The organism is Blautia faecicola (assembly GCF_004123145.1).
In the GTDB taxonomy this organism is placed as follows: Bacteria; Bacillota; Clostridia; order Lachnospirales; family Lachnospiraceae; genus Oliverpabstia; species Oliverpabstia faecicola.
This window is the reverse complement of record NZ_SDKC01000001.1, coordinates 27501-142843: the sequence shown is the minus strand read 5'-3', so window position 1 is coordinate 142843 and position 115343 is coordinate 27501. Positions and strand designations below refer to the sequence as shown.

Genomic DNA, 115343 nt, shown 5'->3' with positions numbered 1-115343 from the left:
TATCTTTATCTATAAACACAACTCTATGATTGTTTTTTGCCAAGTATCCTCCATTTCTTCCATATCCGCAAGCAACATCCAGAATAGGTTTATCCGATATATCTACCAATTTTAAATTATCAACCAGGAATCTTGAAGGTGTTTGATCTATTGGTTGATAAGGTCTCTTATCATACACTTAATACCCTCTCTTCATCAGCTGTTTAACATTTCTATCTTACTTTACAAAAGTATATCATCGACTCCTTCCCATTTACAAGAATATAAATCTATTTCCTGTAGCTTATTACAACTCTCCTCTTTTTAGTTTCTCTTATATAATTTTCCATGTAAAAAACAGATCGCACAGATTAAAGATCTTCTCCCTTATCTGTACGACCTGTTATGCTAATAAGTACTAACTATGTAATTTTTACACAATCGCACTTCCCACAAGATAAACCACAAACGCTGCCACCCATGCGATCACACACTGGCCGATCACCACACCGGCTGCCCATTTGCCGCCAAGCTCCCTTTTAATAGAAGCAATCGCCGCAACACACGGTGTATACAAAAGGCAGAACACCAGAAGACCGGCTGCGGATACCGGTGTGATACAGCCAAGCAGCGCCGAAGTCTGCCCGAAAAGAACGGATAACGTAGATACCACACTCTCTTTTGCCATGAATCCGGTGATCAGCGCCGTGGATATCCTCCAGTCGCCAAATCCCATCGGTGCAAATACCGGCGCGATCACACTGGCCACCGTCGCCAGAATACTCTCCTGCGAATCGCTGACGATGTTCAGGTGACTGTCAAAGGTCTGTAAGAACCAGATTACCAGTGTCGCCATAAAAATCACGGTAAATGCACGCTGCAGAAAGTCTTTTGCCTTATCCCACAGAAGGTGTCCCACATTCTTGGCTCCCGGCATCCGGTAATTGGGCAGTTCCATCACGAACGGTACAGCATTGCCTTTAAAAAGAGTCCCACGGAATACCAGTGCCATCAGGATACCCATCAGAATACCGCCAAAATACAAAGCGATCATCACCAGTGCGCTATGCTTCGGGAAAAATGCCGCCGCAAAAAAAGCATAGATGGGAAGCTTTGCCGAACAACTCATAAACGGTGTCAGAAGAATCGTCATCTTACGGTCACGTTCTGAAGGCAACGTTCTGCTCGCCATAACTCCCGGTACTGTACATCCAAAACCTACCAGCATCGGTACGATACTTCTTCCGGAAAGTCCGATCTTTCTGAGCAGCTTATCCATCACAAAAGCCACCCTTGCCATATATCCGCTGTCTTCCAGCATAGATAAAAAGAAAAACAGTGTAACGATGATCGGCAGGAAACTCAGGACACTTCCCACGCCGGTAAAGATTCCATCCATTACCAGAGACCGAAGGACACTGTTGACATTCGCTGCCCCCATCCACTGATCCACCAGACCTCCCAGCGCATCGATACTTACTTCCAGGATATTCTGTAAAAAAGCACCGATCACTCCAAAAGTCAGGAAAAATACCAGCCCCATGATCGCGATAAAACACGGAATCGCCGTGTATTTTCCGGTGAGTATCTTATCGATCTTCACACTTCGCAGATGCTCTTTACTCTCCCGTGGTTTGACCACTGTCTCATCGCAGATATTTTCAATGAAATCAAATCGCATGTGCGCAATTGCCGCCGCCCGGTCAAGACCACGCTCTGTTTCCATCTGTTTCACGATATGCTCCAGCATCTCTTTTTCATTCTGATCCAGTTTCAATGCCTCGAGAATCAGCGTATCCCCTTCTGCCAGCTTCGCCGCCGCAAAACGGACAGGTATCTGTGCTGCCTTTGCATGATCTTCGATCAGATGCATGATCGCATGCAGACATCTATGTACCGCACCACCATCTTCATTGGCATCACAGTAATCTATCTCCTTTGGCCGTTCCTGATATTTTGCCACATGCAGAGCATGGGCTACCAGTTCATCAATACCTTCATTCTTCGCCGCCGAAATAGGAACCACAGGTATCCCCAGCATCTCTTCCATCTGGTTGACCAGAATCGATCCGCCGTTTTCCCGTACCTCATCCATCATATTCAAAGCAAGCACCATCGGAATATCCAGCTCCATCAGCTGCATGGTCAGATACAGATTCCGCTCAATATTGGTAGCATCCACAATGTTGATGATTCCTTTCGGATGTTCATTCAGCACAAAATTTCTTGTAACGATCTCCTCACTGGAATATGGGGACATGGAATAGATTCCCGGAAGATCGGTCACCAGTGTGTTTTCTTTTCCCCGGATAGTTCCATCTTTTCGGTCCACCGTTACTCCCGGAAAGTTACCCACATGCTGACTGGATCCGGTCAGCTGATTAAACAGTGTGGTTTTTCCACAGTTCTGATTCCCTGCAAGTGCAAATGTCAGCACCTCTGTATCCGGCAAAGGATGTTCCGTTTCCTTCTCATGATATTTACCACCCTCTCCAAGTCCCGGATGGGGGATTACTGTTCGTTCTTTTTTTTCCGGTTTTACCTGTCCGGCATCCCGTATATTTTCAATCTCGATTTTCTCCGCATCTGCAAGACGCAGTGTCAGTTCATAACTGTGAATCCGCAGTTCCACCGGATCTCCCATGGGAGCGTACTTTACTACTGTTACCTCTCCCTGTGGGATCAGTCCCATATCCAGAAAATGCTGACGCAGCGCCCCTTCTCCGCCTACCGAGCGAATCGTTGCTGTCTTTCCTACCGGTAAATCTCTTAATGTCATGACTGCATTCCTCTTTTCTTTATTTTCTTGCTGTCATCCGTCCGAAGGTTTCCAGAATCTCAAAATCCTCCCGACAACTATGTAGATTTTATCCTTAATGATAATATTTATCAATAGAAAACCCCAAAAAATCTCCAAAAAGTATCTGAACCCTCCTTATTCTTGCTTCCTTTTTTTCTTTTCTCATGATATGATTGCATATGTTACGCTGTTTGGTATCTGTGTGTCTGTTGAACAGTTGTCTTTTACCGATATTACTATGAAGGGAAGGGATTTTATGAAAAAGACACAGCTTAAAAATTCTCTGCTTCTGCTGCTGACAGCCACCATCTGGGGTGTGGCTTTCGTAGCCCAGAGCGTTGGTATGGATCACGTGGGTCCGTTTACTTTCAACGCTATTCGAAGCATCATCGGAGGAATCGTCCTGATTCCATGCATTTTCTTTCTGGATCACAGAAAATCTGCCCAAAAAGAGGAACTGCCATCGCCTCAACAACAGGTAGAACAGACCGGTACACTGATTCTCGGCGGTGTCTGCTGCGGTATTCTTCTGGCACTTGCCAGCAGTTTTCAGCAGATGGGCATCCAGTATACAACGGTCGGACGTGCAGGATTTATCACTGCCTGCTATATTGTTATCGTTCCGATTCTTGGCCATTTCTTTCTGAGTAAAAAATGCGGCGCCACCATCTGGATCGCTGTTGCACTTGCACTGGCAGGACTGTATCTGCTTTGCATCACAGACGGTTTTTCCGTTGGAAAAGGGGATCTGCTGGTCATGGTATGTTCCCTGCTGTTTTCCTTACATATTCTGGTAATCGACTATTTTTCGCCCAAGGTTGACGGTGTGAAAATGTCCTGTATCCAGTTTTTTGTCTGCGGATTCTTATGTGCGATCCCGGCTGTCTTTACGGAACCTATCGTATTGGCAGATATCTTTGCCGCCTGGGCACCGATTCTTTATGCCGGTGTGATGTCCTGCGGTGTTGCGTACACCCTGCAGATCATCGGACAGAAAGATATGAACCCGACTGTGGCTTCTCTGATCTTAAGTCTGGAATCCTGCATCTCGGTACTGGCAGGCTGGATCCTTCTGAATCAGAAGCTTTCTGCACGGGAGTTATCAGGATGTGTGCTGATGTTTGCAGCGATCATTCTGGCACAGCTTCCCTCCGGGAAAAAAGCATAATATGTTTGTCCCACCGGATGCTTTTCTCTGTAAAATCTGAAAAGCTCCCGGTATTTTTTATGAACATGATTTTGAAGAAAACAGGTAACAATTCAGTCGGTGGCCATGTTTTTTGCCAAAATCCCGAGACATACAAGCCAAAATGCCATCACCGAAGGTGATTAGAAATGCATTTTGGTTCGTAACTGTGAGAGTACTGAAGAGTTACGAAATTTGTAAATGGCAGATTGAGTAATTAAATTTCAAAAAAGGGTTGACGAATCATCTGTAACCAAGTATGATTATAAGCAGATTCGCACTGCAACGCGTTGAAGTGCAAAATTCTTTATTTTTTATGGAGGCTTTTGAAATTATGGAAATGGATATGGAATTCTTACGGAAACTACCAACCCCGAAGGAGTTAAAAGAACAGTTTCCGGTAAGTGAAAAAATAGCAGCAATCAAAGAGGATCGCGACAGACAGATCCGGGAAATCTTCGAGGGAAAAGATGACCGACTTCTGCTGATCATCGGACCTTGCTCCGCGGACAATGAAGATGCGGTAATTGATTACATCAGTCGGCTTCGTACCGTACAGGATAAGGTCGCAGATAAGATTTTTATGATTCCGCGTATCTATACAAACAAACCGAGAACGATCGGCATGGGCTATAAGGGAATGTTGCACCAGCCGGATCCGGAGAAAAAAGAAGATATGTTAAAGGGTATCATCGCGATCCGCGATCTGCACACCAGAGCGGTCAACGAGACCGGTTTTACCTGTGCAGATGAGATGCTGTATCCGGAGAACCACAGATATTTATCCGATCTGTTATCTTACGTTGCCATCGGTGCCCGTTCCGTCGAAGACCAGCAGCACCGTCTGACCGCCAGCGGCGTCGGCATCCCGGCAGGTATGAAGAACCCAACCGGCGGAGATATCTCCGTTATGATGAACTCCATCATCGCCGCACAGCACGGTCACATGTTCCTGTACCGTGGATGGGAAGTAAAAACTCCTGGTAACCCTTATGCACATGCGATTCTTCGTGGTTATGTAGACAAATTCGGAAGAAATATGCCAAACTACCATTACGAGGACCTGCAAAATCTTCTGGAACATTATCAGGAAGTCAATGAGTCCGCGCAGACAAAACTGGTCAACCCGGCTGTCATCGTAGACACCAACCACTCCAACTCCGGCAAACGCTTCGCAGAACAGATCCGTATCAGTAAGGATGTTATGCACAGCTGCAAGGTTTCGGAGGATGTTCACAAACTGGTGAAGGGACTGATGATCGAGAGTTATATCGAAGACGGCGCTCAGAAGGTGAGTGAGCACTGCTATGGAAAATCGATTACGGATCCTTGCCTGGGTTGGGAGAAAACCGAGAAACTGATTTATGAACTGGCGGAGCTTTGGTAATTGAAAAATTGTAAAAGGGGATGCCGCGTCTCCCGGCATCCCCTTTTACAAAATCTCTACTTCACAAACGGAACCGGACTATAATAATACCCGATCATCCCTGCCCCTGAATGATAAGGAACGATAAATTCTCCCTGTGCATACGCCAGCAGCTCCTCATATTTTCTTACAGCCTCTCTGAATTTCTCCATGAATTTTTTCATAATAATCCTCTCCTCTCATTCCAGACTGCTTATAAGTTTCTCTTATCTATAAAGAAAAAAGCAGAACAATGGATTCATCCGAACCCCTTTGTTCTGCTTTTTTATATCATAGCACTTCTCTTCCCCGTGTGCAATCCCTTTTTTACGTTACCGCGGTAAATTTCTTCGAGATTCACCGCAAATGGTATATCCGTTCCGTCCACCCCGCTTGGTCTCATAAAGTGCCTGATCCGCGATTCGGTACAGTTCCATGTAGGTGTTTCCGTGTTCCGGGTACAGAGCGATTCCGATGCTGATTGTGATTCCTTTTCCATCCATCTCAGCAAATGCAAGCTTCTTCGTCTCCTCCAGCAGTTTTTCCGCTTTGCTTCGGACTGCCTCACGACTGCTTACGTTCCACATCAGGACGGTAAACTCGTCACCGCCGATCCGGCCCACAATGTCGTTTTCCCGGAACTGTCTGTTCAGCAGTTCGCCAAACGTATGCAGCACCGCATCGCCCACGGTATGTCCGTATACATCGTTGACCTCTTTAAACTTATCTACATCCATGATAAAGAATGCGCTTTGCCTCTCTCCATGATTTTCGTTCAGAATCCGCTCCGTATACGATTCCGCGTATTTTCTGTTATATACCTGCGTCAGTTCATCCGTCCGGGCGGAACGGAGGATTTCTTCTGTTTTCTGACGGTTTTTCCGTATGATGTAGAAGATCAGGATACAAACCTGAACGCCAAAGCATCCCAGAAAGATAAATTCATACTGCTCCACGAACGCATACGACTGCTGTGCAACGGTCACCGGTGCAACATAGCAGATCATCCAGTCATTGATTCCCAGCGGCGCATATGCCAGATAGCGGTCGGAACTGTCCGCATAACCTCTTAACCGGATCAGTCCTTCCTTTCCTTCGTTGAAATCCTGTGAAATCTCTTCGATGCTGTGTCCCTGTCCTATTTTCTTGAATTTGTAAAATTCAAAAATATTATCTCCATAAGAAAGCTTGTAATCTGTCGCATCGCCGTCATGGGCAATGATCTCACCATCTCTGGTAACGATCAGGCTGTATCCTTTTCCCGAAAACAGATCATCAAACAGCATACGGCTCAGTTCACCGACATTATAGGAACTGCCAAGAACACCAATGACCGTTTCCTCATGAAAAACCGGAACGCCAAGAACTACCTTCGTCTCCTGATCCACACTGCTCTCAAGCGGATCACTCAACGTACGGCTGCCGCTGATCCCTTCCTTAAAGTATCTCCGGTGTGCCACATTTTTTACCAGCCCATTATCGTAGTGTGCATCACCATTCGGCTGAATCAGCGCCGTGCGATCCAGCGCGGTACTCTCCTGAAATGTTGTCAGCATCTGCATATTTTCCTCGCTGAGAAGGTCTCCGCTCTCTCCCATCTTCTCTGCAATGCCTTCCAGATACGAATAATGAATATTTAAAATGGTTCGGAGATGTTCGCTCTGTCTCGCCACATTGTTTCTCATTCTCTCCTGCGAACTGCTCTCGATCGTTCTCTGTGCTGTCACAAAAAAGGAAACCAGACCGATGATAATCGCCAGGATAAATACCGCAATTGCTCCTACATAGCTTCCTCCGGGATTCTGCTTTTTCTTCTTAAAAATAATCTCCAACTCCTCCCCTGTTTCTTCTTTTAATATACCAGAAATATGTCCTGAATACTACTTGTTTCCCTGTTTTTCGCTCGACACTTTTATACCTTGCATTTTTATACCGAACGCTTTTCAAAACTCCAAATCTGTACTATAATCAACGAGATAAAATAACATGTATACCGTTTACAAAGGAGGCCCTTATGGAACCAAATATTATTACTCTGACAGACCAGTACGGCGAATCTGTTCGTTTTGAACTTCTCGATATTGTGGAATACGAAGATCAGGAATTTGCTGTTCTCTATCCTGCCGATGGCGGTGACGATGAACCGGTTCATATCCTGCGGATCACTTCCGAAAATCTCGATCTGGATGAAATGGAATTCGAAGGTCTGGATGACGAAGACCTGATCAATGCCGTGTTTGATCTGTTCTGCGAACGTAACGATTTTGAATAAGAATTTTTTAAATAAAACGGAGAAATCGCTTGACATTTTCTCCGTTTTATTTTATATTAGTATTAGTAACAATTACTGTTATTAATCGAGAAGGGAGGATCGTAATGGCAACTCTGAAATACAGCCGTCAACGGGAATCCATCAAAGAATTTCTGATGACACGTACCGATCATCCTACGGCTGACACCGTCTATCATCAGTTACGCAAGATTTATCCGAACATCAGTCTCGGAACCGTCTACCGTAACCTGGCACTGCTGGCAGATATCGGAGAGATTCAGAAAATCTGTACCGGCGATGGTGCTGACCGCTTCGACGGACAGGTCACCCCTCATTATCATGTAATCTGCACCCGCTGCCATCAGGTGATGGATCTGGATCTGGAATACATGAAAGAACCGGAGGATCTGGCCGCACAACATTTTGAAGGAAAGATTCTGGGACATGTGACAAACTTCTATGGAATCTGTCCCGACTGTCTGAAAAAAGATACGATGTAAACGCTTCCTGGATTGTCAGAGGAACAAAACGAAAAGAACAAAAGAGTTTTAAAATCATCTTGACAAACAGGAAGCAATATGTTAATCTAATATCAGTAATAATTACTATTATTAATTCGAACTCAAGAAAGCGATTCACCGTATAGGGAATCCGTTTTCAAGATAAACTACAAAAAAGAAAAGGAGAATATGACCATGAAAAAATTTGTTTGTACTGTATGTGGATATGTTTACGAAGGAGAAACCGCACCGGAAGTCTGTCCGGTTTGTAAAGCACCAGCTTCCAAGTTCAAAGAGCAGAGCGGAGAAAAAACATGGGCTGCTGAACATGTAGTAGGTGTTGCACAGGGCGTTCCGGAAGACATCCTGGCTGACCTGAGAGCAAACTTCGAAGGTGAATGCTCTGAAGTCGGTATGTACCTGGCTATGGCTCGTGTAGCTCACAGAGAAGGATATCCGGAAATCGGTCTGTACTGGGAAAAAGCTGCTTACGAAGAAGCTGAACATGCAGCAAAATTCGCTGAACTGTTAGGTGAAGTTGTAACCGACAGCACAAAGAAAAACCTGGAAATGCGTGTAGATGCTGAGCACGGCGCAACCGAAGGAAAATTCGATCTGGCGAAACGTGCAAAAGCTGCAAACCTGGATGCAATCCATGACACCGTTCATGAAATGGCAAAAGACGAAGCAAGACATGGAAAAGCTTTCGAAGGTCTGCTGAAAAGATATTTCGGTTAAGATTTAAAAGGAACTCAACCCCGGCTGACAGTTTGCAGCCGGGGTTATTTTTTTATGCAGACAGCAGGGAATCACCGGATTTCTAAAAATTTTCTTAAACCTTCCTCTTCTGCGCTCCTTTCACTGGCATCTTTGCCGGTTTTCCTGTATACTGAATATTAACAGCGATGAACGTGACATATTACTGTTTGGAGGTGTTTATCATGAAAGACAATTTAGGTTATGTACATGTATATTGCGGGGATGGAAAAGGAAAGACTACTACTGCGATGGGACTCTGTACCCGTGCCGCAGGTTATGGATATAAAGTACTGATCTATCAGTTTATGAAAAATAATAAGACCAGCGAGCGAAAGATTCTGCAGCAGGTTCCGAACATTACTTTTGTCAACGGACTGGAGCAGGAAAAGTTCAGTTTTCAGATGACGCTTTCCGAGAAACTGGAACGGAAAAACTACTATGAAAAACAGTTCCGGAAAATTACAGCAAAAGCTGCCGAAGAAGACTACGATCTTCTGTTTTTCGATGAACTGATCTATACGATCCGCGCCGGACTCTTCGATGAGCAGATTCTTCTGGATTATCTGAAAAAGGAAAAACCGGAACATCTCGAAGTCATCCTGACCGGTCAGCAGCCAAGTGATGAACTGGTGGAACTTGCCGATTATGTCTCCGAGATCCGTAAGATCAAACATCCTTTTGATCAGGGACTTCCTGCCCGCCCGGGAATCGAAAAATAAAAATATAAAAAATCAGAAAGTATAGAGAAAATATATGGACGCATTAAAATATGTATCACAGATTCTCGACGATGCGGACTCCTGGGAAACCATGATGTTTCTCTACGATGCCGCACTTCGCCAGATGTCCACAAAGATTGATATTCTGAATGAGGAATTCATCCATATTCATAATTACAATCCGATCGAACATGTGAAGTCCCGGATCAAGGAACCGAAAAGTATCGTCAAGAAGTTAAAGCGCCAGGGACATGAAGTCACCCTGGAAAATATGTTAAAATATATCAAAGATATCGCCGGTATCCGTATCATCTGTTCATTTACCCAGGACATTTACCGGATCGCCGATATGCTGGCAAAACAGTCCGATCTGCGTGTGGTGGAGCTGACCGACTATCTTACTCATCCAAAAGTCAGCGGATACCGCAGCTACCATATGCTGGTAGCCGTCCCGGTTCATCTTTCCGACCGTGTCGTGGATATCACCGTGGAAGTACAGATCCGCACCATCGCCCAGGACTTCTGGGCAAGCCTGGAGCATAAGATCTATTACAAATTCGAGGGCAGTGCACCGGAATATATCAGCCGGGATCTCCGCGCCTGTGCAGAGTTTGTAGCCGAACTGGATGAAAAGATGCTTTCTCTGAACGAAGCGATTCAAAAAGAAGCGATTCAAAAATCAGAGGAAGCCGAGGAAAAGAAAGAGGAGTAGCTGTTTAAAACAGTTACTCCTTATTTACATCCCATAATTTCTATTCCATGTCTGTGTCAACCTTGATGGCTTCGTGAAGACAAATATCCTCCATAAAATGAGGAGTGCCCGGATACCTCTCAGTACCCGGGCTATTATTATGAAAAAATTCTATGTGTAATGAACCCATTACAAACAATTTTGAGATGTTCCTTTCGGAACTATTATTATCATAGCAACAGTTTATGAACAAATTATGAACGTAATATGAATTTATGGTTAATTTGCACAATTCGTTTTTCTTTTTTCTTTGTTTTTATGACACTTTACACTGTTCTGTTGTTTTTGCTTTTTCACTTCATCCTGTTAATTCGTCAAATCATCCATCATTTTCTTTTTATTTTCCGGAATTTTTCAACACATTATCCAAAGATAGAACTCCAGAGGTTCTTGCACCAGCTTACGATCTTATCAAAAAATCCTTTGACCTGCTCCTGATTGATGTTCAGATCCAGGCTCTCCAGTTTATTGTACAGATCTTTTGCCTGCTCTTTTAACGCATCCACATCCAGATCCAGGCTGCTGATCTTCTGCATCAGGCTTACGATCTTCTGTTTATCCTCGTCTGACAGCTGAATGTCCATTTCTTTTGCAGCGTCATCTACAACCGCTTCGATCTCTTCCGGATCAGACAGATCGTTGGAGACAACTGCTTCTTTTACCGCTCCGACCAGTTCTTCCGCCTGTTCCTTATCTCCGATCGACTCTCCCAGATCACTGGTCGTTACCAGTTCCTCCGTGGCTGCGTCTGCATTTTCCGCTTTCAGCGTCTCACCGGTCATATTGCTGTAGGCTTCCATTGCACCTACCAGAGCTGCCGTTCCGGAGATGTTGAACGGTCCTGCCACATGAACATCTGCATCCGTCACGCCGGCGGTTGCCAGTGCATTCTGATACATACCGGTCGTACAGTAGGTGATATTGTTGGTGGTCACTTTGATCCCGTTTCCTTTGTCCTTCTTTTCGATCAGTACGGAAGAAAGTGCTCTGGTTCCGATCACGCTGGAATCCAGATAGGAATCCAGATATTTGTGTTCGTCCGCATTTGTCACGGTGATGACCTGATAATGGCTCAGGTCCGCTTCATTGATCTCCAGCAGACTTAATACCGTAGATTTTTCTGTCTCATTCAGATCCGCACCCAGTGCCAGATACGGCGCATCAATCTGATCTGCCTTTACACTCATCGGCGCCGCAAGACTTCCCAGTACGGTTATTGCCGCCAACATTCCTGCCATGATTCTCTTTATCTTCATCTTTATTACCTCTCTTTTTTCTTCTTATCCTCTCGGAATTGTTCTTTCAGTCCTCTCTCCGACTGATACTCCGTAGTATAACACACTTTTTTTCTGTGATACACATATTCATAAATCTTTTCCCATTCATTCATAAAATCTTCACAACTTCAACACGGTTTTCTCACATTTCCCGGATATACTATAACCATAAAATAATTAATACAAATTATTTTATAACTTTTCTTTTTCATATGTCGATGAAAATCGACACTCCTTCCTTTAAAAATAAAATTAAAACGTGTTGACCGGAATTTCCTCGTTCTGGTCAACACGTTTTTATTTTACTTTTTTTATTTGGCACGTCCGAGCACATTTGCAAGTTTTGCAAATTCTTCCAGGGAAAGGGCTTCCCCTCTCACCGACGGAGAAAATCCACATTCTGCGATCGCAGCCTCTATCGTCTCTTTTTCAAACGACAATCCCTCATAATTCTTCAGCCCATTCGCCAGGGTCTTTCTTCTCTGGTTAAACGAAGCACGAATGATCTGAAACAGCAGCTTCTCATTTTCCACCTGCACCGGTGTCTGTGCATGGCGGGTTAGACGAATGACCGCACTTCCCACCTTCGGTCTTGGCATAAAACAGTTCGGCGGAACATTTGCCACGATATACGGCTCTGCATAATACTGTACTGCCAGCGACAGTGCCCCGTAATCTTTCGTTCCCGGTCCTACCTGCATCCGGTCCGCTACTTCTTTCTGTACCATGACAGTGATGGATTCCACCGGTACATGACTCTCAAACAGCCCCATGATGATCGGTGTTGTGATATAATACGGCAGGTTTGCAACCACCTTGATCGGGCGGCCGCCATTTTTCTCTTCTGCCAGTTTTGTGATATCCACTTTCAGAATATCTTCATTGATCACGGTTACATTATCATAATCACTCAGCGTATCCTCCAGAATCGGAATCAGGCTTTTGTCGATTTCTACCGCACATACTTCTCTCGCCGCATATGCCAGATACTGTGTCATCGTTCCGATTCCCGGTCCGATCTCCAGGACAAAATCATCTTCGGTAATCTCCGCTGCACGGATGATCTTATCCAGCACATGGGTATCGATCAGAAAGTTCTGCCCGAACTTTTTCTGAAATGTAAAGCCGTATTTATTCAGCACGGCGATGGTTGCCTGGGGATTGCCAAGGTAAGGCTCTCTCTTACTCATAGTTTTTCCTTTCTCTTTTATTTTCTCGTTGCTCGCATATCAAAAATTGATCCAGTGGATCAATTTTTGATTATCGCGACAGTCGTCAAAATCTCGTGCAAGCACGGACTTTGACTCGTTGCTCGCGTAAAAACAGGGCATAGCTTTCTGTCGCCATGCCCCATATTGTCATGTTCTTGTAACTGTGAAGGTACTGAACAGTTACGTGTTCTTTTATAAGTCAAAATCCTTTTCGTAAAGAAGAATCCGTCCTTCTGCATCCGTGTGACGTTTGGAAAGTTTTCTTCCCAGTTTGACGCCGCTTGCTTTTCGGATCGCTCCGTCTACCATCTCTTTTACTTTTCCGACGGTGATCGGTTCGTCTTCTTTCTGGTTGTCACCGATCATGGTATAGAGGGCAAGTACACCCATCTCATCCATCCGGAAACCATTTTCTCTTGCATACGTTCTTGCAAAGGTTACCAGCTCATCGTTGGTAAATACCGGGATCGAGATCACCGTTTCGAATTTCTCTGCAAATTCCGGATAATCTGCCAGCATCTTACGCATGTTCGCTTTGTCATCCTCGATCAGAAGAATCAGACTGTCTGTACGGAAATCCATCGCCTGAGAAAGTTTCTCGATGGTCTCCGGTGTCATAAAGCTTGCACGCTCGATCAGAAGAAATCCTCCTGCCATCTTGCTGATGATGGTTGCCGGATCTTTTCTGTTGATGTCAGACGCATCCAGGTTTGCGTATTTGACTGCTTTCAGACCCAGTTCTTTACAGATCGCTTTCACAAGTCCTTCGCTCAGACGGGTTTTTCCGGTTCCGTGGCTTCCCATGATCGCGATATTTCCACGATGAGAGGTCTTCTCACTCGCGTGTTCATACGCTCCTTGGATCGCATCCAGGATCTGTTCATCCATACCAGGTACTTTTGCAAAATAGGAAAACAACTGTTTCTGTTCTGCGGTCAGACGTTCCGGTCTGGTATTGTTCAGGATCCGCTGGCGTTTTTCCTCCGGTGTCTCTCGTTCTACCGTCATATCACTGATATCCGGCTGCATCTCTGCTTCTGCCAGCATCTTTTCGATATGATCGTTCTCTGTCTCCTCCGGCTCTTCTTCGTCGGTGTCATCAGCTTCTGTATGTGATTCTTCTGCAATATTTTCTTCTGCCGACGGTTCTGTTTTCTCATCCGCAAAAGTAACTTCTTCTACAGACGGTGTCTCCGGTTCCAGTTCCAGACTTACCGGCTGCTGTTCCTCTTTCTGCTCCTGGAATACTTCCAGGCTTCCAAGAGCTGCCCGCAGTTCTTTTTCCAGATTAAATTCCTGTGTTTCTCCCGGCGTCTCCTGCTCTGCGCTCTGTGCTGTTATATCCGGAATGATTCTCGTTGCATCCAGATCTTCCGTTTCCTCTGACTCTTCCGGTTCTGTGACCGTTTCTTCTTCAGCAGCCTGTTCTTCCGTTACTTCCACAGGCGCTTCCGGTTCCGCGTCCGCTGCTTCCGGCACTTCCGTCGAATCCCCGTTTTCTTCTCCGAAGTCCAGAGAAATATTGGAAAGACTCGCTTCAAAAGCTGCCATAGCTTCATCTGCGGCGATATCTTCTGCTGATTTTTCTTCCGGTACCTCCTGAATCGTGTCTTCTTCGACGTTTTCCTCTTCTACAGTTTCTGCCGGAATCTCTTCCCTTTCTTCCACAATAGCTTCTGTCTCCGGTTCTTCTTCAGCCGTATCTGTCAGTTCTGATTCTGTCTCTTCCACTGCCGGTTCTTCAATGATTACATCCTCCGGCTCTGCAACAGTTTCTTCTTCCAGAACCGCACCGGATGCATCCACGGTTTCCTCGGCGACCACATCTTCCGGTTCCCCGATGATCTCTTCTGTCGTTACCTCTTCCACGGTCGGTTCTTCCGCAGATTCCTCTGCCGGTACTTCTCCGCCCGCTTCTTTTGCCAGGGAAGAAGAAGTCTCTGCAAACAACGCATCCAGATCTACTTCCTGTACACTGACAATTTCTTTATCCTCCGGTTTTTCCACCTTCGGTTTTTCTATCATTTCCAGTTCGTCCATCTCGGTTCTGCTCACGCCGGCAACCCCGCTGTCCGCAGAAATAATGCCTTCGTTTACAGCCTCCGGTTCGAGATCCTGTACATGATAATCTTCAATATTTTCTTCCTCCTGCGGTTCCTGTGGAATCTCTGCTCCTGCGGCTCTTCCCAGTGCCTCAAAAGCATCTACCGCCTTGGTACGGTTGAATCCGGAAAGAATCTCCTGGAAGCTCTTGGAAAGACGTTCCTGAAGCTTTTCGGTATCAATATGAGGAATCTCCGGCTCCGGTCTTACAGGCTCTGTCTCCACAACGGTTACCGTTTCCGTGGTTCCCTGTGCATCCTCCACAGTTGCCGCTGCTTCTTCCTGCGCCTGTTCCCGTACTTCTTCCGCTTTCTGAAGATTTGCCATCGCTGCCGCAGATACCCCCGGCAGAATCGTATTTTTCACTTCTTCCGTCTGCTGCGGTTTCGCACTGGTCTCTCCAGCCGCTTTCGCCTTCTCATATTTCTCTTTCTGGGACGGTGACAGCGGTGTATAAGTCATCTTCAGTTCCATCGCCTTGGTTACATATTTACCCTCGCCAAACCACAGAACCAGATCGTCACAGGTTTCGATACATTTCTTTTCCTGTCCTGCTTTCTTATACAGCTTTGCCAGTTCGTATACCCAGCGTTCCGTATATTCCCGTTCTTTATACTCCTCCAGGATCTCAATCTGATCTTCCAGAGGTGCTTTCTTTGCTTTGTAAATCTTGTATTTCAGAATGTATTTGGAGGTATCGTTGGATGCCGTTTCCAGATACTGATTATAATATTTTACGGCATCATCATTTAACCCCATCTTCAAAGCCAGTTCCACCTGACGGTACAGAATCATCTTTCCGATGGATGAACGTTTGTATGCCAGCTGTAGCATCTTCATGCTTTGTTCCAGCTCACCATTCACTTCGTAGATATCTGCTACCATACACAATGTCCGCACACTCTTTACTCTGCGCCAGTCGATGGAATCGGCAATCGTAAGAGCCCCTTCATAATCCTGTGCGTCCACAAGTCTGTTGATTTCCTCCAATTTCAAATGGTATTCTGTCTTATCCACTGTACTCACCTCTGCTTTTTCTATCAAATCTGTAACTGTCTGAGACTTTCACAGTTACTTATTTTTATAGTTATCCATAATCTTTTTAAGTGTATCATACTGCCTGTTTCTTGTCAAAATATAACTGCCCTGTACCGGCACAGTTATTGATAAAATGTATGAATAGAAGAACGAAATTAATTTTCTGGAAAGTAAACAAGGGATGCCGCCTTCTGACAACACCCCTCTTATGTATACGGGAGTCAGGCCCCCCTTTTCGGTTCTTCTGTCACCCGATTCTCAGTTTAAACTTCTGAATTTCTTTTTCACTGGTCACACGTTCGATCTCTGCGCCCAGGCTTCTCAGTTTTCCTTCAAAATCCTCATATCCACGCTGGATATATACGATATCATCTACGATCGTAATTCCTTCTGCTGCCAGTCCGGCGATTACCAGTGCCGCACCTGCACGAAGATCCGGTGCGCTGACTCTTGCTCCTGTCAGTTTTTCCACGCCGTCAATGATCGCTGTATTGCCTTCTACTTTCACAGAAGCGCCCATACGGGTAAGCTCGTCCGCATATTTGAAGCGGTTTTCAAAGATACTCTCTGTGACGATACTGGTTCCGGTTGCCAGCGCCAGTGTCACGGCGATCTGCGGCTGCATATCGGTAGGATATCCCGGATACGGCAGTGTCTTTACATGAGTTCTGCGCAGTTTCTTTGCCGAGATCACACGGACTGCATCGTCAAATTCTTCTACCTCGCATCCGATCTCTTCTAATTTTGCGGTGATCGCTTCCAGATGCTTCGGAATCACATTCTTGATCAGAATATCACCCCGTGTTGCCGCTGCAGCGAACATATAGGTTCCCGCCTCGATCATATCCGGTACGATAGAATATGTGGTACTGTGCAGTGTTTCCACACCACGGATACGGATCACATCCGTACCGGCACCCTTGATATTGGCACCCATGCTGTTCAGGAAGTTCGCGGTATCTACCACATGCGGTTCTTTTGCTGCATTTTCAATGATGGTGTTTCCCTTTGCCATGGAAGCTGCCATCATAATATTGATCGTTGCACCTACTGACACGGTGTCCATGAAAATATGGGTTCCGTGAAGTCCATTCGGTGCGGATGCCACGATGGCACCGTATTTGATATCAACAGTCGCACCCAGGGCACGGAATCCCTTCAGATGCAGGTCGATCGGACGGCTTCCGATGTTACAGCCACCTGGCAGAGGTACTTCTGCTTTTTTGTATTTTCCAAGAAGTGCGCCCAACAGATAGTAGGATGCACGGATTTTCTTAATATATTCGTAATCTACACTGATATCACCGATCGTGGAACCGTTGATCACTGCAGTGTGGCGGTCTACACGCTCCACCTTTGCTCCGATTCCTCCGATGGCCTCTAAAAGTACATTTATATCATTGACATCCGGAAGATTTTCCAGCCGGACGGTATCATCTGTCATAATAGCGGCTGCCAGAATCGCAAGTGCTGCATTCTTTGCTCCGCCAATCTCTACTTCTCCAACTAACGGGTTTCCACCCTTAATAATATACTGATCCATAGTTCACCTCTATGTTTTATTCAGCCCAATACAAGTCCCGATAAGCCCTCTCATTCATTTTTATGTTATAACAAATCAAAGTCTTTGTAAATAAATTTTAAAGATTTCTTATCTTTTTGTTCATATTGTCCACTGAACTTTTCCAAATACTTTTACAGCGTATCGATAATACTCTGTAAAGTCTCCTCTAAATTTTTATTTTCCTCATCAATTGTGATATCTGCATATTTTTCATACAGTACCACACGCTCTTCATACAGGTCCTTCAATGTCTGTCCGTCCCGTAAAACCACGCCGCGGTTCTTCAGGTTGCCCAGACGTTTTCTCAGGGCTTTGTAAGAAAGTTTCAGATAAATGACCGTGGCAATCTCTCCAAGATGCTCCATAGCCTCTTTTCCGTATACCACGCTGCCTCCTGTGGCAATTACTGTGCGGTCCGCTTCGATCGAAGCATTCACCTGATTTTCAATTGCAATAAAGCCTTCGATGCCCTCTTCACTGATAATTTCTTTTAATAATCTCTTCTCCTGCTCCTGAATCAGCAGGTCTGCGTCTACAAACTGATATCCTAATTCTTTTGCAAGAATTACTCCAATGGTACTTTTTCCGACTCCGGGCATTCCGATTAATACTATGTTCTTCATATCTCTCATCCTTATCGCAGCTTATCATTTTATCATATTATCTTGGTTAATACAAGTTTTTATTCCTGTTTGTTATTGGATAACAAAGAATGTGTCCTGACACATTTTTTTAATCATACCACAATTCTGCCTGTAAGGGAACTTAAAACTCACGAATAAAGGATTCTACTACATCCGAATGTTCTTCGTTTCTCCACACCAGCAGAACATCCGTCGTCAGTTCCTTCTCTCTGATCGGAACCGGACAGATTTTTTCCGACTGATCTTTCATAGACGCCGGAAGAATCGCTGTCCCCAGTCCGCTGGCTGCCAGGCTCATGGCTGTTCTTGCATCCTCACATTCATAATAAACATCGCTGGACAGACCGTGTTTTTCAAAAATGGACAGCACATACTTTCTGTGACGCTTGGAAAGGATCAGATGATGTCCCGCCAGTTCTTCCAGTGTCAGTTCCCGGCATCCTGCTTCTGCCTGCCCCTGTGGAACCATTGCCAGCAATTGTTCCTGTTTCAGCAGTTTGGAACAGAATCCATTTAAAGCAATAGGAGTACGAAGTGTCGTTACATCAAGGATTCCGTTTTCCAGTTCGTCTTTTAATGTAAAGGTAGATCCATCATGGATCACAAAACGAATGTCCGGATGATGATTGGTGTATTTTACCAGATATTTTGCCATCATATTCACCGTGGATGGCGTCACGCCGAGATGGATCGTCGTTGCCTGGCTAACTTTGATCACTTCTCTTTTCGTAATATCGGTCATGGTAAGAAGACTTTCCGCCCGCACATACAGTGCTTTTCCCGCCTCTGTCAGCCGGATATGTTTGCTCCCCCGTACAAACAGGCGTACCTGCAGTTCTTCTTCCAGCATTTTCATCTGATAACTAAGCGGCGGCTGTGTCATATGCAGGGCTCTGGCCGCACCGCTGATGGTTCCCTCATCTACAATTGCCCGAAAATATTCCAGCTGTTTGATCTCCATAGTTTCCTCCGTTTTCCTTTCTCATATCTATATAGAAATTATTTTTTATTTATATAAAAACAATATTTTTCATATATTATAATCTGTGCTACACTAAAAGCGCAACAGCAATTTACCTAAATTTTACACAGATGCATGACGGTAGCACAACGCATATACCTGCATCATCTACCTCATACGCAAAGGAGTTTTATCATGAAACAGATTGACTTTGAACATGGGAAAATCACCGATAATATCTTGCGGGCTTCCATTCCGATGCTTGTGGCGGAGGTTTTAAGCCTGCTCTACAATATTGTGGACCGAATCTATATTGCAAGGATCCCGGATGTGGGAACCACAGCGCTTGGAGCTGTCGGGCTGTGTTTTCCGATCATTACGATTATTCTTGCTTTCAGTAACCTCTTCGGTTCCGGCGGTGCGCCGCTTTTTTCGATCGAGCGTGGAAGAAAAGATACGAAAGAGGCTTCGATGATCATGAATACCTCATTCTTTCTGATCTGTGTCTGTGCCCTGCTTCTGATGGCTGTCGGTATGATCTTTGCGAAACCGATTCTGCTTCTGTTCGGAAGTTCGGAAAACGGACTGATCTACGCGTATCCTTATCTGATGATTTATCTGATCGGAACTTTTCCTTCTATGGTTTCTACCGGTATGAATCCATTTATCAATGCGCAGGGATACGCCACCACAGGGATGTTTTCTGTAGCGATCGGTGCAATTGCCAACCTGATCCTGGATCCGGTTTTTATCTTTGTGTTCGGACTCGGTATCCGCGGTGCGGCGATCGCTACGGTGTTATCACAGATTCTTTCCGCAGCGTTTGTCCTGTATTTTCTGCGGAAAAAGACCGAATTGAAAGTCCGTCTTCTGTCCGAAGAAGAGATCCGTGACTGCGGAAGGCGGGCAAAAAATATTATCAGCCTCGGAACCGCAGGTTTTATCATGCAGCTTACCAACAGTCTGGTGACGATCTGCTGCAACAATGTACTTTCGGTCACCGGAGGCGATCTGTATATCTCCGTGATGACGATCGTATCGAGTATCCGACAGATCATCGATACACCGATCCATGCCATTACCGAAGGTTCCTCCCCGGTCATCAGTTATAACTATGGCGCACGCCGGCCTAAGAGAGTGTTCCAGTCCTGGCTCACCATGAGCGTGATGGCGATCCTGTATACACTGCTCGCCTGGGGCGTGATCCTGTTTGCACCGCGTTTCCTGATCGGTATCTTCAGTTCCGACCAGGCGCTGCTCACCGATGCGATCCCGGCACTGAAACTGTACTTCGGAGCCTTTGTTTTTCAGGCACTCCAGTATGTGGGACAGACGATGTTCAAGTCACTGGGCAAGAAAAAATTCGCGATTTTCTTCTCTCTGCTTCGCAAGGTCATCATCGTGGTTCCGCTTACCTACATCCTTCCGTATCTGTTCCATATGGGAAGTGACGGTGTCTTCCTCGCAGAACCGGTATCCAATGTGCTTGGCGGAAGCGCCTGCTTCATCGTGATGCTGTGTACGGTAATGCCGGAGCTGAAACGAATGGCAAAGGAAAATTCTGATTGCTAGAGCGTGTTTGAAAAACATTTTAAGTTGTTCATTTTAACCAAATTAATATTGAAACGATACATAAGAAGCCTAAGTAGGTGAATGCTAATTTATCATAACGTGTTGCTATTCGGCGAAATGCTTTCAATTTCAAAAAATAATTTTCGACCAGATGTCTTTCCTTGTAAAGCCACCAATCGCAACAACGGTCAAATTTAGCTCCTCGACGGGATGGAATGGTCGGCTCTCCTCCGTGGTCGTAAATGTAATCCATCAGTTGATTACTATCGTATCCACGGTCCGCCAGAACCTTGCTGCCATCTATTCGGATATGATCCAACAAAGGGATTGCGTAATTGATATCATTACGCTGCCCTTCACTGATCATAAAATACACCGGATACCCATAGGCATCTACTACTGCATGGATTTTGGTACTGGCTCCTCCACGGCTATGTCCGACTTCATTTGGGAGCCCCCCTTTTTAGCACCTGCACTATGCTGGTGAGCCTGAACAATAGAAGCATCTATAGATAGTTCTTCCAATTCAGCTTCCAGACTTAGAACGCGAAAAATATTATCCAGAATCCCATCATCAATCCATTTGCGAAAACGACTATATACGGTTTGCCAGGATCCATAACGTTCTGGGAGATCTCGCCAGGGTGCACCACTGCGTGCCAACCAGACCATCCCATTAAGAATGATGCGGTTATCTTTTCGTGGACGTCCCTGTTTCCCTGTATTTTCAGGCGGGAGTAACGGTGCAATGCGGTTCCATTCTTCATCTGTTAACTCATATCGTCTCAACATAGTGAACACCCCTTTTTCTTTATTTTATCATGAAAAAGGGAAATGAAACATGCGTTTTGTGCAATTTTTATTTTTCAAACACGCTCTAGAGCGTGTTTGAAAAAGGCTTTCTGCAAGATGTGCGTCACAGTTTGTGGGAGATTTTTCCTGAATGAGGGCGGCGTAGCGGGCTACGTCAACCGAATGAAGGTAAAATATGCCGCAAAGTGGGGCGTGCGGATTGCAGGAATGATTTTTCAAACACGCTCTAGTTTACATAATTTTAATTTCAGATATCATTGCAGATCCACAGCAAGATTCATACGCCACCGCAAACATCTGCAATATAATCTTGGTTTCTTTACTCCATAAAAAAACTCCAGCAGACACAATAGCTTTCTTCTGTCTGCTGAAGTTTTTTATTTTTTATTCAAATCTTCTTATTTCTGTTTCTGAACATCCGCTGCTCTCTCTTCTTCTCGGAGCCGTTCCAGTTTCTCCTTCACCGTAGGATACCGCTCCAGATCGGTATGGGGAAGTGCCTGTGCTGCCACCATTGTATTCAGAAAATCTTCTACCGCTGCGAACTGGATATATACCATTTTCTCCAGGATCTCCTCCACTTCTTTTGCCACACCGCGATCCAGCAGTGCACATACCGCACCTTCCAGGGAAGAATTGCCCGCATGGATGATCCGATCCCGTTCCATGTCCGGGTACATGCCGATAGCGATCGCGGATTCTTTGGACACATGTTTTCCAAAAGCGCCCGCCACATAGAATCCTTCCAGTTCCGAAAGTTCGATCCCGGACTCCCGCAGCATGATCGCCACCATCGTGTATGCCGCCGCTTTTGTCCGGATAAATTCTTCGATGTCACCCTGGTAAAAATACAGCTCCGGTGCATAGTTCACCGCCAGCATCCCGTCTTTCTCCACGATCCACCGGCTTTTCTCCGGCTGTAAGATCCCCCGGATATCGATCCATCCATGCAAAAACAATTCCGCCAGAAGATCCACAATCCCGGATCCGCAGATTCCTTTCGCCGTTGCCTCCCCGATCACGTGGCAGTGCAGTTCTCCATCTTCCATTTTTACCCGATCCACCGCGCCTTCCATCGCGCGCATGCCCGTCTTTACCACACCGCCTTCCAGTGCAGGTCCCGCAGCTCCCGCACCGCATAACAGAAAATCCCGGTTCCCCAGTACGAGTTCCCCGTTCGTTCCGATATCGAAAAAAGCGTTGATCTTCTCTTTTTTATAGATTCCCGTAGCCACCATGCCGCTGATGATATCGCCGCCCAGGTAATTGGACTTTGCCGGATAAATGTAAACATATCCCTTCACCGGCAGTTCCAGATCTCTTGCCGGGAGAAATCCGGGCTGGTCTGCGTGCACCGCATACGGAGTGTGGAAGACACAGAACGCATCCATCCCAAGCAGAAAATGAATCATCGTTGTATTGCCCCCGATTGCCATCGCGATACAGCTGTTTTCCGGTAACTGCTGCTGTGCTTCCAGTTCTCTCACACAGGTGGTAATGCTGGTTGCCGCTGCTTTTCGAAGGATCTCCAGCGTTCCACGGTCTTCCTGACAGTGAAAGATTCTGGTCAGAATGTCCGTTCCATAGGGGATCTGCCCGTTGAACGTGCTGGTTTCGCCCAGGATCTTTCCTGTCGCGCAGTCCACCAGACGGGCAACCACGGTGGTGCTTCCCAGATCCACCGCCACACCGTAATGTAACCCGGTGGTATCTCCCGCTTCCAGATCCACGCCATGCCACGTCTGACCGTCCCACGCCAGCGACACGGTCACTTTCCACTCTGCCTCTTCGCACAGCGGATATAGTTTTCGCAGTACCCGCAGGCTTACTTTTGCCTCAATCCCCTGTTCCTTTAATCCGTCCTGGATCCTTCTCTGATCGGACCGGTTATCGTCCTCGGTCGGAGCCTGAAGTTCCAGATATATTTTTTTACTGATTCCGTCCATGATTATTCCTCTTTTTCTATTGCGTTGCTTCTATTATACCTCTTTCTTCCCAAATAACCAAGTTATGGATTGCGTCGGAGATCCAATTAACGTATACTTAATTTTATATAAGAACATACTTTCTGGTAACAGATGCGGATATCCGCAGAAAGGAGGACATTCATGGATCGCATCATTTTTCATATCGATGTCAATTCCGCATATCTGAGCTGGAGCGCAATTGATCTCTTACAGGCAAATCCGGACAGCGTGGATATCCGGACGATTCCCGCGATCATCGGCGGCAACCGCAAGACCCGCCATGGGATCGTTCTGGCAAAGTCTCTGCCGGCAAAAAACATGTATCATATTCACACCGCAGAACCGGTGGCAAATGCTCTGAAAAAATGTCCGACACTCACTATCGTTCCTCCTGACCACGACTCTTACAGCCGCCACAGCAAACAGTTTGTCGGTTTTCTCCGCACACTGACACCGGAGATTGAACAGGTCAGTGTGGACGAGTGTTTTCTCGACTACACTTCGATCGCTTCCCGTTTTTCCTCACCGGAAGAAGGGGCTGCCTACATCCGCAACTATATTTACAGCCATTTCGGTTTTACGGTCAACGTCGGGATTTCTTCGAATAAAGTTCTGGCAAAGATGGCTTCTGATTTTGAAAAGCCGAATAAGACGCACACGCTTTTTCCTGAGGAGATCCAGCAGAAAATGTGGCCGCTGCCGATCAGCAGTCTGTTCATGGCAGGACATGCCTCCGTTGCGGTTCTTCAGAAACTCGAAATCCGTACCATTGGCGATCTGGCAAAGATGGATCCGGCAATCCTGACCATGCATCTGAAAAGCCACGGCAAAATGCTGTGGAAATATGCAAATGGAATCGATAATTCTACTCTGGAGAGCGAACCGTCTCAGGCGAAAGGAATCGGCAATTCCACCACGCTCGCCAGTGATCTTACGACCGCGCAGGAAGCATACCCCATTCTCCTGCAGCTCTCCACCAAAGTAGGACACCGTCTCGAAAAGGCCGGACAATCTGCCAATAACCTGTGCGTGGAGATCAAATACGCGACCTTTGAAAAATACACCCGTCAGATGCCGTTATCCTCACCGACGCAGGATGGGAAAAAACTGTATCGCGCAGCCTGTCATCTTTTTGATACGCTCTGGAACGGAAACCCGATCCGTTTACTGGGAGTTCGCGCCGGAAAGCTGACGGATGCTGATGAACCGGTACAGCTCGATCTGTTCAGTTATGATCCGAAAGCCATTGAAAAAGAGCAGAAGATGGAACGGGCAATGGACAAGATCCGGGAAAAATTCGGGAAAGATCTGATACAGAAAGGGATTCACTGACTTTAACTCTTTATTCGCATAAACGAGAAATCCCCACAGTGGACGTTGAATATCCACTGCGGGGATTTCTGTTTATTGTTTGAACATTACTTATTACTTACGTTTGAAAATTAGCAGATACCCTGAGCTAACATAGCATCAGCAACTTTTTCGAATCCGGCGATGTTGGCACCTACTACATAGTTGCCTTCGAATCCGTAACGTTTTGCTGCATCATCCATATTGTGAGTGATGTTGATCATGATGTTTTTCAGTTTTGCATCTACTTCTTCGAATGTCCAGCTCAGTCTCTCGCTGTTCTGAGACATTTCCAGTGCGGATGTTGCTACACCACCGGCGTTTGCTGCTTTACCAGGAGCAAAGATTACGTTGTTTGCCTGCAGATACTGTGTAGCTTCCAGAGTGGTAGGCATGTTAGCACCTTCGCATACTGCGATGGTTCCGTTTGCTACCAGCTGTTTTGCATCTTCCAGATGCAGTTCGTTCTGTGTTGCACATGGCAGTGCCAGATCAGCTTTGATCTGCCATACACCTCTTCCTTCATGGTATTCAGCGTTTGTGCGAACTTTTACATACTCTGTCAGTCTTGCTCTCTTCACTTCTTTGATCTCTTTCAGAAGTGCTACATCGATTCCGTCCGGATCGTAAACCCAACCGGTAGAATCAGAACAGGTCAGAACTTTTACCCCCAGCTGCTGTGCTTTCTGGATTGCGTAGATTGCTACGTTACCTGCACCGGATACAACTGCAGTCTTTCCTGCGATGTCGATACCATTTAATTTTAACAGTTCCTGTGTCAGGTACAGCAGACCATAACCGGTAGCTTCTGTTCTTGCCAGAGATCCACCATAGGTCAGTCCTTTACCTGTCAGAACTCCTTCGTATACGTTTCTCAGTCTCTTGTACTGACCAAACATGTAACCGATCTCTCTTGCGCCGGTTCCGATATCACCAGCCGGTACGTCGGTATCTGCGCCGATGTGTTTGCTCAGTTCTGTCATAAAGCTCTGGCAGAATTTCATGATTTCACGATCAGATTTTCCTTTCGGATCGAAATCAGAACCACCTTTACCACCACCGATTGGCAGTCCGGTCAGGGAGTTTTTGAAGATCTGCTCAAATCCCAGGAATTTGATGATACCCAGGTTTACTGATGGATGCAGACGAAGACCTCCTTTGTAAGGTCCGATTGCACTGTTGAACTGTACACGATATCCTTTGTTTACATGTGCCTGGCCCTGATCATCTACCCACGGTACACGGAACATAATAACTCTTTCAGGCTCAACGATACGCTCCAGCAAAGCTTCTTTTCTGTACTTTTCTTCATTTGCATCAATTACCGGACGCAGAGAATCCAGTACTTCTTTGACAGCCTGGTGGAATTCTGGTTCGTTAGGATTTTTAGCCACAACGTTTTCATATACTTCATCTACATAAGACATGTTACACGTTCCTCCTTAGAATTTGCTCATTGCTTTTTGAATACGCAGACATTATAGCATGGTAAAGTGTTAAACACAAGAAAAAATTTTCGTTTTTTCGACCTATTTCCTACTTTTTCGCTTGGATTTACGTTTTCTCACACTGTACCCGAAAGTACCGAGCTGCTTTCCTACACCATAGTACGTTCCATGGGAATACACCATCGGGTGTGCGCTGTTCAGATCAAACCGGCCATTTTCATCCATATAATCTTCGTCTGCATGAACAGCAACTACCTGTGCAAGAAACATGTGGTGGGAACCAAGCTTCTCTGTTTTTACGACCTTACACTCGATATTCACCGGTGACTCCCCGATCATTCCACAGTTCACCTGGGAGGCTTCCACACAGGTCAGTTTCATCTCTTTGAATTTATCCACGTCTTTTCCGGAACGGACACCGCAGTAATCGGTCGCATACGTAAGTGTTTCCGTAGTCAGATTGATCACAAAAACACCGCTCTCTTCGATCATATGATACGAATAGCGCTCCGGCCGCACCGAAATAGATACCATCGGCGGGTTGGTACACACCGTACCTGCCCACGCTACGGTAATGATATTGTCTTTTCCTTCGTTATCCCGCACCGATACCATAACCGCCGGAAGCGGATACAGCATGTTGCCGGGTTTCCACTGTTGTTTCGCCATATATTTTTCCTTTACTGCTGTAATGCATTCATAAACTTCGGAATCAGCTGTTTTTTTCTCGATACCACACCTTCCAGACGACAGGAACTGTCTTCCACTTTCTCTCCGAATGCCTCATATACCAGTCCATCCGATCCCTCTCCGTAACACAGAAGTTCCGTGGACTCCTTGATGATGTTGGTCAGCATGAAGAACACCATCTTGATTCCATGTTTGCCACATTCTTTTTCCATATACGGCATCAGGCGGTCTTTGACCGTCTGCAGTTCTTCCTCGGACATGAAGCTGATCTGTCCCACACCGAATGCCAGGTCATCCACGATAAATTTCTTATAATCCTGATAAAAGATTTCTTCCGGTGTCTTGCTGCTCAGATTGCTTCCGGCACGGAACATTTTATTGGCAAAGCTTTCGATCTCGATCTTGGCGATCTTTGCCAGTTCCTGCGCTGCCTCTTTATCACGTTCCGTACAGGTCGGTGAGCGGAACATCAACGTATCTGACAGGATCGCTGCACACAGAAGTCCGGCGATATTTTCCGGGATCTCCAGGTATTTTTCCGCGTAGATCTCATACATGATAGTTGCGGTACAGCCTACCGGCTGGTTGCGGAACATGATCGGCTGGAAAGTCTCCAGTGAACCGATTCTGTGATGATCCAGGATCTCCAGGATCTCTGCCTCTTCGATATTGTCAACCGCCTGGGATCTCTCGTTATGATCAACCAGGATCAGCTGCTTTTTCTTGATACTCATGAAGTTTCGACGGGAAACGGTACCGATGTATTTTCCACGGGTGTTGACCACCGGGAATGCACGGTAACGGGTCTTCGTCATGATATCTTTGATCTTATCGGTAAAATCATCACTCCGGAAGATCACCAGATTGTCTTTTTTCATAAAATACTTGATCGGAATACTCTGGTGGATCAGGCGGGCAACGGTGAACGAATCGTACGGTGTGGAAATGATCACCTGATTTCTCTCCTCTGCCAGTTTCTGGATCGTTTTTCCGACTTTCGCTCCCAGACACACGATCAGGCAGCTTGCGTTTGCTTCGATCGCACACAGCTGATCTTCCGCACGGTTCCCGAGAATAACCAGATCGTCTTCATCGATAAAACTCTCCATCGTATCCGGCTGGGAGAGTCCCATGACTACTTTTCCCTTGATAAAGTATCCGTGTTCATTTCCCACGATGATCTGTCCGTCCACGGTATCCGCGATGCTCCGGTACTGGGTACGCGCCTGGGCAAGCAATGTGTTATCGTAAGCATCCATATAGGATTTCGCGATATCTCCGGTGGTGATCAGGCCTTCCACTTTTCCTTCTTTGTCCGTGATCGGCAGCGTTACCGCGTTATGCTCCTGCATCAGTTTCCATGCCCGTTTGACCGACATGCTGTTTGCCGCTCCCGGTGTCTCGTGAAGATCCATGTCTTTCACCTGAGTTCCTACATCCGGCAGATAACCGGGTGCCGGCACATGAAAATATTTCAGTACAAATTCTGTTTCTTCGTTGATCTGTCCGGCTCTCTTCGCCACATACGTTCCCTTCGTTGTTCGATTCTTGATGTCGGCATATGCGATCGCAGAACAGATCGAATCCGTGTCTGGATTCTTGTGTCCGATGACATAAATTTTATTATCTTTTCTCACAAATAATCCCCTAACTGTTGTTCCCGGCATCTATCAGATACTTCTTCTGTTTTCTGCCGGGATCTGCTTGGTCTATAATTTTCTGCTTTTCATATTAGCATACTTAAAAAAAATCAGCAAACAGATTTGATCGGTTTTTATGTACTATTCCCCGTACACCGATCCGGTATGTGCCTGATTTATGCCTGAATCCTTCTATTTTCTGTTGCCAGATTTCGTGAAACAACGCTATAATAGAGACAGCAAATTCGGTACAAAGAAAGGATGAACACAAATGGCAGAAGAAGACAAAGTAACACCGGTTACCGAAGAGGCAACTTTGATGGCAGATTATGAGAAGGAGCTGGAGGCTTCTTTTAAAAAGATCGAAGAGGGCGATATGATCACCGGTACAGTGATCGCTGTGGACGAAGAAGAAATTACACTGGATCTTCGCTATTATACAGAAGGAATCATCAAAGTTTCCGATTACAGCAGAGAACCTGGATTTATGGTAAAAGAAGAAGTTCATGTGGGCGATGAAGTCACAGCCACCGTGATCGGCAGAGACAATCGCCGCGGCTGTATCCTGTTATCCAGCGTGGAAGCCAACGATGTGCTGGCATGGGACAAACTGCGTCAGTTAAAAGAAGACAAAACCGTGCTGAACGTTACCGTAAAAGGCATCGTCAATGCAGGTGTCATCGCATACGTGGAAGGAATCCGTGGATTTATCCCGGCTTCCAAACTTTCCCTGAACTATGTGGAAGATCTGAACGAATACCTGAACAAAGAGATCCCGGTACAGGTTTTTGATGTCGTAGAAGAGGACAACCGTCTGATCCTCTCCGCAAGAGAACTGCTGAGAGAAAAAGCGGATGAAGAAAGACGCGCAAAAGTATCCAACGTGGAAGTTGGTCTTGTGACAGAGGGAACCGTAGAAAGCCTGCAGCCATACGGCGCTTTCGTCAATCTCGGAAACGGTCTCACCGGTCTGGTTCACATCTCCCAGATCAGCGAAAAACGGATCAAACATCCGTCCGCAGTTCTGGCAGTCGGCGATAAAGTAAAAGTGAAAGTTATCGCTGTCAAAGACGGAAAACTGAGTCTCAGCATGAAAGCACTGCAGGATGTGGCTGCACAGGAGATCGAGGAAGAGGTTTATGAACTTCCGGAGACAGAAGAAGCTACTACTACACTTGGCTCTCTGTTTGCAAATATCAAATTATCATAAGTTCTGTCAAACCACGGTATTTCTGTAAATCTTCATGACAGATATCTGATCGTATCATCCCGTGAATTCCCGGGGAAATTATTTTCCGGTGGAATTTACGGGATTTTTTTCTCATTTTCCAAAAAAGTAGTTGTATTTTCCTGATAAAGTGTATATTATAATATCATAATGTAGTTTCAAAAACTACATAACAGAGTTTTTAATTTCATTTGAGATAGGAGTTGATCATATGACATTCAAATTAAAAGATCCCGGAAGTGCAATTACTCATTTTATTGGTATGATGATGGCTTTGCTTGCAACCATCCCTCTGTTGGTCAAAGCAGCCCGAGAACCGGACTGGCTGCACCTGATCGCATTATCTGTATTTGCTCTCAGTATGTTTCTTTTATATACTGCAAGTACCACCTACCATTCACTGGATATCAGTGCAAAGGTAAACCGACGGCTGCAGAAAGTGGATCATATGATGATCTTCGTTCTGATCGCAGGAAGTTACACACCGATCTGCCTGATCGCTCTGAAAGGTCACACCGGAAAGCTGTTATGTATCCTGGTATGGAGCGTGGCACTGGTTGGAATCATCGTGAAAGCCTGCTGGATCACCTGCCCGAAGTGGTTTTCTTCCGTGATCTACATCGGCATGGGATGGCTGTGTGTGCTGGCATTCTCCCAGATCTTTCACGCACTGTCCAAACCGGCTTTCGGATGGCTTCTCGCAGGAGGCATTATCTATACGATCGGCGGTATTATTTATGCACTGAAAGTGCCGATTTTCAATGCAAAGCATAAAAATTTCGGCTCCCATGAGATTTTCCATCTGTTCGTGATGGGCGGAAGTGCATGCCACTTTGTGACGATGTTTATGCTGGCGTAATATGAGCGGGCATGCGTGGGTGTCATGCACTATAAAACTGTAAAATCTTCAAAAACCAAAAATCAATATGTTGCAAGAAAACACTCCGGACATGGCTAAGAAAAGTCATATCCGGAGTACTTTTATTTCCATTTCCCCGATACATTTTTCCAAACGAGTCAAATTTTCCCCATAAAGAAAGACTGTACCCGAACTGTGAAACTTTCAGGTACAGCCTTATTATACAACTTGTCTTTTTGATATGAAAATTGTTTTTTGTTGTTTTTGTATTTCCTGATCTCAGGTGAATTTTGCCGGGTTAAATCCGGGAACCGCCTGTTCCCAGCTGGTTTTTTGGATCAGTGGAAAGGCAAATCTGGTGTAGGTCATATAATATCGGGTGTCCATGTATTTGAATACATCATACGCCTGTTTTTTGGTGTACGCTGTTTCGAGTGCACCCGGTTTGCAGGTCCACAGTCCCAGATAAAATCCCTGTGCCGTCTCCACGCTGTGATCCACCTGACGGTGTACCACAAAGGAATCCACCATATCATTTGCCTCCGCAAGATAATAGCCGTAGGCAATCGCTGCCGCCTGCACATCCTGTTTTTCATTTCCGTTGGAAACCGAGGTGAATCCGCACTCTGATAAAATGATCCTTCTTCCCTCTCCGTAATTTTTCTTTACATAATCGGTAAAATACGACAGATTTGCCATCGTAATGATCGGCGAATTCTCGCTGTCGATCACATTCAGCGTTTTATTCCAGAAATCAGACTGTAATTCCGGTGACGGGTACGGGTGAAACGCAATCATCCAGTCCGGGATCCCTTTGGTCTTCATCAGCTGTGCAAAACAATCCAGAACTGCCTTGCTTGTATAGCAGTTGGCTCTGCGGTTATACGTCCAGGTGTGATCGATCGACATATAGATCCGTCCGTTGGTATACGCATGTTTGACACTGTTATACAGCACCTGATAAGCCTGCGCATAATATTCCATGTACTGGTCAAAACTGATATTTCCGCAGTAGTGATAATCCTTCCATGCATTGACTTCATTTCCGCAGACCCAGTTCACCACACCCATATCCGGCGCCGTATACCGTCTTGCCAGGAAAGAGCAGATTGCCTCAAGATGTTTTCTTCCCTCCGTCTCCACGGTATTCCAGCCATACAGATTGTATCCGTAGGTTCTTGCTCCCGGCAGGATCAGATCCTGTTTCTGATAATCCCACTGCAACACGATAACCGCCGTAATGACCATGCCATTGTTATGAAGTTCTTTGATCTGCCGGTCCAGTTCATGAATATATGTCGTATTCATATAATATGTTTTTCCTTCATACACATATTCGATTCCGCTGCCGGCTGCCGCCGAATTCAGCACGATGTTGATCACCGCATGTTTCACACCAAGGCTTGCAGCATCATCCACCATTCCGTCCTTCACCTGCAATCCCTTCTTCGTCGCCGTTGTCGGGAACCGATAGTTGTACAGGGTATCCGGCATCACAACCGTACTGTCCACCCAGGCACCGTTGGAGTTTACATAATAATTATCAATCCAGGTATTTGCCGCCATGCTGCAATTCGGATAAAAATAATACCAGGTTCCTCCGATCACCTGCCAGCCGGTCAGTGCTGCACCGTTTGGATTCAGGTAATACCAGCTTCCGCTCTGCGCCAGCCAGCCGGTCTGCATCGCTCCGCTTCCATTGGAATAATACCAGGTTCCATGGATCTGATACCAGCCGGTCTGCATCGCTCCGCTCGTCGGATCCAGGCAGTACCAGGTTCTGTTCAGGCAGATCCATCCGGTATACATCGCTCCACTGTCCGTCAGATAATACCAGACATTTCCCAGTCGCAGCCAGCCTCCGGACTGCATCCTGCCGCTGCCATCGAAATAATACCAGTTCCCGCCGATCTTTGACCATCCGATCTGCATGGCTCCGTTCTGCGGGTTCAGATAGTACCACGTTCCTCCCTGGTTCAGCCATCCGGTATGCATTGATCCACTGTTGGTCAGATAATACCAGCTGCCACCATGCCGGAGCCAGCCGTTCGCCATCATCGCTCCGCTTCCGTCCGAATAATACCAGACGCCGTTTACCTGATACCAGCCGGTATGCATCGCTCCTGATTCAGCGTCCAGGTAATACCAGGTTCCCCGGTTCTGCTTCCAGCCTCTTGCGATTGCTCCGCTCGGCTGAACCCAGTACCAGTTTCCCCTGATCTGTTTCCACCCGTTCCCCGAGAGCATCCGTCCTGCGGCATCCGTATAGTATAACGTTCCACTGCTATCCTGAAAAAATCCGGTTTTCATGCTTCCATCTGCCGGATCCAGATAGTACCAGCTTCTCTGGATCTGTTTCCAGCCGGTCACCGGACTGCCATTCTCGATGTAGTACCACGTTTCGTTTTCCTTCTGCCAGCCATCCCGGATCTGATAGCGGTTTCCATTTCCATCGTAGGTGTACCGGATCCCGTCGACCTCGAATGTTCCTGCCTGACTTTTTCCCTGTGCGTCCAGATAGAAATAGCCTTCTTCATTCTGCATCGGTCCTGCATGATTCTGCGGATTTTCCAGCAGACCATCTGCATTTGCAAAATACCAGACAGTCGGATCTTCTCCGGGGTGCACCCAGGTGTCCGTGAGATACCTTCCCTGTTCCGGGTGTGCATTTTCTTTGGTATCATCCAACTCATAGAAATAATAATATGTTCCTGCTGCCAGCTTTCCTTCCGTGTTCTGTTCGGAAATGACAGGCGTCTCTTCGGTGATCTCCGCACTTCCCTTTGCCAGAACCGGCTGCCATACCTCTTCTCCATCCGGATCTTCTTCCTGCACCCGGTATATTTTTATGTAATAAATTCCATCTTCCAGTGCATAGACACCCGGGCTGCACAGACTTTCCTCGTTGTTTTCATCCACAGACCATAACTGCCATCCAATATCGGGGGCGTATTTCCAGGTGTATGATGTCTGTTCCCGGTCTTCGTTTTCCGAATTATTTTCTGTGTATTCTGTATTCTCCTGTGCCTGTCCCTCTGGCAGATTTTCCTGCTCCTCAGACGGTGGTTCCGTTTCCTGTACCTGCTGTGTCTCCTGCCCTTCTTCTGCAACGGTTTCTGTCTGTACTTCATTTTCCGCCGCCACGGTTACGGGCGTCTGAAAAGCCAGCAGTGCCGCAAGTCCAAGCGCCAGCAGGCGATGTCCTCTCTTTCTCATTCCTTCCTCTCCCTCTTATAAGATCAGCTTTTCTTTCTCTTTTCTCGACAGCTGTTTGATCTCCCACTCGCGCCGCATGGCTTCCTCTTTCGTCTCAAAAGCCTCGTAGTACGCAAGCGTTACCGGCAGACGAGCCCTTGTGTATTTTGCACCTTTTCCCTCGTTATGGGTTTTCAGGCGCTTCGCCATATCGTTCGTCCATCCGGTGTAGTATGTGCCGTCGCTGCACTTTAAGATATATGTATAATTCATTCTGTTCACTTCCCGTTCTCTATTATACACATCCTTCCTCTAAAAAGGAACCACAAAGAACACGATCTGATATAATCCCGGTAATCCGAGATATCATAGCCGTTGTCATCGTTCGGTGATTTAAAACACGGGCACAGTACAACAGCAAAATCCGCCTGTCCGAAGCAGGACTTCAGACAGACGGATCTTTCTATTCTGTCACCGTCTCGATATAGATCATCGGGTCGATGGGGTTGCCGTCTTTGGTCATGGCGAAATACAGGTTGGCGCCCTCTTTGACGTAATATTTTGTCGGGTCACTGACGTAGCCAAGGATAGTTCCGCTCTCCACGGTCTGTCCCGGTTCTACGGTGATGTCTTTCAGCTGACCGTAGGTTGCCTGATAGCCGTTTCCGAGATCCATGACCATAGTAGTTCCGGTCTCGACATCTTCGCTGATGGAAACCACCTGACCGTTTGCTGCTGCCTGCACCGGCTCACCGCTTTCGCAGCCAAGCATCAGGGCATCGTTATATTTGTACTGATCCAGTGTCGGAAAATATGTGGTGGCATCCATGCTGTAATCGATCACCACCTGACCGTTGACCGGCCAGAGCATCTGGCTGTCCTCTGTAAAGTTCAGTTCCGGCTGTACGGCTGCGGATGTATCGGCAGATTCCTGGGTTTCTGTGGTTTCCTGGGTATTTTCTCCTTCCTGTGTTGGAGGGATCGCATTGTCCGGGTTATCCTGATTCATGGTCGGCGACGGAGTCGCTTCCTGATTTTCTGTGGTATTCTTTGCCAATTCTCCGGTATCTTGTGCCTCAGCATCTTTGCTCGTCACATCTTTGCTGTCTTCCTCCTGCATCGCCTGTTCCTGCTGTGCTTTGCTTTCCTTTTTCGGTGTCGTATCCGTCCGGTACATGGAGATCCCCGCTGCAACCACGGTCAGAAGCAGCGCACCGGTAACTGCCATACGCAATGTCTTTTCTTTTTTCATCATCTTCACCTCTGCTATTCTATACTAAAGAACAAAACCAGTAACCGTCCCCGTCAGTCCCAGTTACTCATCCAGATTCTTTATCTATAGAATTCCCTTCTTTGAGGGAAGTATACACAAAATTTTCTCAGGATTTTTTCGTTTTCACCTCACACTCCGGAAAATAATACCGTAGGATCTCCTGATACGATTTCCCTTCTTTTGCCAGCACATTTCCCCCATACTGCGAAAGTCCCAGCCCGTGCCCCTGTCCCTTGCATAAAAAGCGGATTTTCCTATCTGCTGCCTGCATCGTAAAATTACTCGACGGCAGTTCCAGAAGCTGGCGAAATTCTTCCCCCGAGATCGTCTTATTTCCCACTGTCAAGGATAAAATGTATCCCACTTTGTCCCGTTTATGCATATTTATCTGTTTTTCCAGTGGTTCCTCCGTAAATACCAGCCCGGGATACGCTTTTTCCAGCTGTTCCCGCAACGCTTCTTCCGAAAAATAATGGCCGCTCAGATAACCGTCCCCATACATATCCCAGTTGCTGTCCACACTGAGAAGATACCCTTTCTCCATCTTTCCAAACACTTCCAGTCCGTCACGGGTCGCGCCGCTGCTGATCCGGTGGAACACACCCTCGCAGACCTTCGACTGATAAAAAAGCATCTCCCCCTCGGTCTCTTTGACTGCTGCCTCCATACTCCGATATGCCTGCTGATACCCCTTCTGACGCTGCGCTGCTTTCGCTTCCTTCCACAGTTTTTCCCACGCTTCCCCGTCCATTCCCTCCTCTTCTATACGCAAATACAGGCTGCTCCTTGTAAGAACAGCCTGTACTTTTTTCATCTCCTCCTCATACTCCCAGGGAATTTCCCTGCACATCAGCATGGGGAGAACCGATTCCATATTCCATTGTTTTTTTATGCGCAACGCCTCTCTGCCCGACAGGAAAACCGTCAGAAGCAGGGGAAGCAACAGAAAAATCCCCGCCACTGCCAGGATCATACGAAGTTTTTCTTTCATATTTTCACCGACTGCCCGATGTCTTTTTCCTAGTTTATGAAGTTTGATACGCTTTCATGTATTTCCACCAGAATCTTTTCTGTTTCGGCATCTGTATCCAGAACTGCTGCTCCAGACTCTCATAAAACTGATAACACTGCGCCCGCTCCTGCTTCGTCAGCCGATCCGGCCCAAACGTCGCCCGCTCTGCCAGTTCCACGATCGCTGTATATGCCCCCTCTTCCATCCACGGCAGATTCTTTTCTGTCTGTCGGGCAAATTTCCGGTCATCTTTCTGATCCGGGATTTCCTGCAGTACACCTGCTTCTTTTGCATCCTGAAGGATCTGATAGATCGCATAGGAAATCTCACAGATTCCCCTGTTGATATTTTTCTGGAAAAAGCGGCGGTTTCGCTCCTGCAATACCCGTTTTCTGTGAAGAACCACCATGCCAACACTGCCGCCGGCCAGTCCGGCAAGCATCAGCAGCACCACAAAAATCTTCAGAAGAACGCGCCCGATTCCCGCGAGTTTCTGTCCGCCGGATCCATTTTCGATGTTTGTCTCCTGTTCTGATGTTCCCTGACCATTTTCGCCTTCCGGCGTTACCGTTGTCCCGCCCTGCTCCGGCTGTGGTGTTTCCGTAAGTTCCGGTGTTGCCTCTTCCGTCTGTTCCTCAGTCGGCTCCGGTGTCGGCGTACTCTCTTCGCCATTCTCCCCCGGATCTGTATTTGCATCGCTGCTATCCTGATAGCCCGGTGTCACTTCTACCGGGATCCAGCCTTTTCCGGCACGGTAGACTTCCACCCACGCATGTGCCTGCGTATCCGGTATCTGTGCCGTATAGCCATCTCCGTCTTCCGTAAAATCCTCCGGTGTCACCACATAGCCGGTCACATATCTCGCCGGTACGCCAAGCAGACGGAACATCAGCGTTGCCGTCGTCGCATAATGGATACAGTATCCTTTTTTCTGATCAAAGAAAAAATACTCCGCAAAATCTTGCCCCGCCGGAACCTGTTCCAGATCCATACTGTAGGTACGTCCTTCCTGCACATCCCGTACCACAAAATCGATAACTTCCTGCACGGACTGCAGATCCTGCTGCCCGCAGTAAGCCCGCAGCCGATCCAGTCCTTCCACCGGAACTTTCAGATATTCCTTCGCCACATACTCCCGGTAAGCGCTCTCGATCTCCGATTCCGCCTCTTTCGAAGGCTGTGGATCCATCCACTCTATCCAGTTTACATAACCCTGATACGAGATCTCTTTTCCGGCACTGGCATAACAGCCGTCCGCCTGCACATTTCCATCGTCCGGCACTGCACAGCCGTAAGGAATATATCCATAATCGCCACCCGGATGTTTTCTGGTGACCGTTACGGTTCCTTCTTCTTCCGAAGACCGGGAACCGATGTAGCGGTACAGGATATTCTGTACCTGCCATCCGCTGTCCGCCTCGGAAAATGCATCTGCAAAATCGTTCCGGTTCACCGCACTCCAGGAATTTCCCTGATACACACCGCCGGTAAATCCCCGCAGATACATATTGTGTGCCGGTTTCCCGGAAGTATGTACCGTGAGATCAATCTCATCTTTCTGTTCTACCGGATAATTGTTCAGACTGCCGTCTGCCGTCGGATTATGGTTGCCAAACAATCCATTCTGGCTTTCTAACGCACGGGAAATCTGGCTGGTCTTTTTCTGTACATTCTGATACAGCCATTCGTTCCATCCTTTTGTCTGATCGTTCAGCAGGGAGCCGGTATATCCTGCCAGAAGGGACAGGCAAAGAAGCAGTCCGCCCGCCCACAGACCGGAGCGGTACAGAATCCGCTGGTTACTTACGCCACGGATCTGCCCCATGGAAAGCAATGCCAGCAGAGATCCTCCGATCAGAAAGATTCCCGGATGCAGGAACCGGCAGCCACACAGCAGTTCCAGCAGCACGATCAGAATCTCCGAAGCCAGAAAAAGTCCTGTTCGTCCCTTTCGGGTCACTGCTGTCTCCATACTCCAGAAAAACAATGTAAATATCAGCAGCAACAGCAGTTCTCCTCGTTCCCCGGTAAGTAACGGTGTCTTCTCCGCCAGCGTTACTCCGTAATACACTGACAGCTGACGGCGGATCCCGTTTTCCACTGCCTGCCAGCCAGCCGCCAGATGTTTCCATCCGAAACCGCAGATGAGAAAGAGCACAAGATACGCCCCCTGGTATACCCGTCTTCCCCACGGTCGCCAGATGTTTTTCAGTATTGCAAGCAGCGCAAACACCAGCAAACCACCGGCTACCGGAAGCACCCGGAATTTCAGTCCCAGATCCAGTCTCAGTGTGAGGATCGTTCCCACCAGACACAGATACAGGTAAAAACAGCGCAACAGTACCCCATATTTTTGCTGCCGCCTTCCAGATTCAATCTTTAATTTTTTCTCCCCTGTCACCTGGATCCCCGCAGGATGCCAGTCTTCTACCTGTCGTTTCATACGCTGATCCCCTCTGTCTCAAGTCCGGCGCGTGTCAGTTTTCCTTTCAGGATTCCGTCTGCCCACCACTGACCGTCTGTGGTAATCCGCAGACAGACACGATATCCGTCCTGCGGATAAGAATGTTGATAAACTTCTTCCAGAAGAATCTCTTCCCCGTAAGGTCCTGCCTGAAACAGCCGTGACGTCAGCAGATACAGATCTTCCGACTCCCGGATCTCCATCTGTTCCATACTCTGTGTCCGGCAGTTATACCACGCCGCCCGCGGCGGATACTCCTGATCCAAAAAACCCTGCAAAATAGCAAGTCCGTATTCCACTGCCTGATCCAGAAAAACCATTCCCGCATCTTCCGCCACCCAAAGATCAAAAAGTACCAGTGCTCCCGATCCGATCGGCATGCTGTAATCTTTTACCATCAGCTGACTGGTACGGGCACTGGCTTTCCAGTGGATGCGCTGCATCCGATCCCCTTCCCGGTATTCCCGGATCTGAAAGATCTGGGACGGATCATCACCCGGTCGCTTTTCATCGTATTCTTCACTGTCGATCAGCTGCTCCCGGATCTGTGATGTGATTTCTACCACAGCGGCATAATACTCCGGAAGTACGGAAAGTTCCTCTTTTCCATCTACCCTGATCTTCTTTCCAAACAGATGAAACAGATCCCATATTTTCGCCTGTTCCACCCATAACGCAACCGGCCCGCACTGACTACTGGTAATGGCTGTCGTCAGGCGGGTCGTTCCTCTCCCATCAGCCATTCCCTGAAAAGTTACTTCTTTTTCCGGCTGATAAAATCTGTTCTGTATCTTTATTTTCGCTTCCAGCCGGGACACTGGGATGCGGCTCTTATTTTCAATCCGCACCCCCACGTTGACCGGCTGCTCTTTTTCGGCAACCCCGATGGGAAGATAGATCTGTGCCTTCATATGTGCCGCAGTCCATAATAGCAGGATAACCGATACGACCGGCAGCACCACTTCCATCAGACACAGGCCGAGAAGCATGGGACTGTCATACAGGATCGCCAGATACAGTGTGACCACCAGCAGTCCGAAATATAATAGTTTGTTTTTCATTTTTTCACCACAGAAGGTTTCGTTGTTCCCTCCAGAATATCTTTCAGTACCTGTTCAGCAGTTACCCGATTGACTCTTGCCTTTCCGTTTAACTGGATCCGGTGCGCTTCCACATCGATAAATACGTCCTCGATATCCACCGGAAGTACATAATTTCTTCCCCGCAGATATGCAAGCGCCTGTACCATTCTCGCCAGTGCGATCGTCCCTCTCGGACTGATTCCCAGTTCGATCAGTGCATGCGTTCTTGTGGCATTGACCAGTTTCCCGATATACTGATAGACTGCATCGTGAATATAAATTTTATGGATCTCATCCTGCAGCCGCAGAAGTTCTGCTCCGTTCATCACCGGTTCTACCAGATCCAGCGGATCGGTTGTGATCTTGCCTTTTACGATCTCCAGCTCATATTTCATATCCGGGTACCCGATGTGCATACAGATCATAAAACGGTCGAGCTGCGACTGCGGCAGCATGGAGGTTCCGGCACTTCCCACCGGATTCTGTGTCGCGATGACCACGAACGGCTTCGGCAGTTCATGCGTGACCTGATCCACCGTTACCTTCCCCTCTTCCATGACTTCCAGAAGCGCTGCCTGCGTCTTTGGTGAGGTACGGTTGATCTCATCCGCCAGAAGCAGATTGCACATAACAGCTCCCGGCTGATACACAAATGTACCGGTTGCTTTCTGATATAAGGAAAATCCTGTCACATCTCCCGGCAGCACATCCGGTGTAAACTGGATACGGTTCTGTTCGAGATGCAGGGCTTTGGAAAAAGCCAGTGCCAGCGTGGTTTTTCCCACTCCCGGCACATCTTCGATCAGAATATGTCCCCCTGCAAGAATCGCAGTCATTGCTTTTATGATGCAGTCATCCTTTCCGATGACTGCTTTTTTGATTTCCTGTATCGCCCGGATCGCCGGACTCTCTGTCTGCTTCATCTTTTTCTCCCCTTTTCTTTCTGTAACCGTTTCGTACCTTCAAAGTTACTGTTTTCCGTCTACTGTTCCCCGGTCACCCGCATCTGTAACCGGCTTGCCGGAAGTTCCTCTCTGGCTTCTGTCTGTTCGAGAAGCTGCGCTTCACTGTCCGCCGTCACACAGTACAGACCGATACCGGATCCTGCTTCCGCCTCACTGCTGATCCGCAGCTCATACGTTTTCCCTTTTTCCACCGGAACTTTCTCTCCGATAAAGGAATACAGTGCCGAATTGGTTGTAAAACTGTCTGTCTCTTTTTCTCCCTGATATACCACAGTACCGGTTTCTTTGTCAATCAGTTCCACCGTAAGTGTATCAGAAACGCTCTTTTCTCCGGTATAGACACGGATCTTCAGATTGGACAGTACGCTTCCCTCCATCGTCAGCTCCTGGCTCACGGAAGAACTCTCATCCACCTGTATGATATTGTCCGGTTCCAGATCCTGACGGCTGTTATCCAGGAGAACAATTTTTCCCTGGAACATGCCAAGCGCGCAGATCGAAGCCGGGATCACAAAGGCAAATACGCTGACCAGAAATGCCGTACGGATCTGCCATACCAGTCCTTTTGCGATCTCTGTTCCTTTTCGGATATGGTATTTCGGATGTCCAAAGACCACATAGACCAGAAGCACCACCCACATCGCGGAGCAGAGCATTTTTTCATCATGGAACATGTACAGATCCCACATTCTCACAGCAAACTGCTGTCCCGGCAGGATGTATTTCAGAATTCCATAGTTCATTACCTGCTCATCCACCAGGTTCTGGCTGCAAAAGATATACAACGCCACGATCAGCACATTTGTCACCATCACCAGCAGATTACCATTTTCATTCATGAAAATATTTAACACCAGAAACGGTACTAGCATCAGAAGCCACTGCGGGTTCCAGGAAGAGAATCCGAAGATTGCAAAACTCATTCCCACACACAGGAAAATCCCCCAGGAAAACAGCTCCCGGTTATCTTTTGCTTTTTTCTGGTATGCCCAGACCAGCATAAAAGCCGCTACCACAGCCACCAGATTGATTCCGTCAAAGAATCCAATGGTAAATGGTTTCTGCACGAATTTCAGCACGCCAAATCCTAAAACATTTCGTTTAAAGTAAATATTTCCGATATTCGGCAGCACTTCGATCATCAGCGGAAGCGCCATTGCCACGGCGTATTTGATCAGATTGCGGATCTTTTTTTCCCGCAGGACCAGCAGTACCAGGAAAAACAGCAGTGCGTGATATTTGAACGTTGCCGCAACGCCGAAAGACAGCGCAAACTTCCATAAGCCGCCTCTCACATAAAAATAAAGCCCCAGTACCATGAAAAATACGGTAAAGATATCATACTGGCTGAAAATAAACTGGCTGAACACTCCGATCGGAAATACCAGAAATGCAAACTTGCAAAGCTTTGCCTTCTTCTCTCCGAATCCCACTTCCACACCGATCTGATAGATCAGATGAGAAGTCGCATAATACAGAAGAACCGGAAGCAGTTTGTACCACATATTGTTGATAAAACTGTTTGTCAGCATCGCCTGCGGTGCATGGCCGGTCAGATATAACGGAAGATTCCAGATTGCATACGCCAGAAACGTACTCGGCAGATAGTTCGCATAATAGCCATGGGACTGCTCATAACTTGCCTTGTAAAAATCCGTAAAATGCTCATACATCAGAAACGACCGGTTTCCCGTCAGCATCAAATCCCCATACGCACAGGTAAAAAACAGAAACATCAGGATCACCGCTGAGATCACCCAGTCCAGCTTATTCAGTTCTTCCGCATCCCAGAGTTTCATGCTCTTCCAGCTTTCTTTTGTCCGTTCCCAAAATCCGGGCTTACGCTTTGCCAGTCTTGCTTTCATTTTTCACTGTCCTCTTTCTCTTCAAAATTCAGTCTCTCTTCTTCCACGACCAGCGGACGGTCCAGCACACGGGTATTGATGCTCAGCACATACTCACCCAGCAGACCGATGAAAAACAGCTGCATTGCTCCCAGGAAGAACATGCCGATGAGTAACGGCGCCATGCCTGCCGTAAACCGATCCCAGTACAGCAGTTTCAGGATAAAATAAACAATCCCCGCCACCACGCTGATACCGCCTACGATAAATCCAAGAAACGTAGCCATCCGGAGAACCACTTTCGAATACGAAGTGATTCCGATCATCGCATAATCATATAAACTGTAGAAATTATTTTTACTCTTTCCCGCTTTTCTCTTCTGCTGCTCATAGGGAATCGCCGTATAGTCAAAACCGAGTTCTGCAATGATTCCCCGCAGATACGGCATCGGATCATGAAGATCCCGCACCACATCCACAAATGCTTTATCGTACAGACCGAAACCGGTAAACTGTTCGATATGGTCGATATCCGTGATCTTCCGGATCAACTTATAATAACATCCCCGGATCCAGTACATCATCCGGTTTTCTTTGCTTGCTTTCTTGATGCCGATGACAATTTTGGAACCTTTTTCCCACTCTCTTACAAACTTTACGATCATGTCCACCGGATCCTGGAAGTCCGCACACATACGGACCACACAGTCACCCGTCGCCTGTTTCAGTCCGTAGACCGGTGAGCGCAGCTGCCCAAAGTTTCTGGCATTGAAGATCGCCTTGATATTTTTATTCTTCGCACACAGTTCCCGCAGATACATCCGCGTTCTGTCCTTGGAATGGTTGTCGATAAACAGGATCTCATACCGGTATTGCGGCAGTTCTGTCTCCATCACCGTGACAATGGCTTCTGCCAGAGGTTTTACATTTCCCTCTTCATTGTATGTGGGTATTACCACAGAGATTTTCTTTTTCATTTGTCTCTCTCCTTCATCCAGCGGATCATCTCCCGGATCCCGCTGGAAAATTCATACGCCGGCTCAAAACCGGTATCGTTTTTCAGACTCGATATGTCCGCACACAGATGCATGACCGGCTGTGTACCGTATGCTTTTTTACCGATCCCCGGTGTAGCGTCCGGAGCCGCCGTATCCCGGATCTGGTAAATGTATTCGCGAAGCGGTTTTGCTTTTCCGCTTCCCACACAGTAGATCGAACCATCTTTTCCTTTTTCCCCGATCAGATAAAATGCATTTCCTGCGTCCCTGCTGTACAGATAGTCCCACTCCTGTTCTCCCGGGGTAAATGCGGTCTCTTCTCCTGCAAGGAACTGCCGCAGCGCAGTCATCACCATTGTGCTCTCTTTATCATAGATTCCATATACGCTGAAGATCCGCGGCCAGATCCATTCCATTCCAAGCTCCTTACACAGGAGTTTTGAGAGTTTTCCCGCTGCCAGTTTGCTTGTTCCGTAAGCGGTTGTCGGATGTTCCGGCGCATCCGGACCGATTTTTTCCAGATCCAGCGGTCCGTATTCCGCCTGAGAACCCGCTCCGATAAACCGTCTGCATCCAAGCTTTGCAGCTGCCTCCACCGCCTCCAGCGTATAGTCGATATTTTTGCTCTGCAGCCGGACACTTTTATTTCTCGCCGCACCGGTATAACCCCAGGCGATATGGTAGAACGTATCAAAGGTTCCGTTTACTTTTTCCGGCAGCGTTTCCAGTTCTTCCAGACTACATTCCACCAGTTCCAGATGCGGATCTTCCGGCAGACGGTCTTTCCTTGCCGTATCCTTCCGGATCACCGCGCACACAGAGATTCCGTGTTTCAGGCACTCCTCAATGAGCGCTTCCCCGATCATACTGGTCGCTCCTGTCACGATCACTCTTTCCATAATACGCCTTCCTCCTCCATCTCTTCTCTCGAAAGAAACGGATACATATCTTCCAGGGATGCCGACACCATGGTTCCGTCCGGAAGCTGTCTGGACGCCAGTTTCGGTTCCGTCTTCTGAAGTTTCGACACAAAGACCTGACAGATCACCGGTGCCGGAGCTTCCATGACCATCCGCAGATCTTCTTCGAGTGTCGCACTGTTTCTACATTCTTTATAAGTAAATCCATACGCCGGTGCCAGCCTGGAAAGATCCGGGAAACTGAGATCCCCGCTCTCCTCGCCCACACCTACCAGATGACCGCCGAAATAAGCCGTCTGCGTCTGGCGGATGGAATGATATCCCTCGTTATTGATCACAAAGATCCGGATCGGCAGATTATGATGCCGGATGGTCTGCAGCTCCTGCAGATTCATCTGCATGCATCCTTCCCCGTTCACACAGATCACTTCTTTTTTTCCGGAACCGATACACACGCCGATCGCCGCCGGAAGCCCGTAACCCATCGATGCGGTCACGGCATTGGTATAAAATCTCTGATCTTTTTTCAGATAGATTGCCTGACTTCCCGCCACACGGGAGGTTCCCACACTGACCAGGATCTGTTCCCCTTCCGGGAGCACTTTTGACAGGCTGTCATAAAATGCATAGATATTCGTCCGTCCCGGTTCCAGCTCTTTATATTTTTCTTTTGTTACCACCGGATATTTTTCTTTCCAGTGACGGCATTTCTCTCTCCAGGATGTTTTTCCATCTGCAAACCACGGGTGTGCACGATCACAGCCCGCCGCTTCCAGTACCCGGATGCAGCTCGTGATCAGTTCTTTTGCATCCGCTGCCACCGGAAGATCCACATGAAGTGTCTCTTTTTTCAGTTCCTCCCCGTCGATATCATTGAGGATCGTATAGGCATGTGCCGCCCATTTTTCATAGGCAAATCCGGTCTGCAAAAAGCTCTGTCTGCTTCCGATGGAAAATAACACATCACAGGTCTGCACGGCAAAGTTTCCCGGACGGTTTCCCGTTCCTCCGTTTCTTCCCACATACAGCGGATGTGCGGACTCCATCAGATCGATACTGCTCATCCCCGTCACCACCGGGATTCCGAGAAGTTCCACCAGATGCTGAAATTCATCATAGGCTCCTGCCAGCCGGATCCCGTGACCGGCAAAAATCAGAGGCTGGGATGCCAGTTTCAGTTTTTCCAGAATTTGTTTCACCGTCTCCTCGCTTACCGGAGCCGGAAGTTCTTTTGCATCCTCGCTCGGATCATACGCTTTCAGATCATCGGTTTCCACGACCGCACTCTGTACATTCAACGGAAGATCCAGCCAGCACGGTCCCGGACGACCCGTTTTGGCCAGATAGATCGCCCGCTCCAGATGATACCGGATCGTAAGCGGATCCGTCACCATGACGGCATATTTTGTCATGGGTTCTACGGACGGCGTGATGTCATATTCCTGCACACCCATCGTGCGGATCTTTAAGCCGCTGTGACGCACCGTGGTATCGTATCGCACCTGTCCGGACAGGACAAGCATCGGGATGGAATCCATCCACGCACACAAGACCCCCGTAATGGCATTCGTCGCACCCGGACCGGAAGTCACGCAGACCGCCGCCATCCGGTTATCTACTCTCGCATAGGCTTCTGCCGCCATCGCTGCTGCCTGTTCATGATGATGATAGAGACAGGACAGTCCCGGATGATGTCCAAGCGAATCGTTCAGATGCATCGCGCCGCCGCCCGTCACGGTAAATACCTGGCTGATCCTTTCCTGTGCCAGACGATCCGCAATATAATCAGACACTTTCTGCTTCATATCCTCTACTTCCTTCCATCCCATTTATTCTCGCAGACCATGAATTTTCCGGAAGCCTGGATCGGAATCTCATCCACATAAGTGATCCGGATGTCCGCTTCCTCACCCAGATAATGCCGGTAGGCAGCGATCAGATCCTCTTCCACCAGTTTTTTCCGGTCTGCGTTGACCAGCAGTTCATATTCTTTCTGTCCCCACTGGATGCATTTTGCCTGATAGACCACACCCTCAAACTTTAACAGCGTGTTCATAAATACATGGATCGACAGCGGCTCGCCCATACAATTATACATCAGAGAACCGCGGCGGCCGTAGATCTCCACGTATTTTCCATGCATCCGTCCTTTTTCATCCTGATACATCCGCATGATACCCGTATCTCCGGTATCGTAACGCACCATCGGGAACGTTTTGTTATAATAATCCGTAACAACCAGCCGTCCCAGTTCTCCCGGAGCTGCCGGTTCGTCACTGTTCATCTTCAGCACTTCCGGGTAGAAGTTATACAGGTCGATCGTGTATTCCTTATCCTCTCCCAGCTGGATCGCGATAAATCCGTTTTCGTTATTTCCGTAAGAGCGCACCGGAGAGAATCCGAAGATCTCTTTTGTCAGTTCATATGTCGCATCCGGCAGCGCCTCTCCCATGGAAAATACCATCTCTACCTTCCATTTGCTGATATCTCTTCCCGTCCGCTTGATATAGCCGGTCAGTGCGGTCAGTGCACTCGAATACGTCACCAGCACCTGGATCTTCTTTTTCTCGATATCTTTACAGATCTTTTCCAGAGAATCATCTCCCATGTTGGAGATATCCACCATGACCAGATTATTTTTGAAAGATTTCCACATACTTATGGTATTTTTCCCCTTTATCCACGCGCGGAATTCCCCACGCTTCATTCCCAGACGGAAACCGTTCAGTTCCATACAGGAAATAAAGTTCATATTGACCCGGTTCATCTTGTCACCGTCACACAGAACGGTAAATGGCGTTCCGGTAGAACCACTGGTACTCAGCCGGTACAGATTACCCTGTTCTTTGCTGTTCTCCACCAGCACTTCCTCATAATGCTCAAGAAAATCTCCCTTGGTCATCACCGGGAAATCTTCCAGTTTTGTCCATTCCGGATGTTTTTTATAATACGGAGAATGGTTTTTTACATAGTCCAGAAGCAGATCGATCCTCCGCTCCATATATTCCGGTGTCACACCTTCCGCGATCTCTCTTTTATTGACTTCTTTTAATTTTTTCAGCTTACCGCCTTTTGCAGCATCCAGAAGATTGAACACCACTCTTCTAAGAACTTCACCTGTCTGCATCTTTTCATTCTCCTTCTTTCTTCTCCGGTTTTGCCTTCCAGATCCCCAGTGCGATCACTGCCACAACCCGAAGCGTATTTGCTCCCAGGCATGCCCAGGCAAATCCGATCATCCCATAATTTTTTGCTGCCAGCACCGATGTGGTCAGCAGAATCACAAAATGTGCAAGCTGTATCCACAGCTGCCATTTTTCATCCGTAAATGTTAAAACAAGTATAAATAAAAATGCGGAAAACAATCCCAGCACCTGTGCCAGATTGACCACCGTGACCAGTCCTTTGATGGACGGAAACAGGTCATGGTAAAACAGCCAGACAAACAGCGGTGTTCCCACCTGACAGCCCAGGAAAAAGACACCTGCCACACCGCCTCCTACAAGCACTGCCTTTCCAAACTGATTCCGGTTTAACAGTTCCTTGCGTTTGGTCAGATAGGAGATCACGATCGTGTTGATCGGTGCGATCAGAAGCACCAGAGTCTTTCCGATCAGGGAAACCACATAGTAGATCGTCACCTGTTCGTTTCCGAGGATCTGCTTGATCACCAGACGGTCCATGTTCATCGTGGTATTCGTGATCAGATACGACAGCGTCAGGAAAAATCCGCGCTCCAGCGCCACGGAAAAATGGTCACTCCGCTGAAAAAACTTATGAAATACGGATCCGGTAACTGCCACATAACCGAGTGCAGCCGCCTCACCGACCAGATAGATCCACAGCCACTGATCCGTGATACGGTAAATCACAAATCCCGCAAGATATCCGACACCGATCAGCAGATAATAAATAAAATACCTCTGATAATTCAGATTCAGCCGGTATTCCACATCCCCGTAGTACCGGAAAACCGTCAGCAGAAACAGGGCAAATACCCCGATTCCCACAGGGATCCCGCTGATACTATCCCTTGACATAAAAAGTGCCACACCGCTTCCCAGTACACCGAACAGCAACAGGATCCAGTCGTAGTCTCCATTGGTTACCTCATATGATCTTCGCACCACCAGACGGCTCGTATTCAACGCCTGCCCGATGGACGGACAGATGATCGCCACCAGTCCTGTAATATACAAAAGTTCTCCCAGCTGCTTTGCTCCCATATAGCGGTTGAGCAGCGGCGTGACGATCAGCTGCAAAACGCCGTTCATAAAGATCAGCCCGCCCATCGTATACAGGGTGTTAGCAGCGATCCGTTTTTTCTGTTCTTTCTGTTCTTTCTTTTCCACCTGTTTCTCCTGTCACTTCATTCTTATCCGCAGAAACCGGTCTGATTTTTGTATTTCTCGCACCGGTTTTCTATGTATTTGCGCTTTCCGGAAGCAAGCACCGGGATCTCGTCCACCAGTTCTACTTTGATTCTGGCTTCTTCCCCCAGATACGGGCGGATCCGTCCGAGGATCTCCTCCTGATTCATCTTCTGCGGATCTCCGTTTAACCAGATCGTATAATCCTTCACATCTTCCTGGATAAAACGGTACTGTTTTACCCCTTCGATATCCCACAGATTGTTGGTGATGATATACGGCGTTACCGCTTTTCCCTCGCAGTCGTAGATCAGATCGCTGCGCCGTCCGTAAAGTTCATCCAGATACAGCTTGTATCTGCCGTTTTTCTCTTTTCTGGTTGCCACCGCCGTATCCCCGTTATCGTAGCGGAGAATCGGAAACGCATAATTAAACAGATCTGTGATCACGATTCTTCCAAGTTCTCCCGGCTCTGCCGGTTCATCGGAATCCATCTTCAGAATTTCATAATAATACGTTTCTGTGTCGATCCGGTACCCCTCATTATCTTCATTCTGCAATCCCATAATTCCGTTTTCTTCATTGGAATACCAGGCACGTACCGGGCAGTCAAACTGTTTTTCCAGTGTCCGGCGCACCGGTTCCGGCATCGTCTCAGAAATCGGAATGATCGCTCTCACCTTGCAGCGGCTACAATCTTTTCCTGTTTTCTGAATATAATTGCTCAGTTCCCCCAGTGCCGATGAATAGCCGACCAGACATTTTACTTTTTTCTTCTCGATCACCTGGAACATCTCCTCGAGTGCCTGCGCATCCATCCGGGAGCTGTCCATCATGATCAGATTTTCCTGTAACAGCTGAAATTTGCTTTTCTTTACGTTATTGACCCACACACGGATAAAAGCCTCTTTCATACCGATATAATATCCGGCTGCCGCTCCCAGGAAAATCCCGCCCGCCGTATTGTGGCGGATCTTATCCCGGTTCTGGATCATCCGAAGCGGCGTTCCGGTGGAACCGCTCGTACACATCACCCGGTTATCCGGTACATCTTTGTATGTTTTTGAAAGAAACCGGTCATAGTTTTGCCGGAACGTATCTTTATTGACGACCGGCAAATCTGTCAGCGCGCTGTCTGCCGGATAGTTCTTATAGAATTCGGTTGTCTCCACCGCATGGGCAATCAGCGCCCGAATCCGCTCTTCGGTTTCTGCGATCGATGTTCCTTCTTTCCATGCCCGCCGGATCTGGTCATAATATGTCCTTACCTTTTTCCCTTTTAAGGCATCCAGCAGCCAGAAACCAAACCATCTGAGTTTTTCGTCCAGTATCATTGTTCTTCCTTCCTGTTATACAAGCGCTTCTTTGATCGCATCTGCCATGGCATCCAGCATCGCATCTGTCATTCCCGGATACACACCGATCCAGAACGTATCTGTCATGATCCGGTCTGTATTTTCCAGACTTCCTGCCACACGGTAGCCTTTTCCTGTCGCACGCATCCGGTCAAAGCACGGATGTTTGATCAGGTTTCCGGCAAAGAGCATACGGGTCTGTACGCCTTTTTCCTCGATCTTTTGTACCAGCTGATTTCTGTCCACACCTTCCCGGCAGGTGATCAGAAAACCAAACCAGCTCGGTTCAGAATTCTCACATGCCTCCGGCAGGATCAGTTTGTCTTCGGTTCCTTTTAATGCTTCTTTCAGATAGTTAAAGTTATGAATTCTGCGTTCTACAAAGGACGGGAACTTGCGCAGCTGGGCACATCCCACAGCTGCCTGCATATCCGTTGCTTTCAGGTTGTATCCAAAATGAGAGTACACATATTTATGATCGTATCCTAATGGCAGTTCTCCATACTGGCGGTCGAACCGGTGACCACACAGGTTATCCTGTCCCGGTGCGCACACGCAGTCTCTTCCCCAGTCACGGAAAGAACGCACGATCTTATGAAGCAGCGGATTCTTTGTATAGACGGCTCCGCCTTCTCCCATTGTCATATGATGTGGCGGATAAAAGCTGGAGGTTCCGATATCTCCGATCGTTCCGGTCAGTCTGCTCTCTCCGTCGATCGTATAACGGGAACCCAGCGCATCGCAGTTATCCTCGATCAGCCACAGATTGTGACGGTCACAGAAATCTTTTACCGCTTTCAGATCAAAAGGATTACCCAGGGTATGTGCCAGCATCACCGCTTTTGTCTTCTCCGAAACCGCCTGTTCCAGAAGGTTCGGATCAATGTTATACTGCGGGATCGCCACATCGACAAATACCGGCACTGCGCCGTACTGGATCATCGGTGCTACGGTGGTCGGGAAGCCTGCTGCTACTGTGATCACCTCGTCTCCCGGCAGGATCTGTCTCTCCTTTAACAGCGGAGAAGTCAGCGCCATAAACGCCAGCAGATTCGCAGAAGATCCGGAGTTTACTAAAGAACAGTATTTTACTCCCAGATATTTTGCGAATTCCGATTCAAATTCTTTTGTAAACCGACCGGAAGTCAGCCAGAATTCCAGAGAACTATCTACCAGATTTACCATCTCATCCGCATCGTACACACGAGATGCATACGGGATCCGGTCTCCTTTTTCATACGGTTTTTTCTGATTGTGATATTTTTCGCAGTATTCCTTTGTCATCTCCAGAATCTGTTCTCTCGCCTGCTGTTCTGTCATTTCTTCAAACATGTTTTCTGCTCCTTTTTTATATTCGTTTCGTAACTATTCAGTACCTTCACAGTTACGAGCAAAAATGCATTTAAACGATAAAAACACGCTTTGCGAGTTTTTATCGTTATCGCGGCACTCCTCAAGGTTCCGTGCAAGCACGGACTTTGACTCGTTGCTTGCGTAAATCACCTTCGGTGATGGCATTTTTGCTTGTATGTCTCGGGATTTTGGCATAAATATGCCAAAACACCTCGCAGGATAATGGCTGCTGAATAGTTACTTCGTTTCCTTTTTATTTCTTCCGGTAAAACTGGAATTCTTCCTCATAGTACGGGAAGGTCTGATCCAGCTCATACGTTTCACTAAACCACTGGTAAGTCTCCGGATCATTCCGCTCCCAGATAGGCAGTGACGACCGACTGGTAAATACATACGGTGCATCCGCCTCTGTCAGCTGTTCCTGTAACTCCTGTAAGGATTCCGGGATCACCGCCATATCGCTGAAATCCATGGTAAAGCACTGGGTATTCCAGTGAAGCAGACTGTAGATTTCTGCCACATTTAACCCGAAACCATGCGTATTTTCCGGAACCACTTCTGCAATTTCCTGTACAAATGCCTCCAGCTCGCCCACATTATGATAATTTTCTTTGATCTTACTGTTCTGGGAAAACTGCAGCACCGTTCCTGTACTCATGGCAAGCACTGCAGCTGCGCAGGCAAGTCCCAGTGTACCGTTCACGACTCCCGCCAGATCCATCTCTTCCCAGTGTTTCCATTTTCTTTTCTTAACAAATGTCATTCCCCTCTGCCCCAGATATGCCAGCAGGATCACTGCCGACAGGCTGACGCAGTCCAGGTTATGGTAGGATGGTCGGTTGACGTAATATGTAATTCTTCCCAGTGCACTGATACTCAGGAAAAAGATCAGCTGCACCTGTCCGTCATTTTTCTGTTTCGCATAAAACCAGGTACTGATGCCCATCGCTGTCCCGATCAGAAACAGCGCGATCACACCCATATAGGCACTCGGATACATCGGCAGATCCAGATGCAGGATATCCACCATATAAGAATCCGACAATAACGGAATCAGGAATTCTCCCAGTGTATTTGCCGGACTGTGTTTGGACAGATTATAGAGATTCACGATTCCATAGGCTCCGAAAAATGATGCAGCCACACAGACCGCGTGTACCGGTACGGTTCGGATCAGAAGACCGATCCGCCATTCTCCCCCGGTAAGACACCGGGAAACAAAAAGCGCCATCCATGCCACGGCAAGAATCACGCCGGTTTCCGTGTTCCAGAGGATCGCCAGCAGACAGATCAGATATCCGGTCAGACCGGTCCACACATTCCACCACTGTTTTTTCATTAAAATCGCCGCATACAACAGAAGGATCATCGGAAAGATCATCCGATGCGGCCACACCTGCCAGTAATAACCGCCCCGCATCCCGAGCACCGGAAATGCCGCGGCAACTGCGCCAAGTGCCCGGAGGATCCGGCTTTCCACCGTCAGTTCCAGCACCAGAAATGCACAGACGTGTGCCAGTGTTCCAAGTGCCGTGATCATCAGCACGAACATCCGGAAATCTCCGCCCACCAGTTTCATCGGTATCTTAAATAACAGCCCATAATGCCCATAGATACTTGTCATTGTATCTGTATAAGGCAAGCCCTGATATACATTGTATACAGAGTTATAATACGCGTGAGCGTGAAAATGATCCCCCGCCTCCGCACGCCCGAAAATATTCGGCGTATCCATACAATAAAATATCAGAATCGTCAGAACTGCATAAATAAGCCATACCATCCAGTCATTCTTTTCTTCTCTGATCTGTATGTTTGCATACACCCGGAAAAATACAACCAGTTCTGCCAAAAACAGCAGATTCATCAGTGGCAACGGTTGTGTGTGCCAGCCATATTTTTCCGATACGCTTCCTACCTGACCGGTTTCCATGGATACTCCGATGGTGTAAAAGATCATCTGTGAAAAAATCAATACTGCAAATACCAGTTCATTGACTTTTTTATTTTTTCTGCTTAGCCATGTGCCTGGCTCCCACCGTTCTGTCAGAAGCATGCCCCCCAGAAATACCAGGCAGAATATTAATAACATGGCAGCATAAACAAGCAGATTTCCATTGCCCAGTCGGTTGATGTGATCCGACAGTTCCGGTATCAGAAAAGATGCTCCAAAGAATCCTGCTGACACCAGCAAAGCTGCCGCCCCGCACAGAATCTTTCGATTATTATTCATATTTTTCTTCCTTTTTCACATTTATCCTTTTCTATTTTCTTTCTGTCATTTCCCAGCTGTCATTTTATTTTTTCTAAAGAATGTGCCTTGGCACATTCTCGCGCCTGCGGCGGTCGCTTGCGACATCTACATTGTACGTCGCAGTGCGCATCCTCGCGGAGCGTTTTACTTTACAGGAAAGCAATTTCCTGTAAGGTAAAATATTTTCGGATCTGTTCATCCGTAAATGCGGTCATATCTTTCCCCGCAAGCCATGCCTGATACCACACGGCAGTCTCTTTCACCGCCTGCGCTACCTGCCAGTGCGGTTTCCATCCGAATGCGGTACGGATCTTTGAACAGTCCAGTTTCAGGAAATTCGCCTCATGCGGGCCGCCCTGATACAGATTTTCCCACGCGGCGTCCCCTCCCCAGGAATCGCAGAACAGATCTGCCAGCTGACCGGTGGTGATACAGTCGTCATCTCCCGGTCCCACGTTATAGGAGCCTGCACACGCAGGATTTTCATACTGCGCCTGCGCGATCATCAGGTATGCCCCCAGCGGTTCCAGTACATGCTGGTACGGTCTTGTGGAATGTGGATTCCGTACCGCTATTTTCTCTCCTTTTGCAACTGCGCGCACACAGTCCGGGATGATCCGATCCGGAGCAAAATCACCGCCGCCGATCACATTGCCCGCTCTCGCCGTGGACACCGCCACACCGGCTTCTTTTAAGAAGGATTTTTCATAGCTGTGTGTCACCAGTTCGGAACAGGACTTACTGTTGGAATACGGATCGTACCCGTCCAGTTCATCGGTTTCCCGGTAGCCCCACTCCCATTCGTTATTTTTATAGACTTTGTCGGTTGTCACATTCAGGAACGATTTTACGCTTTTCGTCTGACGCACCGCTTCCAGAATATTTACCGTTCCCATCACATTCGTCTCATACGTTCCCACCGGATCTTTATACGATTCCCGCACGATTGGCTGTGCCGCCAGATGAAGAACGATCTCCGGCTGTGCCTCCTGCATGGTACTTATAAGTTTTTCTCGGTCGCGGATATCTCCGATCACGGAATGCATGTTGTTTTCCAGCTGTAACGTATCAAACAGCTTTGCCTCTTTTGGCGCTTCCAGCGCATATCCGGTCACCTCGGCTCCCGCAAGGATCAGGATCCGGGAAAGCCAGGATCCTTTGAATCCGGTATGTCCGGTGAGAAATACTTTTTTTCCTTTAAAAAATGCCAGATTATTCATGTCTCTTATTCCCATACTTTCCATGGAGCATTTCCGCTTCTCCACATTTCTTCCAGTTTTTTCTTCTCGTTCATCGTATCCATACACTGCCAGAAACCATTATGCCGGTACGCATCCAACTGCCCTCTTCTGGCTGCCTCTTCCAGCGGATATTTTTCAAATACCGTCGCATCTCCCTCGATCAGATCCAGGATCTCCGGCTCAAGTACCATAAATCCTGCGTTGATCCATCCGCTGTCTTCCTGTTTTTTCTCTTTGAAGTTTGTGATTTCTCCGTCTTCCCGCAGATCCAGCGCACCAAAACGTCCCATCGGCTGTACGGAGGTCAGCGTTGCCATGCGGCCGCCCTCCTGATGGAATTTTACCAGTTCATCGATGTTGATATCCGCCACACCGTCTCCATATGTCAGAAGGAACGGTTCACCGTTCAGATGTTCTTTTACCCGTTTGATTCTTCCTCCGGTCATCGTATTCAGTCCGGTATCTACCAGGGTTACTTTCCACGGTTCAGAGATGTTGTTGTGCACCGTCATTTTATTTCCCTGCGTAAAGTCAAATGTCACGTCACAGCTGTGCAGGTAATAATCTGCGAACCATTCTTTGATCATATGCTGCTTGTATCCACAGCAGATCACAAATTCATTATATCCATAGTAGGAATAAAGTTTCATGATATGCCAGAGAATCGGTTTGTCCCCGATTTCCACCATAGGTTTTGGTTTCAGTACACTCTCCTCACTGATCCGGGTACCGAAACCGCCTGCCAGTATTACTACTTTCATATGCATTCTCCTTATTTGATCCGTTGGGCATAAAAAGCCTTATTTTATTTATTGTATCAAAAAGGGGGCTTATTTACAAGTAGGAGGGAAATGCATCCGGACGCCCGGAGAAGCCGGATGGCAGGACAGTCAGAAGGTGGCAACGTGGGCAGAGGCGTTTTGAGCTAGCCACCAACTCCGACTAATATTCACGAGTGTCAGCTGACACTCGCGAAAGTCTACGTAGGTGTCGGATCTCAAAATCGCCTCTAACCGCCCACAAAGTGTTGCTCGCCTTTCTGACTGTCCTGTCATCCGGCTTCTTCGAGCTGTGTATTGGAACACGAAAAGGTACGCTACATGGTAATATAATAATAAATTTTCAGTGATCGACTTGTAAAAGTATTTTTGTTTTTACTTTAACAGACAATTTTATCCAAGATACCTTTTAATTGAGCGATTGCTACACCGTAGTTGGTCATTGCTACGCCCTGGTCTTTTGCCTGTTGGATGCGGTGGAGGACGTATTTGCGGTTGAACATGCAGGCGCCGCACTGGATGATCAGGTCGTATGGGGTCAGGTCTTTGGGGTAGTCGGTGCCGCTTACGACAGTCACTTCCAGGGTTTCGCCGTATTTTTTCTTCAACATCCGCGGGATCTTTTCTCTGCCGATGTCTTCTTTCAGTGGTGCATGGGTGCAGCATTCGGCGATCAGGACGCGGGAGTCGGCGGATAGGTTCATCAGTTTTTTGGCTCCCTCTTTGTAGTAGTCCAGGTCGCCTTTGTAGTCGGCGAAGAGGACAGAGAAAGAGGTGAGCAGGCTTCCTTCCGGTTTGTGTTCGTAGACATAGTCAAAGACCTGGGAGTCGGTGATGATCAGTTTTGGTGGATTTTTCAGCTGTTCCAGGGCTTCCACCAGTTTGTCGGTGGTGGCGCTTAGAACGATGCATTTTTTATCCAGCAATTCCCGCATCGTCTGTACCTGTGGGAGAATCAGGCGGCCTTTGGGAGCCTGGATGTCCTGGGGCATTACCAGGAGGACAACGTCTCCCTCGGATACCAGATCTCCGGTGATCGTCCGGCTGCCGAAGCCTTCGGGAACCATGCGGATCATCCGCTCTTTCAGTTCTGCGATTCCGGCTCCGGTTTTTGCGCTCACGATGCAGACTTTCTCTTTCGTCTGTTCTCTGAGTTTTTCTGCAAATGTCTGATTTTCTTTCTCAGAACGAAGATCGCTTTTGCTTACTACCGGGATTACCGGTGTCTTTTTTCCCTGAAAATACCGGAACCACTCCAGTTCTGTTTCCATATCCTCGGATGCAAATAAGATCAGTGCCAGTTCTGTTTTCTGTGCAGCCAGCGCCGTCTTTTCCATACGCATGGCTCCCAGTTCTCCCTCATCGTCAAATCCTGCCGTATCGATCAGCACGCACGGACCGAGCGGTGCGATCTCCATTGCTTTGTAGACCGGATCGGTGGTGGTTCCCTTTACATCTGCCACGATGGAGACAGCCTGCCCGGAAAATGCATTGATAAAGGCGGACTTTCCGCTGTTTGTTTTTCCAAATATTCCTATATGTAATCGGTTGCCGGAGGGCGTTTCCTGTAATGTTGTTCCCATCTGTGTTCCTCCTTTTCCTAAATTGTAATTTCCATATTTATTTTTTGACATTATGTAAACTTATTTTCACAATAATCTACACACCTTTATAGTAACGTGCAGACTCAAACTCCTGCTCATCATTTCCGTAACGAGACAAAATATGCTTCGTGAATTTTACTCGCGTAAATCTAACAGACACAGCAAACAACCCCTGCGCCTTTGCAGTTGCTATCTGCTGTGTCATATTTTCCGACTGTGTTTCCCGCTTATTTCAGCGTTCAAACAGTCGCTTTGTTCTTTTTAGAACCGGAAATCTCTCTGTCCGTTTTCAATATCCCGCAGGTGTTCTTCTGCGATTCTGCGGACTTTCTCGCTTGGGATATTGTCCAGTTCTTTTTCGATCAGTTTCATACCGATTTCTTTTGTCTTCGGTGATGCGTAGTCCTGCAGATACTCCATCAGTGTCATCAGTGCGTTCGGATGACAGCAGTTGAGAATCTGTTTGCTCTTGCACAGGGACATGAAACGGTCGCCGGTTCTTCCGGCGCGGTAACAGGCGGTGCAGAAGCTCGGGATATCTCCCATTCCCATTAACCACTGCACGATCTCATCCAGCGTTCTCTGGTCACTGACATCAAACTGTGCAGAAGTAACCTCATCTTCCGTCTCCGGTGTATCGTATCCACCAACACTCGTCTTTGACGCACCACTGATCTGAGAGACACCCAACGGAAGTACTTTTTCACGAACTGCCTGACTCTCTCTGGTAGAGATGATCATACCGGTATACGGCACTGCGATACGGATCAGCGCGCAGATTTTTGCAAAAATGTCATCACTGATACTGTTATCAAATACCGTTGGATCGATATCGTCCGCATGTTTGATACGTGGTACACTGATCGTATGCGGTCCCACACCGTGTACAGCTTCCAGATGTTCTGCGTGCATCAAAAGCCCTGCAAATTCATAACGATAAAGTTCCAGTCCAAACAGCACACCAAGACCCACATCATCGATACCGCCTTCCATCGCACGGTCCATGGCTTCGGTATGATATGCATAGTTGTGTTTCGGTCCCTTCGGATGCAGTTCTTCGTAGCTCTTTTTGTGATATGTTTCCTGGAACAGAATATAAGTTCCGATTCCGGCTTCTTTTAATTTTCGGTAATTTTCCACGGTGGTCGCCGCAATATTTACGTTCACACGGCGGATAGCTCCGTTTTTATGTTTGATACTGTAAATCGTTTTGATAGACTCCAGAATATATTCGATCGGATTGTTTTCCGGATCTTCTCCTGCCTCGATCGCCAGTCGTTTATGTCCCATATCCTGCAGAGCTGTCACTTCTTTTACAATCTCTTCCTGGGTCAGTTTTTTCCGGGCGATATGTGTATTCTTTTTATGATACGGACAGTATACACAGCCGTTGATACAGTAATTGGACAGATACAACGGTGCAAAAAGCACGATCCGGTTTCCGTAAAATTCTTTTTTAATCTCTGCCGCAAGTTCATACATTTCCTGAATCTTGTCCGGCATCTCACAAGCCAGCAACACAGAAGCCTCTCTGTGTGTCAGTCCTTTACATTCCTTTGCTTTCGCAAGGATCTGGTCGATCAGTTCCACGTTGTCTTTATTTGCATCTGCATAAGCCAGGGTCTCTCTGATCTCTTCATCTGAGATAAATTCCTCGGCTTTCAATGATTTTGGATTATACATAAGTCTCTCTTCCTTTCTTTTTGGTCAGGCTGCGTCTTTTATTTCGCCGCAATCTTTCCAATTAGTATTGCTTTCCGGTTTTTACCGGCACATTGCACTGTCTCCGCGATCCGTCACACACCGGTAGCCGACCGCAGCCACGCGCCGTTCCAGACAGCCGCGACATTCTGCCGCTTCCTCTCCCGTACAGATCTTATTGTCGTACAGTGTGTATTTGTCCCTCACCTGAACCGGTGACAGGTTTGGCATCACCACGTTGGCTCCTGCCAGAATTCCCTTTTCTCTTCCCATCGGATGGATCGTTCCGAGTGCAGTGGTGGATGGCAGCAGTACCATCGGATGAATCAGCCGGATGATTGCCAGAAGCCGTAAGGTATCTTCCAGCGTTCCTGCCTTTTCTTCTGCAAATGGGGTATCCTGATGGGGAATAAACGGTCCGATTCCCACCATCTCCGGTTGGAGTTCTTTGATAAACACCAGATCCTCATATAAGGTATCCAGCGTCTGTCCCGGCGATCCTACCATAAAGCCACACCCTGTCTGATATCCGATCTCCTTCAGTTCCCTCAGACACTCTTTTCTGTGTGCCAGTGACATCTGTGACGGATGAAGTTTCTGATAATGCACCTCATCTGCCGTCTCATGCCGAAGCAGATACCGGTCAGCCCCCGCGTCAAAATACGCCTGATAGCTTGCCCGTTCTTTCTCTCCGATCGATAACGTCACCGCACAGTCCGGATATCGTTTCTTGATTTCTTTTGTGATCGTACAGATCCGCTCATCGGTATAATAAGGATCTTCTCCTCCCTGGAGTACAAAGGTCCGAAAACCAAGTTCCCATCCGCTTTCACAGCACGAAAGGATCTGATCCATGGTCAGCCGATATCTCTGCGCTTTTTCATTGCCACAGCGGATCCCACAGTAATAACAGTTATTTTTGCAATAATTGGTAAATTCGATCAGCCCCCTCAGGTAGATCTCTTTTCCATAATATTTCCCGGCTGTCGCTCTCGCCCGCCGGTACAGTTCCTCGATCAGTTCCTGATCGGTTGTCGTCAGCAGTTCTTCCAGCTCCTCACGGCTGATCATCTGCTCCTGTTCGATCTTACTCAGTATGTCTCTGTTCATGCATGTCTCCTATTTCGAGTAAACTGCTTTTGCAGAAATTCCTTCCAGTCTTCCGATCTTTCCGGTCAGGGCATTGATCGTATCCTGCGGTGCATCCATCGCGATGCTGATCACATGAATCTTTCTCTCCCGGTAGGGAATCCCCATTCTTCCTATAATATAACTTCCATATTCATGAAGCAGCTGGTTGAGTTTCTCGACTTCCTGTGGTTCTTCCACGATAATTCCAATCACGGCAATTCTGTTCATGTTCCACCTACTCCCTTATATCTGCACTTTCTGTGCCTGCTTCTTTTCAATACAGAGAGCAGAAAATTCTGCTCTCTGTAGCTGTAGTATCTGTATGTTATTCCACATCAAACTTTTCCAGACTCTCCAGTCTTGACTGATATTTGGAGTCAGAAGATTCTGTAAAGGATGCTTCACCTTTCATCTTTTCCAGCGCTGCTGCTGCTTTTTTTACCACCTGCAGCGTACCTGCTCCGGCCACACATCCTCCAGGACATGCCATTCCTTCCAGCAGATAGCCATTGTACTTACCGGCTTTCGCCATCTGGAGCATCTTCTTGCAGTTCTGCAGACCTTCTGCATTGACCACTTTGACTTCCCGTTCCGGATCGATCCGTTTTATCGCATGTACGACAGCCTGTGCAACCCCTCCGCTGACTGCAAAACCGCGTCCATCTGCACTTGCACGGAATAAAGGTTCGCCTTCCGGAATATCCTTCCAGTCCACACCTTTCGCATCAAACATTCCGGCAACTTCCTCAAATGTCAGTACAAAATCCACATAACTGCGGATACTCTTCCGGCTTGCCTCCAGTTTTTTTCGCTGCACACGGACCAACAAAGACGATCTTGCAGTCCGGTTCTTTCTGTTTGATCAGTCGCGCAGTCAGAACCATCGGCGTCAGCGCCATGGAAATGCATTTTGCCTGTTCCGGGAACAGTTTTTTCGCCATCATAGACCAGGACGGGCAACAGGATGTTGCCATGAACGGCAGTTTTTCCGGAACTTCTTCCAGAAAATCCTTTGCCTCTTCCACCGTACACAGATCCGCTCCGATCGCAACTTCTCTCACATCGGTAAATCCCAGTGCCTGAAAAGCGCCACGGATCTTTGTATTTTTCATATCCTGGAACTGACCTGCGATCGCCGGCGCAAGAATCGCATAAACCGGTGTCTCGCTCTTTATCGCCATGATCGTCTGAAAAATCTGCCCCTTATCCACAATGGCACTGAACGGACAGCTTACCAGACACTGACCGCAGGATACACATTTCTCCTGATCGATCTCCGCTCTTCCATATTCATCAGAACCAATCGCATTCATTCCGCATGCTTTTGTACATGGACGCTCCTGTTTGATGATCGCATTATACGGACAGGCTTCCACGCACTTTCCACATTTGATACATGAAGACTCATCAATATGAGATCTTCCACCTTCCATATGGACAGCCTTCTTCGGACAGACCTCCACGCATGGATGTTCCAGACAGCCCTGACATCCTTCTGTCGTCATGACTCTCTTCTCCGGACAGGCATTGCAGGCGAATTTGATCACATTGATAAGCGGCGGTTCGTAATATTTTTCTTCTATAATACTGGGTTCCACACCTTTGGAGATTGGCGCATGCTCTGTGATTTTTCTCAGCGACATTCCCATTGCCACACGCAGACGCTCACCAACGACTGCCCGCTCCAGAAAAATACTGTCTCTGTAAGTTGCAACCTCTCCCGGGATGATCTTATATGGAAGTTCTTCCAGTACCTCCTCCGGAGATTGCTCTTCGTATGCCATACGGGCAATCTCCGTAAATATTTTGTGTCTGATTTCTGTCTTGGATGAATACAGTCCTCTCATTTTTCCTCCTGATTTTCCGTTATACATTTTTCATAGATTTTCTTTTTGAAATATTTTCTCAAAAATAATAGCATCCGTTCTGTCAGAATTCAACAGTTCCGGTCGCCTCTACCTATGCAAATACGGAATAGTTCCAGGAGTTATATGATTTTAAAATTTATTCATAACTTTCGTTATGTAACAGTTCATGTTCTTTGCCTTTTAATAATCCGGCGTACAGTTCCTGAACCAGCGGGTTCTCATCGGATTTCTTGATGATCGTTGTATTATCTGCGTTGTACAGACCTTTCGCACGGAGTGATTTTGTTCTGTCACCGGCTCTGGTCGGCTGTCCGCCTCCCATGATACAACCACGACGACAGGCCATGATCTCGATCAGATGATATTCTTTTTCCCCGTTTTTTACCTGATCCATAACTTTTCTCGCATTGGCAAGACCACTGGCTACACAGATCTTGATTTCGGTTCCCTGATAATCTACAGAGAACTCTTTGATACCTTCTTCTCCACGGACACCGCTCTCTGCGATCTCATGCATCGCTTCCTTGCTGTGATCGTTGGTCAGGCGACGAAGCACTGCCTCAGTCACACCACCGGTCACACCGAAGATCACGCCGCCGCCGGAACCGAATCCAAACGGCATATCACAAGCTTCCGGTTCGAGAACCGCAAAATCAAGACCGAAATTATCGATCATACGAAGCAGTTCCGTAGTTGTAATAACAACATCTGTATCCTGTTCTCCCTTGGTAAAGCTGTTTGGACGAACAGCTTCCGCCTTCTTCGCAGTACATGGCATGATGGAAACCATAACAGTCTTCTTGCCCTGTGCATGTTCCGGATCCCGGAAATACTCTTTGATAACTGCAGAAAGCATTCCCTGTGGGGAACGGCAGGTGGACAGGTTCGGAATATAATCTTTGTACTGATCGGTTACGAATTTGACCCAGGCCGGACAACAAGAAGTCAGAAGCGGAAGCTTTTCCCCTTTCTGGATTCTGTCCAGAAATTCTGCACTTTCTTCCATAATTGTCAGGTCAGCACTAAAAGAAGTATCATAAACTTCATCAAAGCCCATCAGGTGCAGGGCATTGACGATCTTACCCATTACGCTCTTTCCTTTGGTCAGCCCGTAATGGTCGCCGACTGCAACACGGACAGCCGGTGCTACCTGAGCTACCACGCGCACATCCGGATCTGCCAAAGCTTCCCACACTTCATCCATATTGGTTCGGATAGAAATAGCTCCGGTCGGACAGAATACTCTACACTGACCACAGTTTACACAGTCCGTCGTGGAAATCTTCCGGTCAAACGCCGGCATAACCATCGCTTCAGTACCACGGAATGCAAATCCAAGAGCACCGATACCCTGCAGTTCTTCACAGGCACGGACACAGTTTCCGCAAAGGATACATTTATTCGGATCTCTCACCAGAGACGGGGAACTCAGATCCAGTTCTCTCTGTTCTCTCGTATTCTGGAACCGGACATTTTCAACCCCCAGACGATGTGCCAGTTCCTGCAGAACACATTCTCCACTCTTTACACAGGTGGTACAGTCACGGCAGTGTGCTGCCAGAAGCAGTTCCACGATGAGTTTTCTGTATTTTCTGATACGTCCGGAATTGGTATGGATCACCATGCCGTCTCTCGGCTCTTCCGAACAGGATGCAAACATCTTTCCTCTGTCATCTTCCACGGTACACAGACGACAGGCACCAAATGTGGAAAGCTCGGAGTGGTAACACAGTGTCGGGATATTGATACCCGCCTTTCGGATCACTGACAGGACATTTTTTTCATCCGTAAATTCAACTTTTCTTCCATCGATGATCATATGACTCATAAGACACCCTCCTTCCTACATTTCCACATATACAGCATTAAAGTTACAGTTATCTTTACAGGCACCACACTTGATACACAGATCGTTGTCGATCTGATGCGGATGCTTGATAGCTCCGGTAATCGCTCCTGCCGGACAGTTCTTCGCACATTTTCCACATCCGATACAGAATTCCGGATTGATATGGAACTTACGGAGTGCTGTACAGACTTTCGCACGGCATTTTTTATCCCGGATATGCTCTTCGTACTCATCCCTGAACCGGTTTAATGTACTGATGACCGGAAGCGGTGCACTCTTTCCAAGACCGCACAGAGCCATACTCTGTACCATGTGCGCCAGTTCTTCCAGCTCATCGAGATCTGACATCTCACCCTTGCCGTCTACGATCCGCTCCAGGATCTCCAGCATACGTTTGGTTCCCTCTCGGCACGGAACACATTTTCCACAGCTTTCACGCTGGGTAAAGTTCATAAAGAAACGGGCTACCTCTACCATACAGGTGTTTTCATCCATGACTACCAGTCCACCGGATCCCATGATGGCATCCAGTTTCTTTACCGAATCAAAGTCCAGAGGCGCATCCAGCTGATCCAGGATCAGACATCCGCCGGACGGTCCGCCGATCTGTACGCCCTTGAAAGCAGCACCACTCTTGAGTCCGCCGCCGATATCATAAATAATATGACGAAGTGTTGTTCCCATAGGCACTTCGATCAAACCGGTATTTTCAATGGCACCGGTCAGAGAGAATGTCTTTGTTCCCGGGCTTCCCTCGGTACCGATGGTACGGAACCAGTCTGCACCTTCCAGAATGATCTTCGGTACATTGGCATATGTTTCTACGTTATTCAGCACGGTCGGTTTTTCCCACAGACCTTTTTCAACGGTACGCGGTGGTTTTACACGCGGCATACCTCTGTTTCCTTCGATGGATGCCGTCAGAGCCGATCCCTCACCACATACAAAAGCACCTGCACCACGGTTGATATGCAGATGGAAGTTCACATCCGAACCAAGGATATGATCACCTAACAGACCATTTGCCTCTGCCTGTTCGATCGCCATGCGCAGACGTTTTACGGATAATGGATACTCTGCACGCACGTAGATATATCCGTCTTCTGCACCTACTGCATAAGCGGCGATGGTCATACCTTCGATCATCTTATACGGATCACCTTCCATTACAGAACCATCCATGAACGCACCCGGATCACCCTCATCACCGTTACACACCACATATCGTACTTTTTCTTTCTGACGGGCTACCTGTGACCATTTTTTTCCTGCAGGGAATCCCGCACCGCCACGTCCGCGAAGTCCTGATTTTGTAACTTCTTCGATAACATCCTGCGGGGTCATGGAGCCAAGTGCTTTGGCCAGTGCCTGATATCCACCGGCTGCGATATATTCGTCAATCGACTCTGCGTCGATCTTTCCACAGTTTTCCAGAACGATACGTGTCTGCTGATTCAGGAACGGAATATCGTCCGGATGCGGACAGACGGTCTCATGATCACGGTAGAACAGTCTCTCTACCGGCTGTCCTTCCAGGATCGTGCGCTCCACGATCTCTTTACAGTCTTCCGGCTGTACATGTACATACTGATAGTTATATGGTTCGATACGCATCAGAGGTCCCAGTTCACACAGACCCTGACAACCTGTTTTGATGACTCCGATATGTGGAACATCTTTCTGCATCTCCACGGTGACACCGTCGATATCACGACACAGGATTTCCATTTCTTCATAAATTTTCTGAGCACCGGATGCGATACAGCCGGTACCGGAACAGACAAGAACGCGACAGGTATACGATTTGATTTCTTCATTTACCTTTGCCTGTCTGTTTAACAGATCTTCACGGCAATTTATACTCATACGCTTTCTCCTCTCAATTCATTTAACAGCTCGATAGCTTTTTCCGGTGTCATCTTCGGATGTACTTCGTCATTCACGGTCAGAGTCGGCGCCAGTCCACAAGCCCCCAGACAGGATACGGTCTCTACGGTAAATAACATATCATCCGTTGTGTGTTTCTTATTACTGAGTCCCAGTTCTTTCATCAAAGCTTCTTTTACCGGCATGGATTTTCTTACATGACAGGCTGTTCCGTCACAGACCTTGATCACGTATTTTCCTTTCGGTTCAAAGGAAAAGTTTTCATAGAATGTCGCCACACTGTAGGCTTTTGCCTCTTTGACTCCGATTTCTTTTGCCACATAAGTAAGCAGTTCTCCCGGCAGATAACGATATTCTGCCTGAATATCCTGCATGATCGGAATCAGGGAAGCTGCCTTGCGGCCGTAGTGTTCGATAATCTCATCCGTTTTCTGGTAATAAGATTGATCCAGCATGTAGTTTCCTCCTTTCACTTCATTGCCCTTTTTTGATTTTCGATAACTTTCCGTACCTGCTCAGTTTCCCCTCTGAACAGTTTTGCGCGAATTGCAGTTTCAACCTCCATATCGCTGTCACTCGTTTTTGCATTTTGCACAGATGTCACTATCACCATTATACTTCATTTTATCATTTTGCACAATAAACATTTTGTTTTTCGCTTATTTGTTGTTATTTTAACGAACTTTTCTCATATAACGATATTTTTTATCAATATGTCGTGGTATTTTTTTTGTTCCTACTATATCTGGTATGTCAAATAGGAATATTAAATAAAAAAATGCCAATGTTTTTCCATGAATTTCTTCACAAAAGAACATTGGCATTCCTTTTTGTTATTTTTTAATGTTGAATATCTTCCCCTGTCATATCCGCAAAGCTGAACGGCGGCAGCACTTTATTGATTTCCGCAGATACTTCGTCATCATAATTATGGCGTACCCGGCTTTCCCGGTCGAACGTTATCGTCGGAACATCCTCCGGTGTGACTGCCGGCCATGGCAGGATCTCCGTTCCCGGTTCTCCTGTCCGTGCAAAATGCAACAGTGCCCCGAAGATTTCATCTTCGAGTTTCTCCGCCACCTCCGGGATTCCACAGGATTCCACCAGTTCGGTATTACCAAAGAAAAACGGGATATCCGCGCAGCGCCATGCGGTTTTTCCATGATGGAACGGGAATTCAAAAATAAAGTTATACAGATATGCTTTCCCGGATCCCTGTGCAAAAAGTTTTGCCACACGCACGGAGGCTTCCCGCATCGCACGGTCGATGGATAACAGCTCCAGCACATTTTTCTCCGGATATGCTTTTGTAAATGCAGTAATCACATCATCCGTATGATCCCCGTATACTTTTTCCACCGTTGCCCGTAGTTCGCTGTCAGAAATGATATAACAGAACAGGCTTCGAGACACCAAATAACCTCTTTGCTTTTTTGATTTTTGGAAAAGCATTGAGATTTCCTGAATGGAATTGAATGGATTTAGACTTGATAATTTGAATTCCTTAGATTTGAAATATAATGCTTTTTCACATAATATCTTGGTTTACCATTTTTGTCTGCGAACACTTTGCCGTTATTTCCGTTTTAGAAAAGTGACAAATTTCTGCACTTGACACTAGCCGATGCTCCTTCCTCTTGGTAAAATAATAAAGACAGTAACATTACACACAAACGCAGATTTGGGAGGGTTTTTACTATGGATTTTTCTGCAAAATGGATTACCGGGCCGGCGGCTGTTGACAGGGACAGTGAAGTCGCTCCTTATTTTTTCCGCAAACAGGTTACATTACCTGAAAATGTTGAACACGCAATGATCTATGCAACTGCACTGGGGATATACAGTATTTTTCTGGATCAGGAAAAAGTCTCTGATTCCTACTTTGCTCCGGGGTATACGGAGTACAATAACCGGCTGCAATATCAGAAATACGATGTGTCTTCTCTTCTGAAAGGGAAAAACAGCTTTGTTCTGACGGCCGAACTTGCCGATGGCTGGTATACCGGTCGGCTGGGGCTTTGTAACAACGAAAACTGCTACGGAGAGAAACGTGCGCTCCTGGCAGAGCTGCATCTCACGCTTTCCGACGGCAGCGAGCAGATCATCGGAACTGATGCTTCTTTTGAGGTGACCACGGATGGTCCGCGCAGACACGCCAGCTTCTTTGACGGTGAAGAATACGATGCCCGTATAAATATAGACAACGCTTCTTTTGTAAATGCCACGGAATATACCGGCACGGTTCCGCCTGCGCTTGTTCCGATACAGGGCGTTCCGGTCAGGCTGCATGAGCAGGTGAAACCAAAACGGATCTTTCAGGATCGGGACGGCATTACCCTTATTGATTTTGGCAGAAATATGGCAGGTATCGTAAAGATCGGACCATTTACCGCGAAGGAAGGACAGAAAGTCGTCATCCGTCACGGGGAACTGATCCAGAACGACAAACTGTACACTGGCAACCTGCGTACCGCAAAACAGACACTTACCTACATCTGCAAAGAGGGTGTCAACGAGTATCTGCCGGAATTCTGCTATATGGGATTTCAGTATATTTCCGTGGAGGGTATGGAGGTATCTGAAGAAAATATCTGTGCCTACGAAATGTATTCCGATATGGAAAGCATCGGTTCCTTCCACTGTTCGGACGAGCGGATTAATCAGTTACAGCGCAACATCGTCACCAGTCTGAAAGCAAACTTCGTCGATATCCCGACGGACTGCCCGCAGAGAGATGAGCGCTGCGGATGGACCGGCGATATTGCCGCATTTGCGCCAACTGCTGCATTTAACATGAATATTACAACCTTTATGAAAAAATGGCTGGCGGACCTTGCGATCGTTCAGAAAGAAGTCGGCGTAGTACCGTGGATCTGTCCGAGCAACAACTTTATCAATGACCGTACTTCTGATTTCTGGGCACAGAATTTTGATCAGTGTGATGCCCTCTGGGGTGACGCCGCAACACTTGTTCCGTGGGCAGTGTACCAATCTTCCGGAGATGTCTCGATTCTGGAACAGCAGTATGAGAGTATGAAAGCATGGGTGGAAACGGAAAAACAGCTGGCAGATATCGTAGAAGAAGACAGCCCCCGCTACATCTGGAAACACGGCATGCAGCTCGGCGACTGGCTGGCTCCGGGCAAAGACATCAACGACTGGATAGACTGTGCAAAATGGACTTCCACCGCATACTACGCACATTCTGCACAGATTGTGAGCAAAGCTGCTGCCATTCTCGGAAAAACAGAAGATGCCGCCGCCTATGACGCACTTTTCCACACGGTCTGCCAGGCGTTCCGCGATACTTTTGTCGAACCGGACGGACATATCACCGACGGTTTCCAGAGTATCTATGCACTTACGCTTCGTTTTGATCTGCTGCTCCCGGAACAGCGTCCGCGTGCGCTACGTGATCTGCTGGACGATATCCGCGCACGTGGCAATCATCTGGGAACCGGATTTGTCGGAACCGCAGAACTTCTCGCCGCTCTTTCCGATGAGGGAATGGTACAGGAAGCCTACGACCTCTTATTCCAGGATACCTGCCCGTCATGGCTCTATCCGATCCAGTGCGGCGCTACCTCCTCCTGGGAACGTTGGGACTCCCTGCTTCCGGACGGTACGATCAACCAGTCCGATGACGGTCCGCAGGATATGGTATCCTTTAACCACTATGCCTACGGCGCTGTCGGAAACTGGCTCTACACCTGCATCGGCGGACTCTCGATGGTGGAACCGGGATATAAAACCTTCCGTCTGGCACCTGTCATCGGCGAACAGCTGACATTTGCGGAAGTTTCCCACAAGTGCCCGTACGGAACGATTACCTGCCGCTGGGAGAAGGACGCTTCTGCCAAGCATGGATATACGCTGAAATTCCACGTTCCGGAACAGACCCGCGCAATCGTAACCTGCCCGGACGGAATCGAACGGGAATATACAGGCGGGGATTATGTGCTTTCCTGATACACAAACAGCAGAGATTTCTATCATGACAGCGTGAAACCTGTTCCAAGTTTTCCATATATTTCACACTGTCATCAAGAACCATACAAATATTGATATACCATGCAAAAAGAAGAACATTGCGACCGATACCAGTCCGCAATGTTCTTCTTTTTGCATTATATTTTCTTTATTTCATCCGTTTAATCTGTACCGCCATATACTCTCTTCCCGGCAGTTCCACTTTAAACTTGCCACTGAATACTCCGCGGTCTTCAATCGTCATGTTCCAGGTATCAATGACATTGACCTGGAATTTGCTCTCATCATCAAAATGATATTCCCGGAAAGACGGACGCATGAAGCTGTAATAGAACAGATAATAATCTTTCACCGGACTCTGTTTCTGTGTGCTCTCCTCCGGCGTTCCGCAAACCTCATCCCAGCCACATTTTTCATACGGGCAGAGACCGATTCCCGGTGTCTCACACATGATCTTATGCAGGAAAGCAAACCGTTTGTGACTCTCTCCGTGAAGCACACCGCCGTGAGACCACCAGAGAATGTCATTTTCATTCATATACGTTTCCCCATGTCCCGGATAAGCACCCCTGCAGACAGCTTCCCAGAAACGTCTCACCATTTCCTGTGGAGAAATATTTCCCCAGCCGTGCTGGATATTTCCTTCGTATGCGATTTCATCCAGTACGATCGGTTTTTTGTACCGTTCTCTCCACTCGTTGACATACTCGGAAGATTTGTACAGATCCTGTCTCTGGATACTGCAGTGTGTGATCCACGGTCTGCTGTGATCGTAGAACGGGATACAGTTGTGGATGGAACGCAGATGATTGTATGGATCTTTCTCACAGATGATCTTTGCGTAACGCTCCCAGTCTTCCACTGTTTTTTTCGGGAACAGATCATATTCATTTGCCAGTGCCCACCAGATGTTTCGGTATGCACAGAAACGCGCAATCACGTATTTCCAGTACAGGTCATCCTGCTCTTTCGTCATCTGGGAAAATCCCCAGCGGTCATACGGATGCATCACAATCAGATCCGCCTCGATGCCAAGGTCACGCAGCGCCAGGATGCATTTTTCAATATGCTGAAAATGTGCCGGATTGAATCTCTCAAAATCCCAGTGATTACCTTCGGTCTTTCCGGTATATTCCAGAAAGTTTTCTTTGGTCAGCACACTCGAATCCATCGGTGTTCCTTCATATGGATAAGAGCGCGGTTCCCCCAGGTTGTAATCATAATGTTTCGGGAACACGCAGAAACGAATCTTGTTAAACGCACTGTTTTTCAGTGTTTCCAGCGTCTGTGCGATCAGTTCGTCCGACTGTAACTCCCACACATAACAGGTTGTGCCGATGGAATAATAAGGCGTTCCGTCTTCGTAGGCAAAATGATAGGTATTTGCCACGCGAATCGATCCGTGGTTTCCCTCGCCCGCCGGTGTTACCTGAAACTCTCCGGTCAGAACTTCCCCGTCTACCGCACTTCCTGTCACTTCAAATGTATACGATTCCGCAAAAGACGGCATAAATCTTACTTTGTATACGCCTTCCCCGTCATAGAATCCGTCCACGGTCACTGTCTCATGTTTTCCGGTAAAGGTTCCGTGAATCTTATAATCTACAAATGGATTTTTGTCGGAATGACCGTCTGCGGTCACTTCCAGAACATCCCATTTTTCCACCTGTTTTTCATAATTGTATCTTCTCATATTCTTTCTCTTTTATTTAAATTTATGTTTATTTTATTTATTTTTTGTTTATATTTTAAACCTTTTCATTTTTATTTTCAACTTTTTCTGTAAATATATGTCTTTGCTCATTGTCCATAGAACTAAGAACGTGCCTCGGTACATCCTCGCGGAGCGTTTCTTACTTTACAGGAAATTGCTTTCCTGTAAAGTAAGAAAAAAGTTCAGCTTCCCACACGGAATCCGAACTTTTTCACTTACTGTTCTCTTTTATCTTTTCTTAACTGTTTCACCATCTACAAACACACAATTTGTATACAACTTACATTTTTCTTTTACCGGGTGTTCTATTTCCTTCAGTAACAACTGTATTGCCCAGTATGCTCTTTCTGTATGGGGGACACGGATACTTGTCATATCAATGCCTCCGGTGAGAAAACTTGGCAGAGCATCAATACCGATCAGACTCACATCTTCCGGAATACGAATATTCAATTCATTCATTGCCATAATCGTTCCCATGGAAACATGATAACTCTCCATAATATATGCCTGAGGCAGCTTTGCTGTTTTTAGATACTCTCGCATCATCTGATGAACTTCTTCTATACTGCTTCCCGTATTGATGATACGATCAGAAGCATCTCCCAGCCCCTTCTGTTTCATAATTTCCTGAAAACCTCTGCGCCGGCTCAGATAATTATACATCGGTAATGGATTACACAGATACTGAATATCTGTATTTCCTTTCGCTAGAAGTTCGTTCACTGCAAGTTCTACTCCCTGACGGTTATCGATCAGAATCACCGGATATTTTTCAATGTCCGGCGCCGCATCGTAAATCACCAACGGTTTTCGGATTCCGTCAAGCAACGGACTGTTTTCCTGTTTTAATTCCGTTCCGAAAATAATTACACCCGCCACATCATCCGCATTACATTCGGCAATCATGCGGGACTGATCTTCCTCCCTGAAATCTGCATACAGTAATCCAAGCGAATATCCATTTGCTTGCAGATTTTTCTCAAATACCTGATTCACATCTGTCCAGAGATCCAGCTCAGCTCCCTGTATATTTTTCATTCCATTTGTAATTTTGACAATCTTGATCTGCTGTCTTTTTCTTTGTTCCGGCTGTCTCGAAAACATTCCCGGCGGCACTACCCCATGCTCTTCCAGCTGTTTCTTACATGCGAGGACTTCCTGCCGTGTCTGTTCACTCACGCCCGGTTTTCCATTCAATGCCAGAGATACAGTGGATTTAGAGATGCCAAGTGCCCTGGCGATATCTATGGATTTTACATTCATGTAGAAGCCCCCTGTCTGTTCATCACAACGGTTTTTATAGTTCAGTTGACAACGGTTTATTTTAAACCTTTTAAACATTTTATCTCAAATCTGTTTTCTGTGCAAGGATATAATAATCAAAATTGGTCCACTGGACCAATTATTGATATGCACTGTAACAAAAAAGGAAAGTTGTGCCACAAGAATATTATCAACAACTTTCCTTTTTTTCAGTTTACATCTTTACATTTACCACACCAGATTCTTCACTCCAACTCCATACAACTCACACGCACACCCGTCTTTCATCTGTGGCCAGCGTTCCAGGAATCTTGGGGCGTCTTCTTTCAGGGGGTAGATCTTTACCTGCAATTCTTGTGGGAAATCAAAGTAGCGCAGGCTGATCTGTACCGGCTCGCCGGTGTAGTAGCTGTCGGTGAGCATCTCGCCATCCCGGAAAATCTCTATTTTGTCTCCGCCGAAGTCCAGAGAGAGTATCGTATCTCGCCAGGTTTCCGGTGAAGTTATTTTCAGGTTGTAGATCCGTGAATCCTCGCCAACAGTTCCTTCTGTCACGGTTACCCTGGTATCCTCCGCTTTTTCTCTTCTCCGATACAGGGTAAACTCGTGATCCAGACCACACGCTTCGAAACCATCCGGAAGAACCGAAAAATCTTTCAGTTTCGGATAACACCGGATCACCGTCTCCTTCCCTCCTTCTATGTGTAGCTTTCCATCTTCCTCCCACACATAGTCATCCGAAAGGATCAGATACTCCCGATCCAGCGTCACTGTCCACGCCTGCAGTGCACGTTCCCGGTCCAGATGAAGCACCGGAAAATGCTTTTCATCCTTCCACACAAATGCAGGATCCCAATCACCGTAAAATACCACGCACGATGTTCCGTCTTCTCCCCGCAGTCTGCAAAGCGGTGTTGCATTTGCCGAGAGCAGTTCCCCGTCTCCTTCCCGGAAATGATACGGGAAAAATCCATAGCTTCCCGGCAAAAGATCCAGCTTCGGAAACTCCACCGGTGCTTCTTTGCATCTGCCTTCCAGTGTCACACCGTTATGCGCATCCATCCGGCGTTTTCTCTGATAGTTATTAAAGAACACATACCCATGATCGTCATCATGCCGCCAGGACAGACGCAGCGTGTGCATGTCTTCCGGGTCCACACCCACCAGATCGATTTCCGCCGGAAGTGTCACCAGATCCTGTCCAAAGTCTTTCGCAAACAGTGCCAGCAGCTTAATCTCTTTATAAGTATCTGAGACCTGCCCGAACTGTCGGATCGGTGCACGGAAATCATAACTCAGTACCGATACATTATTCGGATATCCTGTAGCCTTACTCTCTTCCAGCGTAGAGAATTTTCCTTTGGGATTCGTTCCTCCGTGATACATATAGTACCCAAGCATCGCCACCCCGGAACCAAGTTTTGTCAGTGACATTGCTCCGATATCGGTTCCTACCGGAACCGGTCTTCGGTGCTCCGTAGGCTGCAGTCCGCCGCCAAGTTCTGCCGTAAGATAAGGAAATTCTGCCGGATCAAAGGTCAGCTGTTCCGAAACATGATGATCATTTGCCACCAGTGTATCGTTTCGGTTTCCGGTGAATACATAGTTCTCATTTGCTTCCAGTTCCGTCAACCTGCTGTCCCACGGTGCCTCACAGTACCCCGCCATCACCGGAAGCATACCGCCCGTCACCGCACCGCCCCAGCCGGTCGCTGTATACAATGGCACGCAAAAGCCAATCTCTTTTGCCATCTTCTGTAAGGTCCGCATATGCTGCTCACCGGCTTCTCCGGTCTGACCGCCTACATGACCATATTCATTTTCAATCTGGATCCCGATGACCGGTCCGCTGTCCTCATACATCTGCCCTTTTACCTGCTGATACAGCGCCTCCCAGTACCGTCTCGCCAGCGCAAGATACGCCGAATCATCGCAGCGAAGCGGGATCTGTTTTTCCAGCAGCCAGTCCGGAAATCCACCGTTTCGCACTTCTCCATGGCACCATGGTCCGATCCGCAGGAACACCGGAAGATCCAGTTTCTTACAGATAGCCAGAAACTTTCCAACATTCCGGCATCCGGTAAAATCATATACGCTTTCCTCTTCCTCATGATGGATCCAGAATGCATAGGTGGCAACTACCGTAACTCCGCCTGCTTTCATCTTCCGCAATGATTCCTCCCAAAGATCATCCCGGTAACGACTGTAGTGAAACTCTCCCATGACCGGGAACCAGGGTTTATCGTCTTTTATCAGATAGTTTTTGTTATATGTATATCCCATGGTATTTCCTCCTGATGATCGTTCTGCTTTTGTCTTTACTATACAGGACAAGAGATAGAAAAGAAATATGTGATGTTGCTTTTTGATGGAGAATGTTCCTGTATCCAACAGGTTTCATTCTTTACAAAAAAAGAATGTCACATAACATTTCGTGACATTCTCCCTTGCTTATGCTTTATAAAAATGTAATCTTAAACTCTTCATTGCTCAGACGCAGACTCGCACCCGGCACAAGTTCTTCTTGTCCGATCACCCGATGCCCATTTAAGAAAGTTCCATTTCTGGAGTTCTGATCTTCCACATATAAGCGGCCGTTTCGCAGATATAAGACCGCATGTACCCGTCCGATACTTGTATTATCCGTAATATAAACATCCACATTTTCACGGCTTCGCCCTACCCTGTTCACCTCTTTTTTCAGAAAGAACTGTTCCCTGGTTTCCTTGCGGATCAGACACGGATTCTTCATCGCTGCCGGAGCTGCTGTGTGCTGTGTGGCATTTGTATAGGATTGCAGATCTACCGTATCACCAAAATTCTGAATCGGCGCTGCATGAACCGGAATGGATACATTCTGCGCCGGAATCGCTGTCGCCGTTGTTGCCGTATTTTCCTGTTGTGGAACCACATCAGAACCGGGAATTGCTATCCCATGAAAACTTTTTGGTCTGTTCGGTGTTTCCTCTTTTGAAACAGCTGTACTCTTGGTTTTTTCTTTCTTCCCGAAGAGTCCTGTTTTCTGTGGTTTCTCTCCTTTTTCTTTTCTTCCGAAAATTCCCTTCTTTTCCTTTACCGGTGCTTCTTCTTTCTGCTGTTCCGGCTGTGACACATTATCAAACTCCTCCTGTTTTGTTCCCGGATAGGTTTTTGGAATATTTCCACCGGATACCGGTATCGAACTCTGGCTGTGGGTAAGGTTCGGATTCACATAATGTTGTGTATAACCACCGGCCGGTGCCGCTCCTGCATTCAACATCGTGGTTCCCGGATCATATGCCGTATCCTGCTGAACCGGCGGTATCTCCTGTACCTTCGGTGTCTGCTGTACCAGCGGAACTGTCAGAAGTTCCTCAGCCTCCCGCATTGGAGGTATCGGATTCTGTACCGGTACCCTTTGATTTTTCAGTTCGCGGATCAGTGTTTCAAATCCTGTCAGTGAAAATCCTTCCGTATCGTTAAAGTAATTCAGGATCTTCGTCACATACTAATTAAATGCTCCAATTATTCTGGACGCCGGCTCTGGATTGTCGATTATTTCCGCTTTGCTTAATGTCATTACTTTTTCAAAAGCCTATATATCATTCCTTCCATGCCTAAGCGCAATCATTTGACCCATGATTCTAAATTGGCAGTCAAACAGTGCAGTCTGTCCTAATTTTAAGCAAAGCACTTCCATAAAAATCAAAAAAGTTGTTAATCTCTGCTGACAATCAACTATAGTTCTAAGCCTATCGCAATTAGCAGCATGACCACTATAGCAGTTATTATTTTTTCTTACTTACTAACTAAAACTTCCCACACCGATATGGTGTGTTGAACCTTGAAAATTCAATATTTCAGCCAATAAAAAGGCATAAACCTGTTCACTTTGGTATAATGGAGTTGACTAGAAACCATCTTTACAAAGGAGATTTATGCCATGTCCAGTATACTACAAAACCATTTCGATGAGAACAACTTAATTGACTGTGTTCAGAGATTTTTTTCCAAACATCATGTCGGCAAACTTCTTGCCAAATGCAACGGAATGAAAGAAAAAGGTATTTCACCTGTTTCTCTGCTTCGTTACAAACTCAGCAACATTTTTGTCGGAAGAAGTATGTATATGCAGCAACGAACCGGCTCTTTTAAGGAAGATTTTTCTAAGAACACTTTTTACCGTTTCCTTAATTCTGCAAAAACAAACTGGCTCCGTTTTACTTCTCTTCTTGCAGCCGACATCGTCAACAATGACATTCGTGATCTGACAAATCAGGAAAGAAAAAATGTCTTCATTATTGATGACAGTCTTTTCAACCGTACCAGCTGTAAGAAAACAGAACTGGGTTCAAAAGTTTTTGACCACACAGATATGCATTTTAAAAAGGGCTTCCGGATGCTTACTTTAAGCTGGAGTGATGGAAATACACTAATTCCTGTGAACAGCTGTCTGTTAGCATCCGCAAAGGATACTAATATCATTGGCCCGGTAAAGGATTTTGATCACAGAACACTTGCAGGAAAAAGACGTAAGCTTGCTCAGACAAAAGCACCAGAGGCAATGATGACATTACTGGATACAGCCCTCAGTACAGGACTGAATGCAGACTATGTCCTGTTTGATTCCTGGTTTTCCAACCCGGCACAGATCACAGCCATTCATTCAAAGTGTATGGATGTGATTGCCATGATTAAGAAAAGTAGCCGGATCAAATATTCGTACTATGGTGAGCAGCTAAATATCAAAGAAATCTATTCCCGGAATAAAAAGCGTCGTGGCAGATCAAAATATCTGCTTTCTGTTGATGGCATGGTAGGAAAGGAAAATCCAATTCCGGCAAAAATCGTATGCGTAAGGAACAAAGCGAACCGCAAAGACTGGCTTGCTTTTATCTGTACAGATACGACTCTTTCAGAGAAAGAAATCATCCGCATTTATGGAAAACGCTGGCAGATCGAAGTTTTCTTCAAAACCTGTAAATCTATGCTGAACCTGATTGGGGAATGCCATAGTTTATCCTATGATGCACTGACAGCTCATGTAGCGATTGTGTTTACCCGATATACGTTACTAGCAATGGAACAACGCCAAAATGAAGATCAACGGACTCTTGGTGAATTGTTCTTCTTCCTTGTTGATGAAATGGCAGACATTACTTTCAGCAGGTCACTTGGTATCCTTATGAATGCTTTCATGGCAAGCCTTCAGGAAATCTTAAAGCTCAGCGATGAACAGCTGGCTGCTTTTACTGCTGATTTTGAAGCAAGACTGCCTGAATATCTGCGAACTGCACTCCATTCCAAGGCTGTAGCGGCATAAATCACTATTTTGTTAGCTCAAATATTGAATTTTCAAGGTGCGAATCCCATTTTAGGTATGGGAAGTCTTAGTAATTACTTTAATTTTCACTTTTATTTCCTCTATCTCACAATATTGAATACACTGATCACATCCACGTATCGAATGTTATCACCATCCTGTAACTGTACCGTACCGCTGATTCTCTTCTCGTTGACAAAAGTTCCATTCGTTGATCCGAGATCTGTCACAAAGAACTGTCCGTTTCTTCGCTGGATTACCGCATGCTGGCGGCTTACAGAACTGTTGTTGGTGATCACATAATCAGACATGCCCGCATTTTTACCAATCCGGAACTCGTCTTTGTCTACGGTAACACTCTGCTGTGTCTGTACAAAGTAAAGCACCCCTCTCGGCGGCATCTGTGACGCTGCCTGCTTTTGTGCCTGTTCCATAGACAGCATCGTGATTTCGCGTTCCGTATAACTGTTCTGCTGGTACACGGTTCTTACCGGAACCTCTGTAACGCTTTCTATCTGATCCGCTTCCCTTTTCTGACCACCGTTATACGCTTTTGCCATTGCATTCGTATTTTTAATCAGAATATTCATGGCGATATAAGCGCCAAGTCCGCATAAGAGCATACCGAAGATATGCCACATAAGAACGGTCATTCCGTTTTCCTGAAAATTCAGTCCGTAGCGCGGTGCATTTTCTGCCAGACGATTGCCCAGAGAATAGTACCAGATCAACGGATAGATTCCACAGGTTAATAGTCCAAATACTATATATTTCCATAATGCTCTGTCTTCCTGGATCATAAGCTGTCTCCTTTTTCATAACGGGCAGGGGCATTTTCATGCTCCTGCCCGCCTCTTTGCTTTTATCTGCGATGTTTTATTTCTCTTTGTCTTTCTTCCGTTTCACCAGTACAACGATCAGCCCTGCGATAGCAACGATGATCACGATCACGCTGACCAGTAACGGGGTGTTGTTGATAAACTGTACAAAGCTGTTCTGTGTTACCAGTACCCGGTAAGAAGCCGGCACCTGTGCATTGGTCTCCGGATCGTATACCTCTTTCGAGATATTACCGGCTTTGTCACACGATACCAGTTCGATGGTCTGATACTGGTTGCTGCTGGCAATATCTACCGGAAGTTCTCCGTTCAGCTGCGCAATCTCATCTTCCTCAAAACGTTTGAACAGTTCCCCGTCCAGATATACTTCCACATAAGCCAGGAAGATATTATCTTTCACATTCAGGGTGAACTCATGCACGTTTTCTTTATAACGGCCTCTGTCGGTCAGATTGGATACAACCATCGTCGGCGCGGTCTTATCTACGGTAAATGCAATCGTCTTTGCTTTTGTCTTGTTGGTGGTAGAGTTATGTGCCGCATCTTCAGAGTAGATATTGATCACATAATTGCCTTCCTCTTCAAAACAAGAAGCTTTGATCCGGTACAGATATTTCTTCCACTGTCCTTCTTCGCCGGATTTTGTGATGGTGTAATCTTCGCCTTCTTTCAGGGTAACGATTTTTCCATTCAGACTGTAGGTGATCTCGATCGTTGTCAGATCATCTACGTTAATCTCCGTGATTTCCAGATCCTGCGGTTTGTTTGTATATTTCTTGTCAACCAGCGCTTTTGTACCGCTGCCAAGTTCATAGGTAGAACCGTCACGGTTTACAGAGAATGTGATCGAAGATTTTGTCTCATTTCCTGCTTTATCGGTTGCTTTCGCAGTCAGCGTATAGATATCATCCATACCCTCCGGGAAATCCTTAAAGATGACATTCATGCCGGTTGCACTGCTTGAGATACTTGCCAGAGAATCAATCTTGATTTCTCCTTTATTGACACCCTTCAGTGTGATCTTTACGCCACTTGCAATAAAGTTCGTATCAGAGATACTGATCCGCGGGGCTACCATACCGTTGTTTGCCGATTTGTCTTTTACACCGGTGATCTTCACTTCCGGATTCTTCAGATCCACAGTAAATTTATCCTGTGCATAATCTGCGGCTTTGTTGTCCGCAAGATCCAGTCCGCTGACGGTAAAGGTATAATCTGCATCATGGTTAAATACCACATTGGCGGTATGTGTATCTCCACTGTTTGCCCATCCGCCGATGGAAGGTGCACCGCCTGCGGAAGCCGTCGTGGACACGGTAATCTTTGACGGGTCAAAGTTGTGTTCGGTTACGGTAATGGTCGCTGTTCTTGCCTCTTTGTAGTAATTGCCGTTCTGCGCACTGTTATTGTTATAAGAAACTTTGATAACCGGAACGGTCTTATCCACCGTAAATTCTTCCAGATTTTCGGTGTTGGATTTGTTTCCTGCAAGATCGGAACAGTCATAACTTACCGTATAATCACTGTCACCGGAGAACGTAACGGTTGCGGTATGGAGCTCTCCGTTATGGCTCCATCCGCTGATACTGTATCCGCCTCCCGTGGTGGAAGTTACTCTCGGCAGATAGGACTCATCGAAGTTTCTCTCATCTACCGTGATCGTCAGTGTCTTATCGTTTTTGTAATATTTTCCATTATGTATATCGCTCTTATCAAAGCTGAAACTTACAATTGGTGCTTTGTTATCAACTTTGAGCGTTTGCGGCTGTGATGTCACGCTGTTCGCTGACCAGTCTTCCGCGTACACACTGACTTTCACATCATTGGAATAGAACATATTCGGATCAATCGACACCTGACCGGTCCATACTTTCTGGTGTGCCGCCTTGGATAAACCGGTATTTTCATCTGCCAGTGTATTGCTTTCCACATATCCGGTCGTTCCGTTCTCGATCCGATAGGTGATCTTTTTCAATCCGGCATACGCGTCATTTACAATCGGATCTTCCACACGAATACTGAATCCCGGATGATCGCCTGCGCTGTAAACGCCTTTTCCCCATCCCGGACTGGTCGGTGTGATCGTAACAACCGGTACCGGACTGGTATTGTCAACAATGATTCCATCGGTACTGAAGTATTCTGTATTGCCCACTTTGTCAGTAACTTTTTCATATACTACAAGGTGCTGGTTTGCCGCATACGACAGACCGGAAACATACGAAGTCCAGTCCGTGCGGTTTTCCAGTTCTTCTCTTGTCAGTCCATCTGCTGATTTCAGATACTGTGTGGATTCCACTCCGGAAGTCGCATCCTGGCTTGCCATAGATACCCGCACATTGTTCTTTCCAAAGTATCCAAAGGTAATGGTTTCTATTAAACTGTTCCAGATCTGCGCCGATGATCCGTTATTCTCCAGATCTTCTGCTTTTACTTCTCCTTCCGGATTCTTACGGTCCAGTGTCACATGATGCGTAATCGGTTTTAACGAATTACCCGCCAGGTCTGTGCAGGTATAGGTGATTTTATAATTTGCATCCACTGCGATCTCCGGAAGTGTGAGCGTATATTTTCTGCCCTCATCCGTATTGCTCTCTGTCCATCTTTCCTGTGTTTTGACCGCCTTCGTTACAGCATTTTTATAATCTGTAATATCAACTGCAGCCCCGGTACTGTCTGTCACTTCCACAGAGATGTCTGCAAATTCAGCTGAGAAGTTTTCTTCGATCAGAACAGCCGTAATACCGATCGTACCGTTGTCACCTGCTGTTGCATTGTTCGCTGCAAACCAGTCATATTTCGGATCCAGTGCAAGCTGGGTTTCTGTGTTGTTTTGTTTGGCTGTGTAAGTAAGATCAAGGGTTGGTGCTACGGTGTCGATGATAAATTCGAATCCGATGTTATTATTTTCATCAATGTCTCCAGCATCATACCCCGTATTCCCTGCTGCATCCGTTGCAATTGTCTTTACTTTATATTTACCATCTTTATTAAATACAATACTAAAATCATACTTTGTCTGATCCGTTGTTTTGGTAATATCCGGCAGTTCATCTTTTGTTATTTCTTTGATACCGAGACTCTCTTTATTTTTCTTCAGTTCATCAAACGAATAAGCTTTTCCGTTAATGCAAACTTTTATGTCTGTTAAAAAGCGTTCCGTCACTGTGACGGTATAAGTCACATCGCTGTTTGCATATTTTTCATTTCGGAAACAATGTTCGTTATTTTCATTCAGATTTTTCTGTGTATATTGGGCTTCAACTGTCGGTGGCTTAGAATCAATAACCAGGGTATGGACTGCATCGTTTTCCATAGTATTTCCTGCATTATCTTTCGTCTCACTGGCTGGTGCAATAACCGTAATCACCTGAGAGCTATCTTTATCACTTTCAAAGTACAGATCCTCTTCGATTTTGCGATAATTGTTCAGCTTTTCGAGTGTTACATTCTTAGGAAATTGTTTATCTTCTGGATAGGAAACGAATTCGTTTGTGGTCTTGTTACCTTTTCCATCGATATTAGACACCTGATATCCCATCTGTGTGAGTCCTGAGTAAACAGATCCACTTTCATATGCTTGCATATGCAAAGTGACATTTCCCGTATAATAGACCACATCTTTATCCTCATATTTGCCATTTTTACCATCATCATTTTTCTCTGGGGTCTCTTTGTAGGTTACTGAAATATCTTGTGTGTTATTTTCCAGAACGACACCGTTAGATCCGTAGATTTTTACATTTCCTACATTATCTTCTGCTTTTACAAAGACAATATAATTGTTACATTCGAGGTCCTCTCCCCCTTTCAATTTTCCAATATTTTTAATTGTCCATGAGTTTTCTTTTCCAGATGTTTTTAATCCTTCCCCACTCTCGAACTTCACTTTACTTAGCGCAGTTTCATAGTCCTCTTCCGTTGTCAACAATTCCCAATAGTGATTTTTATCCTCAGAAGTATTTACTACAAGGTAAGACATTTCATTCACACCTGATTGCGTATCACTGAGTGTCACATTTGCTTCTATTGTATCTTTTTTATAAAATCCAAAAGTAACTGCTTGTTCTATGTTACGAACTACATTTTTTGTATCTTTATCAAACGTAATGCCACATTCTGGAGGCTCTGCATCGTATATAAATTGAAGTTTAAAGTCCTGCGTTTTTGCAAGAACCTTTCCACTTTCATCCTCTTTTGTCAGATAAAAAGAACGGTTGATGTCGTTATTTTCCTTCATTTCCAGACCGGAATCCGTGACATCCGTTTTATCGTCTCCATTGACCCAGTAAACCCTGTTGTATCCACCAGTTTTAGAAAACTGAACCGTTGCATTCTTTCCATTTTCATTCTTTCCATAGTAACGCTTTCCACCTGCTTCATATGCATGGGTACTATTAATGTTATCAACAGACAGATACCCAGCAGCGTCTTTTTCTCCTGTAATTTCCAGTGTTCCGGTTGCTGTCAGATCAAATTTGTAGTTGTTTGTCGGATTTGTTATCTGATCTTCTTCCTGCAACACTAAAGCGCCTGTATGTTTACCGTATTCTGCCGTATCCTTTTCCTTTACATTTTCCTCTGTCAGATCCGTAGCTGTTGTATCCACTACCTTCGGAAACTTAAAACCTTCTACCTTTAATGTGTTTTCATCCTGTCCGTTCACAAAACCGGTTGCAAAAACCAGATTCAGGTCTTTCAGATCTTTCCCCTCTGTCTCCTCTTCGTTTTCATACACATATTTCAGATCACGGAATCCTCTGCTTACACCTCGCACACCAAGCTTCAGTGTGCGTTTCTGAATCGTCAGCGGAACCTCCATTTCCACTTCCTCGATCTTATAATTTGTTTTCAGATCTTCCCGCAAATTTGATACCGTACTGAGATTTTTCGGAGCAAACGTCATATTCTGTTTCTCTTCCTCACCCTGAACATTTTTCAGTTTGCTGTCATAGCCTCCAAAAACAATCTCCTGAAATAATTTAATCTCGTCTTTTGTTTCCGTTGTCGGAGTTATACCTTTTACTTGTGCATCTACTAACGTTGCTTTTACATCTACCGTTGATGTGCCATCGTAGATTTTCACATCTTCAACCGCATTTTCCAGATTTGCTTTTCCAGGCGCAAAAACATGAACACTTCCTTCTTTCACAGCTAGTGGATACGGTTTTACTTTTACATAGATTGTTTTTGTAAACGTATAACTTTCTGTTTCTGCATCAATTGTTACCGGAATCTCTTCATCTGAAACTTTAAGCGGTGTAATTGTCAGTGTTCTCTCCTCCGGATTCGAAGTTACACTGATATTTGAATCCGCTGTATAGTTAATATTAATAGAACTAAAAGGTTCCTCAATATTATCCGTTTTATGTTGTAATTTGATCGTAAGTTCTGTAGCATCCGTTCCATAAGTCAGTTCTAACTGTTCAACAGGACTGTTTTCTCTGTCAAACTCCATAGTTCCTTCTTCCTTATTCGGCCTATATGTATCAGAATTCTTACAGTCTTTATATACCTCATCTCCTGCAAAACTTCCGGTCACCTCAACTGTGCTCTGATAACTATTTAAGGTAATTTCCGCAGTTGTCACACCTTCTTCATTTGTCAGTTCCGGGCACGTTCCTGTTATCTGATTGTTCTTTCCGTCTATATACTGATATTGAATCTGTTTTCCCGCAACTGCCTGTCCGTTAGAAGTCAGTTTAAAAGTAACTTTTACCGGAGTGCCCCATGACTGTAACTCATTACTACACGTCACCTCAAGATTTGTGTCTTTCCGGATAACATCTATCTGTTTTCTTGCAATCTCATTTCCCTTTGCTTTGGCTATAAGGGTAAATGCTGTTTCATTTCCATTTGCTGCTTTAATTACACAGCTTGTATTCGTATTCTTACCATCTGAAAATTCCGCTTTTGCAGTGTTATCTTCAATTACCCATTCGTCAATATATGATCCCCATGTTCCCTGTACAGAAAAGGAATTTGTATCCTCTGCATATACACTGTCTGCTCCTGAGATGCTGTTCTCACTTGTATTCACACTGAAACTCTGAATTTCCAGCGCCATTGTATGCGTTTCATCATCAAAATCCGCTTCTGATGTAGACACAGTATATAATTGTTTTGTATCCGTGATTATAATATTGCTGATATCAGAAATTTTAGAATACAAAATCTCTGTAGTTTTTGTTGTTCCCAGATCTTCTTTCGCAATACTGATACTTCCTATTTCCTGATCATTTCTGTCCGTAAATTCCAGATTCAGACCATCAAAAATCAGATCCTCTGTCGATACACCATCCCCCAGGGTTACATTCACCGAAAGCTTCGGCTCCTCCGTTGCCTGTACCGTATACGGACTTGCCGTCATACAGGTAGAAAAGGCGAAGACCACTGCCAGGAAAAATGCCAGTACCCTCTTAATTTTCTTTGTTTTCACTTTTCTTTTCCTTCCTTTCACTTAGTGTCATATATCTGTAAACTCTGCCATTTACCATCATGTGCAGATAAAAAGTGAATACCATAACAGCCAGAACCACCAGAAGAAGCCCCTCCGGGATGTTTCCCGTCAGATTGTTCACGATGGTGATGACCATTGACAGTAACAGAATCGGATCCACAATCCGTGCTGCCTTGGTTCGAAAGAATCCAAAGATTCCCGGAACCTTCTTCTGTTTCCACTCCCGGTAACCGGCATCTCCTGACAGGTTCCTCCGACAGATTTCAAAAAGAACTGTCCCCGCCAGAAGCGATGCCCAGAAGATTCCTCCAAGTGCATACCCCGCAGTCGTCATTTCATTTTCTCCATTGATTGCAAACGGCTCCAGAAAAAGGGAGCAGGCATGAAGTCCGAAACAAAGGAGCGATAATCTCATATATTTTAAAGTTTTCCGTTTTCTCTTTCTCATATCCCGATTACCTCATCCGTATGAATCTCCACGAGACTCCGTATCACCACGAAGTCCACATCATGGTGTAATACATCCGTCTCCGGTTCGCCCACTTCTAAAGAAACCGTTTCGAGTACTTCTGTCTCGCCTTCTGCCACAGTTCTGTCCAGCATCTCTGTTTCTTCTTCTCTCATCGGCATCAGAGTTGGCGTTGGTATGTCATCGTGTGTGACCAGCCGGACCGGTGTGTCATTTTCTCCGATCAGATCGCTGTAGATCTGTTTTTTCTGCCCGGCTTCGATTTCCGGCCGCTTTGTGTCTGTCTTTCTTTTTGTTTTTTTAGCGGTCTTTTTCCTCACGGTCGGTGTCTGCCCGCTGACCATTTCCTCCACTGCTTTCCGCGCAGTTCTTCCAGTCAGTTCACCGAAGACCTGCGGAATTCGCAATGCGAAGAATAAAATGATGGCAATTGCCAAAAAAACCAGTGCCGCAATTCCGCAGTACAGAAAAATATTTCTGTAAAAGACGTATTTCTCTTCAAATCCCTGCACAGCTGTTGCTACTACTGTCATCATTCCTCACCTCCTTCAGAAGGTGTTACCGCATTTGCCGCAAACATTGCCTGAATCTGCTTTTCTCCGAGAACGGCAGCATCCAGAATATTTTCTTTCAGTTCCTTTGCCACCGGATTGTCTGTCACGTCCGCCGCATTTACCGCTTCCGTGATCCGGTCAAGTGCTTCTTGCATCTTATTCTGTGTAAGACCTGCTTCCCGGAATGCATCATAATGGGTACAAATCTGATATACGATCTCGTTGTACAGACGAAGTTCTGTGATCACATTATCCTGTCCCGCGATATCATCACTCATCAGAGCCATCAGATCTTCCCAGTAATCTTTATAGGAAACCTGCGCGTCCCCCGCCTGGTTTGTCTGTCCGATCTTACTGTTATACGCACTGATCTTACCCAGAATATCCGATCTCGTCTTCCATGCGGTCTTCTTATCTTCATCCTCGCCGAGATCCAGACTGTTCAGATCTGCCTTGCTTACGATATCAAACCAACCTCCGGCAGATGCTTTGTTCTGTCCGGTTCCTTCCGTATAGTAATAGAGCATGCCCATGTTATAGGCAAACCGTACATATCCCGCCTCATTTTTCTGAAACAGTGTTTTATTGTCTTTCGTTCTTCCGTTGTCCCGGGAACTTAATATAGAAAGAATGTAGCTTTCCTCCTCGGAGGTGAATGTATTGTCTTCCCCGACGGCATTCACCAGTCCCAGCCACGCATCTTCCGCTTCCGGATTCAGCGCAATCGCTTTTTTATAACAGATGAGTTTCTCCTGTGTCGATGCTGTCTGTGCGCTCTCCACATAGTAGTCGTACCCGGATGTCTCTGTGTTCTTTGCCAGTGCCGCGCCGGTCAGAGATCCTGCTCCCAGCACAGCCGCCAGTGCCAGACTTGCAGAAAATGCAAGCATCTTGTTTTTCAGTTTCCGTCTGTACGGCAGTCCCAGTTCTTCCGGGTGTTCCAGATCATATTGCAGCTGTGCACAGTTCTGATACCGCTGTTCCGGCTCCTGCTGTGTACATTTGGTAAGAATCATTTCAAGTCCGAGCAGTTCATTGCGGAATTCTCTCGGCGTCTCCTCCAGAAGCGTTGTCCGGCACTGCGTGATCGGCAGAAAATGAAACGGCGATTCCGCCGGGTTCCGTCCGGTAATCAGATGATGCAGTGTTGCTCCCAGACAGTAAATGTCGCTCTGTGGACGGGCTTTTCCCTTGTGATTCTGACTTCCATACTGTTCCGGTGCCGCATAACCGGGCGTTCCGAGACTCGTGGTATCTTCTATATTTTCTATTTTAAATTCTCTTGCAGTACCAAAATCGATCAGTGTGATCTCACCGTTCGGCCGCAACATAATGTTCGATGGTTTCAGGTCACGGTACACAATCGGCTGTTCCCTCGTATGCAGGTAATTCAGCACATCGCACAGCTGAATCCCCCAGGAGAGCACATCTTCAATCCCGATCGGCAGTCCGGTCTGTTCCATGCTTTCTTTCAGGACTTTATTCAGAGATTTTCCCTCAATATAGTCCATAACAATAAGGAACGTATCCTCATCATCAATAACATCGATGATACTTGGCAAATATTTGTGATTCAGTTTCTTTAACGTATCGGTTTCCGCGATCAGTCCCTGTTTGACTGTGGCAAAATCCTGTACACCGTCTTTTCTGACCTCTTTGATCGCCCATGTCTTATTGGCGCGTTCATTCAATGCCAGATATACAACACTCATTCCACCCTGACCGATCTGGTTCAGTATCTTGTATTTTCCATCTATGACGGATCCTATTTCCAGCATCTTCACCCCTCCTGCACAGCCTTGATCGCAACAGCAGAGATATTATCCATCTCCCTTCTGGACTTCACCAGTTCTGTCAGATATACAAGCCGTTCTTTCATTCTTTCCTCATTCACCAATCCGGAAGGATTTAACTGCATAAATAACTCCTGTTCACTGATCTCATGCCGGAATCCATCACTGCACAAAAGGAAAAGGGTTCCCGGCAAAACAGTTCCCCGGTAAAAATCAGGAAGAACCTCCTCCGATGCTCCGATACACTGTAACAAAACATTTCTCTGCGGATGTCTTTCCGCATCCTCCGGACGAACCCGTCCCAGATCAATCTGCTGCTGCACCAGGCTCTGATCTTTCGTCAGCTGATATACCTGATTGCTGATCGCATACGCCCTGGAATCTCCAACATTCATGATAAAATATTCATTTTTTATCATGAGCAGCGCAACAATCGTAGTCCCCATCCGCTTACCGGTTCCTTCCACATACTGTGCCAGCTGCAGATTCAGTACATTCGCAGTTCCATACCAGTTATTTTTTACTTTTTCCAGAATCTCCTCAACATCCGTGACCTGCCGGAGTATCTGAGGAAAATCTGTCTCAAACCATTGCTCCATCGCACGTATCACGGCGGCACTGGCTAATTCTCCGTTTGCCAATCCGCCCATACCATCACACAAAACACAGAAAAATACTCTTCCAAGTTTTGTCTGTGCTTCTTTTATCATGTAAGAATCCTGATTTGTCTTTTTTTTGATCCCTACATCCGTATGATCTGCCATAAGATATCTCATATTCTTATCCTTTGTATCTTCCTTTCTCCTGTTTCTTCTATATTCAGGTATCTGTTTCGACTTCTTTATATTATCATGTTTAATCAATTATTATTTAAATTATATCAGATTAAGCATTATATCTTTAAGGATTTTCCCATGCTTTTATCCGACAGGTAAATTTTATTTATTTTTTATATTTATTAACCCTTTCCGAATATCCTGTTTAATAAATGATAATACTATCAATGTCGTGTCAAATCTGACATTTAAGTTTTTGTATGGTGTAAAATATAGCTACTTGCTTCTAATATTCGGATATTTACTTCTTCAATCGGATATCTGTCATATTAAATGCTATATTTATATTTGGGTTATGTATGGAGGTGATACACTGATATGCAAGAAGAAGACTTTGCCAAACGACTTAGTGCTCTTCGACAGGAAAAAGGAGCCTCTGCCAGAGATATGAGTCTTTCACTTGGACAAAATGCAGGGTACATCAACAATATTGAAAACGGACATAATTTACCTTCTATGACAGTTTTTTTCTACATCTGTGAATATTTGGGAATTACTCCAAAAGAATTTTTTGATTATGACAATGAATCGCCGGATACTACACGGCAATTATTGGAAGCATTGACTAAAATAGATAAAGAGACCCTTGCTCATTTAACAGCTATTATACTGGCTCTCTCTAAAAAATAAATGATTTTTACTTCAGGAAGCGAAAAAATTTTCGCTTCCTGTTTTATATGTTTTTCTGCCTATGTTTGTTATTCCCAGAAAATATACTTTCCTGGCTCCACAGCATATTCTTTTTCTCCGATCACAATCTGTGCCGGAACCGGTGTTACGATCTCGTACCGGATCGCATCGTCTGTGTGCGTCCACCGGGAGCTGATCTTTCCGTGTCTGGTCTCAATCGATGCTCCCAGCCACTCCAGCTGATCTCCCGGTTTTGGCTGGATCCACGCTTTTTCAAATCCCGGATGTTCCTCCACTACCCGGATACCTGCCGCCTGTTCATAGATCCAGTCTGCCACAGAGCCGTATGCGTAGTGGTTAAATGAATTCATATCAGTACTCCAGAACTCCCCGTTTTCCATGATGCCATCCCAATGTTCCCAGATCGTTGTCGCACCTTTTCCCACGGCATACAGCCAGGACGGATATTCTTTTCTGCATAACAGTGTATAGGCAAGATCCGTATGTCCGTAATTGCTCAGTACATGCAGAATATACGGCGTTCCAACGAATCCGGTCCGCATCTGGCAGCCGTCATCTCGGATCATTTGTGCCAGTGCATCTGCTGTTTTCTGACAGTCCTCCGCCAGTCCGAACTGCACCGCCAGAATATGTTCCGTCTGTGTCCGGTAGTCCGGATAAGTGTTTCGGAAGGTCTCCACGATGTTTTCATGAAGCGCCTCGTATGCCGTCACATCTTCCCCGATCACATGCCCTGCCTTTACCACAAGTTCTGTCGAATGTGCATAAAATGCTGAAGCGATAAAATCTTCTCTGCTCGATCCCTTATAGCTTCCCTGCGGTGCATCCAGACCGAGCCAGTCGCCGAAGTGTTCTCCACCAGTCCACAGACATGGGGTTGTTGTGTGATTCGTCACATAATCCACCCACTTTTTCATGCTGGTAAACTGATCTTTCAGGATCTGTGGATTGCCATATGTCTGATAAATCTGCCACGGACAGATCGTTGCCGCATCCGCCCAGGCGGCACTGGCATTTCCGCCAACCAGATAATCCGGAACCACATGACCGACTGCGCCATTCTCCATCTGATCCGCTGCCAGATCATGCAGCCATTTCGTAAAAAATCGCTCCACATCAAAATTATAGCTTGCAGTCTTGGTAAATACCTGCGCATCCCCGGTCCATCCAAGCCGTTCGTCACGCTGCGGGCAGTCGGTCGGCACATCCAGGAAGTTATCTCTCTGTCCCCAGAAAATATTGGAGATCAGCTGATTCAGAGCCGGATCCGAAGTCTGGATTTCTCCTGTCTTTCGGATATCGGAATACACCGCGATTCCCCGGAACTGTTCCGGCGTTGCTTCTCCCGGAAATTCGTCCAGTAAAAGGTATCGGAAACCAAAGAACGTCAGCGCCGGATGCCAGGTCTGTGTTCCCTCGCTGCAGATATAAGTTATCTCCGCTTTTGCACTTCTGTAATTTGCATTGTAGAAATTTCCTTCTGCATCCAGAACTTCTCCATGAAGGATATGGATCCTGTCACCTGCATGAGCGTCCACGGTAAACTCCACATATCCGGTGATTTCCTGCCCGAAATCAACAACCATTTCTCCTGCCGGTGTGCGGAAAACAGATTTTGCCGCCACCACTTCCTGCTCCCGGATCTCTTCCCCTTCCTGCGGAATCAGAATCTCTTTTGACCATGCGAATTCTTTTACTGTATTCCACTCTTTCGTCACAAAAGTGTCATCACAGAACTCCCCGTCGTAAATCTCACTGAAACGAATCCTGCTTTCTCCCCATATCCAGCTCTGATCCGTTACGATTACTTCTTCACTTCCATCCATGTATACAATATGCACTCCTCCGAGAATACCTCCCGGACGCCCTATTCTTTGCAGCTTGTCAGGTGTGTCCTGCCATCCGGGCATCGGCGAACGAAACCAGCCTTTTCCGAGTGTTACGGTCAGTTCATTCTCCTCTCTCAACAGATCTGTAATATCATATTCCTGATACTGCAATCTTTTATCATAAGCCGTCCACCCCGGCGCCAGCACATACTTTCCAACTCGTTTTCCATTCAGATGCGCCTCATACACGCCCAGCGCCGTCAGATATAACGTCGCACGTTCTACCTTCTTTTCTGTCTTCCATCCCTTTCGAAAAACCGGACACACCCCACCGGTCTCTTCCGAAGTCCGGATCCATTTTGCCTGAAACTCCATAGCTTTCTACCTCCCAATAACTACTGCATTTGTACAGTTTCTCTTATAACCCAGTGTACAACGTTTCCGTCAAAACCGGAATATCTTTCAGGACTTTTCATTCACTTTTTCCATCTCTTCTACAAATTTTTCTTCCGTCATGTGCATTCGCAAAGCGGCTTCTTTCACGGAGAGCAGGCCATCCTTTATAAGTCCTGTATACGCCTTAATGAAACCAAAAAGTTCTCCTTCTGCTCTGCCTTCTGCTCTTCCATCTTCAATCATTTCATCTACTGCCTGACACACATTAATTTCCTCCTCTTCTTCTGATATTGTAATCGGTGTATTTGTTATCGCTTTTATTACCTGCGCCGCCGCATTTTCCATATACATTCGAGTATTTTCTGTTATATATTCCTTTAATCTTTCTTTATCTTTTGCATATTTTATGCATCCCAGCACTTCTCGAAGACTCGTCTGAAACAGTTCCAGCTGCTCTTTTGTCAAACGTGCGGGATCGATCAGATGAATTCGATAGTCCGGAATATAATCCAGTATTTTTTTATCATTTACACGCAGCATTTCATGTAATGATTCCGGTCCGTCCCATAACTCCGTACCGAAATGAATCACCAGCGTGATTACCGGCGTGAGCTTATCTTCTTTATAAAACCCAGATAAATACTCTCCACCTGATCTTTTCTTCCCTGTCTTTCGGTTTTCTGCCGTAATATCACTTACCTGTTTTCCATACTGAAGCGCATCATAGATCAGATTTCTTACTGGCATCGCATAATGGATATCCGTCTGATTTTCAACACCAAGCAGAAGATACACCGTCTCCCCATCCTCCTTCACTACGGTTTTCTTCAATATATCCCTATATTTTTGTACCGTTTCCGAATCCTGATGTTTCTGATCACCACCCTGCAGAATCGCCATTTCTGTTGTGTCGATTTCCCTCAGTTTTTCCGGTTGAATCATCTGCTGCCCATTGTACAGTAAATAATTGAAGGCATCCGCGAAAACCCTGTTCTCCTTCATGTAATTTTTGGTTATGGTATCCTTTTTTCCCACCAATCTCCTCCTTTTTGTTTTTGCGCAGGAGATCTTTTCATATAAGATGAATATATTCTGATTATCCGTCCATGAAGCAATCTCACTGCTGATTTTTGAAAATATAAAAGCATTGAGACTTCTCCGAATATGAAATCAAGATATGTTTTTAGAAATGATAATTGAATTTCTCAATGAATGGAAATCGTATGCTTTGCAGTTATCTTAACACCTGCTGATTTTTTTGTCTATCTTATTTTTCAAGAGGCGATGGATTTCTTTCCACCGCCTCTTTTCACACCCTTATTTCAACACTCTGACCTCAAACGGTTTCAGCACAACTGTACCGCTCACTTTCTCCCCTGTATACAGATCCGTCATCTCTTCTTTGACATGGATCTCGGCTTCTGCGTCTTTGTAGTTCAGAACGAAGCAATACTCGGTATCGTCTTTCTTTCTTACAGCCAGTTCGCAGGTTTCCGGGATCTCCAGTTTTGCGTTGTGTGGATCTTTCACACCCAGTTTCTCCAGGAATACTTCTGCTGTTTTCTCTGAGAATGCTGCGCCGAAGTAATATACGGTTCCTTCTCCGTAAGTATTCTTAATCAGTCCAGGTTCTCCTGCATAATAACAGTTCTCATATCTTCCAAGAACTTCTGCATGTTCACCCACTGCTACCAGCTGATCGTTAAATACAGCAGCTTCCAGCTTCGTGCCATCCCAGTCGATCACGATATCTTTGTTGTCCGGGGATACCAGTGTGTATTCCGGAATATCCACACCACTCATCTCGGCAAACTTGCCCGGCAGTTTGTCCATAACACAACGGCCGTACATATCTTTGTATCCGCTTCTGCAGCCCAGAACTAGGCAGCCGCCATTCTTTACATACTCTTCCAGTACGACTTTTCTCTCCTCTGAGATCAGTACCGGATGCGGGTAGAACAGTACGCTATATGGTTTCAGGTCTTCTGCGGTTACATCGTCGCGCAGATAGATATAATCCATCGGTGTATGGGTTCTCTGTGCAGCTTCGAAGATGCCAAGCTGGCTCTTCCACTCTACTTTTTCATGCCATACATCCAGCTGGCTGTCCCATGCGTTGTCATAGTCTTTCAGGAAACCAACTTTTGCTTCATACTTGGAGCCTGCAATCTCAGACAGTTTCTGGAATTTCTCATGAACCGATTTGACTTCTGCCAGTCTCCGGTTGTCTCTTCCCGAATAATCCAGGATACCATGCCAGTAAATCTCAGTACCGTAAGTACAGGTTCTCCAGCGGAAATAGCTGACATAGTCTGCACCATGTGCCACACTCTGCATGGTCCACAGGGTCATCTGTCCAGGCTTCGGAGTCGGAGCTGCCATACCGGTATTCCATCCGTTGGCTCCGGACTGCTGTTCCATGATACCGAAGTTTTTGGATACCGCACGAACCTCAGACAGGTTACGGCTCCACATACGGTCTTTCAGGAAGTTATCCTTGTTGTACGCATCCAGACAATAAGCAAAGTTCGGATAAGAATCATATGTGATGAAATCCAGACTCTCGTTTGTCATTCTCTGGTTGTCCAGGTTGCCGAACAGACCGTTGGTGGTGATAAAATCACCCGGTTTGATGTATTTGCGGATGATATCGCTCTGCATTTTTGCGAATCTGCATGCGCTGTCAGATACGAATCTGGTATAATCCAATACTTCATGAGGGTTGGTGTTGTTGCTCAGAGTGGTTCTCGGCACATACACTTCCTCAAAGCTGTTGTATGTCTGATTCCAGAAGTTCGTTCCCCATGCTTCGTTCAGTGCATCAATACTTCCGTATTTTTCCATCAGAAATTTGCGGAAAGCGATGGTATCACTCTCAGAATAGAACTCATTTTTCTCACAGTTAAGCTCATTATCAATCTGCCATCCGATGATTGCCGGATGTTTTGCATAATGAGATGCAGATTTTTCCACAATAATTCTGGTCAGTTCCTGATATTTCGGAGAGTTGTAGTTGTAATGTCTTCTTCCGCCATGGCGGTACAGAACACCGTCCATGTTTGCATTCAGAACTTCCGGATATTTCTCAGTCAGCCAGGCCGGCGGTGTAGCCGTCGGGGTACAAAAGATCACTTTCATACCCATATCAGCAGCTACATCCAGAAATCTGTCAAAGAAATCATAGTTGAATACACCTTCATACCGTTCGATCTTACTCCATGCGAATTCTGCGATTCGTATCACTTCGATACCATTTTCCAGCATTCTTCTCAGATCATCTCGCCAGAGGCTTTCGTCCCAGTGTTCCGGATAATAACAAGTCCCCAATACCAGTCTTTCGCCATTTATAATCTCCATCGTGTTCTTCTCCTTTATATATGTATACTATTTACATTAACAGAATTTTTATCTTGCTCCGCTATGGTTTTCATACAAGCTTCTTTAACACCTGTACCAGTTCCGTGCTGTTTTTCACATCCTCATCTATCACAAAATCTACCAGTCCCACCTGAGGAATCTCATGGCAGTCGCTTCCCCGGGTTATGATCAGGTGCTCTCTTCCCGGTTCCTTCAGCCATGCGTCCAGTTTTTCATTATGGTTGTCATGTCCGGAATTAAAGTTTCTCTCCACACCATGCAGATACTTCGGATTCTGTATCTGACAGTATTCCCGGAAAGGGTGAGCCTGTATCAGGACACATCCATTTTCCTCACAGATCTCATATAATTCCTGCAGACTGCAGCCACAGATGTCCATATGCTCCCGGATAAAATCCTTTGTCACGCCGTATACCAGATAATCCTCCGGTCCGCATTCCAGACGGATCTCCATACCGAGGATCACCCTCAGACCTACACGTTCTCCCTCTTCTTTTGCCAGCTCATACCCGCGAAGATAAGTCTGATAATGCTCCTCTGTCGTCTCACCCCACAGGTGCATGATCCCCTTGTCAAAATGATTGGTGATCACGATTCCGTCATATCCGGCCTCTTTATATCCGTCTACCAGTTCCTTTGCTTTAATCACTGCACACGGGCTGACTTCACAGTCATGTGCATGCATCTCTAATCTCATACTTTTATTTTCCTTTCTGTTTTTTATAACCTGTTATCGCCGGTTCTTTATCTTCAGCACAATCACCCTGATTCCAAGAATCACCATCCAGATGATAGATTCGAACCAAACCATTACCGCAAGAAAAATTCCGGTGTCTGCATCCCAAAATAAATTGTCGGATATTGTCGTAATCAATCCCAGAAACGACAGCCAGAACAGGATCCCGGCAATCCAGATCTGAGAAATTCCCACGCTGTAATGTGTTCGAAGACCTGCGTATAATATTGCCAGTCCCAGGATCACAACGATCAACATGAGCATCCTGTATCTTTATTATTTTCCCGAACCATTCTTTTCCACCTGCGGTTCTTCCAGAAACGCAAAAATCCGTTTCCAGTACCCCCGCAGGATCCGGCTTCCGGATCCGTAGATCTCATGTTTCGTTCCCGGCACGATGATCATGGTTCCCGAGGTCAGTCCCCGTCTGGCAAGTTTTACTACAAACCGCACCTGTTCCGGTTTTGACACCAGATGGTCCTCCGCCGACTGGAAGATCAGCACCGGAGCCTGAATCTTCTTCCACGCCTTCCGCTGCAAGTACCGGTTCAGCCGTCCCGCCTGATACAGCCAGCTGTAGGACGCTCCGTTTGTCTGAAACAACGGTTCCTTCTCTTTTTTATCCTGATAATATTCAAAACGCACCTTGCAGGTGGAAGAACTGTTTTCGAAGTTTTCCCGTCCCTCATACGGGTGTTGTCCGACTACATATTCCGCTCCTTTTCCCTGCTGGCACGCACCGAAAGCGATCTGTTTTGCCACCGGCCACGGGATATTTCCGGTATCCGGACGAATCATCGGGGAGGAAAGCACCACTTTCCTGAAAAGTTCCGGCTCCTGCGCTGCCTCCGCTGCCGCCAGACCTCCACCCATGGAATGTCCATATAAAAATACCGGAAGTCCCGGATTTTCTTTTGTTGCCATCTTTGCCACATACAGAAAATCATCTACATACCGCTGATAATCGTCCACATGCACCAGCGAACTCTCCGGTATCAACCGATAACTTCTTCCATGCCCACAATATTCCGGCAGATACACATGATACTGTTTTTTTACAAAATAATAGATCACTTCTTTATATTTTTCCGCAGTTTCCGTAAATCCATGGGAAATCATCACCACACCCTTCGGACTATCCGCCAGATACCGCTCACAGTAGATTTTCTTCCCCTCTTCCCGTTCCGGCCACAGCACGGACTTGCGGATATCCAGATACGGTTCCACAACATTTTCCATCTGCTCCCGGTAACCCTGCTCACTTAAAATTAATCTCTCCACGCTATTCCTCCCGACTGCTGTTCTATAAAATCTATTATAATAGAATTCACAGATCTGTCCATACCAAAACGTTGTCCCTCAACCCTCGTTATGTACTTATACAAATCCCGTTTTTATGTAACTTTTATCAGAACAAAAATACGACTAACCTAATATCTGATTTTAGATTAGTCGCATTTTTCCGTAATCAAAAACTACTATTTTATGCCTGTATCAAGCAAACCTTGCTTCTTATTTTGCCTCTACCACACAGCTTCCAGCCGCAACGCCGTCCGCTTTCACCGTAATCTTCGTCTCTCCTGCCTCTTTGCTCTTCAGGATCACAATTGCGGTTCCGCGATACAGATGACACTTGGTATCTGTGATCTGGTCTTCCGTGCATGGATTGCCGCTTCCCACTGCCAGGAAGGTTCCTACACCGTCTGTCTCTACCTGAATCTCCCGTTCATCCTGCGTCAGACGGTTTCCGTCTGCATCTTTCAGAGTTGCCCTGACATAAGCCAGATCCTTGCCGTCTGCCACAAAGCTTTTTTCTTCCGGAATCAGTTCCAGTACTGCTGCCTCTTCTGGTGTCACCAGTGTACTTCTGCTAATCTCTGCTCCATCTTTATAGACAATCCCTTCCAGAATTCCCGGTTCATAAGGAATGTCCATGGAAGCCATCAGTTTCTCGATCGGTTTTCTTCCCAGGCTCTTTCCGTTCAGAATGAATTCCGCCTCATCTCCTGCTCCGTATACATCCACTTTCACCGGTCTTCCAAGCCATTCATCCGCAAAACACCAGCAGTCATTGACATCATACCAATGCCAGTCTGTTCCCCGGAAGTTCTCTCCGAAGTGTTTCGGATGCGTGGTGTAAATACCGGACTTCTTCGTATTTCCCCACATGATCTCACGATACACCGACTGCGGTCGCTGTTCTCCGGTCAGATCAATATCCGACTGCCAGGATGTTCTCCACGGGTATGGTGCCATAAAATTAAAGTCCTCATGTGCATTTTCCCAGTATACCTTACCGACACCGACTTCACCCATATAATCCACAGCTGCCCAGATGCAGTCACCGATCACATACGGCAGTTCCTCTACTTTTTTCCAATAATCGTAAGTGGTAAATGAATGTGTCTCCGTTCCGATCATCACACGTTCCGGGAACAGTTCATGGCTCTCCTCATAAACATCTCTCAGATAGTTATATCCCACAATATCCAGCGGTTTACAGTAATTTTCTGTTGCCTTATTCCACACCGAATTATCCTGCATCAGGTTCAGGTCAAAGTTGGTTCCGGCGCTGTCCTCCTCATCATCTTCCACTTCCGGCTCCGGAAATACGCCGCAGATTGCAGAAGTCACAAAACGGGTGCTGTCAAATTCACGAACCTTTGCAGCCAGTTTTCTCGACCACTCTGCTCCGTCGTTTCCACCATCACGCTCTGTGATCTCATTTCCGATCGAGTATGTGATCACACACGGGTGATTCCGGTCACGGCGTACCATGTATTCGATATCTCTCGCCCACCACTCTTCAAAATAAAGATGATAGTCCAACGGCATCTTGCCAAGCCGCCACACATCAAATGCCTCATCCATCAGAAGCATACCGACGCGGTCACATACCTTTAACATCGCCATGGACGGCGGATAATGACTGATGCGGACAGTATTGTAGCCGGCTTTTTTCAGAACCTGAATCTTTCTCTCTTCCGCTTTCGGGTATGCGCACGCACCAAGGAATCCGTTATCGTGATGGATACAGCCGCCCTTCAGGTTCATCTTCTTTCCATTCAGCCGGAATCCGTTGACCGCATCCACTTCAATCTTTCGGATACCAAAAGTATCTTCCGCCTGATCCGTAACTTCTCCGTCTTTGCTGACGGTAATACGGTAGGTATACAGATACGGATGCTCCAGATCCCAAAGCGAAGGATTTTCCACAGTCACCTGTACATTCTCCTTCTGTTTTCCACATACCTGCATGGTTTTCTCCACTTTTCCGACAACTTTTCCACCGGCGTCCAGGATTTCACACCGATAGTCCACGGTCTCTTCGATATCGGTTCCGGTGATCACGGTATCCACATTTACCACCGCTTCTTTTTCACCAATTTCCGGTGTGGTCACGAACACATTCCACGGCTCCACACAGATCGGACCTCCCACCCACAGGCATACATCACGGTAGAGTCCGCCGCCACTGTACCAACGGGTTGACGGCTGTCTGCTCTGGGTGATCAGTTTCAGTTTGTTTTTCTTCCCGTCAAAACGAAGCGCCGGTGTCAGATCCACCTGGAACGGAATATAGCCGTTTGGATGCATCGCAAGCAATGTCGTATTCAACAGCACTTCCAGATTCATGTACGCCCCGTCGATATCCAGAATGACCTTCTTTCCTTCCCACTCTTTCGGGATATCCAGCGTCTTCTTATACACACCTTCCCCGTTTCCGAAATATCCGTTTGCCGGTCCACCCGGTGCATCTGCACTTCTCGGTTTTCCCACGATAAAATCATGCGGCAGATCCACCTTCTGACTCGGCGGTGTGGCAAATACGAAGCTCATGCTCTCATCACTCTCATAAAAATCCCAGTTTTTGTCTAACCCAATACGTTGCATACTTTTTGCCCTCCTATCTGTTATCTCGCAAATGTAATCTCATCCATCTGCATGCTTCCGGCTTCCATAACAACCGTTATCACCCATTCGGCGCCTGCTTCCAGCACTGCCAGCTCATATCCGGCTGTCTCTGTTCCCTTCACCATAAGTTCCCGTTCCTGCACATTTCCATCCAGTGACGTACAGAGTATTTTCACTCTGCCTTCCTGTCCGTCCACTGAGCGTAGCTTTGCGGTTACGTTACAGGTCTTTTCCACATCACGGATCGTATATGAAGCCTGTTCTCCTGCCCGCAGTTCCAGACACAGATCAGTAAGCGGATTTGACGGACGGATCTCCTCTCTCGTAGGAACCACCACATGTTTCGGCGGTTTTACACCCGGTTTCAGTACCATTTTCATCCCTGTTTCTGTCCGGTAGCCAAATGGATTGCCAAATCTCCATCCATTTGCCTTCTCGCTTCCCTCATCAAATCCGACTGCCGGAAGCGTAATACCGGGCTGGCGAAGATTATAATAATTCTTCTCCCACCACACAGAACAATGTTCCATTCGGATATTTTCCAGCATCTCATCCATGATTTTCTGAGATTCCCGGTAAGACGGTCTCGGACCTCCGTTTCGGATATAGGCACGCACCGGTTCCCAGTCCTTCGGCAGTTGATATCTTACCACACCGGAGCCTTCTCCTTTCGGATCGTCCGCGGATTTCCAGGTCCAGATTGAGTATCCGATATCAAAGGTCGCCGCAATCTCATAGTAAATACTGTTATCCACCGGTTCACTGCCACCCTCTCCGATCCAGATCGGCACATTGCACCGCACCGAGGAATCCAGAAAACGGTACAGATCCCTTACCTCCGGTGAAAAATGATAAAAATGCGTATGCATGCACCAGTTATGGCACTCCGGATCATATTCATGATCAAAAATATCCATATCCATCGAAAATACCGCGCCCTCCAGCGTCAGCATATGGTTTTTATCGTATTTTCGGATCCTTGGAATCAGTTCATCATAAAATTTCCCCAGTTCCGGAATCAGATACGCGCAGTCCGGACCGGAAAGCGGCTCATTGATCAGATCATATCCACCCACGATCCACCGGTCGGCATACCGTCTGGCAAATTCTTCCCACAAAAGGATCGCACGCTCCCTGCTCTCCGGCTCCGTAAACATATGTGGCCGGTTATCCAGTCCATCATCACATGCCAGCGCTGACTGTCCGCCCGGTGCTCCATGCATGTCCAGGATCGCGTAAATCTTATATTTTTCGCACCAATCCAGCACCTGATCCAGAATGGCAAATCCTTCTTCCACCCAGATAATCTCCGGCTCTTCCGCCAAAAACAGTCTGGAACTGATCGGCAGACGTACCGAATTATATCCCATCTCTGCCATCAACCGGATATCTTCCTCTGTCACATAATTTTTCGCCCAACGGATCCAGTAATCTCTGGCATACCAGCTTCCGCAAAGTTCCCGAACCGTTGTCTCCATCGTTCTTCCGCGCTCAAACCGTCTCGGCAGGGCAAAATCGTTAAAATCCGCATTTTCCACAAACAACGGCACACCACCGATCATAAATCCTTCCGGATTCATCCAGTTTCCCATGCCCCAGCCACGCAAAACAACGGTTTTTCCATCTCCGTTTACCATCCGTCTTCCGTCCGTATGAAGAAAACCTTTTACTCTGTCTCTTGAAAATTTATTCATTCTTATTCCTCTGTTTTCTAATTTTTACAGCCAACGCCGTTTCTTTCCGCTTCGGCTGTTCTCTCCTGCATCTGTCCTTTGTACTAATCCAGATGAAACACCGTCTTCAGATCCACGCTCACCGGGCTGTTATCCCGGTTTGTCTCCATGATATCCGCCATATAATCCCACCATTTCCGGTTGATCGCCGTGTCCGCGCCTTTCGCCCAGAGCGCCTCATCTTCAATCTCAATATAACCAAACAATGTCAGCGTCTCCCTGTCCAGAAAAATCGTATAATTCTTACCCCCGTGTTCGTGAATCATTTCCTTCATCTCCGTCCATAACAAGTTATGCCGTCTCTCGTACTCTGCTTCCATTCCCGGAAACAATTTCATCTTAAACCCTTTGATCATTACTGCACCTCCATGATAAATACCCCATATATTTCCCCTGTATTCTGCCTTTTATTATATTCTTTTTCCAGATTTCCGGCAATGAGATTTCTGTTTTTTCAGAATTTTACATACTTTTTTAATATTTTTCTGACCTGTCCGATCCATGATTCTTATATCATGCACGCAATCAAAATTGGTTCACCGGACCAACTGTTGATATGCAATACAACGAGAAAAAAGACGCGTGGAAAATCTTTTTCTTTTCCACACGTCTTACTGCATTTATATTTCTTTATTTTTTCTTTCAGGCAAATTCTGCCATAATATCCGCCACATTTTCCATTTTCTCACACCGCCATGCGTTTTCCCCGCAAAACAGCAGTGCATCATCCGTCTCACCCTTTGCTGCATGCACCAGCGCTCTGGTGATACAGTATGGTGTGTTCGCCGGATTACAGGTAGCGATACACTGATAGCATTTTTTAATTGACTCTCGCCTGCTTTCTTTTTCCTCCAAAAACCGGTTTCGTATCGCCCGTCCCGGCATTCCTACCGGGCTGTCCACGATCACAATATCTTCTTTCTTTGCATGCAGATAGGTCTGTTTATACGCCTCGGAGGCATCACATTCCCAGGTTGTCACAAACCGGGTTCCCATCTGTACGCCGTCGGCTCCCAGTTCCATTGCATGAAGCATATCTTCTCTGGTAAAGATCCCTCCTGCCACAACCACCGGAATCTCTTTTCCATACTTGTCCGCATATTTTTTCACTTCGGCAAGAATTCCCCTGATCTCCTGATCATAGGTTACCGGGGTAAATTCCTCCAGCTGCTTTCTGGAAAATCCAAGATGTCCTCCGGCTTTCGGTCCTTCGATCACCACAAGATCCGGCATCCGCTGGTAATGATGATCCCAAAAGCGGCAGATCACTCTCGCCGCCTTCACCGTGGATACGATCGGTGCAATCTTCGTCTTACTTCCCGCAACCAGTTTCGGCAGATCCATCGGAAGTCCCGCACCGGAAATAATCAGGTCAATCCCGGATTTCACAGCAGCTTTTACATACTCCGCATACTGCCTCGTCGCCACCATGATATTCACACCCAGGATTCCACCCTTTGCAATCGCTCTGGCTTTTCGGATCTCTTCCCCGATCACCCGCAGATTCGTACCGATCGGATCCTTTTCAAATTCCGGATCCCGATACCCGATCTGCGCCGTGGAAATCACACCCACGCCACCGCAGGCTGCTACACTTCCCGCCAGCCCGGAAAGACTGATGCCGACACCCATCCCACCCTGGATCACAGGGATTCTGGCTGTAAGTTCTCCTATTTTTAACGCTTTCATTTTCTCTCCTACATCCGGCGAAATCTTTCGTACCGTTCTTCCACAATCTCTTCTCTCGTCTTCTGACTGCTTTTTCGCAAAAATCCATCCAGATCTTCCCGGATCTCTTCTGCAATCTCCGGTAGATTCTCCTCATTCGCCGGTTCCGGCTCCCGGATCACTCTTTCGATGATCCGCAGATTTTTCAGATCTTTCGCCGTGATCTTCATCACTTCCGAAGCCTCTTTTGCCCGTTTCCCGTCTTTCCACAGAATCGAGGCAAATCCCTCCGGCGACAGGATGGAATACGTTGCATTTTCCATCATCCAGACTTCATCCGTCACTGCCAGTCCCAGTGCGCCGCCGCTGCCGCCTTCTCCGATCAGAATACTGACCATCGGCGTCCGGATCCCTGACATTTCCAGCAGATTTCTGGCAATTGCCTCGCCCTGTCCGCGTTCTTCTGCCTCGATCCCACAGGCGGCTCCCGGCGTATCCACAAACGTAACCACCGGCCGTCCGAATTTTTCCGCCTGTTTCATCAGACGAAGCGCCTTCCGGTAACCTTCCGGGGAAGCCATACCGAAGTTGCGGTAAATATTTTCCTTCACATTCTTTCCCTTCTGCTGCCCGATCACCGTCACCGGCTGACCACTAAACATCGCGATTCCACCGATCACCGCTCCGTCATCCCGAAACGCCCGGTCACCGTGAAGTTCCAGGAATTCATCAAAGATCTGCTGCACATACGAAAGCGTCGTTGGACGCTCCTTACTTCTCGAAATTTCCACACGCTCCCACGCCGTCAGCTCACTTTTTCCGTCTGTCCCTGCTTTTCCACGACTGCTCCTGATTTCCGGGAAGTTTTCCACATTTTGTGTCTTCCCATAGTGGATATATTGCATGGAATCCTGATGAATCTTCAAAAGTTTCCACACAGTCTCCTTCAATTCCTGCCTTTCCACCACACCATCGATGATTCCCTTTTCCACCAGGAATTCTGCCCTCTGAAATCCCTCCGGCAGTTTCTGTCCGATGGTCTGCGCGATCACTCTCGGTCCTGCAAATCCGATCAGTGCCCCCGGTTCTGCCAGGATCACATCTCCAAGCATCGCAAAACTTGCCGTCACCCCGCCGGTAGTCGGATCGGTCAGTACAGGAAGATAAAAAAGACCTGCTTCACTGTGTTTCCGGATCGCCGCAGAGGTTTTTGCCATCTGCATCAGAGATACGATTCCCTCCTGCATCCTGGCTCCACCGGAACTGGTAAACAGTACCACCGGCAGTTTTTCTTCCGTCGCCCGTTCAAAAGCTCTCGTAATTTTTTCACCTACGACATACCCCATGCTTCCCATCAGGAAACGGGCATCGCAGACACCAAGTACTGTCTCCAGACCATTCACCATGCATTTTCCCACAGTAACTGCTTCATGAAGTTTTGTCTTCTCATGCAGATTTGCAATCTTTTCTTCATATCCCGGATATTCCAGCGGATTTTCCGTTTCCAGATCGGTAAACCACTCCTGAAATGTTCCTGTGTCTGCAACCATGCGGATCCTGGTTCTGGTTCCGATCCGGAAATATCCCTCGCACTTCGGGCATACATATCCATGTGCTTTTACATCATCCCGGTATACTACTTCTCCGCATTTCGGACACTTAAGCCACAATCCTTCCGGTGCCGATGGCTCTTTTTTTTCCTGATTCCTGTCTTCTCTGTCCCGGAACAGAACTGCCGTCTTTTTAAACATATGTTTTAATTTCGCCATAGTTAAAACCTCCTGTCTGCCCGGACAGGTTTTCTGTCCTACAGATTAAAATGCATCGGGATAAAATCCGTTGTGATCTCTCCCGCCTGAAAATCCTCATTATCTAATATCTCATACTGAAAATCCACGTTGGTTGTCACACCATCTATGATCAGTTCTCCCAGCGTACTGCGCATCTTATCGATGGCCTCCTGTCTGGTTCTTCCATGCACAATTACTTTCGCTATCATAGAATCATAAAATGGCGGAATCTCATACCCGTTATAGGCTGCCGTATCGATCCGTACACCATTTCCACCAGGCAGATGGATTGCTTCGATGACTCCCGGACACGGCCGAAAATGATGAGCAGGATCCTCTGCATTGATTCTGCATTCCATCGCATGTCCCTGCAGGTGAATATCTTCCTGTTTTACTGAGAGTGGTTCCCCTGCTGCCACCCGGATCATCTCTTTCATCAGATCCACGCCGGAAACCATTTCTGTCACCGGATGTTCCACCTGGATCCGTGTATTCATTTCCATAAAATAAAAATTTTTATCCTTATCCAGTAAAAATTCAATGGTACCGGCACTTTCGTAATGTACAGCCTTTGCTGCACGCACTGCCGCATCACCCATCCGTCTGCGAAGTTCCGGTGTCAGTGCCACACTGGGAGATTCTTCGATCATCTTCTGATGATTTCTCTGGATCGAACAGTCCCGTTCTCCGAACTGCACAACATTTCCAAACTTATCTGCCATGATCTGAAACTCTATATGTCTCGGTTCCTGTACATATTTTTCGATATACATGGTGTTATCTCCGAATCCACGTACTGACTCTAACTGGGCTACCTGAAAGTTCTCCTCAAAGTCGTCCGGTCCGAAGGCAATCCGCATCCCTTTTCCACCGCCTCCGAAAGATGCCTTGATCATCACCGGGTATCCTATGTCTTCTGCCATAGCTGCTCCCCGTTTTGCGTCATAGACCGGTTCTTTTGTTCCCGGAACCACCGGAACACCGGCTTCTATCATTGTCAACCTTGCCTGCGATTTATTTCCCATCTTGTCCATCATCTCCGCAGTCGGTCCGATGAACGTAATATTACATTTTTCACACATTTCCACAAACCGGCTGTTCTCTGACAAAAAACCAAATCCAGGATGTATCGCATCCGCTTTTGTTGCGATACATGCACTCAGAATCTGCTCCATATTCAGATAACTGTCTGTCGCCGCTGCCGGTCCGATACAAACAGCCTCATCTGCCAGCTGGGTATGCAGTGCTTCCCGGTCTGCCTCCGAATAAACTGCTACCGTAGCGATTCCCATCTCTCTGCAGGCACGGATGATCCGCACCGCGATCTCTCCTCTGTTTGCAATCAATATTTTCCGAAACATGTTTGTTCTCCTATCCAATGGCTACTGTAAGTTCTGCCGTTGCTGCCACTTTTCCATCTACCGTAGCTGTTGCTCTTGCAATCGCAACCGGTCCCTTCTGTTTGATCAGTTCCGTCTCCAGCATCAAAACATCCCCCGGAACCACCTTTTTCTTAAATCGACAGTTGTTAATCCCACCAAAATAAGCAGTCTTTCCTTTGAACTTTTCACAGCTTAAGATACATACCGCACCCACCTGCGCCAGTGCCTCGATGATCAGCACTCCCGGCATCACCGGCTCCTGTGGAAAGTGTCCACGGAAATAATACTCATCATATGTCACACATTTTTTTCCTGCTGCCCGTACCCCCGGTACCAGTTCTTCTATGGTATCCACCAGAAGAAACGGATGCCGGTGTGGGATAATATCCATGATTTCTTTTGTTGTTAACACTGACATAAACTCTGTTACCTCCTGCACACAAACATATGGTTTTCAGGTATTTTCAGTCATTACCCGATAACAAATAAAGGCTGTCCATACTCTGCCATCTGTCCGTTCTCAATCAGAATCTCTTTTACCACTCCGTCGTACTCACTCTCAATCTCATTCATCAGCTTCATCGCCTCGATGATTCCCAGAGTCTGTCCCTTTTTCACTGTATCACCCACGCTGACAAATGCTTCCGCATCCGGTGCCGAAGCCGCATAAAAGGTTCCCACCAGAGGAGCCTTTACTGTCTTTCCTTCCGGCTGGCACTCCTCCTGCTGCTCCTGCTTCCCATTAAAACTGCCAGAACCGGCCGATACTGTATCTGAGTTTCCTGCCACTGCAGGCATCACCTGCATCCCGGTCTGCTCCACGACCACCTGTTTTTCCTTTCCCATAGAGATCTTCAGATCGCCGTCTTTCATGGTAAAAGAAGTCAACTCCGACCCGGAAACTGTTTTAATCAATGTCAGAAGATTTTCAAATTCCATTTCTTATTCTCCTCTTTTTTGTGATTCTCACTATACACACAATTCTTCAACCTTTTCTGTCATTTTTTCGTCTGTTCATACATGAACCGATTTTTCTATTTTTCATCACACTATTTTTTTAACAGCCACACAAATTCTCTTCCGCTGGTTCTTATATGTCCCATTTTTTCACAAGAATACTCGCATTATGTCCACCAAATCCCAGTGAATTCGAAAGTGCATACTCCAGATTTTCTTCTACACCGTCACCTGCCACATAATTCAAGTCCATTTCCTCGTCCGGTGTCGTGTACCCCGCCGTTGCATGAATAAATCCATCCTCGATTTCTTTCACACAGGTAATAAATTCCACAGCCCCGGCAGCGCCCAGCAAATGTCCTACCATAGACTTTGTAGAATTTACCTTCATCTCATACGCATGCTCTCCGAACAGCTTTTTGATTGCTCTCGTCTCGAACAGATCGTTGTGATGCGTCGCAGTTCCATGTGCATTGATATACATCAGCTCCTCTTTTTTTACTCCTGCTTCTTCCAGCGCCAGTTCCATCGCTTTCGCAGCCCCGGAACCGTCCTCTGCCGGAGAGGTAATATGATACGCATCACTGGTTGCACCGTATCCCACAACTTCTGCGAGAATCTTCGCACCTCTCTGTCTCGCATGCTCCAGTTCTTCCAGAACAACCACGCCGGAACCTTCTCCCATGACAAATCCGCTTCTGTTTTTGTCAAATGGCAGCGAACACTTCTCCGGATCATCTACCGTAGAAAGTGCTGTCAGTGCGGTAAAACCTGCCACACCAACCGGGCAGATACTTGCTTCCGTACCGCCTGCCAGCATCACATCCGCATCTCCACATTGGATACTGCGATATGCCTCTCCGATGGAATGGGTTCCCGTTGCACACGCGGTTACCACATTCAGACTTTTTCCTTTCAGCCCCAGTTGAATCGAAACATTCCCTGCTGCCATGTTGGAGATCATCAGTGGAACCAGAAGTGGGTTTACTCTGGAGGGTCCTTTCTCCGCAATTTTATGACATGCTGTTTCTGCTGCCTGCAGACTTCCGATTCCCGATCCGATGGAACATCCCACGCGAAACGGATCTTCTTTTTCCATATCCAGTCCCGCCTGTTCAAACGCCTCTTTTGCTGCAGCCACCGCATACTGGCAGAACAACTCCATTCTCTTTGCTGCCTTAAAGTCCATATAGTTTTTCCCTGCAAAATCTTTCACTTCCGCAGCAATGTGTACTTTATAATCTGTCGTATCAAACCGGGTAATCTCACCAAATCCCAGTGTCTTTTTCTTCACATTCTCCCAGAATGCCTCCACACCAATCCCAATCGGTGTCACAGCACCCATTCCGGTCACAACTACTCGTCTCATAATCGCTCCTCTGTCCTTCTCTTTCTTCCCGTTAGCTTTGTCCGGCACATATTTTCTGCCACATTATAACTACTACTGCCAGTCAGCAATATGTACTCCATACTGTCAGTCCAGATAATTTATCTTATTTTGCCAACGGTTCACATCTATATTATGTAAACAATCGTATGCCTTTGCAGCATCCTATCTGCTTTTACATCACCATACCGCCATCTACACAGATGACCTGCCCGGTAATATAATCCGCTTTCTCAGACGCCAGAAATGCCACCACATTCGCGATATCCTCCGGTTCTCCAAATCTCCCCAGCGGGATCTGTGCTACTGCTGCCTCTTTCACCTGCTCCGAAAGTACCTCCGTCATCTCCGTATGGACAAATCCCGGAGCCACCGCATTGACTGTAATCCCTCTGCTTGCCAGTTCTCTCGCCACCGTCTTCGTAAGCCCGATAATTCCTGCCTTCGATGCCGCATAATTTGCCTGCCCTGCATTTCCCAGCACGCCGGAAACCGATGCGATGTTGATGATTTTTCCACTCCTCTGCTTCAGAAAATACCGTGACAGATGGCGGATCGTATGGAAACATCCCTTCAGATTCGTCTCCACAACCGCATCAAACTCCTCTTCACTCATCCGCAGGATCAGATTATCTCTCGTGATTCCCGCATTATTCACCAGCACATCCACATGACCATACGTTTTAATCAGATCCCTTGCCATTGCTTCCGTCTGCTGATAATCTGCCACATCACACTGATAAATACATCCGTCACCACCATTTTCCCGGATTTCTTCCAGCACGCCCTTTGCCCGTGCTTCCGATCCACAGTAATTGACAACCACAAACATTCCTTCTTTTGCCAGAGTAAGACTGATCTGTCTCCCAATCCCCCGGCTCGCCCCTGTCACCAGTGCTACCTTTTTCTCCATCGCTGCTCCTTTCACCGTACTCATTACCTTTCCGTGTAAACGTAGCTTATAACTCGTTGCATGCATCAATGCGAAAATTACTGCTTGTCACACAACAGCCTTACAACCTTCTCCAGCTCTTCCACTTTTTCGATATGCAATCCCGTTACATTTTTATTAATCTTCTTCAAAAATCCCGTCAGCGTTCTTCCCGGCCCGATCTCGATAAAGGTATCCACACCATCCGCGATCATCCTCTCCACGCTCTGCTGCCATCTTACCGAAGAATACACCTGTCTGCCAAGCAGTTCCTTAATCTCAGAAATATCTGTCACATAATCTGCCGTCACATTCGTAACATACGGCATGGAAAATTCTTTCAGTTCCACATCCACAAGCACTCCCGCAAGCTTTTCCCCTGCTCCTTTTAACATTTCCGAATGAAATGGACCGCTGACCTTCAACGGGATACATCTTCTCGCTCCCGCCTCTTTCAACTTTTCAGCTGCAGCTGCAACTGCCCCTTCCTCTCCAGTAATCACAATCTGTCCCGGGCAGTTATAATTGGCTACTGAAACGATCCCTTCCGTCTCCTCACAGATTTTCGCAATCTTCTCGCCATCCATTCCAAGAACCGCACACATAGCTCCACCGGTCGGTACTGCTTTCTGCATCAGGATTCCTCTCTGTCTTACCACCCGGAAAACATCCTCCAGAGACATCGCTCCAGCCGTCAGGATGGCTCCGTACTCTCCCAGACTCAGTCCGGCAGCTACATCCGCCTTCACACCCTTTTCCTGTAAAGCCGCCAACATCGCCGCCTCCGTCGCCAGCATGGCGATCTGCGTATATTCCGTGATATCAATCTGCTCATTCTCTTTAAAACAAAGCCCCGGAAGATTCAACCCGGTCACTTCGGATGCAATCGTATACACTTTCCTGGATACCGGAATCTGCTCATAAAAATCCTTCCCCATTCCCACATACTGTGCACCCTGCCCCGGAAATACAAATGCCACTTTACTCATGAATGTCTCCTTTTTATAATTTGATTTTCAAAGTATTTATTTAAATTTTTGTGGCGACAAAATTATGTTTCCATACTTGTTATTTTTATCGCCACTTTTTATTTTTCTTATTTTAACAGTGCAGCAACTTCTCAGCCTCGCCCATAATCTCCTGCAAAATCTCCTTACAGCTCTGTCTCTTACTTACCAGCCCGGCGATCTGTCCTGCCATCACTGTGCCGTTTAAAATATCGCCGTCCATCACTGCTTTTCGAAGCGATCCCAGCGTCATCCGTTCCAGTTCCTCGAACGGTACGCCTTCCTGCTCTTTTTTGATATATTCTTTCGTCATCTGGTTTCTCAGACAGCGCACCGGATGACCGGTACTCTGACCGGTTACCACAGAATCGATATCTTTTGCCTTCACGATTCTGTTTTTATAATTCTCGTGGACAATCGACTCATCAGCCACCACAAAACGGGTTCCCATCTGCACGCCCTCTGCACCCAGCATAAAAGAAGCTGCGATTCCCCGTCCGTCTCCGATACCACCTGCCGCGATCACCGGGATGTTTACCGCATCTACGATCTGCGGAATCAGTGCCATTGTCGTCTGATTTCCGATATGCCCACCGGCTTCCATACCCTCAGCCACTACCGCATCCGCGCCGTATCGTTCCATTCGCTTCGCCATCGCTACCGAAGCGACAACCGGAATCACCTTTACGCCCGCTTCTTTCCACATCGACATATATTTTTCCGGATTACCGGCACCTGTCGTAACCGCCTGAATGCCTTCCTCCACTACAATTTTCGCCACTTCATCAGCATTCGGATTCAGAAGCATAATATTCACACCAAATGGCTTGTCCGTCAGCTCTTTTGCCTTCCGGATCTCTTCCCGGACAATCTCCGGCGGTGCACTTGCCGCACCGATCAGACCAAATCCGCCTGCCTCTGATACCGCAGCTGCCAGATGATGCTCCGCTACCCATGCCATACCGCCCTGGATTATCGGATATTCAATCTGTAAAAGTTCTGTTACTCTTGTCTTCATCTGCTTTCTGTCTCCTTCCCTGCTTTCAGAAAAAGTGTGGATTACGCCTCCACACCTTTATTCTTCAGATATTCCATAACTGCACCAACCGTTGTCAGCTCAGCCAGTTCCTCAGACGGGATCTCAACCTCATACTTCTCTTCCAGTGCCATCACCAGTTCAAACAGATCCAGCGAATCCGCCCCCAGATCATCCTTAAAAGAAGTGCTTTCTGTAATACTGCTCTCCTCACAGTTCAGCTGTTCTGCGATCATCTCTCTCATTTCTTCTAACATCTTTTTTCTCCTTTACACGCTCTTCTTATTTTCAATAGTTTAAGTTTCTAATGTTTTGACTTTCAAAGTATAATATAAGTTTCTCACTTTGTCAATAAAATCTTTTTGATTTCCAAACTAATATTTTATATTTTCTCCCCAATACCCATTTAAAATGCTATACTGACTAAAGAAACATATATCATGCCTAGGTATTTCTAAAATATCACATAAGTTTAACCCTTCATTCATTATTTACATAACAAAAAGAAGTAAAATGATATATCATTCTACTTCTTTTTATATTCATAATAAAATCTAATTCCAATGCAACAAAAAACCGCTTTCACATTCCATGAAAGCGGCTATTTAATGAGGCATCGGGGATTCGAACCCCGGACAACTTGATTAAAAGTCAAGTGCTCTACCAACTGAGCTAATACCCCATATGCCCAGAACCGGAATCGAACCAGTGACACGAGGATTTTCAGTCCTCTGCTCTACCAACTGAGCTATCTGGGCGAAATTGCGGGAGCAGGATTTGAACCTGCGACCTTCGGGTTATGAGCCCGACGAGCTTCCAGACTGCTCCATCCCGCGATAGAATTAACATCACTTAAAGTGATAATGGATGGAGGTGAATTCGAGCCTTTTTGCTATCATTTCAACAATTTTAACTCTGAACTACCTTTATCCAACTGGATGGAGGTGGATTCGAACCACCGAAGCAATTTGCAGCAGATTTACAGTCTGTCCCCTTTGGCCACTCGGGAATCCATCCAAAAATATCGCATATTCAATTGTACGATATTGTATTGATTTCTCAATACAAAGCCGATGATCGGACTCGAACCGATAACCTGCTGATTACAAATCAGCTGCTCTGCCAATTGAGCCACATCGGCTTAAAAAAATGGGACCTACAGGGCTCGAACCTGTGACCCTCTGCTTGTAAGGCAGATGCTCTCCCAGCTGAGCTAAGATCCCATTATTTTTACACACTTTGCAATTCTTGAACTACTGGTCATTCATGCTCTGTGTGAACGACCCAGACGGGACTCGAACCCGTGACCTCCGCCGTGACAGGGCGGCGCTCTAACCAACTGAGCCACTGGGCCATCTGATCATGTACCTTCAAAACTGCATACACACAACATCCACTTCCTACTTCCTGCGGTTGACCGCTTCCAGGTCAAACCCTCGACCGATTAGTAACAGTCAGCTCCATACATTACTGCACTTCCACCTCTGCCCTATCTACCTCGTCGTCTTCAAGGGGTCTTACTTCTTTTATAGAATGGGATATCTCATCTTGAGGGGGGCTTCACGCTTAGATGCCTTCAGCGTTTATCCCTTCCGGACTTGGCTACCCTGCCATGCAGCTGGCACTGCAACAGGTACACCAGCGGTCCGTCCATCCCGGTCCTCTCGTACTAAGGACAGCTCCTCTCAGATATCCTACGCCCACGCCGGATAGGGACCGAACTGTCTCACGACGTTCTGAACCCAGCTCGCGTACCGCTTTAATGGGCGAACAGCCCAACCCTTGGGACCTACTACAGCCCCAGGATGCGATGAGCCGACATCGAGGTGCCAAACCACTCCGTCGATGTGAACTCTTGGGAGTGATAAGCCTGTTATCCCCAGGGTAGCTTTTATCCGTTGAGCGATGGCATTCCCACTTAATACCACCGGATCACTAAGTCCTACTTTCGTACCTGCTCCACCCGTCGGTGTCGCAGTCAAGCTCCCTTCTGCCTTTGCACTCTTCGAATGGTTTCCAACCATTCTGAGGGAACCTTTGAGCGCCTCCGATACCCTTTCGGAGGCGACCGCCCCAGTCAAACTCCCCACCTGACATTGTCCCCCAGCCGGGTCACGGCTGCTGGTTAGAAACCCAGTACTGCAAGGGTGGTATCCCAACAGCGGCTCCATGGCAACTGGCGTTACCATTTCTTAGTCTCCCACCTATCCTGTACATGCAATACCGAATCCCAGTATCAAGCTGGAGTAAAGCTCCATGGGGTCTTTCCGTCCTGGCGCAGGTAACCAGCATCTTCACTGGTACTTCAATTTCACCGGATGCATTGTCGAGACAGCGCTCAAATCATTACGCCTTTCGTGCGGGTCGGAACTTACCCGACAAGGAATTTCGCTACCTTAGGACCGTTATAGTTACGGCCGCCGTTTACTGGGGCTTAAATTCAAAGCTTCGCTTGCGCTAACCTCTCCTCTTAACCTTCCAGCACCGGGCAGGCGTCAGCCCATATACCTCACCTTTCGGTTTTGCATAGACCTGTGTTTTTGCTAAACAGTTGCTTGAGCCTATTCTCTGCGGCCCGCTGTTACACGGGCACCCCTTCTCCCGAAGTTACGGGGTCATTTTGCCGAGTTCCTTAACAATGCTTCTTCCGTCGGCCTTAGGATTCTCTCCTCATCCACCTGTGTCGGTTTACGGTACGGGTACAATAAGAACAATAGCGGCTTTTCTTGACGCATGGCTCACATACTTCCCTACTAAATTTCGGTCCGCATCACGTCTTCGGATTGCCCTGCGGTTTTTCCTACAGGACTCCTACCTCGCTTGCACGCGGCTTCCCATTCCGCGCCTATGCTCTCCACACGTGTCCCCACAGTTCTGTCTTACTGCAGTACAGGAATCTCAACCTGTTGTCCATCGGCTACGGCTCTCGCCCTCGCCTTAGGCCCCGACTTACCCAGGGCAGATCAGCTTTACCCTGGAAACCTTAGATATTCGGCCGAAAGGATTCTCACCTTTCTCTCGCTACTCATTCCGGCATTCTCTCTTCGATACACTCCACAGCTCCTTCCGGTACTGCTTCGTCGCGTATCCAATGCTCCTCTACCAATGTCTTCAGACATTCCTCAGCTTCGGTGTCGTGTTTCAGCCCCGGACATTTTCGGCGCAGGACCTCTCGACCAGTGAGCTATTACGCACTCTTTGAATGTGTGGCTGCTTCTGAGCCAACATCCTGGTTGTCTTCGAAATCCCACATCCTTTTCCACTTAACACGTACTTTGGGACCTTAGCTGGAGGTCTGGGCTCTTTCCCTTTTGACTATCCAACTTATCTCGTATAGTCTGACTCCCGATAAGCATCTACACGGCATTCGGAGTTTGATATTCTTCGGTAAGCTTTGACGCCCCCTAGGAAATTCAGTGCTCTACCTCCGCAAGACTCTATCG

Annotated in this window: 86 protein-coding genes, 7 tRNA genes, 1 rRNA gene and 2 pseudogenes (2 of these 96 cut by a window edge); 15 read left to right on the top strand and 81 right to left on the bottom strand. The window is 46.8% G+C overall.

Annotated elements, in window-relative coordinates; genetic code table 11:
- Both ETP43_RS00535 and feoB read right to left on the bottom strand, forming a co-directional pair.
- Positions 1-178, bottom strand: partial view of a class I SAM-dependent methyltransferase gene (locus ETP43_RS00535; protein WP_129256748.1) — the 5' portion only. The gene continues 383 nt to the left of window position 1, outside the view; the window shows 178 of its 561 coding nt (coding positions 1-178); its start codon is at positions 176-178; the stop codon falls past the left edge of the window.
- 234 nt (positions 179-412) lie between these two features.
- Entirely contained in the window at positions 413-2758 is a 2346-nt protein-coding gene (gene feoB, locus ETP43_RS00530; RefSeq protein WP_129256747.1) for a ferrous iron transport protein B, read from the bottom strand.
- A 277-nt stretch (positions 2759-3035) separates the two neighbouring features.
- Here feoB and ETP43_RS00525 point away from each other — a divergent pair, with 277 nt between their 5' ends.
- Positions 3036-3947, top strand: coding sequence for a DMT family transporter (locus ETP43_RS00525; protein WP_129256746.1), 912 nt, complete (start codon positions 3036-3038; stop codon positions 3945-3947).
- Positions 3948-4299: 352 nt separating this feature from the next.
- Positions 4300-5352 (top strand): 3-deoxy-7-phosphoheptulonate synthase, encoded by a 1053-nt coding sequence (locus ETP43_RS00520; RefSeq protein WP_022399638.1) that lies wholly within the window; start codon positions 4300-4302, stop codon positions 5350-5352.
- Between the two features lie 56 nt (positions 5353-5408).
- On the opposite strand, the gene ETP43_RS16965 is transcribed toward ETP43_RS00520, so the two are convergent.
- The gene (locus ETP43_RS16965; protein WP_164979536.1) at positions 5409-5555 is read right to left on the bottom strand and encodes a hypothetical protein; all 147 of its coding nucleotides are present in this window, start codon (positions 5553-5555) and stop codon (positions 5409-5411) included.
- A 147-nt stretch (positions 5556-5702) separates the two neighbouring features.
- On the bottom strand, positions 5703-7202 hold the full coding sequence (locus ETP43_RS00515; protein WP_243114143.1) for a sensor domain-containing diguanylate cyclase: 1500 nt from the start codon (positions 7200-7202) through the stop codon (positions 5703-5705).
- 182 nt (positions 7203-7384) lie between these two features.
- Here ETP43_RS00515 and ETP43_RS00510 point away from each other — a divergent pair, with 182 nt between their 5' ends.
- The 5 genes from ETP43_RS00510 to ETP43_RS00490 all read left to right on the top strand — a co-directional run bounded on the left by ETP43_RS00510 (position 7385) and on the right by ETP43_RS00490 (position 10332).
- The gene (locus tag ETP43_RS00510; RefSeq protein WP_106491163.1) at positions 7385-7642 is read left to right on the top strand and encodes a DUF1292 domain-containing protein; all 258 of its coding nucleotides are present in this window, start codon (positions 7385-7387) and stop codon (positions 7640-7642) included.
- A 104-nt stretch (positions 7643-7746) separates the two neighbouring features.
- The gene (locus tag ETP43_RS00505) at positions 7747-8142 is read left to right on the top strand and encodes a Fur family transcriptional regulator (protein ID WP_022399634.1); all 396 of its coding nucleotides are present in this window, start codon (positions 7747-7749) and stop codon (positions 8140-8142) included.
- 195 nt (positions 8143-8337) lie between these two features.
- A complete protein-coding gene (locus ETP43_RS00500) occupies positions 8338-8880 on the top strand; it encodes an NADH peroxidase (RefSeq protein WP_129256745.1) in 543 nt (180 codons plus the stop codon).
- 203 nt (positions 8881-9083) lie between these two features.
- The gene (locus tag ETP43_RS00495) at positions 9084-9620 is read left to right on the top strand and encodes a cob(I)yrinic acid a,c-diamide adenosyltransferase (protein ID WP_129256744.1); all 537 of its coding nucleotides are present in this window, start codon (positions 9084-9086) and stop codon (positions 9618-9620) included.
- Between the two features lie 34 nt (positions 9621-9654).
- Positions 9655-10332 carry a GTP pyrophosphokinase gene (locus ETP43_RS00490; protein ID WP_022399631.1) on the top strand — a complete coding sequence of 226 codons (678 nt, stop codon included), beginning with the start codon at positions 9655-9657 and terminating at the stop codon, positions 10330-10332.
- A 401-nt stretch (positions 10333-10733) separates the two neighbouring features.
- Here ETP43_RS00490 and ETP43_RS00485 read toward each other — a convergent pair whose 3' ends face one another.
- The 7 genes from ETP43_RS00485 to ETP43_RS00460 all read right to left on the bottom strand — a co-directional run bounded on the left by ETP43_RS00485 (position 10734) and on the right by ETP43_RS00460 (position 19169).
- Entirely contained in the window at positions 10734-11627 is an 894-nt protein-coding gene (locus ETP43_RS00485) for a DUF1002 domain-containing protein (RefSeq protein WP_243114142.1), read from the bottom strand.
- 5 nt (positions 11628-11632) lie between these two features.
- Positions 11633-11761, bottom strand: coding sequence for a hypothetical protein (locus ETP43_RS17855; protein ID WP_279222143.1), 129 nt, complete (start codon positions 11759-11761; stop codon positions 11633-11635).
- A 198-nt stretch (positions 11762-11959) separates the two neighbouring features.
- Positions 11960-12838 carry a 16S rRNA (adenine(1518)-N(6)/adenine(1519)-N(6))-dimethyltransferase RsmA gene (rsmA, locus tag ETP43_RS00480; RefSeq protein ID WP_129256743.1) on the bottom strand — a complete coding sequence of 293 codons (879 nt, stop codon included), beginning with the start codon at positions 12836-12838 and terminating at the stop codon, positions 11960-11962.
- A 213-nt stretch (positions 12839-13051) separates the two neighbouring features.
- A complete protein-coding gene (locus ETP43_RS00475) occupies positions 13052-15988 on the bottom strand; it encodes a tetratricopeptide repeat protein (RefSeq protein WP_129256742.1) in 2937 nt (978 codons plus the stop codon).
- A gap of 259 nt (positions 15989-16247) precedes the next feature.
- Entirely contained in the window at positions 16248-17543 is a 1296-nt protein-coding gene (locus ETP43_RS00470) for a UDP-N-acetylglucosamine 1-carboxyvinyltransferase (RefSeq protein ID WP_022399627.1), read from the bottom strand.
- Between the two features lie 152 nt (positions 17544-17695).
- Positions 17696-18187, bottom strand: a complete 492-nt coding sequence (locus tag ETP43_RS00465; protein WP_129256741.1) for a shikimate kinase — start codon at positions 18185-18187, stop codon at positions 17696-17698.
- A 142-nt stretch (positions 18188-18329) separates the two neighbouring features.
- Positions 18330-19169, bottom strand: coding sequence for a LysR family transcriptional regulator (locus tag ETP43_RS00460; RefSeq protein ID WP_129256740.1), 840 nt, complete (start codon positions 19167-19169; stop codon positions 18330-18332).
- Between the two features lie 195 nt (positions 19170-19364).
- Between ETP43_RS00460 and ETP43_RS00455 the strand changes: the two genes are divergently transcribed.
- Complete coding sequence (locus ETP43_RS00455; RefSeq protein WP_129256739.1) at positions 19365-20741, top strand: MATE family efflux transporter; 1377 nt, start codon at positions 19365-19367, stop codon at positions 20739-20741.
- 28 nt (positions 20742-20769) lie between these two features.
- Here the strand turns inward: ETP43_RS00455 and ETP43_RS00450 are convergent.
- Positions 20770-21533, bottom strand: a pseudogene (locus ETP43_RS00450) (IS5 family transposase).
- Between the two features lie 27 nt (positions 21534-21560).
- The gene (locus tag ETP43_RS18150; protein ID WP_334295496.1) at positions 21561-21731 is read right to left on the bottom strand and encodes a DUF6783 domain-containing protein; all 171 of its coding nucleotides are present in this window, start codon (positions 21729-21731) and stop codon (positions 21561-21563) included.
- On the opposite strand from ETP43_RS18150, the gene ETP43_RS18145 reads away from it, so the two are divergent.
- Positions 21651-21884 (top strand): DUF6783 domain-containing protein, encoded by a 234-nt coding sequence (locus ETP43_RS18145; RefSeq protein WP_334295495.1) that lies wholly within the window; start codon positions 21651-21653, stop codon positions 21882-21884. The genes ETP43_RS18150 and ETP43_RS18145 overlap by 81 nt on opposite strands.
- A gap of 68 nt (positions 21885-21952) precedes the next feature.
- On the opposite strand, the gene ETP43_RS00440 is transcribed toward ETP43_RS18145, so the two are convergent.
- Positions 21953-23506, bottom strand: a complete 1554-nt coding sequence (locus ETP43_RS00440; protein WP_330546556.1) for an ASKHA domain-containing protein — start codon at positions 23504-23506, stop codon at positions 21953-21955.
- Positions 23507-23662: 156 nt separating this feature from the next.
- On the opposite strand from ETP43_RS00440, the gene ETP43_RS00435 reads away from it, so the two are divergent.
- On the top strand, positions 23663-24853 hold the full coding sequence (locus tag ETP43_RS00435) for a DNA polymerase Y family protein (protein ID WP_022399622.1): 1191 nt from the start codon (positions 23663-23665) through the stop codon (positions 24851-24853).
- Between the two features lie 110 nt (positions 24854-24963).
- Here ETP43_RS00435 and gdhA read toward each other — a convergent pair whose 3' ends face one another.
- The 3 genes from gdhA to ETP43_RS00420 form a co-directional block, all read right to left on the bottom strand.
- Positions 24964-26298 (bottom strand): NADP-specific glutamate dehydrogenase, encoded by a 1335-nt coding sequence (gene gdhA, locus ETP43_RS00430; RefSeq protein ID WP_022171013.1) that lies wholly within the window; start codon positions 26296-26298, stop codon positions 24964-24966.
- A 102-nt stretch (positions 26299-26400) separates the two neighbouring features.
- Positions 26401-26988 (bottom strand): flavin reductase family protein, encoded by a 588-nt coding sequence (locus tag ETP43_RS00425; RefSeq protein ID WP_129256736.1) that lies wholly within the window; start codon positions 26986-26988, stop codon positions 26401-26403.
- 11 nt (positions 26989-26999) lie between these two features.
- Complete coding sequence (locus ETP43_RS00420) at positions 27000-28646, bottom strand: putative manganese-dependent inorganic diphosphatase (RefSeq protein WP_129256735.1); 1647 nt, start codon at positions 28644-28646, stop codon at positions 27000-27002.
- 274 nt (positions 28647-28920) lie between these two features.
- On the opposite strand from ETP43_RS00420, the gene ETP43_RS00415 reads away from it, so the two are divergent.
- Together ETP43_RS00415 and trhA are read left to right on the top strand one after the other, a co-directional pair.
- A complete protein-coding gene (locus ETP43_RS00415; RefSeq protein WP_243114141.1) occupies positions 28921-29859 on the top strand; it encodes a S1 RNA-binding domain-containing protein in 939 nt (312 codons plus the stop codon).
- A gap of 229 nt (positions 29860-30088) precedes the next feature.
- Positions 30089-30736: a PAQR family membrane homeostasis protein TrhA gene (trhA, locus tag ETP43_RS00410; RefSeq protein ID WP_022399619.1), complete on the top strand. Its 648-nt coding sequence runs from the start codon at positions 30089-30091 to the stop codon at positions 30734-30736.
- 279 nt (positions 30737-31015) lie between these two features.
- Here the strand turns inward: trhA and ETP43_RS00405 are convergent, their stop codons facing one another.
- From ETP43_RS00405 to ETP43_RS00270, 27 genes and pseudogenes are all read right to left on the bottom strand, one after another.
- Positions 31016-33952, bottom strand: coding sequence for a DUF5722 domain-containing protein (locus ETP43_RS00405; protein WP_129256734.1), 2937 nt, complete (start codon positions 33950-33952; stop codon positions 31016-31018).
- Between the two features lie 15 nt (positions 33953-33967).
- Positions 33968-34204 (bottom strand): GIY-YIG nuclease family protein, encoded by a 237-nt coding sequence (locus tag ETP43_RS00400; protein WP_022399617.1) that lies wholly within the window; start codon positions 34202-34204, stop codon positions 33968-33970.
- Between the two features lie 190 nt (positions 34205-34394).
- Positions 34395-35186, bottom strand: coding sequence for a M23 family metallopeptidase (locus ETP43_RS00390; protein ID WP_243114140.1), 792 nt, complete (start codon positions 35184-35186; stop codon positions 34395-34397).
- Positions 35187-35310: 124 nt separating this feature from the next.
- Positions 35311-36195, bottom strand: coding sequence for a SpoIID/LytB domain-containing protein (locus ETP43_RS00385; protein WP_129256733.1), 885 nt, complete (start codon positions 36193-36195; stop codon positions 35311-35313).
- 34 nt (positions 36196-36229) lie between these two features.
- Positions 36230-38659: a transglutaminase-like domain-containing protein gene (locus ETP43_RS00380; protein ID WP_129256732.1), complete on the bottom strand. Its 2430-nt coding sequence runs from the start codon at positions 38657-38659 to the stop codon at positions 36230-36232.
- On the bottom strand, positions 38656-39741 hold the full coding sequence (locus ETP43_RS00375) for a DUF58 domain-containing protein (RefSeq protein WP_129256731.1): 1086 nt from the start codon (positions 39739-39741) through the stop codon (positions 38656-38658). Before ETP43_RS00375 ends, ETP43_RS00380 begins: the two co-directional genes overlap by 4 nt.
- Positions 39738-40685 (bottom strand): AAA family ATPase, encoded by a 948-nt coding sequence (locus tag ETP43_RS00370; RefSeq protein WP_129256730.1) that lies wholly within the window; start codon positions 40683-40685, stop codon positions 39738-39740. The genes ETP43_RS00375 and ETP43_RS00370 overlap by 4 nt, the downstream gene beginning before the upstream one ends.
- Before the next feature lie 59 nt (positions 40686-40744).
- Entirely contained in the window at positions 40745-42592 is a 1848-nt protein-coding gene (locus ETP43_RS00365; RefSeq protein WP_129256729.1) for a glycosyltransferase 87 family protein, read from the bottom strand.
- Positions 42589-43548 (bottom strand): glycosyltransferase family 2 protein, encoded by a 960-nt coding sequence (locus ETP43_RS00360; protein WP_129256728.1) that lies wholly within the window; start codon positions 43546-43548, stop codon positions 42589-42591. The genes ETP43_RS00365 and ETP43_RS00360 overlap by 4 nt, the downstream gene beginning before the upstream one ends.
- On the bottom strand, positions 43545-44468 hold the full coding sequence (locus tag ETP43_RS00355; protein ID WP_129256727.1) for an NAD-dependent epimerase/dehydratase family protein: 924 nt from the start codon (positions 44466-44468) through the stop codon (positions 43545-43547). The genes ETP43_RS00360 and ETP43_RS00355 overlap by 4 nt, the downstream gene beginning before the upstream one ends.
- Positions 44456-46294 carry a thiamine pyrophosphate-binding protein gene (locus ETP43_RS00350; RefSeq protein WP_129256726.1) on the bottom strand — a complete coding sequence of 613 codons (1839 nt, stop codon included), beginning with the start codon at positions 46292-46294 and terminating at the stop codon, positions 44456-44458. Before ETP43_RS00350 ends, ETP43_RS00355 begins: the two co-directional genes overlap by 13 nt.
- A 5-nt stretch (positions 46295-46299) precedes the next feature.
- Entirely contained in the window at positions 46300-47616 is a 1317-nt protein-coding gene (locus ETP43_RS00345; RefSeq protein ID WP_129256725.1) for an AMP-binding protein, read from the bottom strand.
- 4 nt (positions 47617-47620) lie between these two features.
- Entirely contained in the window at positions 47621-48841 is a 1221-nt protein-coding gene (locus ETP43_RS00340; RefSeq protein WP_129256724.1) for a lipopolysaccharide biosynthesis protein, read from the bottom strand.
- Between the two features lie 23 nt (positions 48842-48864).
- Positions 48865-50193, bottom strand: a complete 1329-nt coding sequence (locus tag ETP43_RS00335) for a phenylacetate--CoA ligase family protein (protein WP_129256723.1) — start codon at positions 50191-50193, stop codon at positions 48865-48867.
- A gap of 15 nt (positions 50194-50208) precedes the next feature.
- Positions 50209-51546 carry a lipopolysaccharide biosynthesis protein RfbH gene (gene rfbH / locus ETP43_RS00330; RefSeq protein WP_129256722.1) on the bottom strand — a complete coding sequence of 446 codons (1338 nt, stop codon included), beginning with the start codon at positions 51544-51546 and terminating at the stop codon, positions 50209-50211.
- A 274-nt stretch (positions 51547-51820) separates the two neighbouring features.
- Positions 51821-53800 (bottom strand): hypothetical protein, encoded by a 1980-nt coding sequence (locus ETP43_RS00325; RefSeq protein ID WP_129256721.1) that lies wholly within the window; start codon positions 53798-53800, stop codon positions 51821-51823.
- A gap of 170 nt (positions 53801-53970) precedes the next feature.
- The gene (gene rfbG, locus ETP43_RS00320; RefSeq protein WP_287485077.1) at positions 53971-55065 is read right to left on the bottom strand and encodes a CDP-glucose 4,6-dehydratase; all 1095 of its coding nucleotides are present in this window, start codon (positions 55063-55065) and stop codon (positions 53971-53973) included.
- Positions 55047-55823: a glucose-1-phosphate cytidylyltransferase gene (gene rfbF / locus ETP43_RS00315; RefSeq protein ID WP_022399200.1), complete on the bottom strand. Its 777-nt coding sequence runs from the start codon at positions 55821-55823 to the stop codon at positions 55047-55049. Before rfbF ends, rfbG begins: the two co-directional genes overlap by 19 nt.
- Positions 55824-56221: 398 nt before the next feature.
- Complete coding sequence (gene hydF / locus ETP43_RS00310; RefSeq protein WP_129256720.1) at positions 56222-57424, bottom strand: [FeFe] hydrogenase H-cluster maturation GTPase HydF; 1203 nt, start codon at positions 57422-57424, stop codon at positions 56222-56224.
- Positions 57425-57706: 282 nt separating this feature from the next.
- On the bottom strand, positions 57707-59128 hold the full coding sequence (hydG, locus tag ETP43_RS00305) for a [FeFe] hydrogenase H-cluster radical SAM maturase HydG (RefSeq protein ID WP_129256719.1): 1422 nt from the start codon (positions 59126-59128) through the stop codon (positions 57707-57709).
- Between the two features lie 81 nt (positions 59129-59209).
- Positions 59210-60256, bottom strand: a complete 1047-nt coding sequence (gene hydE / locus ETP43_RS00300) for a [FeFe] hydrogenase H-cluster radical SAM maturase HydE (RefSeq protein WP_129256718.1) — start codon at positions 60254-60256, stop codon at positions 59210-59212.
- Between the two features lie 9 nt (positions 60257-60265).
- On the bottom strand, positions 60266-60505 hold the full coding sequence (locus tag ETP43_RS00295; protein ID WP_022171339.1) for a TM1266 family iron-only hydrogenase system putative regulator: 240 nt from the start codon (positions 60503-60505) through the stop codon (positions 60266-60268).
- A 97-nt stretch (positions 60506-60602) separates the two neighbouring features.
- Positions 60603-62124, bottom strand: a pseudogene (locus ETP43_RS00290) (4Fe-4S dicluster domain-containing protein).
- 157 nt (positions 62125-62281) lie between these two features.
- Positions 62282-63973 (bottom strand): [FeFe] hydrogenase, group A, encoded by a 1692-nt coding sequence (locus ETP43_RS00285; protein WP_129256717.1) that lies wholly within the window; start codon positions 63971-63973, stop codon positions 62282-62284.
- A gap of 15 nt (positions 63974-63988) precedes the next feature.
- Positions 63989-65860, bottom strand: a complete 1872-nt coding sequence (locus tag ETP43_RS00280; protein WP_129256716.1) for an NADH-quinone oxidoreductase subunit NuoF — start codon at positions 65858-65860, stop codon at positions 63989-63991.
- The gene (locus ETP43_RS00275) at positions 65857-66336 is read right to left on the bottom strand and encodes a complex I 24 kDa subunit family protein (protein ID WP_022399207.1); all 480 of its coding nucleotides are present in this window, start codon (positions 66334-66336) and stop codon (positions 65857-65859) included. The genes ETP43_RS00280 and ETP43_RS00275 overlap by 4 nt, the downstream gene beginning before the upstream one ends.
- A gap of 385 nt (positions 66337-66721) precedes the next feature.
- Positions 66722-67333, bottom strand: a complete 612-nt coding sequence (locus ETP43_RS00270; RefSeq protein ID WP_129256715.1) for a carboxylesterase family protein — start codon at positions 67331-67333, stop codon at positions 66722-66724.
- 246 nt (positions 67334-67579) lie between these two features.
- On the opposite strand from ETP43_RS00270, the gene ETP43_RS00265 reads away from it, so the two are divergent.
- Positions 67580-69850 carry an alpha-L-rhamnosidase gene (locus tag ETP43_RS00265; protein WP_129256714.1) on the top strand — a complete coding sequence of 757 codons (2271 nt, stop codon included), beginning with the start codon at positions 67580-67582 and terminating at the stop codon, positions 69848-69850.
- A 169-nt stretch (positions 69851-70019) separates the two neighbouring features.
- Here the strand turns inward: ETP43_RS00265 and ETP43_RS00260 are convergent, their stop codons facing one another.
- The 4 genes from ETP43_RS00260 to ETP43_RS00245 all read right to left on the bottom strand — a co-directional run bounded on the left by ETP43_RS00260 (position 70020) and on the right by ETP43_RS00245 (position 76335).
- Positions 70020-71564 carry a DUF5605 domain-containing protein gene (locus ETP43_RS00260; protein WP_129256713.1) on the bottom strand — a complete coding sequence of 515 codons (1545 nt, stop codon included), beginning with the start codon at positions 71562-71564 and terminating at the stop codon, positions 70020-70022.
- A gap of 249 nt (positions 71565-71813) precedes the next feature.
- Positions 71814-72851: a LacI family DNA-binding transcriptional regulator gene (locus ETP43_RS00255; RefSeq protein WP_118634564.1), complete on the bottom strand. Its 1038-nt coding sequence runs from the start codon at positions 72849-72851 to the stop codon at positions 71814-71816.
- 228 nt (positions 72852-73079) lie between these two features.
- Positions 73080-75134, bottom strand: a complete 2055-nt coding sequence (locus ETP43_RS00250; RefSeq protein WP_129256712.1) for a beta-galactosidase — start codon at positions 75132-75134, stop codon at positions 73080-73082.
- Between the two features lie 175 nt (positions 75135-75309).
- Positions 75310-76335, bottom strand: a complete 1026-nt coding sequence (locus ETP43_RS00245) for an FHA domain-containing protein (RefSeq protein WP_243114138.1) — start codon at positions 76333-76335, stop codon at positions 75310-75312.
- Between the two features lie 438 nt (positions 76336-76773).
- Between ETP43_RS00245 and ETP43_RS00240 the strand changes: the two genes are divergently transcribed.
- Positions 76774-78153, top strand: a complete 1380-nt coding sequence (locus ETP43_RS00240) for an IS4 family transposase (protein WP_129256711.1) — start codon at positions 76774-76776, stop codon at positions 78151-78153.
- 101 nt (positions 78154-78254) lie between these two features.
- On the opposite strand, the gene ETP43_RS16960 is transcribed toward ETP43_RS00240, so the two are convergent.
- The 6 genes from ETP43_RS16960 to ETP43_RS00210 all read right to left on the bottom strand — a co-directional run bounded on the left by ETP43_RS16960 (position 78255) and on the right by ETP43_RS00210 (position 89032).
- Positions 78255-78953: an FHA domain-containing protein gene (locus ETP43_RS16960; RefSeq protein ID WP_164979533.1), complete on the bottom strand. Its 699-nt coding sequence runs from the start codon at positions 78951-78953 to the stop codon at positions 78255-78257.
- A gap of 76 nt (positions 78954-79029) precedes the next feature.
- Complete coding sequence (locus ETP43_RS00230) at positions 79030-85431, bottom strand: Ig-like domain-containing protein (RefSeq protein WP_129256710.1); 6402 nt, start codon at positions 85429-85431, stop codon at positions 79030-79032.
- Positions 85412-85867, bottom strand: coding sequence for a hypothetical protein (locus ETP43_RS00225; protein WP_129256709.1), 456 nt, complete (start codon positions 85865-85867; stop codon positions 85412-85414). Before ETP43_RS00225 ends, ETP43_RS00230 begins: the two co-directional genes overlap by 20 nt.
- Positions 85868-85896: 29 nt before the next feature.
- Entirely contained in the window at positions 85897-86457 is a 561-nt protein-coding gene (locus ETP43_RS00220; RefSeq protein WP_129256708.1) for a hypothetical protein, read from the bottom strand.
- Positions 86454-88253, bottom strand: a complete 1800-nt coding sequence (locus ETP43_RS00215) for a serine/threonine protein kinase (protein ID WP_129256707.1) — start codon at positions 88251-88253, stop codon at positions 86454-86456. The genes ETP43_RS00220 and ETP43_RS00215 overlap by 4 nt, the downstream gene beginning before the upstream one ends.
- Positions 88254-88255: 2 nt before the next feature.
- Entirely contained in the window at positions 88256-89032 is a 777-nt protein-coding gene (locus tag ETP43_RS00210; protein ID WP_243114137.1) for a PP2C family protein-serine/threonine phosphatase, read from the bottom strand.
- A gap of 390 nt (positions 89033-89422) precedes the next feature.
- Between ETP43_RS00210 and ETP43_RS00205 the strand changes: the two genes are divergently transcribed.
- Entirely contained in the window at positions 89423-89734 is a 312-nt protein-coding gene (locus ETP43_RS00205) for a helix-turn-helix domain-containing protein (protein ID WP_129256705.1), read from the top strand.
- 68 nt (positions 89735-89802) lie between these two features.
- On the opposite strand, the gene ETP43_RS00200 is transcribed toward ETP43_RS00205, so the two are convergent.
- The 27 genes from ETP43_RS00200 to ETP43_RS00070 form a co-directional block, all read right to left on the bottom strand.
- Positions 89803-91959 carry an alpha-L-rhamnosidase gene (locus ETP43_RS00200; protein ID WP_129256704.1) on the bottom strand — a complete coding sequence of 719 codons (2157 nt, stop codon included), beginning with the start codon at positions 91957-91959 and terminating at the stop codon, positions 89803-89805.
- 87 nt (positions 91960-92046) lie between these two features.
- Positions 92047-93015, bottom strand: a complete 969-nt coding sequence (locus tag ETP43_RS00195) for an Rpn family recombination-promoting nuclease/putative transposase (protein ID WP_118576301.1) — start codon at positions 93013-93015, stop codon at positions 92047-92049.
- Between the two features lie 282 nt (positions 93016-93297).
- Positions 93298-95337, bottom strand: a complete 2040-nt coding sequence (locus ETP43_RS00190; protein ID WP_129256703.1) for a beta-galactosidase — start codon at positions 95335-95337, stop codon at positions 93298-93300.
- Between the two features lie 70 nt (positions 95338-95407).
- The gene (locus ETP43_RS00185; protein ID WP_129256702.1) at positions 95408-96055 is read right to left on the bottom strand and encodes a PHP domain-containing protein; all 648 of its coding nucleotides are present in this window, start codon (positions 96053-96055) and stop codon (positions 95408-95410) included.
- A gap of 33 nt (positions 96056-96088) precedes the next feature.
- A complete protein-coding gene (locus ETP43_RS00180; RefSeq protein ID WP_129256701.1) occupies positions 96089-96358 on the bottom strand; it encodes a hypothetical protein in 270 nt (89 codons plus the stop codon).
- A gap of 12 nt (positions 96359-96370) precedes the next feature.
- Positions 96371-97375 carry an alpha/beta fold hydrolase gene (locus tag ETP43_RS00175; protein ID WP_243114136.1) on the bottom strand — a complete coding sequence of 335 codons (1005 nt, stop codon included), beginning with the start codon at positions 97373-97375 and terminating at the stop codon, positions 96371-96373.
- Between the two features lie 231 nt (positions 97376-97606).
- Complete coding sequence (locus ETP43_RS00170; protein WP_129256700.1) at positions 97607-99988, bottom strand: glycoside hydrolase family 2 protein; 2382 nt, start codon at positions 99986-99988, stop codon at positions 97607-97609.
- A gap of 20 nt (positions 99989-100008) precedes the next feature.
- Positions 100009-101703, bottom strand: coding sequence for a glycoside hydrolase family 5 protein (locus tag ETP43_RS00165; protein WP_129256699.1), 1695 nt, complete (start codon positions 101701-101703; stop codon positions 100009-100011).
- Between the two features lie 83 nt (positions 101704-101786).
- The gene (gene rhaM / locus ETP43_RS00160; RefSeq protein WP_129256698.1) at positions 101787-102098 is read right to left on the bottom strand and encodes an L-rhamnose mutarotase; all 312 of its coding nucleotides are present in this window, start codon (positions 102096-102098) and stop codon (positions 101787-101789) included.
- A gap of 286 nt (positions 102099-102384) precedes the next feature.
- Positions 102385-103431 carry an NAD(P)H-dependent flavin oxidoreductase gene (locus ETP43_RS00155; RefSeq protein WP_129256697.1) on the bottom strand — a complete coding sequence of 349 codons (1047 nt, stop codon included), beginning with the start codon at positions 103429-103431 and terminating at the stop codon, positions 102385-102387.
- A gap of 8 nt (positions 103432-103439) precedes the next feature.
- Positions 103440-105179 (bottom strand): acetyl-CoA carboxylase carboxyltransferase subunit alpha, encoded by a 1740-nt coding sequence (locus ETP43_RS00150; RefSeq protein WP_129256696.1) that lies wholly within the window; start codon positions 105177-105179, stop codon positions 103440-103442.
- A gap of 38 nt (positions 105180-105217) precedes the next feature.
- Positions 105218-106561: an acetyl-CoA carboxylase biotin carboxylase subunit gene (locus tag ETP43_RS00145; protein ID WP_129256695.1), complete on the bottom strand. Its 1344-nt coding sequence runs from the start codon at positions 106559-106561 to the stop codon at positions 105218-105220.
- Between the two features lie 10 nt (positions 106562-106571).
- A complete protein-coding gene (fabZ, locus tag ETP43_RS00140; protein WP_022171321.1) occupies positions 106572-107000 on the bottom strand; it encodes a 3-hydroxyacyl-ACP dehydratase FabZ in 429 nt (142 codons plus the stop codon).
- 53 nt (positions 107001-107053) lie between these two features.
- A complete protein-coding gene (gene accB / locus ETP43_RS00135; protein WP_129256694.1) occupies positions 107054-107521 on the bottom strand; it encodes an acetyl-CoA carboxylase biotin carboxyl carrier protein in 468 nt (155 codons plus the stop codon).
- Positions 107522-107672: 151 nt separating this feature from the next.
- Entirely contained in the window at positions 107673-108908 is a 1236-nt protein-coding gene (gene fabF / locus ETP43_RS00130; protein WP_129256693.1) for a beta-ketoacyl-ACP synthase II, read from the bottom strand.
- A 193-nt stretch (positions 108909-109101) separates the two neighbouring features.
- Positions 109102-109863 carry a 3-oxoacyl-[acyl-carrier-protein] reductase gene (gene fabG / locus ETP43_RS00125; RefSeq protein ID WP_243114135.1) on the bottom strand — a complete coding sequence of 254 codons (762 nt, stop codon included), beginning with the start codon at positions 109861-109863 and terminating at the stop codon, positions 109102-109104.
- Between the two features lie 53 nt (positions 109864-109916).
- Positions 109917-110846: an ACP S-malonyltransferase gene (gene fabD, locus ETP43_RS00120; RefSeq protein WP_129256692.1), complete on the bottom strand. Its 930-nt coding sequence runs from the start codon at positions 110844-110846 to the stop codon at positions 109917-109919.
- A gap of 112 nt (positions 110847-110958) precedes the next feature.
- Positions 110959-111882 (bottom strand): enoyl-[acyl-carrier-protein] reductase FabK, encoded by a 924-nt coding sequence (gene fabK, locus ETP43_RS00115; RefSeq protein WP_022398450.1) that lies wholly within the window; start codon positions 111880-111882, stop codon positions 110959-110961.
- Positions 111883-111923: 41 nt separating this feature from the next.
- Complete coding sequence (gene acpP, locus ETP43_RS00110) at positions 111924-112157, bottom strand: acyl carrier protein (RefSeq protein WP_022398449.1); 234 nt, start codon at positions 112155-112157, stop codon at positions 111924-111926.
- A 352-nt stretch (positions 112158-112509) separates the two neighbouring features.
- Positions 112510-112582: transfer RNA gene (locus ETP43_RS00105), tRNA-Lys, on the bottom strand.
- A 3-nt stretch (positions 112583-112585) separates the two neighbouring features.
- Positions 112586-112658, bottom strand: a tRNA-Phe gene (locus ETP43_RS00100).
- Between the two features lie 4 nt (positions 112659-112662).
- A tRNA-Met gene (locus tag ETP43_RS00095) sits at positions 112663-112736 on the bottom strand.
- A 99-nt stretch (positions 112737-112835) separates the two neighbouring features.
- Positions 112836-112917 (bottom strand) — tRNA-Tyr (locus ETP43_RS00090).
- A gap of 51 nt (positions 112918-112968) precedes the next feature.
- Positions 112969-113041, bottom strand: a tRNA-Thr gene (locus tag ETP43_RS00085).
- A 9-nt stretch (positions 113042-113050) separates the two neighbouring features.
- Positions 113051-113123: transfer RNA gene (locus ETP43_RS00080), tRNA-Val, on the bottom strand.
- 57 nt (positions 113124-113180) lie between these two features.
- Positions 113181-113254: transfer RNA gene (locus ETP43_RS00075), tRNA-Asp, on the bottom strand.
- 70 nt (positions 113255-113324) lie between these two features.
- A 23S ribosomal RNA gene (locus tag ETP43_RS00070) occupies positions 113325-115343 on the bottom strand; it runs 875 nt beyond the window's last position.

Excerpts from the sequence above, each read along its gene's own strand:
- feoB (WP_129256747.1), bottom strand. The coding sequence starts at position 2,758 with ATGACATTAAGAGATTTACCGGTAGGAAAGACAGCAACGATTCGCTCG.
- ETP43_RS00525 (WP_129256746.1), top strand. The coding sequence starts at position 3,036 with ATGAAAAAGACACAGCTTAAAAATTCTCTGCTTCTGCTGCTGACAGCC.
- ETP43_RS00520 (WP_022399638.1), top strand. The coding sequence starts at position 4,300 with ATGGAAATGGATATGGAATTCTTACGGAAACTACCAACCCCGAAGGAG.
- ETP43_RS16965 (WP_164979536.1), bottom strand. The coding sequence starts at position 5,555 with ATGAAAAAATTCATGGAGAAATTCAGAGAGGCTGTAAGAAAATATGAG.
- ETP43_RS00510 (WP_106491163.1), top strand. The coding sequence starts at position 7,385 with ATGGAACCAAATATTATTACTCTGACAGACCAGTACGGCGAATCTGTT.
- ETP43_RS00505 (WP_022399634.1), top strand. The coding sequence starts at position 7,747 with ATGGCAACTCTGAAATACAGCCGTCAACGGGAATCCATCAAAGAATTT.
- ETP43_RS00500 (WP_129256745.1), top strand. The coding sequence starts at position 8,338 with ATGAAAAAATTTGTTTGTACTGTATGTGGATATGTTTACGAAGGAGAA.
- ETP43_RS00495 (WP_129256744.1), top strand. The coding sequence starts at position 9,084 with ATGAAAGACAATTTAGGTTATGTACATGTATATTGCGGGGATGGAAAA.
- ETP43_RS00490 (WP_022399631.1), top strand. The coding sequence starts at position 9,655 with ATGGACGCATTAAAATATGTATCACAGATTCTCGACGATGCGGACTCC.
- ETP43_RS00485 (WP_243114142.1), bottom strand. The coding sequence starts at position 11,627 with ATGAAGATAAAGAGAATCATGGCAGGAATGTTGGCGGCAATAACCGTA.
- ETP43_RS17855 (WP_279222143.1), bottom strand. The coding sequence starts at position 11,761 with ATGAATGAATGGGAAAAGATTTATGAATATGTGTATCACAGAAAAAAA.
- rsmA (WP_129256743.1), bottom strand. The coding sequence starts at position 12,838 with ATGAGTAAGAGAGAGCCTTACCTTGGCAATCCCCAGGCAACCATCGCC.
- ETP43_RS00470 (WP_022399627.1), bottom strand. The coding sequence starts at position 17,543 with ATGGATCAGTATATTATTAAGGGTGGAAACCCGTTAGTTGGAGAAGTA.
- ETP43_RS00465 (WP_129256741.1), bottom strand. The coding sequence starts at position 18,187 with ATGAAGAACATAGTATTAATCGGAATGCCCGGAGTCGGAAAAAGTACC.
- ETP43_RS00460 (WP_129256740.1), bottom strand. The coding sequence starts at position 19,169 with ATGGAGATCAAACAGCTGGAATATTTTCGGGCAATTGTAGATGAGGGA.
- ETP43_RS00455 (WP_129256739.1), top strand. The coding sequence starts at position 19,365 with ATGAAACAGATTGACTTTGAACATGGGAAAATCACCGATAATATCTTG.
- ETP43_RS18145 (WP_334295495.1), top strand. The coding sequence starts at position 21,651 with ATGTGCGTCACAGTTTGTGGGAGATTTTTCCTGAATGAGGGCGGCGTA.
- ETP43_RS00435 (WP_022399622.1), top strand. The coding sequence starts at position 23,663 with ATGGATCGCATCATTTTTCATATCGATGTCAATTCCGCATATCTGAGC.
- gdhA (WP_022171013.1), bottom strand. The coding sequence starts at position 26,298 with ATGTCTTATGTAGATGAAGTATATGAAAACGTTGTGGCTAAAAATCCT.
- ETP43_RS00425 (WP_129256736.1), bottom strand. The coding sequence starts at position 26,988 with ATGGCGAAACAACAGTGGAAACCCGGCAACATGCTGTATCCGCTTCCG.
- ETP43_RS00415 (WP_243114141.1), top strand. The coding sequence starts at position 28,921 with ATGGCAGAAGAAGACAAAGTAACACCGGTTACCGAAGAGGCAACTTTG.
- trhA (WP_022399619.1), top strand. The coding sequence starts at position 30,089 with ATGACATTCAAATTAAAAGATCCCGGAAGTGCAATTACTCATTTTATT.
- ETP43_RS00405 (WP_129256734.1), bottom strand. The coding sequence starts at position 33,952 with ATGAGAAAGAGAGGACATCGCCTGCTGGCGCTTGGACTTGCGGCACTG.
- ETP43_RS00400 (WP_022399617.1), bottom strand. The coding sequence starts at position 34,204 with ATGAATTATACATATATCTTAAAGTGCAGCGACGGCACATACTACACC.
- ETP43_RS00390 (WP_243114140.1), bottom strand. The coding sequence starts at position 35,186 with ATGATGAAAAAAGAAAAGACATTGCGTATGGCAGTTACCGGTGCGCTG.
- ETP43_RS00385 (WP_129256733.1), bottom strand. The coding sequence starts at position 36,195 with ATGAAAGAAAAACTTCGTATGATCCTGGCAGTGGCGGGGATTTTTCTG.
- ETP43_RS00380 (WP_129256732.1), bottom strand. The coding sequence starts at position 38,659 with ATGAAACGACAGGTAGAAGACTGGCATCCTGCGGGGATCCAGGTGACA.
- ETP43_RS00375 (WP_129256731.1), bottom strand. The coding sequence starts at position 39,741 with ATGAAAAACAAACTATTATATTTCGGACTGCTGGTGGTCACACTGTAT.
- ETP43_RS00370 (WP_129256730.1), bottom strand. The coding sequence starts at position 40,685 with ATGAAGCAGACAGAGAGTCCGGCGATCCGGGCGATACAGGAAATCAAA.
- ETP43_RS00365 (WP_129256729.1), bottom strand. The coding sequence starts at position 42,592 with ATGAAAGCAAGACTGGCAAAGCGTAAGCCCGGATTTTGGGAACGGACA.
- ETP43_RS00360 (WP_129256728.1), bottom strand. The coding sequence starts at position 43,548 with ATGAAAAAGAAAATCTCTGTGGTAATACCCACATACAATGAAGAGGGA.
- ETP43_RS00355 (WP_129256727.1), bottom strand. The coding sequence starts at position 44,468 with ATGGAAAGAGTGATCGTGACAGGAGCGACCAGTATGATCGGGGAAGCG.
- ETP43_RS00350 (WP_129256726.1), bottom strand. The coding sequence starts at position 46,294 with ATGAAGCAGAAAGTGTCTGATTATATTGCGGATCGTCTGGCACAGGAA.
- ETP43_RS00345 (WP_129256725.1), bottom strand. The coding sequence starts at position 47,616 with ATGCAGACAGGTGAAGTTCTTAGAAGAGTGGTGTTCAATCTTCTGGAT.
- ETP43_RS00335 (WP_129256723.1), bottom strand. The coding sequence starts at position 50,193 with ATGATACTGGACGAAAAACTCAGATGGTTTGGTTTCTGGCTGCTGGAT.
- rfbH (WP_129256722.1), bottom strand. The coding sequence starts at position 51,546 with ATGTTTGAAGAAATGACAGAACAGCAGGCGAGAGAACAGATTCTGGAG.
- ETP43_RS00325 (WP_129256721.1), bottom strand. The coding sequence starts at position 53,800 with ATGAATAATAATCGAAAGATTCTGTGCGGGGCGGCAGCTTTGCTGGTG.
- rfbG (WP_287485077.1), bottom strand. The coding sequence starts at position 55,065 with ATGGAAAGTATGGGAATAAGAGACATGAATAATCTGGCATTTTTTAAA.
- rfbF (WP_022399200.1), bottom strand. The coding sequence starts at position 55,823 with ATGAAAGTAGTAATACTGGCAGGCGGTTTCGGTACCCGGATCAGTGAG.
- hydF (WP_129256720.1), bottom strand. The coding sequence starts at position 57,424 with ATGGGAACAACATTACAGGAAACGCCCTCCGGCAACCGATTACATATA.
- hydG (WP_129256719.1), bottom strand. The coding sequence starts at position 59,128 with ATGTATAATCCAAAATCATTGAAAGCCGAGGAATTTATCTCAGATGAA.
- hydE (WP_129256718.1), bottom strand. The coding sequence starts at position 60,256 with ATGAACAGAGACATACTGAGTAAGATCGAACAGGAGCAGATGATCAGC.
- ETP43_RS00295 (WP_022171339.1), bottom strand. The coding sequence starts at position 60,505 with ATGAACAGAATTGCCGTGATTGGAATTATCGTGGAAGAACCACAGGAA.
- ETP43_RS00285 (WP_129256717.1), bottom strand. The coding sequence starts at position 63,973 with ATGAGTCATATGATCATCGATGGAAGAAAAGTTGAATTTACGGATGAA.
- ETP43_RS00280 (WP_129256716.1), bottom strand. The coding sequence starts at position 65,860 with ATGAGTATAAATTGCCGTGAAGATCTGTTAAACAGACAGGCAAAGGTA.
- ETP43_RS00275 (WP_022399207.1), bottom strand. The coding sequence starts at position 66,336 with ATGCTGGATCAATCTTATTACCAGAAAACGGATGAGATTATCGAACAC.
- ETP43_RS00270 (WP_129256715.1), bottom strand. The coding sequence starts at position 67,333 with ATGCTTTTCCAAAAATCAAAAAAGCAAAGAGGTTATTTGGTGTCTCGA.
- ETP43_RS00265 (WP_129256714.1), top strand. The coding sequence starts at position 67,580 with ATGGATTTTTCTGCAAAATGGATTACCGGGCCGGCGGCTGTTGACAGG.
- ETP43_RS00260 (WP_129256713.1), bottom strand. The coding sequence starts at position 71,564 with ATGAGAAGATACAATTATGAAAAACAGGTGGAAAAATGGGATGTTCTG.
- ETP43_RS00255 (WP_118634564.1), bottom strand. The coding sequence starts at position 72,851 with ATGAATGTAAAATCCATAGATATCGCCAGGGCACTTGGCATCTCTAAA.
- ETP43_RS00250 (WP_129256712.1), bottom strand. The coding sequence starts at position 75,134 with ATGGGATATACATATAACAAAAACTATCTGATAAAAGACGATAAACCC.
- ETP43_RS00240 (WP_129256711.1), top strand. The coding sequence starts at position 76,774 with ATGTCCAGTATACTACAAAACCATTTCGATGAGAACAACTTAATTGAC.
- ETP43_RS16960 (WP_164979533.1), bottom strand. The coding sequence starts at position 78,953 with ATGATCCAGGAAGACAGAGCATTATGGAAATATATAGTATTTGGACTA.
- ETP43_RS00225 (WP_129256709.1), bottom strand. The coding sequence starts at position 85,867 with ATGAGATTATCGCTCCTTTGTTTCGGACTTCATGCCTGCTCCCTTTTT.
- ETP43_RS00220 (WP_129256708.1), bottom strand. The coding sequence starts at position 86,457 with ATGATGACAGTAGTAGCAACAGCTGTGCAGGGATTTGAAGAGAAATAC.
- ETP43_RS00215 (WP_129256707.1), bottom strand. The coding sequence starts at position 88,253 with ATGCTGGAAATAGGATCCGTCATAGATGGAAAATACAAGATACTGAAC.
- ETP43_RS00210 (WP_243114137.1), bottom strand. The coding sequence starts at position 89,032 with ATGGCAGATCATACGGATGTAGGGATCAAAAAAAAGACAAATCAGGAT.
- ETP43_RS00205 (WP_129256705.1), top strand. The coding sequence starts at position 89,423 with ATGCAAGAAGAAGACTTTGCCAAACGACTTAGTGCTCTTCGACAGGAA.
- ETP43_RS00200 (WP_129256704.1), bottom strand. The coding sequence starts at position 91,959 with ATGGAGTTTCAGGCAAAATGGATCCGGACTTCGGAAGAGACCGGTGGG.
- ETP43_RS00190 (WP_129256703.1), bottom strand. The coding sequence starts at position 95,337 with ATGGAGATTATAAATGGCGAAAGACTGGTATTGGGGACTTGTTATTAT.
- ETP43_RS00185 (WP_129256702.1), bottom strand. The coding sequence starts at position 96,055 with ATGAGATTAGAGATGCATGCACATGACTGTGAAGTCAGCCCGTGTGCA.
- ETP43_RS00180 (WP_129256701.1), bottom strand. The coding sequence starts at position 96,358 with ATGCTCATGTTGATCGTTGTGATCCTGGGACTGGCAATATTATACGCA.
- ETP43_RS00170 (WP_129256700.1), bottom strand. The coding sequence starts at position 99,988 with ATGCAACGTATTGGGTTAGACAAAAACTGGGATTTTTATGAGAGTGAT.
- ETP43_RS00165 (WP_129256699.1), bottom strand. The coding sequence starts at position 101,703 with ATGAATAAATTTTCAAGAGACAGAGTAAAAGGTTTTCTTCATACGGAC.
- rhaM (WP_129256698.1), bottom strand. The coding sequence starts at position 102,098 with ATGATCAAAGGGTTTAAGATGAAATTGTTTCCGGGAATGGAAGCAGAG.
- ETP43_RS00155 (WP_129256697.1), bottom strand. The coding sequence starts at position 103,431 with ATGAAAGCGTTAAAAATAGGAGAACTTACAGCCAGAATCCCTGTGATC.
- ETP43_RS00150 (WP_129256696.1), bottom strand. The coding sequence starts at position 105,179 with ATGGCGAAATTAAAACATATGTTTAAAAAGACGGCAGTTCTGTTCCGG.
- ETP43_RS00145 (WP_129256695.1), bottom strand. The coding sequence starts at position 106,561 with ATGTTTCGGAAAATATTGATTGCAAACAGAGGAGAGATCGCGGTGCGG.
- fabZ (WP_022171321.1), bottom strand. The coding sequence starts at position 107,000 with ATGTCAGTGTTAACAACAAAAGAAATCATGGATATTATCCCACACCGG.
- accB (WP_129256694.1), bottom strand. The coding sequence starts at position 107,521 with ATGGAATTTGAAAATCTTCTGACATTGATTAAAACAGTTTCCGGGTCG.
- fabF (WP_129256693.1), bottom strand. The coding sequence starts at position 108,908 with ATGAGACGAGTAGTTGTGACCGGAATGGGTGCTGTGACACCGATTGGG.
- fabG (WP_243114135.1), bottom strand. The coding sequence starts at position 109,863 with ATGAGTACGGTGAAAGGAGCAGCGATGGAGAAAAAGGTAGCACTGGTG.
- fabD (WP_129256692.1), bottom strand. The coding sequence starts at position 110,846 with ATGAGTAAAGTGGCATTTGTATTTCCGGGGCAGGGTGCACAGTATGTG.
- fabK (WP_022398450.1), bottom strand. The coding sequence starts at position 111,882 with ATGAAGACAAGAGTAACAGAACTTTTACAGATTGAATATCCGATAATC.
- acpP (WP_022398449.1), bottom strand. The coding sequence starts at position 112,157 with ATGTTAGAAGAAATGAGAGAGATGATCGCAGAACAGCTGAACTGTGAG.